The organism is Amycolatopsis heterodermiae, assembly GCF_034929455.1.
GTDB classification, from domain to species: domain Bacteria; phylum Actinomycetota; class Actinomycetes; order Mycobacteriales; family Pseudonocardiaceae; genus Amycolatopsis; species Amycolatopsis heterodermiae.
This window is the reverse complement of sequence record NZ_JAYFSI010000003.1, coordinates 1-115,343: the sequence shown is the minus strand read 5'-3', so window position 1 is coordinate 115,343 and position 115,343 is coordinate 1. Positions and strand designations below refer to the sequence as shown.

General features: G+C 72.2%; 93 protein-coding genes (1 of these 93 running past the window's edge). 37 read left to right on the top strand and 56 right to left on the bottom strand.

Translation table 11 applies throughout. The features are described 5' to 3' along the window. Together VA596_RS16430 and VA596_RS16425 are read right to left on the bottom strand one after the other, a co-directional pair. Positions 1–456, bottom strand: the 5' portion of a protein-coding gene (locus tag VA596_RS16430; protein ID WP_323327965.1) for an undecaprenyl-diphosphate phosphatase. Its footprint begins 387 nt before the window's first position; only the first 456 of its 843 coding nucleotides appear in the window; it begins with the start codon at positions 454–456; its stop codon lies off the left edge, out of view. A 1-nt stretch (position 457) separates the two neighbouring features. Then, the gene (locus tag VA596_RS16425; RefSeq protein ID WP_323327963.1) at positions 458–1,495 is read right to left on the bottom strand and encodes an LLM class F420-dependent oxidoreductase; all 1,038 of its coding nucleotides are present in this window, start codon (positions 1,493–1,495) and stop codon (positions 458–460) included. Between the two features lie 87 nt (positions 1,496–1,582). Between VA596_RS16425 and VA596_RS16420 the strand changes: the two genes are divergently transcribed. The 3 genes from VA596_RS16420 to VA596_RS16410 all read left to right on the top strand — a co-directional run bounded on the left by VA596_RS16420 (position 1,583) and on the right by VA596_RS16410 (position 3,898). After that, a complete protein-coding gene (locus tag VA596_RS16420; protein ID WP_323327961.1) occupies positions 1,583–2,551 on the top strand; it encodes an aldo/keto reductase in 969 nt (322 codons plus the stop codon). Between the two features lie 118 nt (positions 2,552–2,669). Beyond that, positions 2,670–3,677 carry a YncE family protein gene (locus VA596_RS16415; protein WP_323327959.1) on the top strand — a complete coding sequence of 336 codons (1,008 nt, stop codon included), beginning with the start codon at positions 2,670–2,672 and terminating at the stop codon, positions 3,675–3,677. Beyond that, a complete protein-coding gene (locus tag VA596_RS16410; RefSeq protein ID WP_323327957.1) occupies positions 3,674–3,898 on the top strand; it encodes a DUF5703 family protein in 225 nt (74 codons plus the stop codon). Before VA596_RS16415 ends, VA596_RS16410 begins: the two co-directional genes overlap by 4 nt. A gap of 3 nt (positions 3,899–3,901) precedes the next feature. Here VA596_RS16410 and VA596_RS16405 read toward each other — a convergent pair whose 3' ends face one another. From VA596_RS16405 to VA596_RS16380, 6 genes are read right to left on the bottom strand one after another with little or no spacing between them, the layout of a single operon-like run. Continuing rightward, positions 3,902–4,399 carry a DUF2975 domain-containing protein gene (locus VA596_RS16405; protein ID WP_323327955.1) on the bottom strand — a complete coding sequence of 166 codons (498 nt, stop codon included), beginning with the start codon at positions 4,397–4,399 and terminating at the stop codon, positions 3,902–3,904. Between the two features lie 31 nt (positions 4,400–4,430). Beyond that, complete coding sequence (locus tag VA596_RS16400; protein ID WP_323327953.1) at positions 4,431–5,177, bottom strand: SRPBCC family protein; 747 nt, start codon at positions 5,175–5,177, stop codon at positions 4,431–4,433. A 1-nt stretch (position 5,178) separates the two neighbouring features. Continuing rightward, entirely contained in the window at positions 5,179–5,766 is a 588-nt protein-coding gene (locus tag VA596_RS16395) for an ArsR/SmtB family transcription factor (RefSeq protein WP_323327950.1), read from the bottom strand. A 31-nt stretch (positions 5,767–5,797) separates the two neighbouring features. Then, a complete protein-coding gene (locus VA596_RS16390) occupies positions 5,798–6,691 on the bottom strand; it encodes an alpha/beta fold hydrolase (RefSeq protein ID WP_323327948.1) in 894 nt (297 codons plus the stop codon). Next, on the bottom strand, positions 6,691–8,013 hold the full coding sequence (locus tag VA596_RS16385; protein ID WP_323327946.1) for a M20/M25/M40 family metallo-hydrolase: 1,323 nt from the start codon (positions 8,011–8,013) through the stop codon (positions 6,691–6,693). Before VA596_RS16385 ends, VA596_RS16390 begins: the two co-directional genes overlap by 1 nt. Positions 8,014–8,067: 54 nt before the next feature. Next, positions 8,068–8,727 (bottom strand): GntR family transcriptional regulator, encoded by a 660-nt coding sequence (locus VA596_RS16380; protein ID WP_323327944.1) that lies wholly within the window; start codon positions 8,725–8,727, stop codon positions 8,068–8,070. Positions 8,728–8,843: 116 nt separating this feature from the next. Between VA596_RS16380 and VA596_RS16375 the strand changes: the two genes are divergently transcribed. From VA596_RS16375 to VA596_RS16365, 3 genes are read left to right on the top strand one after another with little or no spacing between them, the layout of a single operon-like run. Further along, on the top strand, positions 8,844–9,611 hold the full coding sequence (locus tag VA596_RS16375; protein WP_323327942.1) for an HpcH/HpaI aldolase family protein: 768 nt from the start codon (positions 8,844–8,846) through the stop codon (positions 9,609–9,611). Next, the gene (locus tag VA596_RS16370; protein ID WP_323327940.1) at positions 9,608–10,930 is read left to right on the top strand and encodes an MFS transporter; all 1,323 of its coding nucleotides are present in this window, start codon (positions 9,608–9,610) and stop codon (positions 10,928–10,930) included. The genes VA596_RS16375 and VA596_RS16370 overlap by 4 nt, the downstream gene beginning before the upstream one ends. After that, positions 10,927–11,721 (top strand): carbon-nitrogen hydrolase family protein, encoded by a 795-nt coding sequence (locus tag VA596_RS16365; RefSeq protein WP_323327938.1) that lies wholly within the window; start codon positions 10,927–10,929, stop codon positions 11,719–11,721. The genes VA596_RS16370 and VA596_RS16365 overlap by 4 nt, the downstream gene beginning before the upstream one ends. Here VA596_RS16365 and VA596_RS16360 read toward each other — a convergent pair. Next, positions 11,702–12,739: a LacI family DNA-binding transcriptional regulator gene (locus tag VA596_RS16360; protein WP_323327936.1), complete on the bottom strand. Its 1,038-nt coding sequence runs from the start codon at positions 12,737–12,739 to the stop codon at positions 11,702–11,704. The two genes, VA596_RS16365 and VA596_RS16360, sit on opposite strands and share 20 nt — an antisense overlap. 210 nt (positions 12,740–12,949) lie before the next feature. On the opposite strand from VA596_RS16360, the gene VA596_RS16355 reads away from it, so the two are divergent. After that, positions 12,950–13,930 (top strand): glycoside hydrolase family protein, encoded by a 981-nt coding sequence (locus VA596_RS16355; RefSeq protein ID WP_323327934.1) that lies wholly within the window; start codon positions 12,950–12,952, stop codon positions 13,928–13,930. 11 nt (positions 13,931–13,941) lie between these two features. Here the strand turns inward: VA596_RS16355 and VA596_RS16350 are convergent, their stop codons facing one another. From VA596_RS16350 to VA596_RS50815, 6 genes are all read right to left on the bottom strand, one after another. Then, on the bottom strand, positions 13,942–14,619 hold the full coding sequence (locus VA596_RS16350) for a helix-turn-helix transcriptional regulator (RefSeq protein WP_323327932.1): 678 nt from the start codon (positions 14,617–14,619) through the stop codon (positions 13,942–13,944). A gap of 533 nt (positions 14,620–15,152) precedes the next feature. Then, positions 15,153–17,951, bottom strand: coding sequence for an AAA family ATPase (locus VA596_RS16345; RefSeq protein WP_323327930.1), 2,799 nt, complete (start codon positions 17,949–17,951; stop codon positions 15,153–15,155). A 4-nt stretch (positions 17,952–17,955) separates the two neighbouring features. Next, positions 17,956–20,820 carry a helix-turn-helix transcriptional regulator gene (locus VA596_RS16340; RefSeq protein WP_323327928.1) on the bottom strand — a complete coding sequence of 955 codons (2,865 nt, stop codon included), beginning with the start codon at positions 20,818–20,820 and terminating at the stop codon, positions 17,956–17,958. 170 nt (positions 20,821–20,990) lie between these two features. Then, positions 20,991–23,813, bottom strand: coding sequence for an AAA family ATPase (locus tag VA596_RS16335; protein WP_323327926.1), 2,823 nt, complete (start codon positions 23,811–23,813; stop codon positions 20,991–20,993). A gap of 107 nt (positions 23,814–23,920) precedes the next feature. Beyond that, complete coding sequence (locus VA596_RS16330) at positions 23,921–24,682, bottom strand: DeoR/GlpR family DNA-binding transcription regulator (RefSeq protein WP_323327924.1); 762 nt, start codon at positions 24,680–24,682, stop codon at positions 23,921–23,923. Positions 24,683–24,821: 139 nt separating this feature from the next. Then, a complete protein-coding gene (locus VA596_RS50815; RefSeq protein WP_458364011.1) occupies positions 24,822–26,069 on the bottom strand; it encodes a cytochrome P450 in 1,248 nt (415 codons plus the stop codon). Positions 26,070–26,173: 104 nt separating this feature from the next. Here VA596_RS50815 and VA596_RS16315 point away from each other — a divergent pair, with 104 nt between their 5' ends. Continuing rightward, positions 26,174–27,346, top strand: coding sequence for a CaiB/BaiF CoA transferase family protein (locus tag VA596_RS16315; RefSeq protein ID WP_323327917.1), 1,173 nt, complete (start codon positions 26,174–26,176; stop codon positions 27,344–27,346). Here the strand turns inward: VA596_RS16315 and VA596_RS16310 are convergent. Together VA596_RS16310 and VA596_RS16305 are read right to left on the bottom strand one after the other, a co-directional pair. Next, a complete protein-coding gene (locus tag VA596_RS16310) occupies positions 27,331–27,789 on the bottom strand; it encodes a GNAT family N-acetyltransferase (protein ID WP_323327915.1) in 459 nt (152 codons plus the stop codon). The two genes, VA596_RS16315 and VA596_RS16310, sit on opposite strands and share 16 nt — an antisense overlap. A gap of 3 nt (positions 27,790–27,792) precedes the next feature. Beyond that, on the bottom strand, positions 27,793–28,551 hold the full coding sequence (locus tag VA596_RS16305) for an HpcH/HpaI aldolase/citrate lyase family protein (RefSeq protein WP_323327913.1): 759 nt from the start codon (positions 28,549–28,551) through the stop codon (positions 27,793–27,795). Positions 28,552–28,658: 107 nt separating this feature from the next. Between VA596_RS16305 and VA596_RS16300 the strand changes: the two genes are divergently transcribed. The 4 genes from VA596_RS16300 (at position 28,659) to VA596_RS16285 (ending at position 31,555) form a co-directional block, all read left to right on the top strand. Further along, positions 28,659–29,417, top strand: a complete 759-nt coding sequence (locus VA596_RS16300) for a thioesterase II family protein (protein WP_323327911.1) — start codon at positions 28,659–28,661, stop codon at positions 29,415–29,417. A gap of 72 nt (positions 29,418–29,489) precedes the next feature. Next, complete coding sequence (locus VA596_RS16295; protein WP_323327909.1) at positions 29,490–30,329, top strand: phytanoyl-CoA dioxygenase family protein; 840 nt, start codon at positions 29,490–29,492, stop codon at positions 30,327–30,329. A gap of 100 nt (positions 30,330–30,429) precedes the next feature. Continuing rightward, positions 30,430–31,287 (top strand): NAD-dependent epimerase/dehydratase family protein, encoded by an 858-nt coding sequence (locus VA596_RS16290; RefSeq protein ID WP_323327907.1) that lies wholly within the window; start codon positions 30,430–30,432, stop codon positions 31,285–31,287. Between the two features lie 88 nt (positions 31,288–31,375). After that, entirely contained in the window at positions 31,376–31,555 is a 180-nt protein-coding gene (locus VA596_RS16285) for a hypothetical protein (RefSeq protein ID WP_323327905.1), read from the top strand. 160 nt (positions 31,556–31,715) lie between these two features. On the opposite strand, the gene VA596_RS16280 is transcribed toward VA596_RS16285, so the two are convergent. The 4 genes from VA596_RS16280 to VA596_RS16265 form a co-directional block, all read right to left on the bottom strand. Then, the gene (locus VA596_RS16280) at positions 31,716–32,435 is read right to left on the bottom strand and encodes an HAD family hydrolase (RefSeq protein ID WP_323327903.1); all 720 of its coding nucleotides are present in this window, start codon (positions 32,433–32,435) and stop codon (positions 31,716–31,718) included. Continuing rightward, a complete protein-coding gene (locus VA596_RS16275; protein ID WP_323327901.1) occupies positions 32,435–33,316 on the bottom strand; it encodes a LysR family transcriptional regulator in 882 nt (293 codons plus the stop codon). The genes VA596_RS16280 and VA596_RS16275 overlap by 1 nt, the downstream gene beginning before the upstream one ends. 141 nt (positions 33,317–33,457) lie before the next feature. Continuing rightward, entirely contained in the window at positions 33,458–33,826 is a 369-nt protein-coding gene (locus VA596_RS16270) for a DoxX family protein (protein ID WP_323327899.1), read from the bottom strand. 70 nt (positions 33,827–33,896) lie between these two features. Then, a complete protein-coding gene (locus VA596_RS16265; RefSeq protein ID WP_323327897.1) occupies positions 33,897–36,248 on the bottom strand; it encodes a glycoside hydrolase family 95 protein in 2,352 nt (783 codons plus the stop codon). A 219-nt stretch (positions 36,249–36,467) separates the two neighbouring features. On the opposite strand from VA596_RS16265, the gene VA596_RS16260 reads away from it, so the two are divergent. Beyond that, complete coding sequence (locus VA596_RS16260; RefSeq protein WP_323327895.1) at positions 36,468–37,904, top strand: carotenoid oxygenase family protein; 1,437 nt, start codon at positions 36,468–36,470, stop codon at positions 37,902–37,904. Here VA596_RS16260 and VA596_RS16255 read toward each other — a convergent pair. The 3 genes from VA596_RS16255 to VA596_RS16245 all read right to left on the bottom strand — a co-directional run bounded on the left by VA596_RS16255 (position 37,901) and on the right by VA596_RS16245 (position 43,118). Further along, positions 37,901–38,662 (bottom strand): SDR family oxidoreductase, encoded by a 762-nt coding sequence (locus tag VA596_RS16255; RefSeq protein WP_410171889.1) that lies wholly within the window; start codon positions 38,660–38,662, stop codon positions 37,901–37,903. The two genes, VA596_RS16260 and VA596_RS16255, sit on opposite strands and share 4 nt — an antisense overlap. 97 nt (positions 38,663–38,759) lie before the next feature. Next, positions 38,760–42,353: a discoidin domain-containing protein gene (locus VA596_RS16250; protein ID WP_323327893.1), complete on the bottom strand. Its 3,594-nt coding sequence runs from the start codon at positions 42,351–42,353 to the stop codon at positions 38,760–38,762. Between the two features lie 330 nt (positions 42,354–42,683). Next, positions 42,684–43,118, bottom strand: coding sequence for a winged helix-turn-helix transcriptional regulator (locus VA596_RS16245; protein ID WP_323327891.1), 435 nt, complete (start codon positions 43,116–43,118; stop codon positions 42,684–42,686). A 126-nt stretch (positions 43,119–43,244) separates the two neighbouring features. Between VA596_RS16245 and VA596_RS16240 the strand changes: the two genes are divergently transcribed. Beyond that, positions 43,245–44,441 carry a thiolase family protein gene (locus tag VA596_RS16240; protein WP_323327889.1) on the top strand — a complete coding sequence of 399 codons (1,197 nt, stop codon included), beginning with the start codon at positions 43,245–43,247 and terminating at the stop codon, positions 44,439–44,441. Here the strand turns inward: VA596_RS16240 and VA596_RS16235 are convergent. Both VA596_RS16235 and ligD read right to left on the bottom strand, forming a co-directional pair. Continuing rightward, the gene (locus tag VA596_RS16235) at positions 44,372–44,860 is read right to left on the bottom strand and encodes a cobalamin B12-binding domain-containing protein (RefSeq protein ID WP_323327888.1); all 489 of its coding nucleotides are present in this window, start codon (positions 44,858–44,860) and stop codon (positions 44,372–44,374) included. The genes VA596_RS16240 and VA596_RS16235 overlap by 70 nt on opposite strands. Before the next feature lie 34 nt (positions 44,861–44,894). Then, positions 44,895–45,836, bottom strand: coding sequence for a non-homologous end-joining DNA ligase (ligD, locus tag VA596_RS16230; RefSeq protein ID WP_323327886.1), 942 nt, complete (start codon positions 45,834–45,836; stop codon positions 44,895–44,897). Positions 45,837–45,877: 41 nt separating this feature from the next. Here ligD and VA596_RS16225 point away from each other — a divergent pair, with 41 nt between their 5' ends. Then, entirely contained in the window at positions 45,878–46,717 is an 840-nt protein-coding gene (locus tag VA596_RS16225; protein WP_323327884.1) for a PHP domain-containing protein, read from the top strand. Between the two features lie 198 nt (positions 46,718–46,915). On the opposite strand, the gene VA596_RS16220 is transcribed toward VA596_RS16225, so the two are convergent. From VA596_RS16220 to VA596_RS16185, 8 genes are all read right to left on the bottom strand, one after another. Next, positions 46,916–48,952 carry an MDR family MFS transporter gene (locus VA596_RS16220; RefSeq protein WP_323327882.1) on the bottom strand — a complete coding sequence of 679 codons (2,037 nt, stop codon included), beginning with the start codon at positions 48,950–48,952 and terminating at the stop codon, positions 46,916–46,918. A 70-nt stretch (positions 48,953–49,022) separates the two neighbouring features. Next, the gene (locus VA596_RS16215; protein WP_323327879.1) at positions 49,023–49,151 is read right to left on the bottom strand and encodes a hypothetical protein; all 129 of its coding nucleotides are present in this window, start codon (positions 49,149–49,151) and stop codon (positions 49,023–49,025) included. 113 nt (positions 49,152–49,264) lie between these two features. Then, positions 49,265–49,720, bottom strand: a complete 456-nt coding sequence (locus VA596_RS16210) for a GNAT family N-acetyltransferase (protein WP_323327878.1) — start codon at positions 49,718–49,720, stop codon at positions 49,265–49,267. 47 nt (positions 49,721–49,767) lie between these two features. After that, entirely contained in the window at positions 49,768–50,931 is a 1,164-nt protein-coding gene (locus VA596_RS16205) for a glycosyltransferase (protein ID WP_323327876.1), read from the bottom strand. Then, positions 50,931–51,737 carry an alpha/beta fold hydrolase gene (locus tag VA596_RS16200; protein WP_323327874.1) on the bottom strand — a complete coding sequence of 269 codons (807 nt, stop codon included), beginning with the start codon at positions 51,735–51,737 and terminating at the stop codon, positions 50,931–50,933. Before VA596_RS16200 ends, VA596_RS16205 begins: the two co-directional genes overlap by 1 nt. Beyond that, positions 51,734–52,039 carry an acyl carrier protein gene (locus VA596_RS16195; protein WP_323327872.1) on the bottom strand — a complete coding sequence of 102 codons (306 nt, stop codon included), beginning with the start codon at positions 52,037–52,039 and terminating at the stop codon, positions 51,734–51,736. Before VA596_RS16195 ends, VA596_RS16200 begins: the two co-directional genes overlap by 4 nt. Continuing rightward, the gene (locus tag VA596_RS16190) at positions 52,036–56,325 is read right to left on the bottom strand and encodes a beta-ketoacyl synthase N-terminal-like domain-containing protein (protein ID WP_323327870.1); all 4,290 of its coding nucleotides are present in this window, start codon (positions 56,323–56,325) and stop codon (positions 52,036–52,038) included. The genes VA596_RS16195 and VA596_RS16190 overlap by 4 nt, the downstream gene beginning before the upstream one ends. Positions 56,326–56,330: 5 nt before the next feature. After that, positions 56,331–63,362, bottom strand: a complete 7,032-nt coding sequence (locus VA596_RS16185) for an SDR family NAD(P)-dependent oxidoreductase (protein WP_323327868.1) — start codon at positions 63,360–63,362, stop codon at positions 56,331–56,333. 760 nt (positions 63,363–64,122) lie between these two features. Between VA596_RS16185 and VA596_RS16180 the strand changes: the two genes are divergently transcribed. Next, entirely contained in the window at positions 64,123–65,262 is a 1,140-nt protein-coding gene (locus VA596_RS16180; RefSeq protein WP_323327866.1) for a threonine synthase, read from the top strand. Beyond that, complete coding sequence (locus tag VA596_RS16175; RefSeq protein WP_323327864.1) at positions 65,259–65,876, top strand: helix-turn-helix transcriptional regulator; 618 nt, start codon at positions 65,259–65,261, stop codon at positions 65,874–65,876. The genes VA596_RS16180 and VA596_RS16175 overlap by 4 nt, the downstream gene beginning before the upstream one ends. On the opposite strand, the gene VA596_RS16170 is transcribed toward VA596_RS16175, so the two are convergent. Further along, positions 65,873–66,775: a glutaminase gene (locus VA596_RS16170; RefSeq protein ID WP_323327862.1), complete on the bottom strand. Its 903-nt coding sequence runs from the start codon at positions 66,773–66,775 to the stop codon at positions 65,873–65,875. The genes VA596_RS16175 and VA596_RS16170 overlap by 4 nt on opposite strands. A 169-nt stretch (positions 66,776–66,944) precedes the next feature. Between VA596_RS16170 and VA596_RS16165 the strand changes: the two genes are divergently transcribed. The 7 genes from VA596_RS16165 to VA596_RS16135 all read left to right on the top strand — a co-directional run bounded on the left by VA596_RS16165 (position 66,945) and on the right by VA596_RS16135 (position 76,046). Continuing rightward, entirely contained in the window at positions 66,945–68,336 is a 1,392-nt protein-coding gene (locus VA596_RS16165; RefSeq protein ID WP_323327860.1) for an amino acid permease, read from the top strand. A 102-nt stretch (positions 68,337–68,438) separates the two neighbouring features. Then, the gene (locus VA596_RS16160; RefSeq protein ID WP_323327858.1) at positions 68,439–69,437 is read left to right on the top strand and encodes a LacI family DNA-binding transcriptional regulator; all 999 of its coding nucleotides are present in this window, start codon (positions 68,439–68,441) and stop codon (positions 69,435–69,437) included. A gap of 89 nt (positions 69,438–69,526) precedes the next feature. Further along, positions 69,527–70,804 (top strand): ABC transporter substrate-binding protein, encoded by a 1,278-nt coding sequence (locus VA596_RS16155; RefSeq protein WP_323327856.1) that lies wholly within the window; start codon positions 69,527–69,529, stop codon positions 70,802–70,804. Then, complete coding sequence (locus VA596_RS16150; protein WP_323327854.1) at positions 70,804–71,742, top strand: carbohydrate ABC transporter permease; 939 nt, start codon at positions 70,804–70,806, stop codon at positions 71,740–71,742. Before VA596_RS16155 ends, VA596_RS16150 begins: the two co-directional genes overlap by 1 nt. Further along, complete coding sequence (locus tag VA596_RS16145; protein WP_323327852.1) at positions 71,739–72,566, top strand: carbohydrate ABC transporter permease; 828 nt, start codon at positions 71,739–71,741, stop codon at positions 72,564–72,566. Before VA596_RS16150 ends, VA596_RS16145 begins: the two co-directional genes overlap by 4 nt. Before the next feature lie 9 nt (positions 72,567–72,575). After that, positions 72,576–75,374 (top strand): glycoside hydrolase family 2 TIM barrel-domain containing protein, encoded by a 2,799-nt coding sequence (locus tag VA596_RS16140; RefSeq protein ID WP_323327850.1) that lies wholly within the window; start codon positions 72,576–72,578, stop codon positions 75,372–75,374. A gap of 60 nt (positions 75,375–75,434) precedes the next feature. Beyond that, positions 75,435–76,046 carry a hypothetical protein gene (locus VA596_RS16135; RefSeq protein WP_323327848.1) on the top strand — a complete coding sequence of 204 codons (612 nt, stop codon included), beginning with the start codon at positions 75,435–75,437 and terminating at the stop codon, positions 76,044–76,046. Between the two features lie 375 nt (positions 76,047–76,421). Here VA596_RS16135 and VA596_RS16130 read toward each other — a convergent pair whose 3' ends face one another. After that, complete coding sequence (locus VA596_RS16130) at positions 76,422–77,111, bottom strand: TetR family transcriptional regulator (protein ID WP_323327846.1); 690 nt, start codon at positions 77,109–77,111, stop codon at positions 76,422–76,424. 90 nt (positions 77,112–77,201) lie between these two features. Here VA596_RS16130 and VA596_RS16125 point away from each other — a divergent pair, with 90 nt between their 5' ends. Continuing rightward, on the top strand, positions 77,202–78,347 hold the full coding sequence (locus tag VA596_RS16125) for an FAD-dependent monooxygenase (protein WP_323327844.1): 1,146 nt from the start codon (positions 77,202–77,204) through the stop codon (positions 78,345–78,347). 79 nt (positions 78,348–78,426) lie between these two features. On the opposite strand, the gene VA596_RS16120 is transcribed toward VA596_RS16125, so the two are convergent. Together VA596_RS16120 and VA596_RS16115 are read right to left on the bottom strand one after the other, a co-directional pair. After that, positions 78,427–79,212, bottom strand: coding sequence for a methyltransferase (locus VA596_RS16120; protein ID WP_323327842.1), 786 nt, complete (start codon positions 79,210–79,212; stop codon positions 78,427–78,429). A 28-nt stretch (positions 79,213–79,240) separates the two neighbouring features. Beyond that, the gene (locus VA596_RS16115) at positions 79,241–79,918 is read right to left on the bottom strand and encodes an NUDIX hydrolase (protein WP_323327840.1); all 678 of its coding nucleotides are present in this window, start codon (positions 79,916–79,918) and stop codon (positions 79,241–79,243) included. An 84-nt stretch (positions 79,919–80,002) separates the two neighbouring features. Here VA596_RS16115 and VA596_RS16110 point away from each other — a divergent pair, with 84 nt between their 5' ends. The 5 genes from VA596_RS16110 to VA596_RS16090 all read left to right on the top strand — a co-directional run bounded on the left by VA596_RS16110 (position 80,003) and on the right by VA596_RS16090 (position 84,601). After that, the gene (locus tag VA596_RS16110; RefSeq protein ID WP_323327838.1) at positions 80,003–81,004 is read left to right on the top strand and encodes an SPFH domain-containing protein; all 1,002 of its coding nucleotides are present in this window, start codon (positions 80,003–80,005) and stop codon (positions 81,002–81,004) included. Further along, positions 81,001–81,870, top strand: coding sequence for an NAD(+)/NADH kinase (locus tag VA596_RS16105; protein ID WP_323327836.1), 870 nt, complete (start codon positions 81,001–81,003; stop codon positions 81,868–81,870). The genes VA596_RS16110 and VA596_RS16105 overlap by 4 nt, the downstream gene beginning before the upstream one ends. A 241-nt stretch (positions 81,871–82,111) precedes the next feature. Beyond that, complete coding sequence (locus VA596_RS16100; protein ID WP_323327834.1) at positions 82,112–82,417, top strand: DUF6403 family protein; 306 nt, start codon at positions 82,112–82,114, stop codon at positions 82,415–82,417. Then, on the top strand, positions 82,410–83,735 hold the full coding sequence (locus VA596_RS16095; RefSeq protein WP_323327832.1) for a hypothetical protein: 1,326 nt from the start codon (positions 82,410–82,412) through the stop codon (positions 83,733–83,735). Before VA596_RS16100 ends, VA596_RS16095 begins: the two co-directional genes overlap by 8 nt. Further along, positions 83,732–84,601 carry a hypothetical protein gene (locus tag VA596_RS16090; RefSeq protein WP_323327830.1) on the top strand — a complete coding sequence of 290 codons (870 nt, stop codon included), beginning with the start codon at positions 83,732–83,734 and terminating at the stop codon, positions 84,599–84,601. Before VA596_RS16095 ends, VA596_RS16090 begins: the two co-directional genes overlap by 4 nt. Here VA596_RS16090 and VA596_RS16085 read toward each other — a convergent pair. The 13 genes from VA596_RS16085 to VA596_RS16025 form a co-directional block, all read right to left on the bottom strand. Further along, a complete protein-coding gene (locus VA596_RS16085) occupies positions 84,589–86,811 on the bottom strand; it encodes a glycoside hydrolase family 15 protein (RefSeq protein WP_323327828.1) in 2,223 nt (740 codons plus the stop codon). The genes VA596_RS16090 and VA596_RS16085 overlap by 13 nt on opposite strands. A gap of 276 nt (positions 86,812–87,087) precedes the next feature. Beyond that, positions 87,088–87,786 carry a TetR/AcrR family transcriptional regulator gene (locus VA596_RS16080; protein ID WP_323327826.1) on the bottom strand — a complete coding sequence of 233 codons (699 nt, stop codon included), beginning with the start codon at positions 87,784–87,786 and terminating at the stop codon, positions 87,088–87,090. A 35-nt stretch (positions 87,787–87,821) separates the two neighbouring features. Continuing rightward, positions 87,822–88,922, bottom strand: coding sequence for a glycerate kinase (locus VA596_RS16075; protein ID WP_323327824.1), 1,101 nt, complete (start codon positions 88,920–88,922; stop codon positions 87,822–87,824). Then, entirely contained in the window at positions 88,919–89,296 is a 378-nt protein-coding gene (locus VA596_RS16070; protein WP_323327822.1) for an allophanate hydrolase-related protein, read from the bottom strand. The genes VA596_RS16075 and VA596_RS16070 overlap by 4 nt, the downstream gene beginning before the upstream one ends. An 8-nt stretch (positions 89,297–89,304) precedes the next feature. Further along, positions 89,305–90,756, bottom strand: a complete 1,452-nt coding sequence (locus VA596_RS16065; protein ID WP_323327820.1) for an NCS2 family permease — start codon at positions 90,754–90,756, stop codon at positions 89,305–89,307. A 125-nt stretch (positions 90,757–90,881) separates the two neighbouring features. Beyond that, the gene (locus VA596_RS16060) at positions 90,882–91,364 is read right to left on the bottom strand and encodes a nucleoside deaminase (RefSeq protein ID WP_323327818.1); all 483 of its coding nucleotides are present in this window, start codon (positions 91,362–91,364) and stop codon (positions 90,882–90,884) included. Position 91,365: 1 nt separating this feature from the next. Beyond that, positions 91,366–93,669, bottom strand: coding sequence for a xanthine dehydrogenase subunit D (gene pucD / locus VA596_RS16055; protein WP_323327816.1), 2,304 nt, complete (start codon positions 93,667–93,669; stop codon positions 91,366–91,368). Continuing rightward, positions 93,666–94,136, bottom strand: coding sequence for a (2Fe-2S)-binding protein (locus VA596_RS16050; protein ID WP_323327814.1), 471 nt, complete (start codon positions 94,134–94,136; stop codon positions 93,666–93,668). Before VA596_RS16050 ends, pucD begins: the two co-directional genes overlap by 4 nt. Further along, complete coding sequence (locus tag VA596_RS16045) at positions 94,127–94,996, bottom strand: FAD binding domain-containing protein (protein ID WP_323327812.1); 870 nt, start codon at positions 94,994–94,996, stop codon at positions 94,127–94,129. The genes VA596_RS16050 and VA596_RS16045 overlap by 10 nt, the downstream gene beginning before the upstream one ends. Before the next feature lie 242 nt (positions 94,997–95,238). Further along, positions 95,239–96,927, bottom strand: a complete 1,689-nt coding sequence (gene gcl / locus VA596_RS16040; RefSeq protein ID WP_323327810.1) for a glyoxylate carboligase — start codon at positions 96,925–96,927, stop codon at positions 95,239–95,241. Between the two features lies 1 nt (position 96,928). Continuing rightward, complete coding sequence (locus VA596_RS16035) at positions 96,929–97,816, bottom strand: 2-hydroxy-3-oxopropionate reductase (RefSeq protein WP_323327808.1); 888 nt, start codon at positions 97,814–97,816, stop codon at positions 96,929–96,931. Next, positions 97,813–98,631 (bottom strand): hydroxypyruvate isomerase family protein, encoded by an 819-nt coding sequence (locus VA596_RS16030; protein WP_323327806.1) that lies wholly within the window; start codon positions 98,629–98,631, stop codon positions 97,813–97,815. The genes VA596_RS16035 and VA596_RS16030 overlap by 4 nt, the downstream gene beginning before the upstream one ends. A 257-nt stretch (positions 98,632–98,888) precedes the next feature. After that, positions 98,889–99,878, bottom strand: a complete 990-nt coding sequence (locus VA596_RS16025) for a 2-dehydropantoate 2-reductase (RefSeq protein ID WP_323327804.1) — start codon at positions 99,876–99,878, stop codon at positions 98,889–98,891. A 174-nt stretch (positions 99,879–100,052) separates the two neighbouring features. Here VA596_RS16025 and VA596_RS16020 point away from each other — a divergent pair, with 174 nt between their 5' ends. Then, entirely contained in the window at positions 100,053–100,790 is a 738-nt protein-coding gene (locus tag VA596_RS16020; protein WP_323327802.1) for a GntR family transcriptional regulator, read from the top strand. 32 nt (positions 100,791–100,822) lie between these two features. On the opposite strand, the gene VA596_RS16015 is transcribed toward VA596_RS16020, so the two are convergent. The 4 genes from VA596_RS16015 to VA596_RS16000 form a co-directional block, all read right to left on the bottom strand. Next, complete coding sequence (locus tag VA596_RS16015) at positions 100,823–102,202, bottom strand: OFA family MFS transporter (protein WP_323327800.1); 1,380 nt, start codon at positions 102,200–102,202, stop codon at positions 100,823–100,825. A gap of 165 nt (positions 102,203–102,367) precedes the next feature. Next, positions 102,368–104,494: an acetate--CoA ligase family protein gene (locus VA596_RS16010; RefSeq protein ID WP_323327798.1), complete on the bottom strand. Its 2,127-nt coding sequence runs from the start codon at positions 104,492–104,494 to the stop codon at positions 102,368–102,370. Then, positions 104,495–105,724, bottom strand: coding sequence for a formyl-CoA transferase (gene frc / locus VA596_RS16005; protein WP_323327796.1), 1,230 nt, complete (start codon positions 105,722–105,724; stop codon positions 104,495–104,497). 14 nt (positions 105,725–105,738) lie between these two features. After that, positions 105,739–107,469, bottom strand: coding sequence for a thiamine pyrophosphate-binding protein (locus VA596_RS16000; protein ID WP_323327794.1), 1,731 nt, complete (start codon positions 107,467–107,469; stop codon positions 105,739–105,741). Between the two features lie 262 nt (positions 107,470–107,731). On the opposite strand from VA596_RS16000, the gene sucC reads away from it, so the two are divergent. The 6 genes from sucC (at position 107,732) to VA596_RS15970 (ending at position 113,211) form a co-directional block, all read left to right on the top strand. Next, a complete protein-coding gene (gene sucC / locus VA596_RS15995; protein WP_323327792.1) occupies positions 107,732–108,877 on the top strand; it encodes an ADP-forming succinate--CoA ligase subunit beta in 1,146 nt (381 codons plus the stop codon). Positions 108,878–108,880: 3 nt separating this feature from the next. Continuing rightward, a complete protein-coding gene (sucD, locus tag VA596_RS15990; protein ID WP_323327790.1) occupies positions 108,881–109,762 on the top strand; it encodes a succinate--CoA ligase subunit alpha in 882 nt (293 codons plus the stop codon). Then, positions 109,762–110,187 (top strand): beta-class carbonic anhydrase, encoded by a 426-nt coding sequence (locus tag VA596_RS15985; RefSeq protein WP_323327788.1) that lies wholly within the window; start codon positions 109,762–109,764, stop codon positions 110,185–110,187. The genes sucD and VA596_RS15985 overlap by 1 nt, the downstream gene beginning before the upstream one ends. Further along, a complete protein-coding gene (locus VA596_RS15980; protein WP_323327786.1) occupies positions 110,187–111,011 on the top strand; it encodes a LysR family transcriptional regulator in 825 nt (274 codons plus the stop codon). Before VA596_RS15985 ends, VA596_RS15980 begins: the two co-directional genes overlap by 1 nt. Before the next feature lie 4 nt (positions 111,012–111,015). After that, positions 111,016–111,948 carry a LysR family transcriptional regulator gene (locus VA596_RS15975; RefSeq protein ID WP_323327785.1) on the top strand — a complete coding sequence of 311 codons (933 nt, stop codon included), beginning with the start codon at positions 111,016–111,018 and terminating at the stop codon, positions 111,946–111,948. A 105-nt stretch (positions 111,949–112,053) separates the two neighbouring features. Beyond that, complete coding sequence (locus VA596_RS15970) at positions 112,054–113,211, top strand: NAD-dependent formate dehydrogenase (RefSeq protein ID WP_323327784.1); 1,158 nt, start codon at positions 112,054–112,056, stop codon at positions 113,209–113,211. On the opposite strand, the gene VA596_RS15965 is transcribed toward VA596_RS15970, so the two are convergent. Continuing rightward, positions 113,196–114,548 carry an OFA family MFS transporter gene (locus VA596_RS15965; RefSeq protein ID WP_323327782.1) on the bottom strand — a complete coding sequence of 451 codons (1,353 nt, stop codon included), beginning with the start codon at positions 114,546–114,548 and terminating at the stop codon, positions 113,196–113,198. The genes VA596_RS15970 and VA596_RS15965 overlap by 16 nt on opposite strands. Positions 114,549–115,343 lie beyond the last annotated feature (795 nt).

Here is a 115,343-nt window from a genome sequence, read left to right as displayed (position 1 = left end):
GAGGCCGTGCGGCACGTTGAGGTCGTCCAGGCCGCGGTCCTGCTTCCCGATCCGGTCGGCGACCAGCAGGATCAGGCCGAACACGATGAGCACGGTCGCGGTGATCCGCAGGTCGCGGAACGCGCTGTCGATCGCGTCCTGCAGCAGCAGGCCGAGCACCACGATCGGCAGCGAGCCGACGATGATCAGCCAGCCCAGCCGGGCGTCCGGGTCGTGGCGCCGGTCCGGTTTGTACAGCGAGAAGAACCAGGCCTGCAGGATCTTCCCGATCTTCTTGCCGAAGTAGAGGATCACCGCGAGCTCGGTGCCGATCTGGGTGACGGCGGTGAACGCCGCCCCCGGGTCGTCCCAGCCGACGAGCGCCGCGACGATCCGCAGGTGCGCGCTGGAGGAGATCGGCAGGAACTCCGTCAGCCCCTGGACCAGGCCCAGGACGAGCGCTTCGAACCACCCCACGTCAGGCCACCCCCGCCAGCTCGAGCGCCTCGACGGCCGTGGTCAGCGCGGCGGCCGGGTCGGGGCTGAACGGCGACACCGAAAGCGTCGTCACGCCGGCTTCGGCGAATTGGGTCATCTTCTCCGCGATCCGTTCCTTGGGACCCAGCAGCGACGTCGCGTCGAGGAACTCCAGCGGCACCGCCGCCATCGCCCCCGCCCGGTCGCGGGCCAGGTACTTCTCCTGCACTTCGGCGGCCTCGGCTTCGAAGCCCATCCGGCAAGCCAGCTGGTTGTAGAAGTTCTTCTCCCGGCTGCCCATGCCGCCGAGGTAGAGCGCCGCGTACCCGCGGACGGCGTCCGCGCAGGCCCGCCAGTCGTCGCCGACGACCAGGGGCACGGTCGGGACGACGTCGAAGCCGTCCATCGATCGCCCGGCCGCGTCGGCACCCGCCCGGATCTGGGCCAGCTGCTCCCCCGCGTGGGCGGGCGAGAAGAACACGGGCAGCCAGCCGTCGGCGATCTCGCCGGTCAGGGCCAGGTTCTTCGGCCCGATCGCGGCCAGGTACAGCGGGATGTGCTTGCGCGCCGGGCGGACGGTCAGCCGCAGCGCCTTGCCCGGGCCGTCCGGCAGCGGGAGCGTGAAGTGCTCCCCCTCGAACCGCACGCGTTCCCGGCGCAGCGCCGAGCGCACGATCGAGACGTACTCGCGGGTGCGGCCCAGCGGCGAGGCGAACCGCACGCCGTGCCAGCCCTCGGACACCTGCGGGCCGGACACGCCGAGCCCGAGGCGGAACCGGCCGCCCGAGAGCGTGTCGAGGGTCGCGGCGGTCATCGCCGTCATCGCCGGGGTCCGGGCCGGGATCTGCAGCACCGCGGCGCCGACGTCGATCCGCGACGTCTGCGCCGCGATCCACGAGAGCACCGTCACCGCGTCCGAGCCGTAGGCCTCCGCCGCCCACACGACGGCGTAACCCAGGTCCTCCGCTTGTTTCACCAGGGCCAGGTTCGCGGGGTCGTTCCCCGCTCCCCAGTAGCCGAGATTCAGTCCGAGTCGCACGGGGCCAGACCCTAACGGGGGCCCTTGTGGGCGACACGACTCACCTTGGTCAGGTCGGGACCGGGCGGCCCACTAGGCTCGGCGGTCGTGGAAAAGCGACAGCTGGGCCGCTCGGGACTGCGGGTCTCGCGGATGGCGCTCGGCACCATGACCTGGGGTGGCGACACCGACGCGGAGGAAGCGGCGAGCCAGCTGGTCGCCTTCGTCGACGCCGGCGGCACCCTGGTGGACACCGCCGACATCTACGGCGAGGGTGAGGCCGAACGGGTGCTCGGCTCACTTCTGGGTGATCTCGTACCGCGCGACGACGTCGTCCTCGCGACGAAGGCCGTCGCCCGCCGCACCGACGGCCCGTTCGGCGGCGGCGCCTCCCGCGGCGCGCTGCTCTCCGCCCTCGACGGCTCGCTGAAACGCCTCGGCACCGACCACGTCGACCTCTGGCAGCTGCACGCGTGGGACTCGACCGTGCCGGTCGCCGAGACCCTCGCCGCGCTCGAGTACGCCGTCAACAGCGGGAAGGCCCGCTACGTCGGCGTCTCCAACTACTCCGGCTGGCAGCTGGCCACGGCCGCCGCCGGGGCCGCCGCGGTCGCGCCGCTCGTGTCCGTGCAGGCCGAGTACTCGCTGCTGGAACGCGGGGTGGACCGCGAGGTCGTGCCCGCCGCCGAGCACCACGGCATCGGGCTGCTGCCCTGGGCGCCGCTCGGGCGCGGGGTGCTGACCGGCAAGTACCGCACCGGCACGCCGGCCGACTCCCGCGGCGCCTCCAGCGTGTTCGCCGGGTACGTCGAGCACCACCGGACCGACCGCGCCGCCCGGATCGTGCAGGCGGTCGCCACTGCCGCCGACGGGCTCGGGACGTCCCCGCTCGCGGTCGCGCTGGCCTGGGTCCGCGACCGGCCCGGCGTGGTCGCCCCGGTCGTCGGCGCCCGCGACACCGGCCAGCTCACCGGCTCGCTGACGGCGGAGGAGATCACCCTGCCGCCCGCCATCCGGTCGGCGCTCGACGACGTCAGCGCGATCGAGGTCGGCTATCCGGAACGCTGGCCCCGATGACCGGCACCGTGATCGACACCACGGCAGGTGTCTGTTGGGTGACATGCACGTGACGGCAGAACGATCGTGGAGGATGCTGGTGAGGATTGCCCGCCGAGGAACAACCGGAGGCCCCAACGTGCGTCGGCTCACCGCCGCGTCGCGGATCGCGATCCCGCTCGCCGGTGTTCTGGTGCTCTCGGGCTGCTCCTCGGCCAAGCCGGACAGCGACGACCTGCAGATCGTCGCGAACCCGGTGGCCGCGCAGGCCGCCGTCTCCCCCGCCGTCACGGTGAAGCCCGCCGGCCAGGTCCTGCCCGGCACCGCCGTTTCCGCGGTGGCCGTTTCGGGGTCGACCCTCGTCGTCGCTCTCGCTCAGCAGCCGTCTTTGCAGCTCTACGACCTGAACGCGCTCGCGTCCCCGCCGGTGAATATGCCGTTATACGGCAAGGCTTCGCGGCTGACCGGGGCGCCGGGGCGGGTGGAGATCGCCGAGCCGGACCAGGGTGTCGTGCAGCAGCTGACGTTGCCGGACCGGAAGCTCACGGAGACGAAGACGGGCGGCCAGCCGTCGTCGAGCATCGCCTACGGCGCCGATCGGCTGGTCGCGATGGGGGCGGCGAAGGACATCCAGGTGCTGCCCGCGAGCGGTCCCGCGCGGACGATCGGCGGGCAGATCTACAGCGCCGACGACGTGCTGGCGTCCGGGAACGGTGTCGTGGTGCTGGACCGGCTGCGGACGGCCGTGTTCTCCGTGGACGTCGCCGGCGGCAAGATCAACGAGGGCCTGCGGGCGGGTGACGGCGCCGCCAACGCGGTCGCGGACTCCTACGGCCGGATCCTGGTGACGGACGCGCGCGCGGGCGCGCTGATCGCGTTCTCGGCGTCGCCGCTGATCATGCGGCAGCGGTACCCGGTGCCGGGTGGTGCGTACGGGATCGCCTACGACGCGAAGCGGAGCCTCGCCTGGGTGACGCTGACGGAACGCAACGAAGTGGTCGGGTTCGACGTCCGCGGCGGCGAACCCGTGGAGAGGTACCGGTTCCCCACCGTCCGCCAGCCGGACTCGGTGGGGGTCGACGACCAGAGCGGCCGGGTGATCGTCGGCTCCGCCGCCGGAGAAGGGACCCAGGTGATCCAGCCATGACGACGGTCAGCGAGGCGGTGGTCGAAGGGGATTGGGAGTACCGCCGTCTGCACCTTCCCCCGGGCGTGTCCCGGCGTGCGGCGGCGATCCAGCTCTCCATCCACGCGGAGTTCGCGGGCTGGGAACTGCGGAACGTCCGGCTCTACGCCGACGGCACCCGCAGGGTCTGGCTGCGCCGCAAGAAGACGGCGGAGACCCTGCCCGCGGGCCTGCCCACCTGAGCGTCAGACGACCCCGTCCAGTTCGGTGCGCAGGCCGATCGCCTTGACCAGCAGGTGACGGCCGGCGAGCAGGAGCAGGACCGCCGCCGTGCCCACCGCGGCCGCCGCGGCCGTGCCCAGCCAGACGCCGATGACGTCCATGCCGTCGGTGGGCGACGGGATGTCGGCGAGGGTCACGTAGACGAAGACCCCGGCGGTGACGACGGTCGCCCCGGCCGCGGCGCCGACCACGACGTTCGCCCACGGCAGGGCCGCGCGCTCGAAGACCGCGCCCCGGCTCGCCCGGCGCAGCAGCATCCCCAAGCCGACCAGGGCGACCTGGCCGCAGACCACGAACAGGATCGCCGCCGTCACGAGGGGCACCTGGTGCGGTGCGAGCGGCGGGAACAGCTCGACCTGGTCGGCCGCACTCGTCGGGATCACGACGATCTGGGCGTACAGGCCGACCAGGAACGCGCAGGCGACGATGGCCTGCAGGGCGGCGACGAGGATGCGAGGCATGTATCGATATTCGATGCCTACCGCTCGAATGTCAATCGAACACGCGCATCAGCCAGCCGCTCCAGGCCTTTTCTTCGACTTCGGCGTCCGCGCCGGGCGTGAAGACGTGGTGGGCCGCGACCATCGGACCGTGGAAGCCCCGGATGAACCGGAACATCGTGTCGGCCGCCCGGACGCCGACGGCCTGGTCGTTCACCGCGTAGACAACCCCCTCGACCGGCGCGCGGCCGTCCAGCTCCAGGCGTACCCGATCACCGAGTGCGGGCCGCGCGGGCAGGCCGAGGGCCGCGCCGAGCTTCGTCCAGGCCTCGTCCCAGTCCGGGATCGGCGGGCCGAAAGCCGTGACCGGTACCGCGACGCGGCCGGCGAAGTGCGTGACGTACTCGACCAGCGTGCGGAAGAACAGCGAACCGCCGGTGGTCATCGCCTCGAACTCGTCCTCCCAGTCGTCGCCGGGCAGGAAGCCGCTCGTGACGCACCGGATCACCGAGCTGCCGCCGTCACGGCCCTCGATGAGGAACTCGTAGCCGACACGACGGCCGTCCGGCGCGGGTTCGGTGCCGTAGACCAGCCGCTCGAGCGGGTCCCACTCGCGGATGCCGAACTCCGGCCGGTAGCCGCCGAAGGCGCCGCGGATCACGCCGCCGGTACCGCCCTCGACCTCGTTGCGCCCCATGAACCACGAGTCGATGCCCGGGCCGGTGGCGATCGCCTCCCACAGCTGCTCCGGCGTCGCGCCGACCTCGGCGGTGTCGGTCAGCTCGAACTCGTGCCCCATGTCAGGATCCCTCCGGAACGCTCGGGTGCACGGCGACGACCACCCGGTGCTTGCGGCCCTTCTCGGCCGTCTCGTCGTGGTACTTCCCCACCAGCGTGGTGACGGCCGTCGCCAGCTCCTCGGCGAACGCGGCCCGGTCGGCCGGCGAGGCGAACCGCACCTCGCCGTCGAGCGCGAAGGTCGCGACCCGCTGGTTGGCCTTGGCGGCGCCGGTGATCAGCAGGCCGACGTCCCGCACCAGCCGGCCGGCGACGGCCAGCAGCCAGCGGGCCGAGAGCCGGTCGGGCGACAGCGCCGGGTCCGGCTGCACCGCGGCGAGCGCCGTCGGCGAGATGACGTACGACGACGCCGTCGCCCGCATCATCCGCTCGGTGACGTTGCCCTTGCGCCGCTCCTCGACCAGCTCCACCAGGCCGTGCGCCTCCAGCGCCCGCAGGTGGTAGTTGACCTTCTGGCGCGGCAGGTCGACCCGCCCGGCCAGCATGGTCGCGGACGCGGGTTCGGCCAGCTCGGCCAGCAGCCGGGCCCGGATGGGGTCCAGCGACACCTCGGCCGCCGCCGGGTCTTCGATCACAGCCACGGAGAACATGCGCCCAGAATGCTTCCGAACAGAGAAGTTGTCAAGAACTCTCGTCTTGTCGGAAGCTGCGGTTCACCAGCGCGACCACCCGCGGCAGCACCTGCGCCGCGGCCTCCAGCGGCACGACGTGCCCGACGCCGGGCAGCACCACGGCCGTCCCCTCCTCCAGCCCGCCGACCCACTGCTCGACGTCGCCGGCCCGGACGATCCGGTCCCGCTCCCCCACGATCGCCGTCACCGGCAGGCCGCCGACCTGGGTCAACGCCGCCTCGCGGGCGTAGGCGTCGAGCGCCGGGCGGAACAGCGCGACCGCGTGCGGCCAGTTGCCGCGGATCATCTTGACCGTCAGCTCGACCAGGTCCGGCTCGGGGTCGTCGCCGAAGAGCCACCATCGCAGGCCCGCGCTCACCGCGCGGCTCGTGCGCTCGCGGACCACGCCGAACAGCTTCGAGCCCAGCACCGCCTCGAGGTCGCGCGCGAGCCGGCCCAGCGCGTTCGGCCAGGTCGCCGAGACCTCCGTCGCCAGCGTGCCCGACGACGTCGCCAGCAGCGCCAGCCCGGACACGCGGGCGCGGAAGAGCTCCGGGTGCCGCTGGGACAGGGACATGATCGCCAGCCCGCCCATGTCGTGCCCGGCCAGCACCACCCGGCCGTCCGGGACCTCGCGCTCCAGCAGCTCGGCGAGGTCGTCGCCGAGCTGGGCCATGGTCGCCGTCCCGCGCCGCGCCCGCCCGGAGCCGCCGTGGCCGCGCTGGTCGTAGGTCAGCACGGCCACCGGGCCCTCGGCCGCGTCCGGGACCAGCGGCGCGATCCGGCCCCAGCTGCGCTGGTCGAGCGCGTAACCGTGGACGAACACCACCGTCACCGGCGCGGCCGGGTCGCCCCTGCGGACCACCTGCAGGGGCGTGCCGTCGGCGAGCGCGAACTCGGGCATCAGGACGTGCGCAGGAACCGGTCCAGCACGCGGGTGCCGAACTTGAGCGCCTCGACCGGGACGCGCTCGTCGACGCCGTGGAACAGCGCCGAGAAGTCGAGGTCCGCGGGCAGCTTGAGCGGCGCGAAGCCGAAGTTGCGGATGCCGAGGTCCTGGAAGGACTTCGCGTCGGTGCCGCCGGAAAGCATGTACGGCAACGTCTTCGCGCCCGGGTCCTCGGCCAGCACCGCCGCGGTCATCGCGTCGACGAGCGCGCCGTCGAAGGTCGTCTCGACCGGCGGGAGCTCCATCCACTCCTTCTCGATGTCCGGGCCGAGCAGCTCGTCGAGCTCGCGGTCGAACGCCTCCAGCCGGCCCGGCAGGATCCGGCAGTCCACCGACGCCTCGGCGACCGACGGGATGACGTTCGACTTGTAGCCGGCGGTGAGCATCGTCGGGTTCGCGGTGTCGCGCAGGGTCGCGCCGATCATCCGGGAGATGTTGCCCAGCTTGGCGACCGAGCCCTCGATGTCGTCCTCCGGGAAGTCCCAGCCGGTGATCTCGGTGACCCCGGCGAGGAACTCCTTGACGGAGTCGGTGAGCACCAGCGGGAAGCGGTGGTTGCCGAGCTTCGCGACGGCTTCGGCCAGCTTCGTCACGGCGTTGTCGCGGTGGATCATCGAGCCGTGCCCGGCGGTGCCGCGCACGCGCAGCTTCATCCAGCGGATGCCCTTCTCCGCCGTCTCGATCAGGTACGCCCGGACGTCGTCCTTCAGCGTGATCGAGAACCCGCCGACCTCGCTGATCGCCTCGGTGACGCCCTCGAACAGCTCCGGCCGGTTCTCCACCAGCCACTGGGCGCCGTACTTGCCGCCCGCCTCCTCGTCGGCCAGGAAGGCGAACACCAGGTCGCGCGGCGGGACGACGTTGTTCATCTTGTAGTGGCGGGCCAGCGCGAGCGCCATCCCGCACATGTCCTTCATGTCGACCGCGCCGCGGCCCCAGACGTAGTCGTCCTGCACCGCGCCGGAGAACGGGTGGACCGACCACTCGGACGGGTCGGCCGGCACGACGTCCAGGTGGCCGTGGATCAGCAGCCCGCCCCTGCTCGGGTCCGCCCCGGGCAGCCGCACGATCACGTTGTGCCGGTTCTTGCCGCCCGACTCGACGTAGGTGATCTCGTAGCCGGCGTCGGTCAGCTTCTCCGCGACGTACTCGGCCGCCACCCGCTCGCCGACCAGCGTGTCGGGGTCGCCGGTGTTGGTCGTGTCGATGCGGAGGAGCTCGCTGGTCAGCGTGACGGCCTCGGCCGCGGCGGCTTCGATCAGGTTCGGTTCGGTCACCGGCCATTCCTATCACTCACCCGGCCGGGCACGCCGCACGTGGGACGGCCGGGATCAGCCGCGGTCCAGCGCGGAGACCACTTCGGACACCGGGCGCAGGTGCTGGTTCAGGATGCCCAGTGCCTCCTCGGCGTCGTGGCGGTCGATCGCCGCGACCAGGGCGCGGTGCTCGGCGTCGATCACCGGCAGCCGCTCCGGCCGGGCCTCCAGCGCCCGCACGGCGACGCGCTGCTGGCGCGACCGGAGTGTGTCGTACAACTCCGTCAGCACCGAGTTGCCCGCCGCGTTGACGATCGCGCGGTGGAAGGCGCGGTCGAGACCCGACACGGCGAACCAGTCCCGGGCCTTCCCGGCCCGGTCCATGTCCTCGATCAGGCCGGTCATCTCCCCCGGCGCCCCGGCGCGGGCGGCGCAGACCTCGGTGATCGCGTGCCCCTCGATCAGGCGGCGGCTCTGGTAGACCTCCTCCAGCTCGCGGGCGGTCACCGTGCGGACCTGCGCGCCCTTGCGCGGCAGCAGGCTGATGAAGCGCTCGGCCTCCAGGCGGTGGAACGCCTCGCGGACCGGCGTCCGGGAGACCCCGGTTTCGCCGGAGACCCAGTGCTCGTCCAGGAACCGGCCGCCTTCGAGCGTCCCGGCGATGATGCCGTCGCGCAGCCAGGCGTACACGCGGTCCCGGGCCGGGCCCGGCGGGCCGTCCACGCTGATGGTCATGCCACTCCCCTCGTCCGTACCGGCCACCTTAGCGTCTGGACCCGGCGATATCCATCGTGTATACACGGTGCACACAACGACGGGAGCTACCGTCGACCGTGCCGAGGAGGTCACCGTTGGCTTCAGTACAGTCCCCAGTCCCCGCCGACCGGCGTTACGCCGTCTGGCTCTCCGACCCGTCCTTCGCGGCGGCCGAGATCGCCCGCGGGATCGGTTACGGCGCCGCGGTGCTCGACATCGAGCACGGTGCCTTCGACCTGGCCGACCTCGAGCGGTTCGTCCCGTTCCTGCGGGCGCTGGGCCTGGAGGTGCTCGCCAAGGTCCTCGGCCCGGAGCGCGGCCCGATCCAGCAGGCCCTCGACTTCGGCGCCGACGCCGTCGTGATCCCGCACGTCGAGAACGCGGCGCACGCCAAGGCCGTCACGGCGTTCGCGAAGTTCCCGCCGCTGGGCGACCGCAGCTTCGCCGGCGGGCGCACCACCGGCTACGGCGGCTTCACCGACGAGTGGGTGGCGCAGCAGGACCGCGACACCCGGTGCCTGCCGATGATCGAGGACGCGGGTGCGCTCGAGGACGTCGCCGAGATCCTCGCACTGGACACAGTGGACGGTGTGTTCGTCGGGCCGTCCGACCTCTCGCTGCGCCGCGAGCGGGGCGCCTACACCCGTGAGCCGGGCGACTTCGCCGACCTGAAGCGGGTCGCCGACGCCGCCCGCGCGGCCGGGAAGCCGTGGGTGCTGCCCGCGTGGAGCCGTGCGGAGAAGGAGTTCGCCCTGGCCCACGGCGCCGGGCAGCTCGCGCTGACCATGCAGCACGGCGCGCTCGCCGCCGGGCTCACGGCGGCGTTCGAAGAGACCGCCACCCTCGCGAGGCAGGCGCAATGACGACGGCGGAGCGCACCAGGACGCGCACGGTCGGACGCGCCCGCTGGACGATCGCCGGGGTGCTCGGCGTCGGGTCGTTCGTCAACTACGTCGACCGCGTCAACCTGTCCATCGCCGGGCCGGAGATGATGCGCGAGTTCCACCTCAGCGCCGCGCAGCTCGGCGTCGTCGCGTCGGCGTTCCTCTGGACCTACGCCGTGCTGCAGCTGCCGATCGGCGCGATCATCGACCGGATCGGCGTCCGCTGGGTCAACCGCGCGGCCGCACTGCTGTGGGCGATCGCGTCGTTCCTGACCGCCGCGTCGGGCGGGCTCGGCCTGCTGATGGCGTCGCGGCTGATCCTCGGGTTCGGCGAGGCGCCGACGATCCCGGCGGGCTGGAAGGCGATCGGGCAGTGGTTCCCGCGGTCCGAACGCGGCCGCGCGACCGCGGTCTTCGACGGCTGCGCCAAGATCTCGAACGTCCTCGGCATCCCGGTGATGGCCTTCCTGGTGACGGCCTTCAGCTGGCACGCGGCGTTCGTCTTCACCGGGATCCTCAGCCTCGGCTACCTGCTCGTCTGGTGGCTGCTGTACCTGACACCGAAGCAGGCCCTGGCTCGCGGCCGCCTCTCCCCCGAAGAGTTCGCCTACCTGCGGGACGGCGGCGCGGACGACGAAGACGCGCCCACCCCGAGTTCGCTGACCGGGCTGGGACACCTGCTGCGCCGCCGCAAGACGTGGGGCCTCGCGCTCGGGTATGCGTCCTACACCTACGCCTACTACGTGCTGCTCACCTGGCTGCCCGGCTACCTCGAGAAGCAGTTCGGCGTGAAGTTGCTGGCCGGGGGGCTCTACACGATGATCCCGTGGCTGGTCGCGGTGCTCGCGCAGTTCCTGGTCGGCGGGATCGTGCTGGACCGGCTGATCGCCCGTACCGGCAACGAAACCAAGGCGCGGCGGATCGTGCTCGTCACGAGCATGCTGGTTTCGCTTTCGGTCGCCGGTGCCGCCTACGCCGGGTCCGTCGCGGTGGCGCTGGTGTTCCTGTCCGTCGGGGCCGCCGGGCTGGCCGTGTCGGTGCCGGCCGGCTCCAGCATCGTCGCCGTCATCGCACCCGAAGGCTGCTCCGGCACCCTGGGCGGGCTGGTGAACTTCGTCGCCAACATGATCGGCATCGCGGCGCCGATCGTGACCGGCGCCGTCGTCGACCTCACCGGCTCGTTCGCCGGCGCGTTCCTCGTCACCGGCGTCGTGCTGCTCGCCGGGATCTTCTGCTACACCGCCGTCCTCGGCAAACTCGACCGTATGCCCGCCGTCCCCCGGAAGGAACTCCCATGACGCAGGTGGCCCTGGCGCAGTTCGCGCCCGGCGACGACAAGACCGCCAACCTCGCGGTCGTGACCGGCCTCGTCGAGGACGCGGTCGCCCGCGGTGCCCGGCTGGTCGTGCTGCCCGAGTACACGATGTTCACGGTCCCGGCGATGGACCGCCGGTTCGTCGAGTCCGCCGAGGACCTCGACGGCGAGTTCGTCACGGGCCTGCGCGCCCTGGCGAAGGACCGTGACGTCGCGGTGGTGGCCGGGATGAACGAACGCCTGGACGGCGCGCGGATCTCCAACACACTCGTCGCGGCCGGCCCCGACGGCTCGGTGGCGGCGCTCTACCGCAAGATCCACCTCTACGACGCGTTCGGCTTCCGCGAATCCGACGTCGTCCAGGCCGGTGCGATCACCGAACCGGAGACGTTCGAGGTCGACGGCGTCCGGTTCGGCCTCCAGACCTGCTACGACCTGCGGTTCCCCGAGGTGACACGGCGGCTCGCCGACGCGGGCGCCCACGCCGTGCTGCTGCCCGCCGAGTGGGTGCCGGGGCCGTTGAAGGAGTACCACTGGAGCACGCTGGTGCGGGCCCGCGCGATCGAGAACACGCTCTACGTCGCGGCGGCCGGCCAGGCCGCGCCGACCGGGTCCGGGACGAGCCTGCTAGTCGACCCGATGGGCGTGGTGGTGACGTCGCTCGGGGAGCAGACGGGCGTGGCCGTCGGCGAGGTGTCGCCGGAGCGGATCACTGAGGTGCGGGCGAAGAACCCGGCCTTGGCGCTGCGGCGGTTCACGGTCGTACCGCGCTGATCGTCTCGCCGGCCACCGGCGGGCACGTCAGCAGCCGGTGCGCCGCGGGGTCGCCCAGGCCCGGGTCGAGCAGGGACGCGAGCAGCCGGACGGCCGCCCGGCCCATCTCGCGGCGGGGCACCTCGAAGCCACTGATCTCGGGGCCCGGCGGGTCGCCGGGCGGTCGGCCGAGGACCGCCAGGGAGACGTCGTCCGGGACCGAGATGCCCGCCGCACGCAACGCCCGCTGCGTCGCGTGGAACACCGCGCCCGTGTCCGTCTCCTCGACCACCAGCGCCGTCACGCCGTCCGCGCGCCAGGCCGCCAGCGTGGCGGCGGTGAGGTCAGAGCCGTCCGTGCGCACCACGAGGCCGTCCACCGGCAGGCCCGCGTCGGCCGCCGCGGTGCGGACACCGCGCTCGCGGTCGTCCGACGACGGGGCCTCGTCCGGCTCGCGCAGGTAACGCAGGTGCCGGTGGCCCGCGCCGACCAGCCGGGCCACCACCTCGGCCGAGGCCGACACGTAATCCCCGCCCACGTAGGGGATCGTGCCGTCGAGCTCGGTGCGGCGTCCGATGTAGACGATCGGGAAGCCGCTCGCGAGCAGCTCGCCGACCGCGTCCACCGGGACGTGCCGGCCGAGGAACAGGCAGCCGTCGGCGAGGCGCGTGCGGCGGATGCGCGTGTGGTCCCCGGCGGCGCTGGACCCGGTGAACATGATCAGGTCCTGGCCGAGCGCGGCCGCCTCCGCCTCGATCCCGGCCAGGATCGGGTAGTAGGAGTCGGCGACGTCGATGGGGAACGCCGGGGTGAACGTGTAGACGCCGAGCAGGTTGTTGCGGGCCGAGGCCAGCCGTGTCGCCACCGGGTCCGGCACGTACCCGAGCCGTTCGGCGGCCTCCAGCACCCGCAGGCGCGTGCGCTCCGAGAGCCGGACGCCGGTGCGGTTCCCGCCCAGCACCACCGAGACCGTCGCCTGCGAAACCCCGGCGACGCGCGCGATGTCGGCCTGCCTCGGCGTCCGCCGCGCCCTGCTCATCGGGTACCTCGCTCGGGTCGCCCACCTTTGGTCATCTGACTCGGTTCAGTCGCCAGCGTGAAGCCCGCCCCAGGACCCGTCAACCGTTTTGCCCGAAACTCCAGGCATTCTGTCCCGACCGTACTAATACGTATTACTCCATTGACTTCGTCGTTCAGCGCGTGCCACCGTCGCCGGAACGCGAAGACTTCGAAGACGAAGGAGCGGCTCATGTCCCTCACCCGACGCGGCCTGCTGACCGGGGCCGCCGCGCTCGGCGCGGGCGCCTTCCTGCCGATCACGGCGAACGCGGCCCCGGCCGGTTTCCCCGACTACCGCTACCAGCGGCTCGCGCTGGTGAAGAGCAAGCTCAAGTACAACCCGACGGGCGAGCTGATCTTCCCCTGCATCCGCGGGACCGCGGGCCGGATCCCGAACGCGCTCGGCGCGTACTACCTCTACTACGCCCCGCACGACGCGCCGGGCGGGATCTGCCTGGCCTACGCGAACACGCTGGACGAGGAGTTCACCGAGTACGCGGGCAACCCGATCATCAAGAACTCGTGGCCCGGCGAGTACTCGGTCAGCCACGTCTCGTCGCCGCACGCGCTGTGGAACGACGACGTCAAGCGGATCTACCTGTACTTCCACGGCGAGAACACGGTGACCCGGCTCGCCAGTTCGGCCGACGGCATCCACTTCAGCTACGAGAAGGAGGTCCTGTCCACCCGGCTGCAGCCCGCCGGCACGACCGAGACGTCCTACGCGCGGGTGTTCCGGCAGGACCTGCCGTCGAAGAACGCGCGGTACGTCATGGTCTTCATGATCAACAACACTACCAACCACCGCGACATCGGCTGGGGCTGGTCACCCGACGCGCTGAACTGGACGTTCTCGCAGACCCCGCTCGTCAAGCACACCGACGTCGGCGCGAACGACATCGGCGGGCCGCACCTGCTGTCCCGCAACAACAGCACGTACGTCGTCTACAACACCGACATCGCGCACGGCGGCAACCTGATGATCACCGAGGTGGGCAACGACTTCTCGAAGCGCAACCACCTCGGCGTGTTCCACGACTCCCTCAGCGGCGCCCCGGACAACGGCCGGAGCGCGGCGCCGAGCTTCGGCACCTACCAGGGGCACGAGTACATGATCTACGAGGCAGGGGAACGGCTGGCGGGCAACATCGCCATCGCCCGCGCGGTCTGACCCCGCGCGGCTCAGCGGATGTACTCGGGACGCACCCGCGGCGGCCACTGGCCGATACCGAGGATGCCCATCGAATAGCCCTTGGACACCAGGGCCGGCCGGTTGGTCACCTTGAGCTTCCGGAGCAACGTCGTGACGTGGTACTCGACGCCGCCGCGGGACAGGAACAGCTTCGCGGCCAGCTGGACGGTCGACTCCCCCGCCGCCACGCCCTCGAGGATGCGCGCGTCCACCGGCGAGAGCAGCTTCTGGTTGCTGGCGGCCATCTTCGGTGCGGTCTCGGCGCGGTCCGGGTGCACCAGCACGAGCAGGGTGTCGACGCGGCCGGCGCGACCGCGGACGCCGATGCCGGTCAGCTCACCGGCGAAGGCGGCCTCCTTCGCGCCGACCGCGACCATCTGCTCGGCGAAGCGCGGGTGCCGTCCTTCGGCGAGGCGGGTCAGCTGGTGCTGGACGCGGCCCTGCACGCTCGGGTGGAGGAACTCGCAGAAGCTCTTGCCGCGCACGTGCTGGGTGCTGCAGCCGAACTGGCGCGTGAAGTACTGGTTGGCCTCGACCACCCGCAGCCCCAGATCGAGGTTCGCCATGCACATCCCGGACTGTTCGAACAGCGACCAGTAGAAGTCGCGGTATTCGCTCGAAATGCGGCCGGGCGGTGCTTTCTCGTCGATGACGGTGCTCGCATTCATGGCTTTCGACCATTCCTCTCAGGTCACGCGAAGCGGAATTCCGCCCGGGATCTGACGCGCCGATGTGCTTTTCCCCGGTGCTCCGCCGGAGAAACCGGCGATGCTCTGTTATCTGCAGTCTATGGAGCGAAAAACAACCAAGTCAACAGTGTGGCGGCGCGCGCCTTAAGCCTGCGGTGCCCGCACGGACCGGTACGGTACGGTGCGGTCCGTTGTGGTGCGGTACCCGCTGAGCTGGGAAAACACTCTCGGAACCGGTCACGGCGGCACTCACCGGCCGGACCTGTCCGACAGGACCACTCTGTGTGAGATCCCACGCGAACCCACACATACCCACATCGAGCCGCACGGCTCTCCATTCCCCGCCGGAAAACCGCGTGAAAGGTCCGAACCAACGCCTGCCGAAAACCTGAAACACGTTCACGAGAGCGTGCCGCGAGATAATGCGAGCGGGTAACCTGGGGACTTAAGAAACATTTAGGGAGCCCGTCGGCGGAGCTTCGCTTCGAGGCGGCTCGCCGGGGCGGCCGGGATCAGCGTGTGCCGGACCCGACACCCAGCGCGCCCGCGAGGTCGGGACGGCCTTCGATCCGCAACTTACGGTAAGAACTCGTCAGGTGCTTCTCGACCGCACGGCGGCTGATCCGCAGTTCGACGGCGATCTCGGAATTGGTGCGGCCCTGGGCCGCGAGTTCGGCCACGGTGGCTTCGCCGCGGGTCAGTTCGGGGCGCCGGGCCGGCACGCGCGTCCGTTCGGCGGGCAGGAACAGCCCGTCCCCGTGGTCGGCGAGCCAGGCCGCGCCGCATTGTTCGGCCAGCCGGTGCCCCCGCGCGAGGAGCCGTTCCGCTTCCCCGGGGTGCGTTTCCCGGAGCCGGTCCCCCAGTTCGAGACACGACTTGGCCAGTTCGAAACGGTTTTCCGAAGTGTCCAGCAGTTCGACGGATTCCCGCAGCCGGTGGATTCCGTCCTCGCCTTCCATTACGAAAGCCTGAATGCGCAGCGCGCGGCCCAGCAGCGCGGGTGACCCCCACGCCGCGGCCCGCTGGTGGTACTCCCCGGCCAGCCGCACGGCCTCGTCGCGGCGTCCCAGCCGGGCCGACAGGACCGCCGCCGCGGGCCGCCACGGGTACAGCACCGGGTTCTGCCAGCCCGCCCGGTCGAGCCGGCGCCCGCAGTCGAGGAACTGCGCGAGCGCGGCCTCGACGTCCCCGCGCCCGGCCGCCAGCATGCCGCGCAGGGACCGGCGGATGGCGAACAGCGACAGGTCACCCGTCCCGGCCGTGACTTCCAGGACGCGCACCGCCAGGACCTTGTCCCGGGTCGCGAACGCCACCGATCCGAGCGCCATCGCGGGCAGCACGAGCGTGTCCGGCCGGCCCGGGTCGGCCACTTCGAACGCTCGCACGGCGTACTCCCGGGCCGCCGTCAGGTCGCCGCGGGAGAGCAGGCCCAGGGCCTGCTGCGCGTCGACCTGCGCCAGGGCCGCCGGGGTCCCGGCGCGTCCGGCGTGCTCGCGGGCGGCCGCCAGCCACGGCCGGGCGACGTCGCTCCGCTCGGCCACGGCCAGCAGCAGCGGCACGATCCGCAGCACCGACCACGCCCGGCCCGAGTGCGCGGGTTCGTGGTCGAGGATCTCGGCGGCGTGCCGGACGGTCCCGGCGGCGTCCGCCCGGCCGGTCAGCATGCCGGCCAGCAGCAGCACCGACCGCAGCTCCCGCTCCGCCGCGCCGGGCCCGAACGGCCCGCCGCGCAGCTCGGCGAGGCGGCGGTGGGCGTCCGCGAGCCGGCCGGGATCGTCCAGGCCCGCGTACCAGGTCCGGGCTTCGAGCCGCAGCGCCAGCTCGCGGTCGTAACCGTCGAGGGAGCCGGCCGGGCCGAGGTGCTCGGCGACGTCGCGGACGAGCTCCGACACCAGCGGCCCGCTCGCCGCGACGGCGAGCGGGATCCACGACACCGCCGCGGCGCGGTCGCGCACCGTCGGCAGCAGCGGGGCGGCCTGGGCCAGGTGCCGGACGGCCGAGCCCGGGTCGAGGTCCAGCTCCGCCGCGGCCAGCTCGACGAGCAGCCGGGCGCGCCCGGCGCTGCCCGGCGGCAGGTCCAGCAGGGCGCGCCGGAGGTACCGGGCCGCGGCGTCCGGGGCGCCGCGGCGGCGGGCGGCGACGGCGGCCGAGCGCAGCTGCTCGATCTCGCGGCCGTCGCGCAGGGTGTCGACCTGCAGCAGCTGCACGGCGACGTCCTCGGGCGGGAAACCGCACTCGGTCAGCAGCTCGGCCGCGGCCCGGTGCGCGGCCGCCGCCTCGGCCGCCGTCATCGACTCTTCGACGACGCGCACGAGCCCGGGTTCGGGCACGACCGTGCGCTCCGGGGTCACCGTCACCCAGGTGCCTTCGAGCGCCGCGCGCGCCGCGGCGCACCCGCCGGGATCGATCCCGCTCAGCCGCCCGGCCAGGTCCAGCCGGGCGTGCGCGCCGAGCACCACGACGGCCCGGCCGAACGCCTCGACCGCGGGGTCGCGCCGGAACAGGAACCGCAGCCGTTCCTGCCGGAACGAGCCGCCGAGCGCGTGCACCCGCTCGCACTCCCCCGCCCGGCCGCCGAGGCGGTGGGAGAACGCCCGGCCGAGCAGGGTGCGCAGTTCCTTCGGGCTGCCGCCGGTGATCTCGTGGCACGCCTCGGCGAACTCCGGGTCGTACCCGGAGCCGAACTGGGCGCCGACGAGTTTCCCGGTCGCCGCAACGGAAAGCGGCTCGGCGCGCACGCGGTACCGGGCGGCGCGCACGATCTCCTGGACCAGCGGGTCACGGGTGCCGGCGCCGTCCTGCAGCACCACGCCGATCAGCACGCGCATCCCGCGCAGGCGCGCGGTCAGGAACGCCAGCGCACGCAGCGAAAGCTCGTCGGCCCAGTGCAGGTCGTCGACGAGCAGGACGACGGTCCGGTCTTCGCCGAGCCCCACCAGCAGGGTGTGCAGGCCGTGGAGCACGGTCGCGATCGCCGGCATCGCGGGCGGCGGGTCCTGCGCGGACCCGCCCAGCAGCGCGCCGAGCATCTTGCGGGCGACGACCGGGACGTCGCCCTCTTCGGGCGCGGCGAGCAGCGGCAGGGTCAGCTGCCGGACGACCCCCAGCGGGAACCCGCGTTCGAGCTGCGCCCCGCCGGCCCGCAGCACGCGGGCCCCGTGCCGGCCGCCGACGATCGCGAGGTGCCGCAGCAAGGCGGTGCCGCCCGCGCCGGCGGCCCCGTCGATCAGCAGCAGCGCGCCGGTTCCCGCGTCCACTTCGGACACGGCCGTCTCCAGCACGGCGAGTTCGGTTTCGCGTTCCAGGAGCACGCGATCATCCCTCCCGCCGCGTGTCGGCCCACGTCTGGGCGAGCCCGGACCGGCCCTTGACGCCGAGCTTGCGGTAGACCTTCGTCAGCCGCAGTTCGACCGTGCGCAGGGCGATCGACAGCCGCTCCGCGATCTCGCGGTTGGCCAGCCCCTCGGCCGCGAGCGCCGCGACGTCCCGCTCACCCGGGGAAAGGCCGTCGGTGCTAGGCGTGCTCGGGCGCCGCACCGGCTCGGCCGGACGGCTCGCCTGGACCGGGACGCCGAGCCCGGCGTCGGCCAGCGCCCGTTCCCGGACGGCTTCGAGCACGTCCCCGGTCCCCCAGCGCCGGGCGATCCCCAGTTCTTCGGCGAAGAGCGTCTCGGCGGCGTCCGGCTCGCCGAGCTGCCACAGCGCGATCCCGGCCATCGTCCGCCACGGCACGAGCATCGGGTTGACCCAGTGCCGCGACCGCAGCATCCGGCCGCACTCGCGCAACGCGGAGAGAGCGCTTTCCGGCTCGCCGGTGGCGCGGGCCAGCTCGGCGCGCGCGTAAAGCAGGAAGGCCCAGCCCACGCCGTTTTCCGCCCCGTGGGGCACCGGCGCGACGGCCAGGTCCCGCGCCTCGCCGAGCCGCCCGAGCCGGACCAGCGCGGTCAGCTCCCCCGCAATCCGCCGCGAGACGAGTGCCGGGTGCCAGCTACCGGGCGGCAGCTCCCGCCGAGCCGCGGCAAGATCGAGCACGGCCTCCTCCGGCCGGTCCCCGTGCACCGCCGCGACCGCCCGGTAAAGCAACGCCTGAGCGGCCACCGGCCGCGCCTCCCGGCGGCGGGCCTCGGTGACCAGCTCGGTCAGCCCAGAGGTCGCTTCGTCGAGGTCATGGCAACAGATCAACGCGCGGCAGGCGGCAATCCGCGGCATCATCGGCGCGTCGTCGCGGGCGGCCAGCGCGGTATGCGCGAGTTCGCGCACGCGGTCCCGGTGCTCGGCGCGAGTGGCCAGCCGCCAGGCGGCGACCCCTGCCTGCGCGGGTCCTGGCGCGGGTTCGGGAAGGGGGGTCACCGGGAGTTCGGGCTCGGCGGATGCTTCTTCCTGGGCAAGCCAGCCGAGGGCGCTCAAGGCGGCCGCCGCCGCGCGCGGCAAGGGCGACGCGGTTTGGCGAGTTGTCTCGGGATCGCTCCGGCCAAGCGGCAGATCCGCCGCAGCCGGGAACAAACCCGCCTCCTGCCCTGTCGCCTCGGCATCACCCCGACCAAGCAGCAGGTCAGCGACGGACGACAGTTCCGGCGATGCGCCCATTTCCAACGCGGCTTGGTGGGTCGCCTCCGTGCCGCGAGCAGGCAGCGGATCGGCCGCGGAGGGCGCCGAACCCCATAGGCGTCGCGAAACCGCCGCGCGGGTCGCATCGGCATGACTCCAGGCAGGAGGCAGCTCCGCCGCAGACGACAGCGAACCCACTCCCGCTGCCGTACAAAGCTCCGAAGCCGCCTGCCGCGTCGTCTCCGCGTCGCCCCGGGCCAGCAGCAGGTCCGCTGCCGTGACCACCGAAGGCAGCGAGCGCAGTTCTGGCGACGTCAGGATCTGCCGCAACCGGCCGTCGCTCGCCTCCGGGGCCGTCGCGACCTCGATCGCCGCCAAGCGGGTCAGCACCGCTCCGCGGTCGCCTGGTTCCATTGGCTCGGCCAGGGCCCTCCGCAGGGCCTCCGCCGCCGGGCCGGGACGGCCCTGGCGGAACCGTTGCGCCGAGGCCTCGGTCAGTACCGCCGCTGCCCAGGAGTGGCCGACCGGCGGGGCCGCGCAGAGCAGGTCCGCGACGGCCGGGGCCCCGGCTCCCGCTCGACGGCCCAGCTCCGCCGCCCGCAGGTACAGCTCGGCGCGCGCGTCCGGGTCCATTGCGGCCAGGACGTCCACGCCGAGGTGGGGGTCGGCCAGCCGGGGCGAGTCGGACGCCGTCACCAGGCCGCTCGCGACCAGGGGGGCCAGCGCGTCCGGCATGCCTTTCGTACTAAGGCGGGCCAGCGAACCGGCGACCTCGAAGCCCAGCTCCGTCCCGCAGACGGCCAGCACGCGCAGCAGTTCGAGCGAGCCGGCCGGCAGGCCGCGGATCAGCCGCTCCGCCCGCTCGGTGGTGACCGCCCTGGCCAGCGTCACCAGTTCCGGGATCTGCTCGGGCCCGGGCGGCAGGCCGCGCTCGGTGAACCGGTCGGCCAGCTCACGCAGCACGGCCGGGCGGCCGCGGGTGACCCCCAGCACCGCGGCGGCGAACGCCTCGCCGGCCGGCACGCCCAGCGCGTCTTCGAGCAGCTCGGTGGTCTCCGCGGCGCCGAGCGGGTCCAGCGCCAGTTCGCGCACCGGGGAAGGCTGGTCCAGGTAGCGGGAAAGCCGGTCGTGGGCGGCCGAGACGAGCAGCACCGGGGCCTCGTCGGCCCGCCGGGCCATCGCGTCGAACCAGGCGAGCGACCAGGAGTCCGCCCACTGCAGGTCGTCGACCGCGAGGACCACCGGGCGCTCCCGGGCCAGCTCGGTGAACGCGTCACACAGCAGCGCGACCGGGGTCGCGCAGTCGCCGCCGAAACACGCCGTCGCCAGCTCCGCGAACCGGGCCGGCGGGTACAGCCCGGCGATCAGCTGGGACACCGCGCCGTACGGGATCTCCGCCTCGACCGGCGAGCAGGACGCGACGGCGGCGGCCACCCCACGAGCCTGCGCCGCGGCCACCACGCGGTGGACGAGGGTGCTGCGGCCGACGCCGGAAACCCCGGAGAGGGCCAACCGGCCCGAGCGCCCGGCGGCGACGTCGTCGACCAGCTCGGTGACGACCCTCAGTTCGCGATCGCGCCCGATGACCCGGACGTCCGAGCCGGTGACCCAGCGTGTCTGGAGGTCGGGCATCGGCGACCTCCCACCGTCTCGATCGGTGACGCTCAGACGAGCGATTCTGCACCGAAGGTTACAACTCGGACCCGAACACCGCCGTCGGGCCCGCACCCGGCCGGGGAATCTCTGCCCGCACGACCAGTCCCGTATGCAAACGCGGGCAAGACCTCACCATCCGTGACCGGTCACCACGCCCGCAGGGCCTGCGCCAGCTCCCCGCGGCCCTTGATGCCCAGCTTCCGGTAGACGCTCGTGAGGTGCAGCTCGACCGTCCGCTGGGTCAGGAACAGCGACTCCGCGATCTCGCGGTTGGTCACGCCCTCCACCGCCCGTTCGGCCACCCGCCGCTCGCTGCCGCTCAGCGCGTCGGCCGGCGACGCCGTGCCGCTGCGCATCCGCCCGCCCGCCTCCGCGAGCGCGGGCAGCGCCAGGCCGAGCAGCTGTTTGTCCCGGCTGAGCACGGAAAGGTCGATCGACCGGCGCAGCCGTTCCCGCGCGCCCTCGGCGTCGCCACGCCGCAGCAGCCGCCGGCCGAGCAGGTACTCGGCCTTGGCGTGCTCCAGTTTCGCGGGCGATCCCGCCAGCAGCTCCACGGCCTCTTCGAGCAGCTCGACGCCCGCGTCGCCGTGGGTCACCAGGGCACGCGCGGTCATGGCCATCCCGGCCGCCCGCGCCGTGCCCCACCGGGCGGCCGCCTCTTCGACGGCCTCAATCGTGGCGACGCCCTCGCTCACCCGGCCGAGACCGGCGAGCAGCTCGGTCGTGTCGTACCACCACGGCGACATCACCGGGTTCTCGATCCCGGCGTCGGCGAGGCTGTCCCCGCACCGGCGCAGGTACACCAGCGCGCCCTCCGGGTCGCCGAGCGCCGCCCGCGCCCGGGCCCTGGCCATCAGGAACCAGTGGTACTCCAGCGTGAAGTTCTCCAGCCGCGGCCGGACGACGGTGTCCAGCACCTCCTCCGCGCGGACCGGGTCTCCCTGGCGCACGAGCATCGCGCCGAGCGCGGCCTGCGGCATGGTCACCCCGGGCGCCCAGCGTTCCTGCGTCACGACGTCGAAGGAGAACTGCGCGTCCGCCAGCGCCTCGGGCAGGTTGCCGGTGAACTGGTGGATGAGCGCGCGGGTGCTGGCCCCCAGGGTGTACGTCCAGGCCTCGCCGCGGCGCTGGGCGTGGGCCAGCAGCTCGTTGATCGCGCCCAGCGCCGGCCCGACGTGGTCGGCGAGGTACAGCGCGAGCACCGCACCGAGCACCGCCCAGCCGCCGGGTGCGACGTCCCCGATCCGCAGCACCTGCCCGGCCTGGGCGGCCACCTCGGCCGCGGGACGGCCCTGCAGGGTGCCCAGGGACGCGAGCATGCCCAGCAGCTGCCGTTCCTCCGCGGTGTCGCCGTCCGGCGGGACGACGTCGCGGAAACGCGCGCCGACCTGCCCGACCGTGGACTTCTCGTCCATGCCGGAGATCAGCAGCACCGACTCGGCGAGCGTGCGCAGGGACTTGTCCGCCGGGGACGGGTCCGGCCCCAGCTCGGCCTCCAGCGCGTCGAGCACCTCCCCGACGAGGGCGAAGGCGCGCAGGGAGTTCTGCGACGTCAGCGAGATCAGGGCGTACAGCACCACGATCGGGACCCGGCGGCGCGGGTCGGCGACCAGGTCGAGGGCGTGCTCGAGGTGCCGCAGCGACGACTTCGGGTCGATCTGCCCCTGCACCCGGGCCAGCTGCACCAGCAGCTGGACGCTGTCCTCGTCGGCCTGCAGCGCCCGCGCCAGGTACCGCGCGGCCGCCGCCGGCGCGCCCCGGCTCTCGGCCGCGGCCGCCGCGTCGCGCAGCACGTTGACCATCCACGGCTGCGGCACCGAGGCGAGCTGCAGCAGCAGGATCGCGACGTCCTCGGTGGGACGGCCGCTGTCGTTCAGCAGGGTCGCCGCGCGTTCGCGCAACGCCGCCAGCTCGGCGGGCGGCACGGCCGCCAGCACCGCAGAGCGGATCAGGTCGTGGGCGTAGTCGAGCCGGTCCGGCTGCAGCAGCTCGTTCGCCCGCAGCGCCCGCACGGCGCCACCGGCGGGTCCGGGCTGGGTGCCCGCGAGCGCGGCGATCGTCTCGAGCTTTTCCCCGCCCAGCACGGCGATCGCGCGCGCGACGGCGAACGCGTCGGACGGCAGCCGGTCCAGCAGCGAGCGCGCGACCACCTCGCGCCCGAGCTCCTCGAGCGTCCCCACGTGCGCGGCGTCCGGCACGACCTGGCCGCGCAGCCGCGCCACCACGCGGTCGAGCAGGAACGGGTTGCCGCCGGTGACCTCGGCGCACTTGGCGGCGAACGCCGGGTCCGGCGGCACGCCGAAGCGCTCGCGCAGGACGTCCGCGACGGCTTCGGCGGGCAGCGGCGAGAGGTCGACGGTCAGGCAGCTCAGCGTCGCGCCGATCTCGCCGAGCACCTCGGGGCCGGCTTCGTCGGGTCCGGTGCGCTGGGTCATCAGCACCAGCAGCGGCAGGTTCTCCGCGCGGCGCAACAGGAAACCCAGCCAGCGCAACGACGTCTCGTCGCACCACTGGACGTCGTCGACGGCCAGCACGACGAGGCCCTGGGCGGTCAGGCCCGCGGTGAGCCAGTGCAGGCCGTACATGACGGAGTAGGTGTCGGCGCTGTCGGCGGCGTCGTGCTCCGGCACGAGCGCGGGCAGCGCGAGCCGGGCGCTGCCGGTGAGCAGCTCCTCCGGGTCGTCGCCGTCGAGCCGCAGCGGCTCGAACAGCGCGCGGACGGCTTCGTAGGCGGCGGACCCGCTTTCCGGGCAGCCGACCGTGAGCACCGTCGGGGCGACGCCGTCCAGCTCGTCGAGCGCGGCGGCCAGCAGCTTGGTCTTCCCGATCCCGGCCGGGCCGCGCAGCAGCACCGCCTGCCCCTCGCCGAGCGCCGCGCCGCGGGCCCGGTCGACGAGCAGCTGCAGCTCCCAGTCCCGGCCGGCCAGTTCCGTCGCGGGCACCGCCCGCAGGCCACTCCGCAGAGCCACCGTGTCTCCCGTCCTCGCTCCCGGACCGGCGCGGCCCGGTCCGGGCCCACCCTGCCAGGGCGGCGGCGACCCGGCCCGGCGAGTCCCGGGGAACGGGAACCGCGACGTCAGACCGCGAGCACCCGGGTGCCGGCGCGGCGGATCTCGTCGGCGGCCACGAGGTCGACGCGGTCGTCGGTGATCAGGGTGTCGACGTCTTCGACGTCCCCGAACCGGGCGAAGTGGTCGTTTCCCACCTTGCTGTGGTCGGCCAGCACGACCGTGCGCCGCGCGGCCGCGATCGCCGCGCGCTTGACCATCGCCTCCGACGAGTCCGGGGTCGTGAGGCCCCGCGCCACGGAGATGCCGTCGGTCGCCATGAACGCGACGTCGACGTAGGTGTCGCCCAGCGCCCGCAGCGCCCAGTTGTCGACCGCGGCGAGGGTGCGGCCCTTGACCCGGCCGCCGACGAGCATCACGGTCACCTTGCCGCGCCCGGACAGGGCCAGCGCGATCGTCACGGCGTTGGTCACGACCGTCAGCTCGCGGTCCACCGGCAGGATGTCGGCCAGCTCGCCGACCGTGCTGCCGGCGTCCAGCAGGATCGCGCCCTCGTCGGGTACGAGGTCGAGGGCGGCGCGGGCGATCCGGCGCTTCTCGACGACCATCGCGGGATCCCGGTGGGGCAGCACGAAGTCCGCCACCCCGGCGTCGACCGGGATGGCCCCGCCGTGCACGCGGCGCAGCACCCCGCGGCGTTCGAGGGCGGTCAGGTCGCGCCGGACGGTCTCCGTGGTGATCTCGAACCGCGTCGCCAGGGCCGCGACGTCCACCCGGCCGTTCGTGCGGGCCATGTCCAGGATGGCCTGATGGCGCTCCTCGGCGTACATCGTCGCACGTCTCCCTCGCGGTTTCCCGAGGTCCGCACGCTACCCACCGCCCGCGGCCGTCCACAACGGTTTCATGCGGTTACCGGGGACTTCCCGGTATTCCCGCGCTCACGCTGCTCCGGACACCCCGGGTGCGAGATCATCCGGCGGTGCGGCCCGTGGCCCGGGTCAGCGCGTCAGGGGCAGCGCGGCCATCCCGCGCAGCGCCGGGTTCGGGCGGCGCTGCACCTCGCCGCCGAGCGCCAGGGCCGGGAACCGCTTGCCGATCTGTTCCAAGAGGACGGTCATCTCCAGGCGGGCCAGGGCCGCGCCCAGGCAGAGGTGCAGGCCGTGGCCGAAGAACAGGCCCCGGCCGCCGTCGCGGGTGATGTCGAAGCGGTCCGGGTCGGCGAACCGCGCGGGGTCCCGGTTGGCCGCTCCGACGACCAACACCGAGCACCACGATCGCCTCGCCCGCCGGCAGCTCGACGCCGCCGACCACCGCCGGCCGGACGGCCGCCCGCTGGCTCATCTGCGCGGAGCCGTCCCAGCGCAGCATCTCCTCGGCCGCCCCGGCGGCCAGCCCGGGATCCCCGGCGAGCAGGGCGAACTGCTCCGGGTGGGTCAGCAGGGCGTGGATCCCGATGCCCAGCGCGCCGGCCGTGGTCTCGTAACCGCCGCCGAACAGCACGACCAGCGACCTGAGCACGTCCTCGGTGCCGGCGTCGGGCCCGGCGAGCAACGCGGACGTCAGGTCGTCACGCGGCTCAGCGCGCCGTTGCTCGATGAGGCCGCCGAAGTAGGCGCGGTACTCGACGGCGGCCGCGTCGACCTCGGCGCGCAGGTCCGCCGACATCGCCGGGTTGACCTGCCTGCCGATCAGGTCGGTGACCCGGCGGAGCTCGTCGTGGTCGGCTTCGGGCACCCCGACCAGGTCGCCGATCACCGCCATGCCGAGCGGGTACAGCACGGTGCCGACGAACTCGGCCGCGCTGCCGTCCGCCGTCGCGTCGGCGAACCGGTCCAGCACGCGGTCGACGGACCGGCGGACCGCGGGTTCCAGCGCCTGGACGCGCCGGACGGTGAAGTCGCGCATGAGCAGCCGGCGTTCGCGGGTGTGCTCCGGCGGGTTCTTCCAGGGCAGCAGCTCGGCCAGCAGCACCATCGCCGGGTTGTCGCGCCAGCCCGGCCGATGCTCGTCGCGCCACTGCGCGTCCAGGACCAGGAAATTCGTGCCGTCGGCGAGCAGCGGCTGGCAGTCGGCGAACCGGCTGACCACCCAGCTGTCGTAGACCTCGCTGCGGAAGACCGGCGCCTCTTCGCGCAGCTTCGCGTAAACGGGGTACGGATCGGCGAGCCCGGCCGGGGTGGCCAGGGACAGCAGGGCTTCGTCGGCAGCTGCGGACAAGGGGGATCCCTCCAGTCGCGGGTCGGTGCCCGCAGTGTTCTCCCCCGCGCCCGCGGCGGGGCAGGGTCCGGGCCCGGGCTTCACCCGGATGGCAGGATGCGGAAATGCCTCTGCCCCTCGACGGCGTCACCGTCGTGTCCTGCGAACAGGCGGTCGCCGCGCCGCTGGCCACCCGGCACCTCGCCGACCTCGGGGCGCGGGTGCTCAAGATCGAACGGCCCGGCGGCGGCGATTTCGCCCGTGCCTACGACGAAACCGTGCACGGCCTCTCCAGCCACTTCGTCTGGCTGAACCGGTCGAAGGAGAGCGTCACGCTCGACCTGAAGAGCGACGCCGCGCCCGCGATCATGGCCAGGCTGCTCGACGAGGCCGACGTGTTCGTGCAGAACTTCGCGCCCGGCGTGGCCGAACGGCTCGGCCTCGGCGCGGCGGAGATCCGCGCGACGCGGCCTCGGCTGATCACCTGCTCGGTGTCGGGCTACGGCTCCAGCGGGCCCTACCGCGACGCCAAGGCGTACGACCTGCTCATCCAGTCGGAGGCCGGGCTGGTGTCGGTGACCGGCACCGAAGCCGAGCCGGCCAAGAGCGGGATCCCGGCCGCCGACATCGGCGCCGGGATGTACGCCTTCTCCGGCATCCTTTCCGCGCTCTACGACCGCGAACGCACCGGCGCGGGCACCGAGCTCGAGGTGAGCCTGTTCGACTCGCTGGTCGAGTGGATGGGCTTCCCGCTGTACTACGCCGGGTACGGCGGCACCCCGCCACCGCGGACCGGCACGAGCCACCCGGCCATCGCGCCCTACGGCACCTTCACCGCGGGCGACGGCACGGAGCTCGTGCTGGCCGTGCAGAACGACCGCGAGTGGGCGGCGTTCTGCGAGCACGCCGTCGAACGGCCCGGCTGGGTGAGCGACGCCCGGTTCGCCACCGGCAGCGCCCGGGTCGCGCACCGCGGCGAGCTGGAGGAGGAGATCGGCACGATCTTCGCCGCGCTGACCGGCCCGCAGCTGGAAGAGCGCCTGACGGCCGGCCGGATCGCCCACGCGCGCCGCCGCGAGCTGCCGGACGTCCTGGCGCACCCGCAGCTCACCGCGCGGGACCGGTTCGCCGAGGTCGGCACGCCCGCCGGGCCCGTCCGCGCGACCCTCCCGCCGATCACCGTGCCGGGCCGGGCGCCGCGGATGGACGCCGTCCCGGCCCTCGGCGAGCACACCGACGCCGTGCTGACGGAGTTCGGGTTCGACGCGGAAGCGTTGCGGCGTCAGGGCGCCGTGTAGCGCATCGCGATCTTGTGCGGCCGGGGCCGGCCGGTCTCGCGGAAGCCGAGCCGTTCGTAGAAGGCCTTCGCGCGGGTGTTGACGTCGAGGACCTCGAGGACGACGTCCTGGCCACGCGAAGCGGCTTCGGCGGTCAGCGCTCGGACGACGTGCCCGCCGATGCCGCGGCCCTGGTGGTGCGGCTCCAGCTCGATCCGGCCGAGGACGACGTCTGTCCCGGTGTCGTCGACGACCAGCGCGCCGGCGTCGTGGCCGTCGACGGTGACGATCTGCGTGCGCGCCGCGTCGAAGTGCTGCTCGTGGTGGGCGCGCTGCGCCGGTTCGTCCCAGCCCCAGATCGCCTCGACGTACTCGCCGAGGGCGGCGCGGTGCAGCTGGAAGCAGAACTCGTCGTCACCCGAGCGGGGCTGGCGCAGCCCGACCTGCCGGGTCTTCCGGGCCATCGGCTACTCCCCCAGGATCCGGCGGGCCCGGGCCAGCACCGGCTTGTCGACCATCTTTCCGTCCACAGTAGACACCGAGTCGCCCGCGGTGACGACCCGGCGGGCCCACGCCAGCTCGGCTTCCGTCGGCGCGAACCCGGCCCGTACCGGTTCGATCTGCTTCGGGTGCACACAAAGCTTGCCCGCGAAGCCCATGCGGCGGGCGTAGCGGACGTCGGCGGCGAGCCGTTCGCCGTCGGCCAGGTCCGTGGTGACGCCGTCGACCGGTGGCGCGAGCCCGGCCGCCGCCGAGGCCACGACCAGGCGCGAGCGCGCGTAGGCGAACGGCTCCGGGTCTTCGGGCGCGACGCCCAGCTCGGCGCCGAGGTCGACGCTGCCGAACGCCAGGCGCGTCACCGACGGAACGGCGGCCAGCTCACCCGCGCGTTCGACGCCGAGCGCGGTCTCGACCAGCGCCACCACCTCGCGGAACCCGGCGAGCACCCCCGGCGTCGCCGCCTTGGGCACCATCACGGGGACACCGCGGTCGGCCACCAGGGCGGCGTCGGCGTCGAACCAGGGGGTGCCCGCCGCGTTGATCCGCACCATCGCCCGGCCGCCGCCGGCCAGCCACTCCGCGACCGCGGCCCGGGCGGCGTCCTTGTCCGCCGGGGCAACCGCGTCTTCGAGGTCGACCAGCACGACGTCGGCGCCGCTCGCGGCGGCCTTGCCGAAGCGGTCCGGCCGGTCGCCCGGCACGAACAGGAACGTGGTCGCGGCCACCGGCGCCTCTCCGGTCGGGCGCAGTCCGGCGAAACTGGCGAAAGCACCGGACCGGCCGTGTTTCACTGGTCGTGACGACGATATCCCGACCGCGGAGGACGGACGACTTGCGCAGCGAAGACGGCGACACGGCGGCCTGGGTCCGCCGGTTCCACGACGCCACCGGCAGCCCCGCCCGCCTGGTGTGCTTCCCGCACGCGGGCGGGTCGGCGAGCTTCTTCCACCCGGTTTCCGCGCGCTTCTCCCCCGGCACCGAGGTCGTGGCGCTGCAGTACCCGGGCCGGCAGGACCGGCGGCGCGAGGCCTGCATCGACGACCTCGGCAAGCTCGCCGACGAGATCGCCGGCCGGCTCGCCACCCTGAGCGCCAAGCCGACCGTGTTCTTCGGGCACAGCATGGGCGCGGTGCTCGCGTTCGAGACCGCGTACCGGCTGGAACAGGCCGGGACCAACGCGCCGGCCACCGTCGTCGCGTCGGGCCGGCGGGCGCCGTCGACCCGACGCGAGGACCGCGTCCACGAGCGGGACGACGCGGGCCTGATCGCGGAGCTGCGGCTGCTCAACGGCACGGACTCGGCGGTCTTCGGCGACGACGAGCTGCTGCAGCTGGCGCTGCCGTCGATCCGCGGCGACTACACCGCGATCGAGACCTACCGCTGCGAGCCCGGCCGCCGGATCGCGGCCCCGATCGCCGTGCTGACCGGCGACGCCGACCCGAAGACGACGCTCGCCGAAGCCGAGGCCTGGCGCGAGCACACCGAAGGCACCTTCACGGTGCGCGTGTTCGCGGGTGGGCACTTCTTCCTCGCCGACCACCAGGCGGACGTGAACGCGGAGATCGCCAAGCACCTCGGCGCCGTGGCCTGAACCCTGGGGTTTTCCCGAGCCGCGTGGTGCGACGGTGGCTGTCACGGACACCGCGAGGCACCAGGAGGCGCCATGGCCCTGCTGACCCGGCTGACCAGCAAGTCCACCGTGGAGGACGTGAGCGAGGTCCTCGACCGGGACGGTGTGGTGGTCGTCGAGGACCTGGTCGAAGACCCGACCCTCGACGGCCTCTGGGCGGACCTCGGCCCGGCGCTCGACGACGTCGTCTACGGCGACAACATCTTCTCGGGCCAGCGGACGAAACGGCTGTGCTCGCTGTTCGCGCGGAGCCGCCGCACGGCCGACGTCGTGCTGCACCCGCTGTTCCTCGGCGCGGCCCGCCGGCAGATCTCGCGACCGTCGCCGGAGTGGTTCGGCACGAACCTCGCGGGCGTGGCGCCGAGCGTCCAGGTGAGCAGCACCCAGGTGATCCAGATCCGACCCGGCGAGACCGCGCAGCCGGCGCACCGGGACGACGTCGCGCACCTGCTGCGCAGCACCGGGCACCCGAGCCGGGTGCAGCTCATGCTGGCCCTGGACGACTTCACCGCGGACAACGGCGCCACGGTGTTCTGGCCGGGCAGCCACCGCTGGGAGCCGGAGCGCGACCCGCGGCCGGACGAGGCGGTGGCGGCGGAGATGACGCCAGGTTCGGCCGTGCTCTGGGTCGGCGGGCTCCTGCACGGCGGCGGCGCGAACCGCACCGGCGAGGCGCGCACCGGCCTGACGATCGCATTGACCCGCGCGAACCTGCGGCAGGAGGAGAACCAGTACCTCGCCGTGCCGCCGGAGATCGTGCGCGAGTACCCGGAGGAGGTCCAGCGGCTGCTGGGCTACGACCTCTGCCCGCCGTTCCTGGGCTGGTACGAGCACCACGACCCGCGTTCGGTACTGGAGCAGCCGCGCGTCTGATACCCCGCGGGCATCACAGCGGACGGAAGGGGTCTTGGACGCGGGACCGGGCCTCGCGGAGAGTCGGAAGGGAACCACTCCGACCACGAAAGGTCCCACGATGAAGGTCTTCCTCACCGGCGGCTCCGGGTACGTCGGCCGCTCGACCGTCCGGGCGCTCGTCCGGCACGGCCACGAGGTGAGCGCCCTGGCCCGCAGCGACGCCGCGGCGTCCGTCCTCACCGGACTGGGCGCGCGCCCGGTGCCCGGCGGCCTGACCGCCACGGACGTGCTCCGCGCGGCGGCCGCCGAAGCCGACGGCGTCCTCCACCTCGGCCAGCACTACGGCCCCGACACCGCCGAGGTCGACCGCGCCGCGGCCGACGCCCTGCAGGACGGCCTCGGCGACCGCGGAACGTACGTCCACACCGGCGGCGTCTGGGTGTACGGCGACACCGAGGGCGTCGTCGACGAGGACGCCCCGCAGCGCCCGCCGGCGATCACCGCGTGGCGCCGCGCGAACGAGGACCGCGTCCTGTCCCGCGGCGGCAACCCGGTGCTGGTGATGCCCGGCCTGGTCTACGGCCACGGCGGCGGCCTCGCCGAGACGTTCTTCGTCGCCCCGGGCCGCGAAGAGGGTTCGGTCCCCCTCATCGGCGACGGCACCAACCACTGGGCGCTGGTGCACGCCGACGACATCGCGGAGCTGTACGCGCTCGCCCTGCAGGCGCCGCCGAAGTCGGTGTACGCCGGGGTGAGCGGGCAGAACGTCCCGCTCGCGGAGATCGTAACCGCCCTTACCCACGCGGCGGGCTGCCCTGGCCAGGTCACGCGCCTGACGTACGCCGAGGCGTCGGAGCGGATGGGCCCGATCGCGGAGGCGTTCGCGCTGGACCAGCAGCTGACCCCGGCCCGCGCACAGCGTGAACTCGGCTGGACGCCCCGGCACCTGGACGCGTTGACCGAGTTGCGGGGGTAAGGGCTCTTCCGGCCCGGTGCTGCGTGAACGTCCGATGCGGCGGCGGTGGCCTCAGGCCGAACGTGGACTCCGACGAAAGAAGGAGACCATGCGAGGCGACTGGATGTACGACTGGGTACGGGTGGAGATGGACTACCGCGCGGGCCCGCGACCGGTGTCCCCTCGGCGGCCGGACCGCCAGCCGGCCCGGCACTGGCGGGCGCTGTGGGCGGGGTTGTTCGCGGGGCAGGGGCGGGCCGGGGTGCCGCACGGGGGTTCGGTGTCGTAAGGCTTTGCTCTTCAACTCCGCCGGCGGTTCAGGGGCCGGTGCGAGCGCGGTCCAGGCGGTCACGCATCTCGGTTTCCGCGCTCGCCGGGTCTCCGGAGGCCACCGCCTTCGGGAGCACGGTCGGCCGGGCGGCGCCGAACACCGTCGCGAGGCCCAGTGCTCACCGCTCAGCATCCTCCGGCGCACCTCGGCGATCAGCGCGTCCCGGGTGTTCGTGAGCCGCGGCGTGGACCCGTTCGACGACCGGGACCAGGCCGGCCAGTCCGGGGAGCACCGCGTCGGCGACCGCCGGGTCGTGGGGTTCGGCGTGCCGGTTGATCCACACCCGCGGGATGCCGAGCGCCCGCGCCGGGACCATGTCGTGGAAGTGGCTCTGCGCGACGTGCACCCAGTTCTCGCGGGTGGCGCCGAACGACGCGGCGAACCGCTCGAAGTGGGCGTGCCCGGGTTTGTAGGAGCCGACGTCCTCCGCGGTCACCACGGCGTCGATCGGCACGCCGAGCCGTCGCTGGGTTTCGCCGATGAGGTCGCGGTCGCAGTTCGTCAGCAGGGCGAGCCGCCAGCCCGCCTCGCGCAAGGCCGTCAGCGCGGCGCGGGTGTCCGGGAAGACGGGCCAGTACGGGAGCCCGGTGCCGAGCACGGACGCGTCGTCGGCGACCAGGTCCAGTCCCGCCTCGGCCGCCGTCCGCCGCAGCGACTCGGCGAGGACCTCCCGGTACCGCCGCACCGGCACCTCGGCCTGGACCTGCGGTTCGATCCGGTTGTAGACCTCCAGCAGTTCGGCACCGCGGCCCGGGTACAGCAACTCGATGCCGGTGGCGATGCCGTGGCGCCAGTCCACGAGCGTGCCGAAGCAGTCGAACGTCGCCCAGCGCAGCATTACGCGTCCTCTCGGTCAGCCGGTACGAGCGTTTCGAAGATCTCCGCGAACTCGTAGACGAGGCGCGAGCGCCGGGCCGCGATCCAGGCGAGGCACACCTCGTTGGGCGGCAGGTCCTCGACCGGCACGTGCACGACGTCGGCGCGGGTGTAGTACTCCGAAGTGGACAAGGGGATGACCGCGATCCCGCGCCCCGCCGCGACGTGTTCGAGCTTCTCCTCGACGCTCCCGAACCCGCGCCGCACCGGAGCGGCGCCTTCGCGGAACTCGACCGCGATGTCGCGCCACTCCGGCACCGCGTCCGGGTCGTTGAGGAGGTGCTCGTCGGTCAGGTCGCCGACCAGCACCGCGTCCTTCCCGGCCAGCCGGTGGTCGGCCCGCAGCACCGCGACGCGCGGCTCCCGGAACAGCGGCCGCACGGTCAGCCCGCGCCGGTCGATCGGCAGCCGCACCACGCTGACGTCGGCACGGCCGTCGTGGAGGACGTCGACCTGGTCGTCCCAGGTGGTCCGGACGAGCTCGACGGCGAGGCCGGGATGCCGCCCGGCCAGTTCGCGGACGGCCTCGGTGACCGTGATGCCGGGCATGAACCCGACGGTGAAGGCCGCACTCCCCCGCGCCGCCGTGGCCACGCGTCGTCGCAGGCCATCGGCCGAGGCCAGCAACGGCCGGGCGTCGTCGAGCAGCTGACGGCCGGCGTCGGTGAGTTCGGTGGATCGCCTGTCCCGCCGGAACAACTGAGCCCGCAGCTCCCCTTCGAGCGCCCGGATCTGCCGCGACAACACGGGCTGCGCGATGTGCAGCCGAGCCGCCGCCCGCCCGAAGTGCAACTCTTCGGCGACGGCGACGAAGTACCGCAACTTCCGCAGATCGACATCCACCGCGGCCTCCCCGAGGTCTGAGACCTTCAGGGTATTACGGCCGCCCCGGGACGGCTGGCAAGCAGGCAGGTGCGCAGCCGGGGCGGATGCAGCGGAAGCCGTCCATCAGGAAACCGTGCAGCAGAGCGACCGGGAGGAAGGTCAGCCGGCGAAGCGGCCCACAGCGACGAACGCTGCCAGCACCAGCAGCACGACGTTCATCGGCAGCGCCTTCGTCTCCTTGCGGCGCGCGTGGACGATGATCGCGCCGATCTGGACGATCGCCAGTCCGGTCGCGGCCAGCGGGGTGAGCACTCGCGCGATGTCGAGCGCCCACGGCAGGATCAGGCCGATCGCGCCGACGATCTCGATCGCGCCGATCGCCTTGATCGCCGTCGCGGAGAAGTCCGCCGTCCACCCCATGTTGGGGTTCTCCAGCAGCTTCTCCCGCGGGGTCACGAGCTTCATGCCCCCGGCGCCGAGGTACAGCGCGGCCAGTACACCGGCGACGATCCACAGGACGACGTTCACGGTCACTCCAAGGTCCGGAAAGGTGCCAGAAAAGATGATTGAACACTACATCTTTTCCGGAGGGTAGACCTCAACTTGGCGAGACCGTGACCGACCCGCCGGGCCGCAGGGTGACGACGCGCTTCCAGGCCCCGGCGCGCACCTCGGTCCGCGTCCCGCCGACGCTGCGGATCACCGCCCGGGTCACCTTGCCGTCGCGCCACGCGACGTCGACCTCGAACCCGCCGCGCGCGCCGATCCCGGTCACGCTCCCCGAGCGCGCCCACGCCGACGGCAGCGCGGGCAGCAGTTCCAGCACGCCCGGCCGTGAGTACAGCAGCATCTCCAGCATCGCCGTGGGCGCGCCGAGGTTCGCGTCGATCTGGAAGATCGTGTAGCTGCCCTGGCTGTACATGTCGAAGAAGTTCGCCGCGGTGCCGTTCCCGTTGCCGACCGACGGCCGCATCACGGTGAGCAGCAGCTGGTACGCCTTGTCGGCGTCCTTCAGCCGCGCCCAGCACGCCGAGCGCCACGCGGTCGCCCAGCCGAAGCTGTCCATCCCCCGCGCGGTCAGCAGCGCACGCACCCCGCCGAGCAGCTCGGCCGGCGACGTGTCCGTCGCGATCCGGTCGCCAGGGAAGAACCCGATCAGCGGCGACAGGTGCCGGTGCGTGGTCTCGCCCAGGTTGTCCGGCGACATCCACTCCTCCAGCCACCCGGACGTCGGGCTCACCTTCGGCAGGTACAGCTTCCGCTGCAGCCCGGCGATCCGGTCGCCGTACGCGCGGTCGCGGCCCAGCGTCGTGACCGCCGCGCGGTAGTGCTCGAACAGGTCCCAGACGATCTCCTGGCTGTAGGTGTTCCCGAGCGTGTCCTGCGGGCCGTGCTCGGGTGACCAGTCGTGGTCGTCGACCAGGACCTCGCGGCCGTCGACGGTCGTCGTGACCAGCCGGGCCTCCCAGAATTCGGCGGCGCCCTTGAGCAGCGGATAGATCCGCGCGAGGTAGGCCTTGTCCTGGGTGAACGCGTAGTGGTCCCACAGCGAGTTGCACAGCCACGCGTTGCCGGCGGGGTGCCACCACCAGCCGGAGCCGCCGTAGATGTTGGTGGAGAACGCGATCGCCCAGCCGCCGATCCTGCCGCTCGTGTTGCGGAAGCGGTTTCTGGGGTCGTTGAACAGCTTCTTCGTGGTGTCCGTCCACACGGGAAGCTGCGAGAGGCAGTAGTCGGCCAGCGCGGTGAAGCTGCCCGGCAGGGCCGCGCGGTCGGCCAGCCAGTAGTTCATCTGGACGTTGATGTCGGTGTGGTAGTCGCTCATCCAGTCGGGCGTGTTGTTGTTCTGCCACAGGCCTTGCAGCCCCATCGGCAGGCCGTCGCGCGAGCCGGTGATCGTCAGGTACCGGCCGTACTGGAGGTAGGACGCCTCCAGCTCCGGGTCGGGCGTCGCCGGGTCGTCGTGCCGCGCCACCAGCCGCGACCACGAGTCCAGCGACCGCTTCGACGCCGGGGACGAGCCCAGGTCGAGGCTCATCCGGTCGTAGAGCCGCCGGTAGTCGGCGACGTGCGTGGCCAGCAGCGCGCCACCACCGGCCCGCAGCGCGCGGGACGCCTTCTGCTTCGCCAGCGCCAGGGGGTCGGCCGACGCGTCGAGGAACTTCCGCGCCGCGTCGGGCACGTAGTTCGTGCCGCCCGAAAACACGATGACGACCTCGCGGCAGCCGGTGAACACCACGGTGTTCCCCTGCTGCGCCACCTTCCCGCCCTGGCTCGACGCCGCGGCCGCGCACGCGTACTTCAGCCCGTTGGCGAAGGTCGCGGTGAAGGCGGGCCCGCTCAGGACCTCGTCGCGCGTCGGCTCCAGGGCGACCGTGCCGGTCAGCGTCCCCCGGCCTTCGCTGGTCAGCCGGACGACCACGACGTCGTCGGGGTGGCTCGCGTAGACCTCGCGGCGGTACCGGGTGCCCTGACTCGTGTAGGTGACGGTCACCAGGCCGTTGCTCAGGTCGAGCGTCCGCCGGTAGCCCGTGACGCCGGTGTGCGCGGGCACCGAGATCCGCGCTTTCGCCAGCAGCCCGAGGGTGCCGAACTTCTCGCGTTCGTAGGGGAACTGGCCGTCGTCTTCGAGGACGTCGTTGGCGCCGCCGGTCCAGAGTGACGCGTCGGCGAGGTACAGGAAGTCGGCGGTCGGATCACCACCGACGAGGGCACCGATCCGACCATTCCCGATCGGCAGGCCCTGCTCGATGATCTTGTCCTCGGCCGCGGGCGCCGGGTACCACAGGGTCGTCGCCCGGCCGTCGGGGACGAGGTCCGCCGCGGCCGGGCGCACGACGTCTGCGCTGGCAACGAAGGGACGAACGCCACTCAGGGCGATCCCGGCACCGACCGCGCCACCGAGCTTGAGGAAGGCGCGGCGCGAGGGCGGGAGGGAAGGGTTCGACATGTCGGATCCGTTCGGCGTTGAAGGCGGGGACCGGCTTGCAGCCCGCCAAACATATGACCTATCCGGATCCGGGGTCAAGATTCTTCGTAATTAATCCGATAATACGAACAGCTCGGCAGCTCGACGGCGCAGGCTTCCCGGTTCGATACCGATCGGTATCGTGTGCTGAGGGAGGCGGCGGTAGCGTGCTGACCACCACCGACGAAAGGCCTGCCACCGGTGCCGACCAACCCGTTCCTCGAAGGCGCCTTCGCCCCGATCAGCCAGGAGCACACGCTCACCGAACTGGCCGTCACGGGGCGGATCCCGGACTTCCTCGACGGCCGCTACCTGCGCAACGGCCCCAACCCGCTGTCCGAAGTGGACCCGGCGGCCTACCACTGGTTCATGGGCGACGGCATGGTCCACGGCGTCCGCCTGCGCGACGGCAAGGCCGAGTGGTACCGCAACCGCTGGGTCCGCAACCCCTCGATCGACGCGATCCTCGACGGCGGCCGGCCGCGCACCACCCCGCACAACCTCAGCGCCAACACCAACGTCATCGGCCACGCCGGCAAGACCCTCGCGCTGATGGAGGCCGGCGCCAACCTCTGGGAGCTGACCGACGAGCTCGACACGGTGGGGCGCTGCGACTTCGACGGCACCCTGAGCGGCGGGTACACCGCCCACCCCAAGCGCGACCCGCGGACCGGCGAGCTGCACGCCGTCTCCTACTCGCTGACCGGCGGCAACAAGGTCACCTACTCCGTGATCGACACCGCCGGGCGGGTCCGCCGCGAGGTACCCGTCGAGGTCACGGGCGCGCCGATGATGCACGACTTCTCCCTGACCGAGCGGCACGTCGTCTTCTACGACCTGCCCGTGACCTTCGACGCGGGCCTGGCGACCGCCTCGATCCCGTCGCCGGTGCTGCGCGCCACCGCCCGGCTCGTGCTCTCCGCGGTCATCGGCCGGGTGCGCATCCCCGACCCGATCACCGCCCGGATGGCGTCGAAGATCTCCGCCAACGGCAGCCTGCCGTACCACTGGAACCCGAAGTACCCGGCGCGGATCGGCGTGATGCCGCGTGAGGGCGGCAACGCCGACGTCCGCTGGTTCGACGTCGAACCCTGCTACGTCTTCCACCCGCTCAACGCCTACGACGACGGCGACAGCGTCGTGCTCGACGTCGTCCGCCACCCCCGGATGTTCGACCGGCAGCTGCGCGGCCCCGACGAGGGCGTGCCGACCCTGGACCGGTGGACGGTCGACCTCTCCGCCGGCAAGGTCATCGAAGAACGCCTCGACGACCGCGGCCAGGAGTTCCCCCGCGTCGACGAGCGCGTGGTCGGCCGCCCGCACCGCTACGGCTACGCGCCGTCGGTGACCACCGGCGCGAACCCGTCGGACGCGCTGTACAAACACGACTTCTCGAACGGCTCGACGCAGGTGCGGTCCTTCGGGGCCGGCCGTTCACCGGCGGAGTTCGTCTTCGTGCCGCGCTCCGAGGACGCCGCGGAGGACGACGGCGTCCTGGCCGGGTTCGTCCACGACGCGGCGACCGAACGCAGTGAGCTCACTCTGCTCGACGCCGCCACGCTGGAGACGGTCGCCGCGATCCACCTGCCGGACCGGGTGCCGGCCGGCTTCCACGGCAACTGGCTGCCGAGCGCCTAGCGCTTCCGGTAGCCCAGCACCCCGGCGTCGGCCTGCTCGGACAGGTACTGCGCGAAGGTGATCCGGCCGTCGAGGTGGTGCGGCGCGAGGTGCCCGCCCTCGGCGTACGCCCGGAACGTCTCCCCCGGCACCTTCACCGAGACGATCTTCCGGCGCCGGCCGCTCGCCTCCGCGACCGCTTGCGCCAGCTCGGCCGCCGCGAGGATCTCGGGGCCGCCGAAGTCGTCGACACGGCCCGCCGGGTCGCCCGTGGCCAGGTCGGCCAGGCGCGGCGCGACGTCCCGGACGTCCACCGGCTGGAACCGCACCCGCGGCACGGGCAGCACCGGCAGCCGGGACGCGCCCGCGAACAGGGTCCGGACCAGCGCGTGGAACTGCGTCGCCCGCTGGATCGTGTACGGCAGGCCGGACGCGGCGATCAGCTTCTCGGTCTCGAACTTGGCCTTGTAGTAACCCAGCGGGACGCGGTCGACGCCGACGATCGAGACGTAGACCAGGTGCGGTCCGCCGGTCCAGCGCGCGGCCTCCACCAGCGTCCGCGCGAGCGCCGTCTCGTGCCGGAAGTCGGTGGCGCAGTGGACGACGGTGTCGACGCCGGCCAGTGCGCTGTCGACGCCGCGGCCGGTCCGCAGGTCGCCGGGCACGACGTCCGGGCCGGGCCGTCTGCTGAGGACGCGGACCTCTTCGCCCGCCGCGCGCAGCCGCTCGGTGACCACCCGGCCGAGCTGCCTGGTGCCGCCGGTGACCAGGATCCGCACTAGGCCCACCTCCACCCGTCCAACGCCGTCAAGGCCACCTTACGGGCGACAGACGCCCGTAAGGTGGCCTTGACGGCACTATTCGATCAGCTGCGGATCAGTTGCGGACGATGGTGAACGTGCTCGTCGTGTTCCGGATGTCCTGGGCGTTGTTGCTCAGGGTGAGCCCGGTGAACGTCGCCGAGCCGACGGCCGGGCCCTGGCCCGGTTCCGGCAGCTCGTTGGCCCAGATGCCGATCCCGGACTTGGCGTCGAAGGCGTCCCCGCTGCGCTGGGCACCGCTGATGTTCACGTTCGTGAGCACGGTGTCCTGCACGGAGTTCTGCGGCTGGTTCCCGACGTAGTTCGTCTGGAACATGATCCCGCTGTAGGTCGGGCTCTGGATGTCCACATCGGACACCCGGATCCCGCGGAACTCCTTGGAGGCGGAGAACATCCAGATCGCCGGGAACGTCTGCTGGCCCCAGAAGTGGCCGCCCGCCCGGATGAGCGAGGCGTTCTGGACCGTCGTCGGCTGCGGCCCGAACCCGAGGAACGGGTAGCCGAAGTCGAGCGAGCTGATCGTGATCGCCGAGTACGTCAGCGTGTCCGCGATGTAGAGGTTGCGGAAGGTGTTGTTGTACCCGCCGTAGACCGCCAGCCCGGCCGCGCGCCACGGGGTGAGCGCGGTCAGGTTCTCGAACACGTTGTCGTACTGGTTGCCCTGGTTGATGTCCGTGGCGGCGAACAGCGCGAAGCTGTCGTCACCGGTGGACCGGGCTTCGTCGTTGACGACGTGGTTGCCGGTGCTCCCGTTCGTGAGGTTGATCCCGTCGGCGAAGGTGTCGCGGATCCGGGAGTTCTTGATCGTGGTGTTGTCCACGTTGGTGCCCCACACCATGACCACCTGGTGCTCCACCCAGATGTTGTCGATCGTCAGGTTCGCGACGTTGGCCAGGTTGAACACCTTGCCGGGGCCGTCGATGCGGGAGGTGTAGTTCCCGAACACGGCGAACCCGCTGACCGTCGACCCGTTGGCGGTCGACTGCACGTCGAAGCCGATGTCGGTGTTCTCCTGCCCGGACGGCGCGGAGAACTTCGTGAACCACGGCCCGGCGCCGATCAGCGTGATGGCCTTGCCGTAGACGTTCACCTTGCTCGACAGCGAGTAGTCCCCGGCCGGCAGGTAGACGCCGGTGAGGGTGCTGTCCTGCCGGACCTTGTCCAGGGCGGCCTGGACGTCCTGCTGGGTGAACCCGGCGGGGACGGCGAAGTGCGCCGGGTCCGGGTTCGCCTGCGCGGTGGCCTGCTCGAAGTTCACGAAGTCGATCGCGTAGTTCGTGCTGTTCGCCGCGTCCTTCTGCAGCTTGATCCGGCTGCCCGCCGGCACGGTGGTGCCGAGCAGCGCGCTGGCCTCGTCGTAGATGTGGCGCGGGCCGGTGCCCGGCGAGTTGCCCGGGCCGGTTTCGGCGCCGTAGAGCCACGCGTAGTGCGAGGTCAGGTCGATCGCCTTGAGGAAGGTGCCGTTGACGTAGACGTTGATCGTCGAGTTGATCCCGCCACCACCCGCGGAGTCCGGGATGGAGAAGCGCGTGACCAGCGTGTTCGTCGCCGCCCGCGTCGTGAACTCCACCGAGGCGCCGGTCGAGTTCAGCGTGACGGCCTTGCGCCCGGACGCCTCGCCGGCGAGGTCGCCGATGGTGCGGTTCGGGCCGACCACCGCCGCGCCGCCCGCGAGGACGCCGTCCTCGGCTTCGTACATGTCGTAGGGCATGTTGGCGCCCTGGCCGACGAACAGCGACTGCGTGGTGGTGTTGTTGGCCTGCTTCACCGGCAGCTCGTTGGCGTCGTTCGCGACGACCGTCTTCACGGTGTACTTGCCGTTGGCCGCGGTCCACGTGCCGACGTTCACCGGCGACGCCGTGGCCCCGGCCGCGATGGCGCCGGAGTACGAGCCGGTCAGCGTCTTCACGACGGTGCCGTTCGCGTCGGTGATCGTCACGGTCACGCCGTGGGCTCCCGAAGCGGACGCGATCGTGCCCTGGTTGCGCAGGGTCACGCTGAAGGTCACCGTGTTGCCCGCCGACGGGTTGTTCGGCGACCAGCCGGTGGCCGACACGAGGTCGGAGCTCTGCACCGGGCTGACGACGAGCGCCGTCGAACCGGTGAAAGAGTTGTTGTTCTCGTTCTGCTCGATCACGGCGTTGGCCTCGTCGACCTTGGCCGTGAGCTGGTAGCTGCCCGCGTTCTGGGCGCCGATGTTCGCCGACACCGTCGTCGACGCCCCGGCCGCCAGCGCGCCGACCGCCGCGGTGCCGACCTTCGTGGTGCCCAGGTAGAGGTTGACGTTGGTCGCGCCGGACGCCAGGTTCCCGGCGTTGCGGACGGTCGCCGACGCGGTGATCGCGTCGGTCTCCACCGGGTTCTGCGGCGACCAGGAGACGCCCGAGACCGTGAGGTCCGGGTTCGGCGCGGGGACGCCGATGACCTGGAACTCCGCGGCCTGCCCGCCGCCCGCGCCGGAGTTGGCGGTGACGCGCAGCCGGACGTCGGCGACGCGGCCGCTCAGCGGGATGGTGACGGTGTTCCCGGTCGACGGGCTGAAGCTGTAGGTCTGCGCGGCCGCCAGCGTGGTGAACGTCGAGGACGCCTGCTCACGGCCTTCGACGGCGATGGTCTGCGTGCGCGGGCCCCACGAGGCGTCCGGGTTCAGCTTGACGACGACCTGGCTGAGGTCGGCGTTGGAGCCGAGCCCGACGGTCAGCAGGTTCGGGTAGGTCCCGCCGCCGCCCTCCCAGTACGTGCTGGTCGAGTTGTCGTTCGCGTTGGTCGCGACGAAGGTGAACTCCGTCGACGACGCCGTGATCGGCTTGCCCACCGCGAGGTTCGTGCCGACCTGGGTGCCGTTGCGGGTCACGGTGTTGCTGTTGCCCGACACGTTGCCCGCGGCGTCCTTGGCCCGGACGTAGTACGACACGGTCGTGCCGTCGGGCTGGTTGTCGGTGTAGGTCAGGACGTTCCCGGCGACGCTGCCGCGCAGCGCGTTGTTCGCGTAGACGTCGTAGCCGGTGACGCCGATGTTGTCGGTCGAGGCCGACCAGGTGAGCCGGAGCTGCCCGCTCGCGGGCGCGGTGTAGGCCAGGTTGCCGGGCGCGGACGGCGGCTGCGTGTCACCGCCGGAGGTGCTGCCGTGCACCTCGAACTCGGACAGCTGCGCGGCCGGCCAGCCGGTGTTGGCCGTGACGTTCAGCCGGACGTAGCGGGTGCTCGCGGTGAGGTTGATCGTCACCGTGTTGGCCGTCGCCGGGTCGAACCGGTAGCCGGCGGAGGCGACGAGCGTGCTGAAGCTGCTGCCGTTGGTGCTGCCCTGCACGGTGAGGGTCTCGGTGCGGGCCTCCCAGCCGGTCGGCAGCTTGAGCACGAGCTGCGCGACGTCGGTGGTGGCGCCGAGGTCGGCCTGGACCCACTGCGGGAGCTGGTTGTTGACGCTCTCCCAGTAGGTGGCCTGGTTGCCGTCGCCGACGTTGGAGACGGGGTATTCACCCAGCTGGCTGCTGGCGGTGTAGGTCGCGGAGGCGGCCTGGACCGCCGCGACGGCGGTGGGGACGGCGGTCGCGGCCGGGGCGCCGCTCGCCGCGACGGCGGGTGCGGCCAGGAGGAGGGACAGGGCGGCGTAGGTCGCCGCGCGCGACAGGAGTCGCTTCGTTCTCATGGGGTTCCTCGGATCCGGGGAGGAGGGGAGACGCATCGTGCGAGCGCCGGCCCGCGGGGGCGGGACGGTGCGAGACCAGGGAACGGGGACACGCGGCGGCCGGGGCCGGTGGCGCGCGCGGGCAGGACGAAGCAGCCGTCATGGACACCTCGGCGTTGAGGAGCTGGGCGGGATCTTCCTGACTCCTGCCGCGATTTCTCGCGCGGTTGTCAGGTTCTTGCACTGATTCGTTCAAGAGTTACAGTGACGGGGGTCTCAAGTCAACGCCCAAACGCCGGAAGGCCCCCTCGCGAGCGCGAGGGGGCCTTCCGGGAGACGTGGGCCGCGGCGTCAGTGCACGGCGCCCAGCCGGATCGCGTGGGTGCCGGGTGCGTTGACCGGCTCGCCGCAGTGCTCGCAGATCGTCACCGCGTGCAGTTCGGCACCGCAGGCGTGGCGCCAGAGCGTGGGCGGTTCGCCCTGGTGGACGTACTTGTCGCCCCAGGCCATCAGGCCCAGCAGGATGGGCTGCAGCGCGCGGCCGGCCTCGGTCGGGTAGTACTCGAACCGCGGCGGGTGGTCCTCGTACTGGACCTTCTCGAGCACGCCCGCGTCGACGAGCTTGCGCAGCCGCGCGGCCAGGATGTCGCGGCTCGCGCCGGTGTTCTCGGCGATCTGGTTGAACCGCCGCTCCCCCAGCATGATCTCGCGCAGGGCGAGCAGGCTCCACCGCTCGCCGACGACCTCGAGGGCCTCCGCCACCGAGCACTCACGACCACGCCGCACCGACGTCACCTCCTGGGATTGAAAATCCAACCTAGCACGTGTGACCTAGCGGACAGGCGAGTTGTGCAATCCAACTCACCCCGCGTATACCGAAGGTATCCCCCGATCTGCGAGGAGGCAGACGCCATGACGGACGCGGTGATCGTCGACGCGGTACGGACCCCCATCGGCAAGGGCAAGCCGAACGGGAAGCTGGCCGGGGTGCACCCGGTCGACCTGCACGCCCACGCGCTCCGCTCGCTCGTCGAGCGCACCGGCGTCGACCCGGCCCGGATCGACGACGTGATCAGCGGCGCCGTCGGCCAGATCGGCGAGCAGAGCATGAACACCGCGCGCTGGGCCGCGCTCGCCGCCGGCCTGCCGGAGTCGGTACCGGCGGTGACCGTGGACCGCCAGTGCGGCAGCAGCCAGCAGGCCGTCCACTTCGCCGCGCAGGGTGTCATGGCGGGCGCGTACGACGTCGTGATCGCCTCCGGCGTCGAGTCGATGAGCCGGGTGCCGATGGGCAGCCAGGTCGCCGGGCGCGACCCGTTCGGCCCGCAGGTCGCCGCGCGCTACCCGGACGGACTGGTGCCGCAGGGCATCAGCGCGGAGCTGATCGCCGCGAAGTGGGGCCTGACGCGCGAGCAGCTCGACGCGTTCTCCGCCGAAAGCCACCAGCGCGCGGCGAAGGCGTGGGCCGAGGGCAAGTTCGCCCGTGAGGTAGCGCCCCTCAAGGCACCCGGTCCCGACGGCGTCCTCGTCGACGTCACGACCGACGAGACCGTCCGGCCGGGGACCACGCCGGAGATCCTCTCCGGACTGAAGCCCGCGTTCCGCGCCGACGTCTGGGAGCAGCGCTTCCCCGAGCTGGACTGGCGTGTCACGGCGGGCAACTCCTCGCCGATCAACGACGGCGCCGCGGCGCTCATGATCACCAGCAGCGAGACGGCCGCGGTGCTCGGCTTGCGTCCACGGGCCCGGATCCGCCACTTCGCGGTCGTCGGCGACGACCCGCTGTACATGCTCACCGGCGTCATCCCGGCGACCCGCAAGGTGCTGGACCGGGCCGGGCTGAGCGTGTCCGACATCGACGCCTTCGAGGTCAACGAGGCGTTCGCCAGCGTGGTGCTGGCCTGGCAGGCCGAGATCGGTGCCGACCTCGCGAAGGTCAACGTCCACGGCGGCGCGATCTCGATCGGCCACCCGCTCGGGGGCAGCGGCGCCCGCCTCATGACGACGCTCCTGTCGGTGCTGGAGGAGACCGGCGGCCGCTACGGCCTGCAGACGATGTGCGAGGCGGGCGGCCTCGCCAACGCGACCATCATCGAGCGCCTCGACTGACCCCGTCGTGAGTGGGAAACAGTGTTAGAACACTGTTTCCCACTCACGACAACCCGCGCCAGGTACTGCCGCAGCGCCGCGACCGCCTGCCCCGGGTTCGCCGTGGCCGGGAAGGCGTCGTCGAAGCCGAGCGCGAGCAGCTCGGCGCGGGGCTGGGCCAGCCGTCCGGCGATCACGATGGGCAACCCGGCCAGGGCCGGGTGCGTGCGGAGCCGGGTGAACACGCGTGCGCTGTCCGCGCCGCCGTCCGTGGCGGACAGGACCAGGCAGTCCGGGCCCTCCCGGCACGCCTCCAGGATCCGCTCGACCGGCGGGCGCGCGCCCAGGTTGCGCACCTCGTGACCACAGCGTTCGAGGATCACCTGCAGGGCGACCAGGCTCCAGGCTCCGGTGTCCACACCGGACAGCACGATCTTCACACCGGGCGGAGCCGTGAGCCCGCCCGGAAATACGTCAGTCTTCGGGCGGTTCCTCGACCCCGTCGCGGTCCGCCCATTCCAGCAGCGGGTCGAGGGAGAACACGGCGTCGTCCATGCCCGCGTGGAGGTCGCCCAGCTCGGCGAACCGCGCCGGGACGGTCGCGATGGTGAAGTCGCCCGGCTCGGCGTCGTCGATCTCGTCCCAGCGGATCGGCGTCGAGACCGTGCCTTCCGGGTTGCCACGCACCGAGTACGCGCTGGCGATCGTGTGGTCGCGCGCGTTCTGGTTGTAGTCGACGAACAGCGTGCGCGGGTCGCGGTCCTTGCGCCACCAGGTCGTGGTCACCTCGTCCGGGGCCCGCTTCTCGACCTCCCGGGCGAAGGCCAGCGCGGCGCGGCGGACGTCCTGGAAACCCCACCGCGGCTCGATCCGGACGTAGACGTGCAGCCCGCGCCCACCGGACGTCTTCGGCCAGCCGACCGCGCCCAGCTCGTCGAGGATCTCGTGCGCCACGTGCGCGACCCGGCGGACGCGGTCGAAGCCGCACTCCGGCATCGGGTCGAGGTCGATGCGCCACTCGTCGGGCTTTTCCGTGTCGGCGCGGCGGGAGTTCCACGGGTGGAACTCCACTGTGGACATCTGGACCGCCCAGGCGACGTGCGCCAGTTCGGTGACGCACAGCTCGTCGGCGTGCCGGTTGTAGCGCGGGAAGGTCACCCGCACGGTCTCCAGCCACGGCGGCGCGCCGTTCGGGACGCGCTTCTGGTGCACCTTCTCCCCCGCCACGCCGGACGGGAAGCGGTGCAGCATGCACGGCCGCTCGCGCAGCGCGTTGACGATGCCGTCGCCCACCGAGAGGTAGTAGTTGACCAGGTCGAGCTTGGTCTCGCCGCGGGCCGGGAAGTACACCCGGTCCGGGTTCGAGATCCGCACCGTGTGCGGCCCGACCTCGAGTTCCACCGCCTTCTGCGCCATGACTCCAGACGCTAGCCCAAAATCGGCGTTACGGTGACCCGGTGCGCCTGCCGACGGACGGTCATGTCCACACCGAATGGTCCTGGGACACGGTCACCGGGTCGATGATCGGCTCCTGCGAACGGGCGCTCGAGCTGGGCTTGCCGTCGGTCGCGTTCACCGAGCACGCGGACCTCACGCCGTGGCTGATCCCCGAGCCGATCCGGCCGGTGCTGCCGGACCACTTCCGGGTGCGCCTGCGCCCGGACGGCGTCCTGGAGCCGCCCGACCTCGACGTCGCGGGTTACCTGGCGTGCGTCGAGGAGTGCCGCGGCCGGTTCCCGGACCTGCGGATCCTGTCCGGAGTGGAGCTGAGCGAGCCGCACTGGCACCGTTCGCGTGCCGACGCCCTGCTGGCGTCCCACGACTTCGACCGCGTGCTGGGGTCGGTGCATTCGCTGCCGGGCGACGACGGGCACCACCAAGAGCTCACCGTCGTGTCGGACCGTCCGCCGGGCGAGATCCTGCGCGCGTACCTGACGGAGGTGCTGGGCCTGGTCGAGTCGACGGCCGGCTTCGCCGTGCTGGCGCACATCGACTACGCGCTGCGCTCGTGGCCTGCCGAGGGCCCGCCGTTCGTGGTGGCGGACTTCGAGGAGGAGTTCCGCACCGTGCTGCGGGCCCTGGCCGGCAGCGGACGCGCGCTGGAGGTCAACACGAAGGTCCCGCTGCCGGGCGAGGTGGTGCGCTGGTGGTTCGAGCTGGGCGGCGACGCGGTCGCGTTCGGCAGCGACGCCCACGAGCCGGCCTTGGTCGGCCACGGCTTCGCGAAAGCGGCGGCCATGGCAGAGTCGTGCGGCTTCCGCCCCGGCCACACCCCGCACGACTTCTGGCGCCGCTGACGGCACTTTCCCGTGAAAGCGCCGCCCCCAGGTGGGCACTTTCACGTGAAAGTGCCGCCCCACGCTCACCCGAATGCGCCCGCCCCGGTGACCGCCCGGACGTCACTTTCGCCGAGAAAGATGCGTCTGAAGGCCCCCTGGACGCATCTTTCCTGGCGAAAGTGCGGCTTTGCGGCGCAAAGCATCACTCAGACGGGGTTACGCCAGGGCGTGGCGGCCGTAGGCGCGGACCTCCGTGCTCTGGTCCAGCAGCCGGGTGGCCACCCGGCCGATCGCCGCGTCCAGTTCGGCGCGGTCGCCGGTGCCCCAGTCGCCCAGCCGGGAGGCCAGCCAGTCGTGCCACGCGCGGACCACCTTGGCGAACTCCTCCTGGCCCGCCTCCGTCAGGGCCCAGCCCGCGCTGTAACGCAGGTGGCCGGTCAGCTCCAGCCGGTTGAACGCCGGCTCCAGCACCGACGCCGGGACGCCGAAGTGCTCGCCGATCGCCCGGAGCGTCGCCGGCTCGCCGCGGCGTTCGCGCAGGTGGACCTGCAGCAGGCACCAGATGCCACCCTCGTCGAGGTCGCTGCCCGCCCGCTCGACGATCGCCGGGGCGACCTTGCGGCGCTCGCGGAAGAAGAGCGTCGCGACGGCGCGTTCCAGCTCGCGGTCGTCCGTGCGCGCCTCCGGCATCGCGAACCCGTCGCCGAGGCCGGGCGCCGCGGCGCGGGCGGTGTCGCGCAGCGGGACCTCCTTGAGGAAGAACGCCAGCGCGAACGCCACGAGACCGACCGGCGCGGCGGCGAGGAACACGACGTGCAGCGAGTCGCTGTACGCCTGGATCACCGGCGCCGACACCGCATCCGGCAGCGCGTGCAACGCGCTCGGGATCTGCGTCACCCTCGGGTCGACGCCGGGTGGCAGCGGATGGGCGGCCGCCGCCGCGGCCAGGTTCGGCGCCAGCTGGTTGGCGTACACCGTCCCGAAGATCGCCGCGCCGAACGAGCTGCCGATCGAGCGCAGGAACGTCACGCCGGACGTGGCGACGCCGAGGTCCGCGTAGTCGACGGTGTTCTGCACGGCGATGGTCAGCACCTGCATGCCGAGCCCGATGCCCAGGCCGAGCACGGCCATGTAGGCCGACGCCTCCCAGAACCCGGTGTCGGTGTCGAGGCGCGAGAGCAGGTACAGCCCGATCGTCATGCCCGCGGTGCCGACCAGCGGGAAGATCTTGTACCGGCCGGTCTTGCTGACGGCGTTGCCCGCGGCGATCGACGCCACCAGCAGCGCCAGCACCATGGGCAGCAACCGGACGCCCGACGTCGTCGCCGACGTGCCCTGGACGTACTGCATGTACGTCGGCAGGTACGACAGCGCGCCGAGCATCGCGAAGCCGACGACGAAGCTCATGATCCCGCCGACGGTGAACACCGGGTTCCGGAACAGCCGCATCGGCAGCATCGGTTCCTCGGCTCTCAGCTCCACGAAGACGAACGCCGCGAGCAGGACCAGCGAGCCGATGGCCATCCCGATGATCGTCGGCGAACCCCACGCGTACTGCGTGCCGCCCCAGCTCGTGACGAGCGTCAGCCCGGTCGCGGCCAGGCCGATGAGCAGGATGCCGAGGTAGTCGATCACCGGCTTGACCGCGGCGCGCGCGTTCGGCATGGCCGAGGTCGCGACGATCAGCACGATGACGACCAGCGGGATGTTGACGTAGAACGCCCAGCGCCAGGACAGGTGGTCGACGAAGAACCCGCCGAGCATCGGGCCGGCGACGGTCACCACGCCGAACACCGAGCCGAGCACACCCTGGTACTTGCCGCGTTCGCGCAGCGGGACGACGTCGGCGATCAGCGCGGTCGAGGTGACCATCAGCCCGCCGCCGCCGAGGCCCTGCACCGCGCGCCAGACGATCAGCCAGACCATGCTGTCGGCGAACCCGGCGCAGAACGAGCCGATGCCGAACACGATCACCGACAGCTGGAACATCAGCTTGCGGCCGAAGAGGTCGCCGAGCTTGCCGACGACGACGGTCATGATCGTCTCGGCCAGCAGGTAGGACGTGACGACCCAGGACAGGTGCCCGGCGCCGCCGAGGTCGCCGACGATGGTGGGCAGCGCCGTCCCGACGATGGTCTGGTCCAGCGCGGCCAGCAGCATCCCGAGCAGCACCGCGCCGAAGACGGCGTTGACCCGCCCGCGGCTCAGCTGTGGGGGCGCCGGCTCGTGGGCGACCTCCGCGGTGGCCGTCATGGCACCCTCCCTCGCTCGGCCTCCCAAGCTAGTGCGCGGGAGCGGCCGGTGCGGGGTCCACTGTGGAGAGTCACTCGTTCCGGTGATCGGCGGGCGTCCGGCGCCCGCGGGACGGCGGCCCGGGGACCACCGCCGCCGTCCACTCTTCCCGGTACAGCACCGGCCGGACGACGTGCAGGTAGGTCACCAGCGGCGCCACGCGTTCCGGGTGCGCACCTCGGTTCGGGTGCGGGTCGGCGGCCGAGGCCACCCCCGGGGGCCGGTGATCACGACCGCCCGGCCGTCGAGGAATCCCATGGCCCGGGCACCAGCTCAGGCGGATCGCCGCAACGACACCTCGAACGGTTCGAAGCCCTGGGCTCGGTAGAACTCCAGCGCGCCCTCGTTGGCCGCGAAAGCCGTGACCCGCATCTCGTTCGCCCCGTTTTCCTTCGCCCAGGCGAAGAACGCGGCCACCAGCTCGCCGCCGATCCCGGCGCGGCGGTGCCCGGCGTCGACCCGCAGGCTCTCCAGGGCCGCCGTCACCGCGCCCGGCCGCAGCGGGTTCGGCGGCCGCAGCCGCCCGACCAGGTGACCACCGCCGCCGGGCGCCAGTAGGCAGAGGCACGCCGGATCCTTCACGAGATCGGCGTAGTAGGCCTCGCCCTCACGGTCCGGCCAGCCGGTGTCCATGAACGGGTCGCGGCGGCCGCCGTCCTCGGCGAACAACCCCGCCACCGACGCGACGAACTGGGGGACTTCCTCGGCCGTGCACACGGAAACAGTCATGCCGGACACCGTAACCCGGCCATTTTTTTCGTGTAAATATCGAAATTTCAGGGCCGCAGATGCGCCAGGCTCTCCAGCGCGAGCTGCTCCAGATGCCCGGCCGCCGCGGGACTGCCGCCCGCGGCGCGGAACGACGCCGACAGGCTCTCCGCCGCCCGGCGGTACGACGCTTCGGTCAGCACCTCTTCGACCGCCGCCGCGATGCGGGCGGCGTCGGCCCGGCCGAACCGCAGGCGGACGCCCGCGCCGGCCGCGACCACCTGGGCGGCCACGATCGGCTGGTCGTCGCGGATCGGCGCGACCACGAGCGGCAGCCCGTGCCAGAGGGTCTCGCAGACCGTGTTGTGCCCCGCGTGGCACAGCACCGCGTCGACCCGCTCCAGCAGCGGCAGCTGCGGGACCCGCGGGCGCACCAGGACGTTCGGCGGGACGGCACCGAGCACCCCGCCCGGATCCACGACCACCGCGCGCGCTTCCAGGCCGGCGAACGCCTCCGCCGTCGCGGCGAGGAACCCCGTACCGGCGTCCGTGTTCGCGGTGCCGAGCGAGACGAGCACGGTGGGACGCAACGGGTCGAGCCACTCCCACGGGAAGTCCGTTGTGGACGGACGCCCGGTGATCGACGGCCCGACCAGCCGGACGTTCGGCGGCAGCACGGCCGCGCCGAGAAGTTCGCGGGTGGTGAAGGCGAGCACGCCGAGCGGGGAGAACCGGGGGTCCGCCGGACCGCCGCCGATCCGCGCGCGCAGCCCGTCCAGCAGGTCCGCCACCCAGTCCGCGACCTTGGGCATCCCGGCGAGCGGGTCGACCAGCTCCGCGGACGTCGTCGCGGAGGTGACCCACGGCAGGCCACGCGCGTCGGCGAGCAGGCCGCCCGCGAGGGCCTGCTGGTCGGCGACGACCACGTGCGGCCCGAACGCGTCGATCGCCGCGGCGACCCCGGGCGCCATCGCGTCGGCCAGCGGGACGAGGAAGTCCTGCCAGAGGAACCGCAGCGCGGCGGGCCCCTTCAGCTCGGGCGGCCGCTCCGGCGCGTCCGGCGGCACGGCGCAGGAGAACACCAGCGCGTCCGGGCCGGCCAGGTGCCACAGCAGCTCGTCGTGCCCGGCCCAGGCGATCTCGTGGCCGCGCGCGGTGAGCTCGGCGGCCACCCCGGCGGCCGGGTTGACGTGCCCGACCAGCGGCGGGACGACGAAGAGGAACCGGGCCACTACCGCACCCGGGCCGGGAGCCGGGAGACGTCGCGGACCCACTCGAAGACCAGCTCGATGGTCTCGGCGGTCCGCTCGACCAGCACCGAGTGGCCCTGGTCGGGCAGCACGACCGTGCGGCAGTGGTCGAGGTGCTCCTCGAAGTGCGGCACCTGCGCGGCCAGCCCCGAGTCGCCGCCGAAGAGCGCGAACACCGGGCAGTGGACGTCCGAGAGGTCCGCGGCGATGGTGGCGCTGCGCGGGATGTCGTCGGCCATCGTGGTCGTCTGGAGGATCCGGTTGGCCGCCTTGGACAGCCGCGCGGTGTGCGCGCCGTGGTTGTCCTTGATCCAGCCGATCACCTCGTCGATGGCCAGGCGGGTCTTCGCGTCGGCGAGGCCGTCGGCCATGTGCCGCGTCCAGTCCGCCGTCGGCGGCTCGGCCTCGATGGCGATGACGCTGGCGACGCGGTCGGGCCGGGCGGCAGCCAGCCCGAAGGCCACCGAACCGCCGAACGAGTTGCCGATGACGTGCACCGGCCGCGTGATCCCGAGCGCGTCGAGGACGTCGACCAGGTCGACGACGAACGATTCGAGGCGGTAGCCGCTCTGGGGTCGGGTGGTGCGGCCGTGCCCGCGCAGGTCGTACATGACGACGTCGAGACCGCGTTCGGCGAACGCGGGTCCGAGGGTGAAGTAGTAGCTGGCGAGGCTGTCGGTGAGCAGGCCGTGGACGCACACGACGATCGGCGCGTCGCCGTCCAGGGGGACGTCGGGGGTCAGGCGCTGGACGTGCACGTCCAGCTCACCGGCGCGGATCCGGCTCACGGGCGCTCCCCCAGCGAGGCGACGATGTAGCGGACCAGCTCGCCGACGGTCAGGGCGATGATCTCGTCCAGGTCGCGCTCGGCGATGAACGTCGCGAAGTTGACGCGGTCGCCGTAGTGCTCGCGCAGCTGCCCGGACAGCGCGACCAGGTCGACGCTCTCCAGCTCGAGGTCGTCGTGGAACGTCGTGGTCATGGTGATTTCCGCGTCGTCCAGCCCGTATTCCTCGAGCAGCTCACGCAGCATGCCACTGAGCTGGGCGAGCACCGCCGCCTCGCCGGTAGCCGTCGTCTCGATGCTCATTCCGCGGTCTCCTTCGTCTCCTCGGTCCAGGCCACGACGTACCGGCGCGGCGGCGCACCCGGCAGGTTCGCGGTCTCGGTGCTGTGGACGTGGTGGTCGTGCCCGGCCACCCGGACGGTCAGGTCCCCCGGAGCCGCCGCGACGACCTCGAAGTCGCGCGGCTCGCCCCGCAGCCCGGTGCCGCGCAGTTTCGCGACGGCTTCCTTCGCGGTCCAGAACCGGGCGAACCAGACGTCCGGATCGCCGTCCTGGGCCTCGAACAGCGCCCGTTCGGCCGGGCCGAACGCCGCGTCCACAGTGGACCCGGCCCGCGGGGCGATCTCTTCTACGTCGATCCCGCACGGCCCGAACCGGGCGATCGCGACTCCGGCCTCGGCCCGGTGCGCGAGCGAGATCGTCACCGGCGGCAGCTCCCGGCCGTAGGCTCCGGTCGCGTGTGGACGGCCCGCGTCGTCGTTGCCGATGCGCAGCTCGGCCGGGAACATCTCGGGTTCCCCGCCGGCCCAGAGGAACTGGCGGACGGCGTCCTTCGCCGCGATCCGGCCGAGCAGCCACTGACGACGTCCCCGCGGCGGCCGGCGGTCGTAGGCGTCGCGTTCCGGACCGGCGAGGTAGTTCCGCATGATCAGCTCGCGCGTCGCCAGGTCCGGCCACTGCTCGTGCACCAGCGCCCAGCCGCCGGGCTGTTCCTTCGACAGGGTCGAACGCTCGGGGGTCCGGTCGGCCTGGCGGATGTGCGGGGTGCTGTCGAACCGGCGGTCGCGCCAGCCGGTGAACTCGGCCCAGACCTGTCCCTTGTGGACGAGCTGCATGTCGGCGTCGAGGAACTCCTCGGTCAGCGACGTGATCTTGACCAGGCACTCCAGCCGCTCCCCCGGCGCCGGGTGCGGGCCGTGGAACCGGATCTCGCGCATCGCGACCGGGAAGACGGTGGTGCGCTCGGGCAGCCGGGACATGATCCAGTAGCCGAGCACCTGGCCGACGTTGTCGAGCAGCGCGCCGGGCGCGGCCGGGGTGGTGAGCACCGCGCGGACGTGGCGTTCGCCGACGGCGGTCAGCTCGGTGACCCCCTGGAAGCGCGGGCCGTGGAACATCCAGCGGTCGTCGTACAGCTCGGCGGCCTTCGTAGTGGGTACTTCCTCGGCCGCGAACCGCCACGGTGCCGGGGCACCGCCGGGATACGCGGGAGCCAGCTCGACCACGGCCTGGGAGTAGCTGCCCAGCGCAGCGAGTACCCGGTCATTGCCCTGCGGGACAACACGCACCGGCACGGTGACCGCCGGGATCGCGGTGATCCACTGGTTGAGCCGGACGTCGTGCACGGCGACCGCGCGGCGGCCGGGGGCGGCCTGCTCGGCGAAGCCCATCAGGCGGTCGATCACCGTGGTGGCCGGGACCACGGGCCAGCGGTCCGCCGGATCGGCCTGGGGTGGCTGCTTGAAGAAGCAGTGATCGAGCAGGTAAGGCATCGAGTCGATCGAGACGTCCCACGTGGTGGTCAGCTCGACCGGCCGCGGCGGGGCCTTCCGGCCACCGAGCACAGTGGACGCCAGGTTCGCGGTGTCCTGCAGCAACGCGGCGAACTCGGCGGCGAGCGGGCCCTTCCCGGCCAGGACGTCCACCGTGGACCCCTGGGTCAGCCGGGCGCCGACCTGGGCGCGGGTCCGGTCGTCGAGGCTGATGACGTGCCCGCCGAGGTCGAGCTTCACGGCCTTGCGGGTCGTGGCCCGGGTCTGGCCCGGCAGCGCCGTGCCGTCGACGGCCAGGCCGTCGGCCCACAACGCCGTCGCGACGCGCAGCAGCTGGGCGAGCCCGGGCCGGTGCGGCGAGTGCGCCGCGACGACCAGGTGGTCCTTGCCGTGCAGGGTGTCGCCGATGAGCGAGCCGAGCTGACCGGCCCCGACCTGCACGAACGCCCGGAACCCGGCCGCGTGCAGCGTCTCGGCGAGCGGCCGGAACCGGACCGGCTCCAGCAGGTGCCGGACGAACAGCTCGCGGACATCGGCCTCGGCGGCCGGGTACTCCGACACCGTCGTCGCCGACCAGAGTGGGAGTTTCGGCGGGTGCAGGGTGAAGCCTTCGGCCGCCGCGCGGATCGGGCCGAGGTAGGGCCGCAGCATCGGGGTGTGGAACCCGGAACGGAACGGCAGGACCTGCGAGACGATCCCGGCGGCCCGGAACGTCTGGACCAGTGCCTCGACGGCCGCCGCCGGGCCGCAGACCATCGCCTGGTTGGGGGCGTTGTCGTGGGAGAGCACGACGTCCTCGCGGCTGCCGAGTTCGGCGAGCACCTGGGGTGCGGGCGCGCCGATCGCGGCGAAGGCCAGGCCCGGCACGACGAGGGTGTCCGGGTCGAACCCGGCGAGGAAGGCGTCGATCTCGTCCGTCGCGTACACCCCGGCCGCGGCCATCGCCGTCCACTCGCCGAGGCTGTGGCCGGCGACGGCGTCCGGTGTCACGCCCATCCGGCGCAGCGCGGCTTCCAGGAGGCGGCCCAGCTCGAACACCGCGGCGCCCTGGCGGCCGACGTCACCGACTTCGGCGTCACCGTGCACCCACGGCAGGCCGAAGTGGCGGGCGACGTCACCGCAGTTCAGGGCCAGTTCCGCCTCCAGCCCGGGGAAGACGAACGCGAGCTTGCCGCCGCCCGGGCCGAGCAGCGGCCGGTCGGTGAACCAGACGTCGTTGCGCCCGCGCCACGGCCGTCCGCGCCCGACCGCCTTGCGGGCCAGCGCCAGGCGTTTCTCGGTCGGGTCGACGATGCCGAGGCGCACCGGCCCGGTGCCCTCCGGCGCGGTGAGCACCGTGCGATCCGGTCCGGAAAGGACGGTGCGCAGGGCGTCGACGGTCGGGGCGGCGAGCCGCAGCACGCGTTCGGCCTCACGCACGACGACCGGGGTGGCGCGGTCGGGGGCCTGCTCCAGCACGACGTGGGCGTTGATCCCGCCGAAGCCGAACGCGTTGACCCCGGCGCGGCGCACGGCCGACTCCCACGGCCGGGCCGTGTCCAAAGTGGAAAAGCGCGTCTTCTCGAGGGCGGGGTTCGGGTCGTCGCAGTGCAACGTCGGCAGCAGGACGCCGTGGTGGACGGCGAGCGCGGCCTTGACCAACCCCGCCACCCCGGCCGCGGGCATCGTGTGGCCGATCATCGACTTCACCGAACCGATCACCGCGCTCCCGGCCTGCCCGAACACCTCCGCGAGGGTGGCCAGCTCGGCGGTGTCCCCCGCCGGGGTCGCGGTGCCGTGCGCTTCGAGCAGGCCCAGCGCATCGGGCTCGGTGGGGTCGAGCCCGGCGGCGGCCCAGGCCTGGCGGACTGCGCGGACCTGGCCGCCGGAGTCCGGGTTGGCGAGGCTGGCGGTCCGGCCGTCGGAGGCGACGCCGGTGCCGGTGACCACGGCGTAGACGCGATCGCCGTCGCGCTGGGCGTCGATCAGGCGCTTGAGCACGACGACGCCGGTGCCCTCGCCGATGAGCACGCCGTCGGCGTCGCGGTGGAACGGCCGGATGCGCTCGGTCGGCGACAGCGCGCCGAGCTGGGTGAACACGCTCCAGAACGTGATGTCGTGGCAGTGGTGGACGCCGCCGGCGAGCACGACGTCACAGCGGCCGGTGGCGAGTTCGCGCACGGCGTGGTCGACCGCGATCAGCGAGGACGCGCACGCGGCGTCCACTGTGTACGCCGGTCCGCGGAGGTCGAGGCGGTTGGCCAGCCGGGACGCGGCCAGGTTGGGCACCAGCCCGATCGCGGACTCCGGCGCCTCCGGGCCGAGCTGGTCGGTGAAGGCCTGCCGGACGGCGTCCAGGCGGTCGGCGTCCAGTTCCGGCAGCAGCTCGCCGAGCGTGCGCACGAGCTGGCTCGCGGTGCGGACGCGCTGGTCGAGCCGGACCAGGCCGGGTGTCAGGTAACCGCCCCGGCCGAGGATGACGCCGACGCGGGAGCGGTCGGCGGGCAGCCGGTCCGGGCCGCCGGCGTCGGCGAGGGCCTGGGCCGCGACGCGCAGCGCGATCAGCTGGTCAGGTTCGGTGGCGGGGATCGAGTTCGGCATGATCCCGAAGCCGGTGACGTCCACTTCGGCCAGTTCGTCGACGAACCCGCCGCGCCGGCAGTAGATCCGGTCCGCGCGGCGCTCGGCGTCCGGGGCGTAGTGCGCGCCGTCCCACTTCCCCGCCGGCACCTCGGTGATCGCGTCGACGCCGCCGACGAGGTTGCGCCAGTAGGTGTCCAGGTCCGGTGCGCCGGGCAGCAGCACCGACATGCCGACGATCGCCACGGGGTCCGGCATCCGCGTCACCAGCCCGAAGCGGTGTGGACGACGGCGGACGTCTCCGGGCGGCCCCAGGCCAGCTCGCGCAGCAGGCCGAGGGTGCCTTCCTCCGGGTCGATCAGCGCGATGCCGCGGCGGGCGTAGTCACGCATCAGCTCGGGGGTGACCATGCCGTCGTTGGTGCCGGTCGGCGCCCACGGTCCCCAGTGGACGGTCACGGCGCGGCCCGCGGGCCAGCGGCTGCCCAGGGATTCGAGGGCGTCGTTGGCCGCGGCGTAGTCCGACTGGCCGCGGTTGCCGAGCGCCGCGGCGATGCTGCCGAAGAGGACGACGAACTTCGGCTCGTCGGGCAGGTCGGCCGTCGCTTCCAGCAGCATCTTCGCGCCGTCCACTTTGGTCCCGTAGACGCGGGTGAACGACTCCGGCGTCTTCTCGGCGACGAGCTTGTCCTCGATGACGCCGGCCGCGTAGACGATGCCGTCGAGGCGGCCGTGCTCGGCGTGGATCTCCTTGACCGCGCGGTGCACGGCCTCGGCGTCGAGCATGTCGACCGACTGGTAGCGCACCGGGCTGCCGAGCGCTTCGAGCCGCTCGAGGGTCCCGCGGACCTCGCGTTCGCCGAGGATCCGGCGCACGGCGCGTTCGATCTCGGCCGGGCTTTTGAGACCGCTCGCGATCAGGGCCGTCCTGAGTGCCTTGGCGTCCTTGGCCTGCGGATATTCGTCCTCGGCGGCTGGTACTGCTGTCCGGCCGACGAGTTCGAGGCGGCAGTGGGACGCGGCAGCCAGCGTCGCGGCGAACCGGGCCGTGATGCCCTTGGCGCCGCCGACGAGCAGGACGACGGAGTCGCGGTCCAGCCCGGCCGCGGTGGCTTCGGCGGTGCCGTCACCGGCCGGGCCCGCGCCGCTGCTGCCGAGCAGGCCGAGGTCCTGTTCGGTCATCCGGAACCCGCGGCGCCGCTCGCCGTCCCGGACCACGACGGGCTCGCGGTCCACAGTGGACAGCTCGGCGACGAGTCCTTCGGCTTGCTCGTCAACGGTGGTGCCGCGTGGGTGCTCGACGACCCGGGCGATCGTGTCCGGGTATTCGCGGGAGACGCTGCGGTAGAAGCCGCGCAGGCCTTCGCCGGGCCCGGCGGTGAGCAGCCAGGCAGGGTTCCCGGCGAGGGCGTCGCGGTAACGGGGGAACGCGGCGGGCAGCACGGGCCCGCCTTCCGGGAGGTCGAGCACACCGTCGAACCCCGGCCGGACGGTGTCGGCGATCTCGGCCGTCGCCCCCAGCTTGGTCAGCTTCGCCCGGACTGCATCGGCGAGCGGCCCGGCGCCGAGGACGAGGAACTTCCGCCCGGCGACCTCGGGCGGGCCGGCGGGCACGAGGTCGACCTCGGCCATGACCAGGCGTTTCGGGGCGACGATGAGGGGCTGCGGCCCGGTCTCGAACTTGGGCTGGGTTCGCGGCTGCTCGGCCGCGAGCCCGGCGGCGGTCCGGGCCTTGGCGAGCCCCTCAACGTCGGGCTGGGTTCGCAGCGGTTCGACCGCCCCACCGACGAGCCCGGCGGCGGTCCGGGCCTTGGCGAGTTCCTCGACGTCGGGCCGGGTTCGCAGCGGTTCGGCCGCCCCACCCACGAGCCCGGCGGCGGTCCGGCCCTTGGCGAGTTCCTCGACGTCGGGCTGGGTTCGCGGCTGTGTGGCCACCCCGCCCACCAGCCCGGCGATCGCGGCGGCGGTCCGGGCCTTGGCGAGTTCCTCGACGTCGCCGTCCGGGTCGAGGCCGAGGCGGGTGGCCAGTTCCCCGGCGATCTCGGCCCGTTTGATCGAGTCGATGCTGAGGTCGGCTTCCAGATCGAGGTCCGGCTCGATCATGTCCGCGGGATAGCCGGTCCGGTCGCCGATCACCTCGATCACCGTGTCCAGAACAGACCGGGTGGCCACCACGACCGGCTCGGGCGCGCCGGCTCCGATCAGCTCGGCAATCGCCGCCGCGGTCCGGGCCTTGGCGAACGTCTCGACGTCGGCACCGGCGTCCAGGCCCAGCCTGCTCGCCAGCTCACCCGCGATCTCCGCCCGCTTGATCGAATCCACGCTGAGGTCGGCTTCCAGATCGAGGTCCGGCTCGATCATGTCCACCGGATACCCCGTCCGCTCCCCGATCACCTCGACCACGGTCTCGAGCACCGACCGCCCCAATGTGGCGTTGGGTGCGTCAGACGCACCCAATGTGGCGTTCGGTGCGTTGGATGCACCCAACGCCACATTGGGGCGATGGTCGGCGACCGGGACCGCAGCGGCCAGGGGGGCCGGGACGTCGGTGCCGAAGTAGCCCAGCAGGACGTCGCGCTGGGCCGCGATCATCTCGCGGCTCGTGCGCAGGAAGTCCGCCACCATCGCGTCCGAGGTGCCCGCCGGAGAAGCCGGGGTCACGACCTGCGGGAGCCGTTCCGCGGGCTGGAGGGCGCCCGCCGGGATCGTGCCGTCCGCGGTGCGGAGCAGGTGGCCGTCCACCGTCCATCCGGGACGCTTCGGCCGCGGCACGGAAGCCGCGTCGACGGCGTCGCGGCCGCGGAACAGCCAGCTCGTCTCGATCGCCACGCCGGACGCCGCCAGCTGGGCGAGCGCGTTCAGGAACCCCGGCAGGCCGCGGCGGCCCGGCTGTTCGAAGCCGACCGTCCGATGCGGACGGTCACCGAGGATCGCCGTGACCTGCTTCGCCAGCACCGCTCCGGGACCCGCTTCGACGAAGACGCGCGCGCCCGCCTCGTACATCGCCTCGATCTGCTCGACGAACCGGACCGGCGAGCCGATCTGCGCGGCGAGTTCAGCGCGGACGTCGTCGGAGTAGGGCGCCGCTGTCCGGTTGCCGTAGACCGGAATCGACGGCCGGACCACCCCGATCGCGTCGAGGGACCGGCCGAACGTCTCCCCCGCCGCCGCGACCAGCGGGCTGTGGAACGCGCACGCGACCTGGATCCGCTTCGCGCCGAGCCCGGCGGCCCGCAGCAGCCCGACCGCGGTCTCGACTTCGGCGGTCGGCCCGGAGATCACCGTCTGCTTGGGCGAGTTGTGGTTCGCCAGCACCACTGAGCCCAGTTCCGCGACGATCGCACCGACTTCGTCCGCGGGCGCGGAAACCGCGGCCATCGCGCCCGGGTCCGACGACGGGATCGCGCCGAGGATGGCTTCGGCCCGGGCATGGCTGGCGTGCAGCAGCGCCTCCGGGGTGAGGGCACCCGCCGCGGCCAGGGCTGTCAGCTCGCCGTAGCTGTGACCGCCTGTCATCGCGGGCCGGACGCCGGCGCGGGTCAGCAGCCGGAACGCGGCCAGCCCTGCGAGACCGAGCGCGGGCTGGGCGACGCGGGTGTCGGTGACGCGATCCGCGAAAGCCTGCCGTGCCGGTTCGCCGAACACGGCCGGGCCGAACACCGTCGACACGGTGGCCGGGTCGAGCCGCAGGTAACGCTGCAGCTCCGGGAACATGACGAACAGCTCGGCGAACATCCCGGGCCGCTGGCTCCCCTGGCCGGGGAACAACACCGCGACCTCGCCCGATTCCTCGAAGCGGTAGACCCCAGGCGTGTCCACACCGGACAACGCTTGACGCAGCAAGGCGGTCAGCTCGTCCACAGTGGACGCGACGAGCGCGAGCCGAACCTTCCCCGAGGCCCGGCGAGAAGCGCTCAGTGCAAGATCCCGCAGCCGCCACGGCTGCTTCCCGGCGGGGACGTCCTCGGCCAGCGCGAGGAGGTCCCGCGCCGCCGCGTCCGTGGCGAAGGTGAACAGCTCCGCCGGCCACTCGTCGCCGACCTGGGCGGGCGGGACGCCGTCGTGCGCGCCGAGCACGACGTGGAAGTTGGTGCCCCCGAAGCCGAACGCGCTGACCCCGGCGATCCGCTCGGCGGGCGGCGCGCTCCACGGCTGCGGGGCCGACTGGAACACGAACGGGCTGGTCGAAGCGTCCCACGCCGGGTTCGGCGAGGTCACGTGCAGGGTCGGCGGTTTGACGCCGGTGTGCAGCGCCATCGCCGTCTTGATCAGCCCGGCCAGGCCCGCGGCGCACTTCGTGTGGCCGATCTGGGACTTGACCGAGCCGATCGTGCAGCCACCCGGCGCCGCGCCGGCCTCGGTGAACACCTTGGTCAGCGTGCCCAGCTCGGTCCGGTCCCCGACGACGGTCCCGGTGCCGTGCGCCTCGACCAGCCCGACCTGCGCGGGCGAGACGCCGGCGTTGCGGTACGCGCGGGTCAGCGCGGTGCGCTGGCCTTCCGGCCGCGGCGCCGTCAGCCCGAGCGCGCGCCCGTCGGACGCCGCGCCGACGCCCTTGATCACGGCATACACGCGGTCGCCGTCGCGTTCGGCGTCGGCGAGGCGTTTCAGCGCGACGCAGGCGACGCCTTCGCCGAGCGCGATGCCGTCGGCCGCGCTGTCGAACGTCGCCGAGCGTCCCGTCGGGGACAGGGCGTGCGCCGAGGCGAAGAGGAGGTAGTCGTTGATGCCGTTGTGCAGGTCGGCGCCGCCGCACAGGACGAGGTCGCTGGTGCCGGCGGTCAGTTCCTTGCAGGCGACGTCGACCGCGGTAAGCGAGGACGCGCACGCGGCGTCGACGGTGTAGTTCGCCCCGCCCAGGTCGAGCCGGTTGGCGATCCGGCCGGCGATGACGTTGGCCAGCACGCCGGGGAACGAGTCCTCGGTGATCGTCGGCAGCTGCTCGTCGAGCGCGGGCGGCAGTTCGCCCAGGTAGGACGGGAGAACGGAGCGCAGCGTCATCGCGTTGGACAGGTCGCTGCCCGCCTCCGCGCCGAACACGACCGACGTCCGCGCCCGGTCGAACGCGCGCTCGGCGTACCCCGCGTCCGCGAGCGCGCGGTGCGCGGCCTCCAGGGCCAGCAGCTGCACCGGCTCGATGCTGGCCAGCGACGACGGCGGGATGCCGTAGCGCAGCGGGTCGAAGCCGATCTCGGGCAGGAAACCGCCCCAACGCGACGGTGTCTTCTCGCCTTGGCCCTCGGGGTCGAAGTAGAGGGAGATGTCCCAGCGCTGCGGCGGCACCTCGGTGACGGCGTCCGCGCCGGCCAGGACGTTCGCCCAGAACGACGCGAGGTCCGGCGCCTGCGGGAACATGCAGGCCATCCCGACGATCGCGACGTCCAGCGGTTCGGGCGCGGGCGGCTCCGGCGTCGTGACGCCGAACGCGGCGGTCCGCTCGCGCAGGAACGCGTTCGCACCTTCGCCGACCGCGGTGTGCAGGTCCGCGATCGTGGTGACGGCCGAGCGCAGCACGGCGACCTCGCCGGCCATGAACATGCCTTCGGTGAGCTGGCGGTCCTCGCCGACCTCGCGCAGGACGGCGCCCACGCGCTCGATGCCCTTGCTCGCCAGGCGAAGCCGCCCGACGTTGAGCGTTTCCAGCTGCTCCCAGGCGTCCCGGCTCGGCACGCCGCGTTCGGCGAGCTCCGCCTTGAGCGCCGCGTACTCCTCGGTGAACGGGCTGCGGACGCACCGGGTGGCGTGCCCCGGCGCGGTTTCGAGCAGGTCGGTGTGCCGGGCTTCGAGCAGCTGCCGCTGGAACAGCGGGAGGACGGCCCCGGCGTCGACGGCCTCGTGGGTGAAGAGGTAGGCGGTGCCCATGAGTACGCCGACCGCGGCGCCGCGGACCGCGACCGGCGCGGTGAGTGCGGCGACCATCGCGGCCGAACGCTCGTCGTGGATCCCGCCCGCGAACAGGATCTGCAGCTCCGCGGCGGCGTCCGGGGTCGCCGCGAGGAAGTCGCCGAGGACACCGAGCTGCGCTTCCCAGAGCGGGAAGCTGGTGCGTGGGCCGACGTGGCCGCCGCATTCCGCGCCCTCGAAGACGAACTTGCGGGCGCCGGCCTCGAGGAACTGCTTGAGCAGCCCGGGTGACGGCACGTGCAGGAACGTGCTGATGCCGACGTCCTCCAGCGCCGTGGCCTGGGCCGGGCGGCCGCCGGCGATGATCGCGTGGGTGGGCCGCAGCTCGCGGATCACCTCGAGCTGGGCGGCTTTGACGTCGTCGGCGGCGAAGCCGAGCACCCCGACGCCCCAAGGCGCGTGACCGACCGCTTCGCGCGTCCGCACCAGGACTTCGCGGGTCTGGTCCGGGCCGGACAGCGCGAGCGCGATGAACGGCAGCGCGCCGCCCGCGGCGACCTCGGCGGCGAACGCGGCCTGGTCGCTCACCCGGGTCATCGGGCCCTGCGCCACGGGCAGGGGCGTGCCGAACGCGCGGCTGCCGGCGGTGTCCGGGCCGAGCACCGTGACGTCCGCGCGCAGCGCGTCGCCGATCGCCTCGCGCAGGCCGCGCACCGCCGCGGTCACCGTGCCCCAGCGGTCGCGGAAGCGGGTGGCGAGAAAAACGTCCTGACCTGCTTCGATCGGCGTGGCCGCCCCGCGGCGGGACAGCACGCGGACGCCGTCGACGACCACGGTCTCCGAGCCGTCGAGGCCGGTGACGGCGGTGGTGAGCGCCGAGGGCAGTTCCGCCTCCGGCAGGAGCGCGAGCTGGGTGTCGACGACCACGCCGGCCGCGCCACCCGCGACGGCGGCGGCCGCGGTGTGCGGGCCGATCCCGCCCGCCGCCCAGACCGGCACGGTCTCGTCGACCAGCAACGCCTGCAGCAACACGAAAGTGCTCAGCTCACCCGTCCGGCCGCCACACTCGTGACCGCGGGCGATCAAGCCGTGGGCGCCGCCGTCGACCGCCCGCGCGGCCGACGCGCGGCTGGTGACCTCGGCCAGCACCCGCCGTCCCGGGAAGTCGCGCGCGGTGCACGGCGAGTCCTCGGTCAGCAGCACGGTGCCGGCGGCTTCGGGCAGTTCCGCGTCCGCGGGCGGGCGCGTGAGCCGGACCCCGAAGGCCGGGATCCCCCATTCCGCCAGCAAAGCCAGCTCTTCCGACGCCGGGTCCGCCGGGCCGGTCAGGTCGAGGACGCCGAGCCCGCCACCGCGTGCGGCGGCCGCGACCCCGCGCGCCGAAGGCCACGCGAGCGGCGAGACGGCGACGACCGGCACGGCCGGTTCGCGGTCGTCTTTCGAGACACGCATGGGAACTCCCGCTACAACCGAAAGGGTGATGGGGTAACGGGGAGTACTTAAGCGCGTTCACCCCGTTCCGTCAACAACCCACCGCGAATTCGTCGCGGTGGTGCAGAAAATTCGGGATCGACCAGGCTGGAGACGCAAGAATTTAACGCGGCCGTCACGTACCACGGGCCGGGATCGGGCACGGGATATCCGTTGCACAGCGATCAATAGCCCACCACGACGGTCATACACCCTGGTCGCGGTGGTCCACACCTCCGGACGGGGCAAGCCATCTCACCCGGTGGACGCAGTGGGACTGCCCGCACCGGACCACTCCGTCCGGCGGGTGCGCCGTTTCCCGGACGCCAACACCAAGTGTCGTGACGGTAAAATCGACCACATAACACCACCCGTCACGGCATTGACGCGCAGCGGAATACCGAACGACTCGGCGACTATTCCCCCGGCATTTTTCCCGGCGCCGGAAAGAATCACCCGGAATGCGCCGAACGGGCCCGACGACGTACTTCCAGTCCACTGTGGATTCCCCGGACGCCCGGGTTCCGCGTGTTCACAAGACCCGGGACGGCGAGCAGGGCGCCGGACGGCTCGGCGACCTGGGCGACTCCCGGTATTCGGCCAGGCACCTTCGGTATCTCCGAGTACCGGCCGCCGGGCGGGCTAGATCGAAATTTTCGCCGCGCGCGTTACGGATCTTTCCTGAGAAAAAGCTGAAAACATTTCGCATACCCGTCGGTAACGGTGGACACATCGTCTACCCTTGGACGCACTGTCCAAAGCTGGAGGTGTCGTGGAGTACTGGTACGCCGACGAGCGCTCGGGGACGCGCTACCCGGGCGACCCGCTGCGCTGGCGGGGTGACGACGGCGCCCCGCTCACCGTCGCGCCGCTGCCCGGCCTGGCTCCCGGCGACGTCGAAACCGGGGTCCGGTCGCTCTGGCGCTACCGCGCCGCCCTGCCCGGCGACCTGCGCCCGCTCTCGCTCGGCGAGGGTTGCACTCCCCTGGTCCCGCGGCCGTGGGGCGACGCCGAGGTCCGGTTCAAGCTCGAGTGGTTCAGCCCGACCGGCAGCTTCAAGGACCGCGGGTCCAGCGTCATGGTGGCAGCCCTGGCCGGGGCCGGCGTCACGGACCTGCTGGAGGACAGCTCGGGCAACGGCGGCTCGTCCGTCTCGGCCTACAGCGCCGCGGCCGGGATCGCGGCGACCGTGCTGGCGCCCGAGGGCACGTCGGCCGCGAAGGTCCTGCAGACCCGCGCGTACGGCGCGACCGTCGAACTGGTGCCCGGCACGCGCGACGACACCGCCGCCGAAGCGGTCCGGCGCTCGGCGACCACGACCTACGCCAGCCACAACTGGCACCCGTTCTTCCTGCAGGGCACCAAGACCCTGGCCTACGAGCTGTGGGAGGACCTGGGCTTCCGCGCGCCGGACGCGGTCGTCACGGTCGCCGGGGCCGGCAGCATCGTGCTGGGTCTCGACCTCGGGTTCGGCGAGCTGCTGGCCGCCGGTTCGATCGCGCGACGGCCGCGTCTGCTCGTCGCGCAGCCCCGCAACTGCTCCCCGATCGACGCCGCGTTCCACGACCGGGAGCCGCCGCCGTTCGCCCCGACCGTCGCCGAGGGCACCGCGATCCGGCACCCGGTCCGGCTGCCCGAGGTCGTCGCGGCGATCCGGCGCTCGGGCGGCGACACGGCCGCCATCGAGGAGGACGCGATCGCCGTGGCCGCCCGGCGGCTCGCGGCTCTCGGCCTCTACGCCGAGCCGACCAGCGCGAGCGCCGCCGCCGCGATCGACGTGTTCCGCGCACGCGGCGCGATCCGGCCGGGCGAGACCACCGTCGTCGTGCTCACCGGATCCGGCCTGAAAGCGCCCGACAAGCTGCGGGAGCTGCTCGGATGACCGAGGACGAGCTGCTGCTGCGCGAGGCGGAGAAGATCGCGCACGCGGTCGGCCGGATGTTCCCGGGGTTGTGCGAGGTCGTGCTGCACGACCTGCGCGACCCGGCCCACGCGGTGCGCGCGATCGAAGGCGGCCTGTCCGGCCGGGCCGTCGGCGACCCGGCGACGGAGCTGGGCCTGGCGCGCATCGCCGACCCGGGCTTCCCCGACGTGCTGCAGAACTACCCGAACCGCTTCCCCGACGGCCGTCCGGCCAAGAGCACGTCGATCGGCATCCGCAACCGCGAGGGCGAGTACGTCGCGGCGCTGTGCCTCAACCTCGACGTCTCCCTGCTCGGCTCGGCCGCCCACGCCCTGACCCGCCTCACCCGCACCGACGACCCGGCGCCCCTGACCGAGACGCTGCAGGCCCGCACCGGCGACGAGCTGCGCGCGCTGGTCGAGGACTACGCGGCCGAGCGCGGCCACTCACCCCTCACCCTGCCGGCGGCCGGGAAGAAGGACCTCGTGCGGGTGCTGAAGGCGCGCGGGTTCCTGGAGCTGAAGAACGCGGTGCCCTCGCTGACCGAGCTGCTCGGGATCTCGCGGGCGAGCGTCTACAACTACCTGCGTTAGAACACCGACCAACCGGTCAACGTCGTGAACCGGTCCAGGGCCGCGACGCCCGCCACCGAGTTTCCGCGGGCGTCCAGGCCGGGGCTCCAGACGCAGACCGCGCAGCGGCCCGGGACGATCGCCACGATCCCGCCGCCGACGCCGCTCTTGCCCGGGAGGCCGACGCGGTAGGCGAACTCGCCCGCCGCGTCGTACGTGCCGCACGTCAGCATCACCGCGTTGATCCGCTTCGCCGAGCTGAGCCCGAGCAGCCGGGTGCCGTCGTTGCGGATGCCGTGGCGGGCCAGGAACAACGCCGAGCGCGCGACGTCCCGGCAGGACATCGCGATCGAGCACTGGCGGACGTACTGGTCCAAAACGGACGGTACCGGGTTGCGCATGTTGCCGTAGGAGGCCATGAAGTAGGCGAGCGCGCGGTTGCGGTCGGCGTGCCCGGCCTCGGACGCGGCCACCTCGGCGTCGACGTCGATGTCCGCGTGGCCGCTTTCCGCGCGGAGGAACGAGAGCAGCGCGCCCACCGCGTCGCCGTGGCAGGTGAGCTCGTCGGTCACGACCAGGGCGCCCGCGTTGATGAACGGGTTGCGCGGGATGCCGTCCTCGTGTTCCAGCTGCACCAGGGAGTTGAACGGGTCGCCGGACGGCTCGCGGCCGACGCGCGTCCAGACGTCGTCGCCGCGGGCGAGCACCAGGGCGAGGGTGAAGACCTTCGACATGCTCTGCACGGAGAACGGCCGCAGCCAGTCGCCCGCGCCGTGCACGCCACCGTCCACATCGGCCACCGCGATGCCGAACCCCGGCCGGACCCGGGCCAGGGCGGGGATGTAGTCCGCGACGGCGCCGCGGCCGACCTCGGGCGCGACGTCGTCGGCGATCCGGTCCAGCAGCGCCGCGAGATCCACGGCCGTAGCGTAGAAGCCCGCCGTGGCGCGCGGACACCGGGGTCGCGGGTGAACTTGTCAAATCGAAACGGGAAATACGAGGAAAACCACCAAGGTGATCTCTCGCACACCTTAAGTCTTCCTTAGTGTGCTTGGTCACTTGCCGCTCACGCTCTAGCGTCTGGCAACCATGGATTCCTCGCTGCTCACCGAAAAAGGTGAAAGCTACTCGAAAGCGCTCGGCAACCGCCAAGTGCAGATGATCGCCATCGGCGGCGCGATCGGTGTCGGGCTGTTCCTCGGCGCCGGCGGCAAGCTCCACCAGGTCGGCCCGTCGCTGGTCCTCTCCTACGCGATCTGCGGGGTGGCCGCCTACTTCGTGATGCGCGCGCTCGGCGAGCTCGTGCTGCACGAGCCGAGCTCCGGCAGTTTCGTCACCTACGCCCGGAAGTTCATCGGGCCGTGGGCCGGGTTCGCGTCCGGCTGGATGTACTGGGTGAACTGGGCGATGACCGGGATCGCGGAGATCACGGCCGTCGCGATCTACGTCCACAAGTGGCTGCCGGACGTGCCCCAGTGGATCACCGCGCTCGTGGCGCTGGGTGTGCTGCTGGCGGTGAACCTGCTGTCGGTGAAGCTGTTCGGCGAGCTGGAGTTCTGGTTCTCGGTGGTCAAGGTGCTGGCCATCGTCGTCTTCCTGATCACCGCGCTCGGGCTGGTGTTCACCAGCGCCGACATCGGTGGCACCCCGGCCGGCGTGCACAACCTGACCGACCACAGTGGATTCTTCCCGGCCGGCATCGGCGTCGCGCTGATGACGCTGCAGGCGGTCATCTTCGCCTACTCGGCCATCGAGGTCGTCGGCATCGCGGCCGGCGAGACCAAGGACGCCCGCAAGGTGCTGCCCAAGGCGATCAACAGCGTCGTCTGGCGCATTGGCGTCTTCTATGTCGGTTCCGTGCTGATGCTGGCGATGCTGCTGCCCTGGCCGTTCTACAACGGCGACGAGAGCCCGTTCGTCACGGTGTTCTCGCGGCTGGGGATCCCGGGCATCGGCGACGTGATGAACGCCGTCGTGCTCACCGCGGCGCTGTCCAGCGTCAACTCCGGGCTCTACTCGACCGGCCGGATCCTGCGTTCGCTGGCCGACAAGGGCGAGGCGCCGGCGTTCGTCGGCCGGATGAACCGCCGGCAGGTCCCCTACGGCGGCATCATGTTCACCTCGATCGCCTACCTGCTCGGCGTGGTGCTGAACTACCTGGTGCCGAAGGAGGCGTTCGACATCGCCATCGCGATCGCGTCCCTCGGCGTGATCACGACGTGGGCGACGCTGATCTTCTGCCAGATGCGGCTGCGCCAGGCGGCGCTGCGCGGCGAGCTGGAACGGCCGTCGTACCGGATGCCGTGGGCACCGTATTCCGGCTGGGCGACGCTCGGCTTCCTGGCCCTGGTGGTGGTGCTGATGGGCTTCTCCGACGGCGCCGAGAAGATCGCGTTCTACTCGATCCCGGTACTGGCGATCGTGTTGGCCGTCGGCTGGCGCGTCATCTCGAAGCGCCGCGAACGCGTCCCGGCCGAATAACGACCGGGAGAGTGAAGGCCTCCTCGACGGCAACCCCGAGCCTCGAGGAGGCCTTCACGCGTGACGGCGGGCATACTCGGACCTCCGAACAGGAGGTGGGCGGTGTCCTCGAGCACGGAACCCCGGCGGGTGACGATCCACGACGTCGCGCGCTCGGCGGGCGTCTCGCGGCAGACCGTCTCGCGCGCGCTCAACGACAAGGCCGAGATCGACGGCTCCACCAAGCAGCGGGTCCTCGACGCCGCCCGGGAGCTGGGCTACCGGCCGAGCCGCTTCGCCCGCGGGCTGGTCCGGCAGGACACCACCACCGTCGGCCTGGTCGTGCCCGACCTGCTCAACCCGTTCTTCACCGAGGTCGCCTCCGGCGCGCTGGAGGCGGCCCGCTCCCGGGGCTGGCACGTCGTCGTCTACGACACCGCCGACGACCTCGACCAGGAACTCGCCACCCTCCAGGTGATCGGCGCCCAGGTCGACGCGGTCGTCGGCTACTTCAGCCGGTCCGAAGAGGACCTCGACCGGCTCACCCCGGGCATCCCGGTCGTCCTCATCGGCCGCGAGCCGCGCACACCCCGGTTCAGCGGGATCGGCATCGACGGCGAGGAGGGCGTCCGGGAGGCGATCAGCCACCTCGTCTCGCGCGGGCACCGGCGGATCGGCATGCTCGACCACGACCGCCGCCCCGAGCCCAGCATCCGGCAGCAGTGGTTCCTGCGCGCCATGGCCGAGCACGGCATCCCGGTGCACCCCGGCCGGCTCACCCGCGCCGCCCAGACGATCGACGGTGGCGGCGCGGCCCTGGCCACCCTGCTCAGCGCGCACCCCGACGTCACCGCCGTCTTCGCCTTCAACGACGTCATCGCCATCGGTGCCCTGCGCGAGGCCCGCCGGTTCGGCCTGCGGGTGCCCGCCGACCTCGCCGTCGTCGGCTTCGACGGGCTCGCGCTCGGCACCCTGGTCGAGCCGGAGCTCACCAGCGTCGCACTCGACACGCGCTCGCTCGGCGCGCTGGCCGTCGAGGAGGCCGCGCGGCTGGTGACCGGAGCAGCCGAACCCGGCCGGCTGATCGTCCGCGCCGCCCTTCACCTGCGCGAATCCGCCTGATCCCTTGACAGCGAGATCCACCGGACGCACACTTCCGGGCAGTTCGTGAACGTTCACGGGAGCGTTCACGGGCAGCCGAAGGGTCCTCGATGACGCTGACTCGACGTAGCTTCCTGACCGCGGCGGGGCTGGGCGTGGCGGCGCTCGGGTCCGCCGTCTCCTGCACGAGCCCGACCACGGCCAACCCCGGCAAGCTCACGCTCTGGTACACCAGCGGCGGCCTCGCCGACCAGGTCGTCACCGACGCCCAGGGGCGGTTCGGCGAGCTCTACCCGTCCCAGGTCAGCGGCCAGCTCAAGCAGCGGCTGCTGGCCGCGCTCTCGGGTGAGGCGTACCTGCCGGACATCACGATGCTCGGCGACGACATCGCGACGTACTTCGCCGACAGCGCCCACTTCGCCGACCTGCGGAACCTCGGCGCGGACACCGTCAAGGACCAGTACCTGCCGTGGAAGTGGCAGGCCGGGACGGCGCCGGACGGGTTCCAGCTCGGTTTCCCGATCGACATCGGCCCGGCCGCGCTCTACTACCGGCACGACCTGTTCGCCCAGGCCGGCTTCCCCAGCGAGCCCGACGACGTCGCCGCCGCGGTGCCCACCTGGGACGCCTACTTCGACTTCGGCCGCCGCCTGCAGGAGAAACTGCCCGGCCGGCACCTGATCACCGACACGAAGACCGTCTACACCTACTCCATGGCGCAGGAGCCGGAGAAGTACTTCAAGCCGGGCAACACCTACCTCGGCGACGCGCCGCAGGTGCGCCGCGCCTGGGACCGCGCGCTCACGGCGTTCCGCTTCGGGCTCACCGCGGGCTACGCCGGTTCGCAGGACCCCGGCAGCTCGGTCGAGCGGCACGCCGCCTGGAACTCCGGCAAGGAGCTGAGCTTCGTCAACGCGTCCTGGATCGTCGGCGAGCTCAAGAAGTCCGCGCCGGACACGGCCGGGAAGTGGCGGGTCTGCCGCAGCCCGGGCGGCGCGGGCAACCAGGGCGGCTCGTTCCTGGCGATCACGAAGTACTGCCCGCGCCCGGACCGCGCGTACGAGGTCGTCCGCTGGCTGCTCTCCCCCGAGAACCAGCCGCGCTCCTACCTCGAGGCGGGCCTGTTCCCGACCAGCCCGGCCGCTTTCGACGACCCGCGACTGCTGGCCCCGGAGCCGTTCTTCGGCGGCCAGGCCACGATGTCCGTTCTGGCGCGCGCCGCACGCGAGGTGAAACCCGCCTACTTCAGCCCGTGGGACATCGCGATCAGCGACACCTACACCGACGAGCTGACCAACGTCGAACTGGCCGGGAAGGACCCCGGCCGGGCGTGGGACGACGCCCGCCGGACCGTCGAACGGCTGCTGACCCGGCAGGGGGTGCTCTGATGGCGATCCTCACCCGGCCCGCCGCTCCGGTGCTGACGCCGGTTCCGACGCGCCGGAAACGCTGGCGCTACCTGCCGCAGTACCTGGCCGTCGCGCCGTTCTTCGTGCTGTTCGCCGTCTTCGGGCTCTACCCGATCCTGTACTCGCTGTTCCTGGCGCTGCAACGCTGGGACGGCGTCGGGCCGATGCAGTTCGTGGGCCTGGGCAACTTCGAGTTCCTGGTCGGCGACCCGACGTTCTGGGACTCGATCGGCAACACTCTGGTCATCTGGGTGATGTCGACGATCCCGATGACCGCGCTGGCCCTGCTCATCGCGGTCGGGCTGCACTCCTCGATCCGGTTCAAGGGGGTGTTCCGGGTCGCCTACTTCCTGCCGAACGTCACCTCGATCGTGGCGATGTCGCTGGTCTTCGGCTCGATCTTCAGCAGCGAGTTCGGCATCCTCAACTGGTTCTTCGGCCTGGTCGGCATCGACCCGGTGCCGTGGCTGACCGACCCGTGGGCGATCCGCGTCGCGATCTCGATCATGATCGTCTGGCGATGGGTCGGTTACAACGCGATCATCTTCCTGGCCGGCCTGCAGGCCCTGCCGTCCGACGTCTACGAGGCCGCGAAGGTCGACGGCGCCGGGCCGGTCCGGACGTTCTTCCGGATCACTCTCCCCCTGCTACGCCCGGTGCTGCTGTTCTCCGTGGTGATGTCGGCGATCAGCGGGCTGCAGATCTTCACCGAGTCGCAGATCCTGCTCGGCAACCGCGGCGGACCGGACGAGGCGGGCATGACCATGGTGCTCTACTTCTACGACAACGCCTTCGTGAACAACGACTTCGGCTACGGCGCGGCGATCGCGTGGGGCATCTTCGTCGTGGTCGTGCTGTTCGCGATCCTCAACTGGCGGCTGATCCAGCGCCCCGGGTTCCTCAAGGCGGGCCGATGACCGCCACGCGCGCCGGCCGGATCGTCACCTACACCGCCCTGACACTGGGCGCGCTCATCACGCTGTTCCCCTACTACTGGCTCGCGGTGATGGCGTCCAACACGACGGCGGACATCTACTCGTCCCCGCCGACCTGGGCGTTCGGCGGCGAGTTCTTCCACAACGTCGGGCAGGTCTTCGCGAAGATCGACTTCTTCGGGTCGCTGCTCAACACCCTGGTCGTCGCGATCGTGACGACGCTGCTGGTGCTGTTCTTCGACTCGCTCGCCGCGTTCACCTTCGCCAAGTACCGCTTCCCCGGCAGCTCACTGCTGTTCGGCGTCGTGCTGGCGACGTTCGTGGTGCCGACGCAGCTTTCGGCGATCCCGCAGTTCACGATCATGGCGCACCTGGGCTGGGTCGGTGACCTCAAGGCGCTGATCGTGCCCGCCGCGGCCAACGCGTTCGGCATCTTCTGGATGCGGCAGTACGCGCAGACCGCCATCGCGGACGAGCTGCTGGAGGCCGCGCGGATGGACGGCTGCGGCTTCTTCCGGACGTACCTGACGGTCGCGTTGCCGGTGCTGCGCCCGGCGCTGGCGTTCCTCGGGATCTTCACCTTCGTCAACGCCTGGAACGACTACCTGTGGCCGCTGGTCGTGCTGATCGACTCGAACCACGTGACGCTGCAGGTCGCGCTCTCGCAGCTGAACGGCCTGTACGTCAAGGACTACAGCGTCGTCATGGCGGGCACGCTCGTGGCGATCGTGCCGCTGGTCGTCGTGTTCCTGTTCGGCGCCCGCCACTTCATCCGCAACCTCGCCGCCGGCGCCCTGAAGGGCTGAAAGGACTCCATGTCGTACGTCGAAGACCCGGGCCCCGGCTACGGTTCGCTGCCCCCGCGCGCGGCCTTCGCCTCCGACGCCGCGTCGCTCTCGCTGAGCGGCACCTGGCGGTTCCGGCTCTCCCCCACCGCCGATTTCGAACGCGACGGCTTCGACGACTCGGCGTGGGACGAGCTGCCCGTCCCATCGATGTGGCAGCTGCACGGCTACGGCAAGCCCGCCTACACGAACGTGCACTACCCGTTCCCGGTCGACCCGCCGCACGTGCCGTCGGACAACCCGACGGGCGACCACCGGCGCCGCTTCGACCTGCCCGCGGCGTGGCCGGCCGGGCCCGCCGTGCTGCGCTTCGACGGGATCGACTCGTGCGCCCGGATCTGGCTCAACGGCGTCGAACTCGGCGTCACGAAGGGCAGCCGCCTGCCCTCGGAGTTCGAGGTCGGGCCGCTGCTGCGGCCGCGGGACAACGTCCTGGCCGTGCGCGTCCACCAGTGGTCGGCGGGCAGCTACCTCGAGGACCAGGACATGTGGTGGCTGTCCGGGATCTTCCGCGACGTCACCCTGCTCGCGCGGCCGGCGGGCGGGATCGAGGACTACTGGCTCCGCGCGGACTACGACCACACGACCGGGCTCGGCACGGTCCGCGTCGAGACCGACGCCGACGTCCTGCTCGACATCCCCGAGTTGGGGGTGTCGGCTCACCCGGCCGGGTTAGCGCTGGAGGTCCCGGTCGAGCCGTGGAGCGCGGAGTCGCCGCGGCTGTACGACGGCACACTGTCCACAATGGCCGAGCGGGTGCCGGTGCGGATCGGCTTCCGGACCGTCACGATCGACGACGGTCAGCTCAAGGTCAACGGGCGGCGGCTGCTGCTGCGCGGGGTGAACCGGCACGAGCACCACCCGCGCACCGGCCGGGCCGTGCCCCGCGACGTCGCGCTGGCCGACGTCCTGCTCATGAAGCGGCACAACGTCAACGCCGTCCGCACCAGCCACTACCCGCCGGACCCGGCGTTCCTCGAGCTGTGCGACGAATACGGCCTGTGGGTGATCGACGAGTGCGACCTGGAGACCCACGGCTTCGGGCCGCTGGAGTGGCGCGGCAACCCGAGCGCCGAGCCGACGTGGGCCGACGCCTACCTCGACCGGATGCGCCGCACGGTCGAGCGGGACAAGAACCGGCCGAGCGTGATCCTCTGGTCGCTGGGCAACGAGAGCCACACCGGGCCGAACCTCAAGCGGATGGCCGAGTGGACGCGCCACCGCGACCCGACCCGGCCGGTGCATTACGAGGGCGACCACGAGTGCTCCTATGTGGACGTCCACAGCCGGATGTACGCGACCCACGCCGAAGTCGAGTCGATCGGGCTTCGCTCGGATCCGAACGAGCGGCGGCGGGACCTGCCGTTCCTGCTCTGCGAGTACGGGCACGCGATGGGCAACGGCCCGGGCGGGCTGCTGGAGTACCGCGAGCTGTTCGAGCGGTACCCGAACTGCCAGGGCGGGTTCGTCTGGGAATGGCTCGACCACGGGCTGGCCGCCGGCGACCATTTCGCGTACGGCGGTGACTTCGGCGAACCGATCCACGACGGCAACTTCGTCATCGACGGGCTCGTCTTCCCGGACCGGACGCCGTCACCGGGGCTCGTCGAGTACGCCAAGATCATCGAGCCGGTCCGGATCGAGGCCGACGCCGACGCTATCCGGGTGTCGAACCACTACGACGTCGTGAGCACCGCGCACCTGACGTTCACCTGGGTCCTGGAGGACGAGGGGATCGCCGTCGCGGAAGGCGTTCTCGACGTCCCGACCGTCCAATCCGGACAGAGTGTTTCGGTGCCGTTTCCGCGGTTGCCCGCGACCGGGGGCGAGTCGTGGCTGACGGTTTCGGCGTCGCTGACGTCGCCTTCGTCCTGGGCGCCGGGCGGGCACGTCGTCGGCTGGGGTCAGCTGCCGGTGTCGCCCGCGCGGGTGACCGAGCGCCCGGCGCGTCGCGGCCCGGTGTTCCGCACCGCCGGCCGGCTGCTGCTCGGCATCGGCGAGTTCGAGCCGGCGACCGGCCGCCTGACGACGCTCGGCGGGCACCCGGTGCAGGGGCCGCGGCTGGACGTCTGGCGGGCGACCACGGACAACGACCGTGCCGAGTCGGCCGAGGGGTGGCGGGAGGCGGGCCTGTACCGGCTGCAGCACCGGGTGATCACCGTCGATGCCGACGGCGACGACCTGGTCGTGCGTACCCGGGTCGCGCCGCCGGCGCTGGCGTCCGGGCTGCTCGCGGACTACACGTGGACGTCTCTCGGCGACCGGTTGCAGCTGCGCGTCGAGATCACGCCCGACGGCCTGGAGGGCACGCTCCCCCGCCTCGGCCTGACGATGGCGGTCCCGGGGGCGCTCGGCACGGCCGAGTGGTTCGGCGCCGGCCCGGGCGAGGCGTACCCGGACAGCCGCCAGGCGGCGCGGATCGGACGGTTCTCCCGCAGTGTCGACGGGCTGCAGACGCCGTACGTCTTCCCGCAGGAGAACGGCAACCGCGCGGACGCCCGCTGGCTGCGCCTGACCGACGCGGAAGGCACAGGCCTCCACGTCGAGGGCGACCCGGTGTTCGACTTCACGGCCCGCCGCTGGACGTCGGCCGACCTCGAAGCCGCCCGGCACACTCCCGACCTGGTGGCGGGCGAGCTGGTGCACCTGACACTGGACGTCGCCCAGCACGGCCTGGGGTCGGCGTCCTGCGGGCCGGGGGTGCTGCCGCGGTACCGGCTGGTGGCGCAGAAGACGGAGTTCACGCTGCGGTTCGGTGTCGCAAATTGAGACCGCCGGGGCGCTCCGGATGCGGTGTGGTGGAGGCTCAGACCGACAGGAGCGTCCCGGATGACCCAGCCCACGACCGCCCCTTCGAGCGCCCGGCTGCTGGCGACCCCCGGTGCGCTGGGCCTGGCCGACCTCGTCGCGATCTTCGACGACCTGCAGTTCACCCTGAAGTGCTGCGAACGCCTGGTGGCCGAGCTGGAACGGCCCCCGGCGCGGCTCGACGCCGTGCTGATCGAGTCGCTGTGGGTGTCCGCGCTGAACTCCTACGCGCGCTGCTTCCGCACCGGTGACCGCGGCATGGGCCTGACCGTCGAGGACGTCAAGGCCACCGAGGTGCCGGGCGAGATCGCCGAGTGGCACGAGCTGCTCGGCCGCATCCGCGACTTCTCGATCGACGGCCCGGTCAACCCACGCGAGGACTACTCGGTCGGCGTCTCCCAAACCGAGTCCGGCCAGGCCGCGGGCATCGTGATCACGTCGGCCGTGCGCCCGCTGGTCGACGACGTGACGGTCCGCCAGACCGGCCGCCTGGCCTTCGAGCTGAGCCGCCTGGTCGACGAGCGGATCAAGGACCACCAGCAGAAGGTCTTCACGGCGGCGGAGCGGATGACGCCCGAACAGCTGTCGGAGTTGCCGGCGATCGAGGTCGCCGCGGAACCGGAGTCTCAATAAGTCTCATAAGTCGTCTTATTACTCTGGGCAGGGTAGGTGCCGGAGTGAGTCGGCGCCCGCCACCTGGGTCCACAGCCACGCTCCGCAACCTGGGCGATCGCAATGTCAGCCGCCGGCAGTCGAGTCGGCGGCGGCAGCCACCCAAGCGCACGTCACGCCCTGGGTGCCCCGGTGGCGGTCACATGGGCTCGGCGCGGTCACAAAGTCGGCCGCCGTCAGCCAAGCCCACGGTCACGCTCGCACCATGCGCTCCGGCGGTCGCGCGAGCGCCCCTCACCACAGTCGCGATGTCGGCCGCCAGTTGCCGAGTCGGTGGCAGCCGCCCAGACAGCCCAGCGCCCGGGCTGTCTCAAAAATCGACTCCCGGCCGTCTCATTATTCCGCTTCCGGGAGGTGACGGTAGATCGTCGCGCGGGAGACGCCCAGGGCTGTGGCTATGTCGGCTGCCGAATGGCCGGTGTCGTACAGGCGGTGCGCTGCCTCGATCGTCTCGGGGCTCATCACGCTCGGCCGGCCGCGGCGGCCGCGTGAAGCCGCCGGTGTGCCGAACAGGCGGGCCACGCCGTCCAGGACCGCGGCTCGCAGCTCGTCCACCGGTGCGTCGGCGAACAGCACCACCGGGTCGCTGAGCATCGCGATCGCCTGGGCCCCTCGGACCTGCCCGGCCAGGTCCGCGTCCGGGCCCGCGACCAGCTGGTTCGCCTTCAGCATGCCGTCACGGAAGCGCTCGAACACCACCTTCGACGCCGTCAGGCCGAGGTCCCGCAGGTTCATCCGCAGCAGGTACCGGTGGCTCAGCCACACGTCGAGCAGCCCGGCGATCGCCGCCTCGCGGGGATCGGGTGCGGCCGCGGCCTTCCCCATCGTCGTCTCGAGGTCGTCGAGCAGCGGCTCGGCCAGCGCCGTCACGATGTCGGCCTTGCCCGGGAAGTGGTAGAGCACCGCCGTCTTGGTCACGCCGACGCGTTCGGCCAGCTCACGCACCGACGTCGCGTGGTAGCCGCGCTCCGAGAACTCCTCGAGCGCGGCGCGCAGGATCCGGGCGCGGGTGTCGGCCTCCGTCATGCGCCGAGCCTAGCCGCTTGCCTGACCGCTGGACAGTGGCGTACCGTCGTGACTGACCGATGGTCAGGAACTTCACCCAGGGGGTACACCGTGAACGAACAGACCGTACTGATCTCCGGCGCGGGCGTCGCCGGGCCGACGCTGGCCTACTGGCTGGCCCGCGCGGGCTACCGGCCGACCGTCGTCGAACGCGCCAGGGGCCTGCGTTCGAGCGGCAGCCCGGTCGACGTCCGCGGCCCCGCGGCGCACGTCGCGGCCGAAATGGGCCTCACCGCGAAGCTGCGCGAGGCGAGCACCGACGTCACCGCGCTGAAGTTCGTCGACGACGCGGGCCGCCGCACGGGCCGCGTCGCCACGAGCGCGCTGGGCAGCAGTGACGACGTCGAGCTGTCGCGCACCGACCTCGCGGCGATCCTGTACGAGGCCGCCGCCGACCGCGCCGAGTTCGTCTTCCACGATTCGATCACCGAGCTGCACCAGGACGACGGCGGCGTCGACGTCACCTTCGAGCGAGGCGCCCCGCGGCGCTTCGACCTGGTGATCGGCTCCGACGGCCTGCACTCCGGCGTGCGGCGGCTGGCGTTCGGGCCGGAAGAGCGGTTCGTCGAGCACATGGGCGTCTACATCGCGACGATGCCGCTGGCCGAGCCGCCGGCCGACCGCACCGAGATGGTCATGTACAACTCGCCGGGGCGCGCGGTGGCCGTCCACCCGTCGCGCGGCCACGGGATCGCGGCGTTCATGTTCCGCGGCGCCGCGGTGCCGGGCTTCGACCACCGGGACACCGCGCGGCACAAGGAAATGCTCACCGAGGCGTACGCCGGCGCGGGCTGGCGGGTCCCCGAGCTGCTGGAGCAGGCTCGCGTGGCGGACGACCTCTACTTCGACTCGGTCAGCCGCGTCCGGATGGACAGCTGGGCGGCCGGCCGGATCGTCCTGGCGGGCGACGCGGCCTCGTGCGTCTCCCTGTTCGGCGACGGCTCGACCTTGGCGATGGCGGGCGGGTACACCCTGGCGAACGAGCTGGGCCGGACCCCGGAGGACCCGGCGGCGGCGTTCCGGCGGTACGAGGCCGCACACCGGAAGCTGGTGGAACCCAAGCAGCGCAACGTCTCGACGGCCGCGGCCATGCTGATCCCGGCGACGCGCCGGGGCCTGGTGGCCCGCAACCTGGGCACCCGTCTGCTGCCGCTGGTCTCGGCGGCCCGGCGGCTGGTACCCGCGCGCGCCGCCTAGCTGCAGTGCCCTCCCGGCGGTGTCATGGGGATCGAACACCGCCGGGAAGCAGCCCCCACTGCGACGACATCGCTGACCGTCAACTCGATTCCTTGCGCCCCACCAGGTGGAACACGCGGCTCATCGCACGGTACGGGTCCCGGCGGCTCGCCTCGAGCTCCACCGCCGCCACCTGGTCCGCGTCGGCGAGGTCCAGCTTCGTCCCGGCGAACTCGAGCCAGTCGACGAACAGCCAGACCCCGTACCAGTCCACCGGCTCCACACCCCGGCTCCGCAAAGACTCGCTCAGTTCCTCGACCGTGTCGGCCCGGCCCGGCACGCCCAGCACCCCGATCTCGCCGGTCGCGTCGAACGACGCCAGGGCGTCGGCCCACCGCCGTTCCATGGCCGGGCGGACCGCCATCGCGTGGCCGTTGCCGGTCATGATCGAGACGACGCCGCCGGGCTCGGCGCACCGGGCCAGCTGGTCGAGCAGCGGGCCCGGGTCGTCGAGGTAGCCGAGGACGCCGTGGCACAGCACGGCGGCGAAGCGCCGGCCGCCGACGGCTTCGAACGCCGTCTCGCCGTCGGCGCGCAGCAGCGTCACCCGCCGCTGGGCGTCGGCGGTCAGCCGTTCGAGGCGTTGCCGGGCCTTGGCCAGCATCGCGGGTGAGGGATCGAGCAGCGTCACGTCGTAACCCGCCTCGGCCAGCGGGAACGACTGGTGACCCGCGCCGCCGCCGACGTCGAGCACCGTCGCGGGCGGCGCCGGGAGGTGGTCGAGCAGCTGCTGGTGCAGCACGTGGGTGCGCACGTGGCCCTTCACCGTGGCATAGGCCTCGTCGGCGAACTTGTCGGCCAGACCGGCCCAGGTGTCCTCGCTCACCTCACCACGTTAACGCCGGAGATGAGCTTCACGAGCGGAGCATCGGCGGGTACAGCAGCGCCGCCTCGCCCCGCCGGTACAGCTGCGCCGGGCGCCCGCCGTCGCGCGTGGTCGTCCGGCCGGTCGGCTCCAGCAGCCCGTCGGCGCCCGTCACCTTGCGATGGAAGTTGCGCGGGTCGAGCCGCGTGTCCCAGACCAGCTCGTACACCCGCCGCAGCTCCGCGACGGTGAACTCCGGCGGGCAGAACGCCGTCGCCAACGGCGAATACTCGAGTTTCGCACGGGCGCGCTCGATGCCGTCGGCGAGGATCCGGTCGTGGTCGAACGCCAGGCGCTCGGTCGCCAAGGAACGCACCGGCGCCCAGCGGGCGTCGGCCGCGTCGGTGCCCGCGCGCGGCACCGGGAGGTCCGGGGCCAGCGCGAGGTAGGCCACCGTCACCACGCGCATCCGCGGGTCGCGGTCCGGTGCGCCGTACCCGGCGAGCTGTTCGATGTGGACGGTGCCCGGCGCCAGCCCGGTCTCCTCGGCCAGTTCGCGGCGGGCGGCGTCCTCGAGGTCCTCGTCCGCGCGGACGAAGCCGCCGGGCAGCGCCCAGCCGCCGAGGAACGGTTCCACTCCCCGGCGGACCACGAGCGCGCACAGCTCGTCCCCGGTCAGGGTGAGCACGACGAGGTCGGCGGTGACGGCGAACGGCGGGTGACCCATGCCACCACCCTACCGGCTAATCGTCATCTTGACGATTAGACCCTCCAGGCCATATCGTCACCTCGACGATAAGAGGAGGGCCCCATGGCCGACATCAACCGCCGGTTCGGCTTCCGGCACCTGCGCGGCGCCCCCACCGTGCACATCCGCCACTACCGCCGCGGCAAGCTCGCGCACGACGGTCTCGGGCTGTCGTTCTGGTACCGGCCGCTGACCGCGGTCGTCTCGGAGGTCCCGGTCGACGACCGCGAGCTGCCGCTGCTGTTCCACGCCCGCACGGCCGACTTCCAGGACGTCACCGTCCAGCTCGCGCTGACCTTCCGGATCGAGGACCCGGCGCTGGCCGCGCAGCGGATCGACTTCTCCATCGACCCCGACACCGGGCGCTGGAGAAGCGACCCGCTCGCCCAGATCAGCGGGCTGCTCACCGAGAACGTGCAGCAGTACGCGGTCGAGGTGCTCACCCGCACTCCCCTGGCCACCGCGCTCGTCGACGGCGTCGGCGCGGTCCGCGACCGCATCCGGGCCGGGCTCGCCGTCGAGGACACCCGGCTCTCGCAGACGGGCGCGGCGGTCCTCGACGTCCGCGTCGTCTCGATCCGCGCCGAGCCGGAGGTCGAGAAGGCGCTGCAGACGACGGCGCGGGAAAAGGTGCAGCAGGAGGCCGACCGGGCGACGTTCGAGCGGCGCGCGCTGGCCGTCGAACGCGAGCGGGCGATCAGTGAGAACGAGCTGCAGAGCAAGATCGAGCTGGCCCGGCGCGAGGAGCAGCTGCTCGCCCAGCGCGGGGCCAACGCCCGGCGCCAGGCCGAAGAGGCCGCGGCGGCGAACCGGATCGACACCGAGGCGCAGGCGTCGCGGGAAGAACGTCTGACGCAGGTCAAGGCCGACGGCACCCGCGCGCTCGGCGAGGCCGAAGCGGCCGGCGAGGCGGCCCGGCTGGCGGCGTACCGCGACCTGCCCGAGGGCGTGCTCACCGGGCTGGCGCTCAAGGAGCTGGCCGGGAACCTGCCGCAGATCGACAGCCTGGTGCTCACGCCGGACCTGCTCACGCCGCTGCTGACCAAGCTGGGCGTGCGGTCGTGAGCCTCGCCCCGCGCGTCGTGCTGGTGCACCGGCGCACCGAGCTCGACGAGCTGCTCGCCCGGCACGGCACCCGCGGCCAGGCGGAGTTCTTCCTGCGCACGCGGGGGCGTGACCTGGCCGAGGTCACCGAGGCGGACGCGGCCGTGCGCGCGGCGTTGGCGACGGCGTCGGCGGCGATCCCGCTCGACTGGCGCCGCGGCGAGGTCGAACGCGCCGACCTCTCGCGGTTCCTGTTCACGCCCGAGGACGTGGTCGTGGTCGTCGGGCAGGACGGGCTGATCGCCAACGTGGCCAAGTACCTCGACGGCCAGCCGGTCGTCGGGATCACGCCGGGCGCGCCCGGGGTGCTGGTGCGCCACCCGGCCGCCGCGGTGGCGGACCTGGTGCGCGCCACGGGGAACGTCGAGCACCGGACGATGGCCGAGCTGACCGCGGACGACGGCCAGCGGCTGCTGGCGCTCAACGAGATCTACCTCGGGCACGCCGGGCACCAGACGGCCCGCTACCGGCTGGGGGTCGGTGGCGGGCCGCCGGAACGGCAGGCGTCGTCGGGGATCCTGGTCGGGACGGGCACGGGCGCGACCGGCTGGTGCGGCTCGGTGTGGCAGGAACGCCGCAGCCCGCTGCGCCTGCCCGCGCCCGGCGAGACCCGGCTGGTCTGGTTCGTGCGGGAGGCGTGGCCGTCCCCGTGGACCGGGACGGCGCACACGGAAGGCGAGCTGACCTCGGCACCGCTGACGGTGGAGGTGGAGTCGGACCGCCTGGTCGCCTTCGGCGACGGCCTGGAGGCGGACAGCGTCACCCTGACTCGTGGGCAGTCGGCGACGTTCGTGCCGGCGGCGAAGACCGTCCACTTGGTCCGGTGACGGCGGTCGGGGTCCGGCACGTCGAGGGGGCGTGCCGGCTTCGCCGGTCGACGACATTCGCCCGGCGTCCGCCGCCGGGCCCGGCGGTGCGCCCGGCCCGAGCAGTCCGCGACATTCGTCCCGGCCGCGAAGACCGTCCACTTCGTCCGGTGCTTTTCTGGGACACGATGCGGCAACGTTGTCACATTCGCCGGACGCGGCCGCCAGAATGATCTCCTCGCGACGATCGGAGGTGACCGGGATGACGTGGCTCGTGTGGGTGCTCGGCGTGGTGGTGATCGCCGCCGCCGGGTTCGGGGTGGTTGCCGTGCCGCGGTGGCGGGAGCGGGACCTGCGCACGCGGACCGCCTGGTCGGCCGCGCGGGCGGCGATCGACAGCGCCGCCGTGAGCCGGGACGCCGCCACCGCTCCCCTGCCCGAAGCCGAGCAGCTGCTGGCCCGGGCCGAGACCATCGCCGCCGCGCACGGCGGTCCGCGGGCCGCCGAGACCGCCCGCGACCACGCCGTGCGGGCCGACGCGCTGTGGCAGGCGGCCGCCCGTGGCTGACCGGCTTCGCTGGATCCTGCTCGCCGTCGCCGGCGCCGTGCTCGTCACGTTCCTCCTGGTGCAGCAGCAGAGCACCGACGTCAGCTACGGGCAGGCGCCCGCGGCGAAGGACCCGATCCCCGAGGGCTCGGCGGGTGAGCTGAGCGGCGCGACCGTCCCGTCGGCCGAGCAGCTGACGGCGATGGTCAAGGACTCCCCCGTCGTCCGGCTGCCCGGCGCGATCGCGACCTGGGACGACCAGGCGGTGCAGGCCGCGGCCGGCACCGCCGGGGTCCGCGTCATCGTGGCGCCACCCGGGCTGCCGAAAGACGCGCGCACCCGGGTGAAGGACGTCGAGGAGGCGACCGTCCAGGTGATCGGCACCGAGGTCACCGGTGGAGCGCTGCAGGCCTCGCCCGACCGCGCGTCCGAGTGGCTGCGCGAGTTCGCCACCGGGGACGTCACGGAGTCGCTGACCACCCTCGCCGCCCACCTCAACCACCAGCCGGACGCGCCGGACCAGCCCGCCCTCGCCCGGCGCGACCCGACGGCCGCCGAACTGGCCGAAGTCACCACGGCACTCCGCGCCACCGGCCGGTACGTCGCCCCGGGCGCGAACCTCAAGGACCCGCCCGCGACGACGGCCGCGTTCCCCGGAGCGCAGCCGCTGTACGTCGCCCTGCCGCAGCAACCGGCCGGGCAACCACTCGTCCACTTCGGACCCGCGCTCGCGCAGGAGTTCCCCGGCCGCCCGATCGTCGCGATGTACGGCCAGTGGGTCGAGTACGACGGGCCGTCGGCCGCCGCGTTCGCCGACGTCGCCACCGCGAGCTTCTACGGCCAGTTCGGCGACCGCCTCAGCACCTACGCCTACCCGCAGCGCAACGTCCTCGGCGCCTGGCTGGACCGCGTCACGGCCATCCGCTACGCCGGGTTGTTCGACCGCCCGCTGCCCTACACGCCGTTCGACCCGCTGCGGGTCGCGCTGCCCGCGCTGCCGTGGCTGTTCGCCGCCTGCGCGGTCGGGTTCCTCGCCCTGTCGGCCCGCCGGATGGTGCGGCCGGGCCGTCCCTCCGGGGCCGGCGTGCCGGCACGACTGGCCGGACTGACCGCGCTCGCCGTCGAGATCTCGGGGCTCACCGACGGCGCGTCGTCCGCGTCGCTGACCCGCGGGATCACCCAGCTCACGGCGGCCCGGGAGGCCTTCGGAAAGAAGCTGCCGGACAAGCACGTGCACGGCCTGCTCGACGCAGCCGAGTCCGATTTGGACACCACGGCCGGGTTGCTGGGCCGCCCGGACTACCGGCCCGCCGAGTACCTGCAGGGGAGGCTCGCGTGAAACGCTTCTTCCGTTCCGCGTTCGGGATCGCCGTGCTCGGCTGCCTCGTGCTGGCCGGCTGGGCGGTGTGGTCCGCGGGCGTGTTCGACGGCCCGGTCGCCCGGCAGCTGCGGTCGGCGTCGGTGTACGTCGCGCCCGGCGTCACGCTCGACCAGCCGGCCGCCGAACGCGTGATCGGCAACCGGCGGCTCGTCGTGGGCTTCCTCGAACCGGGCGCGGACCTGAGCGACGCCTGCGACAGCCTGGGCAGCGCGGCCGACGGCACCCTCGCCGTGATGCTCAGTCGTGACGGCGACGACTACGAGAAGTACGGCTGCTCGCGGCTGCCCGGGAGCGACGACGAGAACTTCGGCAAGGCCGTCGTCGCGGAGTCGATGATCGGCAACGGCATCGACGGCTTCACCGGGCAGCCGGTGGACGCGCTGAAGGTGATGGTCGTCAACTACGACCTGCTGGTCCGCTCCGGCGCGATCCCTGACGGCGGCCGCACGGTCAGCCCGTCACTGCCGCGCTACCTGGTCGCCACGGCCGCCGTCGCCGCGGTGATCCTGGGATCGCTGGCGCTCTACCTCGCCTCCCGCCGGGCCGGGCGGTCGTCGGCGGCGCGGCGCGAACGCCGTGACGCCGAAGCCGACGAGCGGACCGAGCTGTCGGCGGCGGCCGCGGTGCTGGCCCAGGAGATCATCGACCTGGACAAGCGGTACGCGCGCCAGAAGGGCACGAGCAAGTTCGCCCGGAGCTACCGGAGCCTCGTGGCGGACTACACGAACCTGCTACCGGACCTCGGCCGGGAGACGCCCGAGCTGCGGGCCCGGGTCGAGAAACTGCTGACCCGGGCCCGGAAGCTGGGCGCTCAGGTGCCGTAGCGGGCCTTGACGATCGACGGCGTGTCGAGGTTGTGGCCCGCGTCCATGCTCTGCGCGAGCCGGAGGTACTGGCCTTCGGCCCACATCAGCGGGCCCGCGCTGCCGGTCGGGCGGCCGAGGCCGAAGCAGCCGACGTCGGCGCGGTCCCAGACCTGCTCGGGGACGAAGTACCCGTCGTTGGCCGAGTCCGCCATCGACTTGAGGTAGACCGCCGCCGAGCGTCCGTTGGCCAGCTCGTACTGCCCGCGCTCCCCCGACAGCACCGGCCACAGCCGCCCGAACCGCTGGCTGCCGCCCGCGGGCCAGCCGCTGCAGTTCGCGGTGCTCTCGCCGTAGTTGTCGTGCGCGTACCGGTGGAAGTAGACGTCCCCGTTGGGCAGGGTCACCTGCACGGCCGAGTTCCCGTCGGACGCAGCCGCGGTTGGCGCGACCGAGGTGGCGATGGTGGTGTCGTTCGCCGGGCGGATGCCGAGCCGGACCAGGTCGAGAAAGCCGAAGTCGGTGACGTCGTGTTCGTAGAAGCAGCCTTCGTCGAAGCAGATCGTGGCGGTGTCGTTCGGGTTGCCGCTGCGGTCGAGGCGTTCGTAGTAGGTGTGGCCGCCCCAGTAGCCGGACGTCGTGACCGTCCAGCCCGCCAGGGAGTTGCGCCAGGAGTCCGCTGTGGACTCCCACGACGTCGCGCTCGCGGTGTCGCCGTTGGCCCGCGCGATCGCGCCCGCGGCGACGAGCCCGGCGATCTCGGCGGCGATCGACGACGGCGACTTGCCGTACTGCTCCTCCCACCGCTCGGTGGTGTCCGGGCCGGTCGCGACGATGTGGTTCGCCGTCGTCTTGACCTTCGCGTACGTCGAGGCGTCGGTGACGCCGGTCAGCCAGGCCAGCAGGATCGCGTCGGCGTCCTGGTCGAGCTGCTCGCAGCAGCCGAGCTGCTGGGCGCTGGCCCCGGCGACGCCGGAAACCGGGCTGTAGCGCGGGAACGAGCCCGCCGGGTAGGTCACGCCGTCCCCCGCGGTCGGGCTGCCGATCCACTGCGAGTTCCAGAGGAACTGGGCCATCCGCTTGGCCTGCGCGCTGTCGCCGGCGGCGAGCAGGCCGGTCGCCTGCTGGTAGAGGTCGCGGCCCCAGACGCGGTGGTAGCCGTCGTTGAGCTGGTCGCCGTTGGTGTAGTCGCCCCACGGCGTCGCCAGGCCCGCGACGCTCGCACCCGGGTGCTGCTTGTCCTCTGCGGTCTTGAGCGCCATGGCCGCAACGTAGTAGGCGCGACGGCGTTGCGTGTCCCCGGAAACGCTGGTGGGTGCGGGTTTCAGACCGCCCACATAGGTATTCCAGCCGCTGCGATAGGCACTCGAGGTCGCGGTGAACCCGCTGCTCAACGACCCACTGGCCGCCGAGGACGCGGCGGCCGCGGTGTCGCCGTAGCCGAGGGCGACGGTGAACGTGGTGTCCGTGCCGACCGGGATCTGTCCACACTGGACGACGTTGCCGGTGCCGGAGACGTTGTCGAACTGGTTGTTCAGGGTCTTGTCGGCCCGCAGGTCGGTCAGGCAGTCGCTGCCCGCGCCGCTGTACCCGTTGTCGTGCGCGGTGAATCCGGTCGAGACGCGCATGGCCGAGACGACGGTGGTGGCCGCGCCGCCGAAGAGCGTCTCGGTGCCGCTCGCCATCAGGCCGCTGCCGTCCCACCAGGCGTTGTCGTTCGCGCCGCCCCCGGCCATCGACGGGTTGGCCAGGAGGTAGAGCCGGTAGCTGCCGCCGTCGAGGGACTGGAACCGGGTGTTGGTGACGAGCGTGGCGCGGGCCGGGTCGGTGACGTAGTCGGTGGTGATCCGGTACTTCCCACTCTTCGCGGTGTTGGTGACGGTGTACTGGAGCGCCTTCTCATCGGGCATCGTGACGACGTGGTTCGTGGCGTCGCGTTCCAGGTCGACGAAGGTGGAGCCGTCGGTGACGACGAACTGGCGGTCCTGCATGTTCGGCACGTCGGCACGCGGGTAGAACACCTCGGACGTGACGCCGTTCGCGACGGTGAACCACACCGGGCTCGCCGTCGTCGTCGAGGTGCCGAGGACGGACTTGTTGCCCGTGGCCCAGGACGCACCACCGCCGCAGCAGTCGGTCGCGGTGCCGCTCGCCAGTGCCGTGCCGGGCACCGCGCCGGCGAGCAGCACACTCGCTCCGGCGCAGGCCAGGACGGCTTTCCACCTGTTCATCGGGACCCTCCGACGTCGTTGTCGCAATATGTTGCGGGCCGCAACATATTGGGGCACACATCGATGACAGGCAATGTCCGATCGTTCTGAACCGATCCAGCCCAACCCACCCGAACGCCGTGTCGTCCCCTCAATCACGCGTGTCGGCTGCCCGATCACGCGTGTCGGCGTCCCCATCACGAGGTTCGCCGGGCCATCCGTGATCAGAACGCCGACACGCGTGTCTGGAGGGTCGACACGCGTGATTGGGAGGACGACACGATGATTCGGTGGCGGTCAGGCGTCGGCGATGCGGTCCAGCCACTCCGCCATCAGCACCCGCTCGGCGCCGGTCAGGGCCGTCGCCCCGGCCAGGCCGGCCCGCAGGGCGATCGCCCGGCCCGGGAGGTCGTCCGCGCCCGACGGTGAGGTCGCCTCGGTCAGGATGCGGGCCAGGACCGTCTCCCGGGCCGTCACCGACAGTTCGGCGTCGCGCTCCTCGGGAGGCGTCGCGATCTGGGTCAGCACCACGCCCATGCCGGTCGCGTGGACCAGCCTCGCCGCACGTTCGACGCTCACTCGCAGGCGTCCAGCTTCGGCGACGCGCGCGACGATGGCGTGCAGCATCGCCTCCGCCTCGCGCGCTGCCGGGGAGGTGCGACCCGGGCGGGCGTCGCCGTACATCAGGACGTAGAACTCCGGGCGGGACAGGCCGAACTCGATGTGGAGGTCCCAGCCGCGCCGGAGGTCCTCGACCGCGTCGCCGGTCGAGCCCAGCTCCCGCTTGCTCGTCAGGTACTCGTCGAAGCCGTACGCCGCGACCGCGTCCAGAAGACCGTCTTTGTCCCCGAACAGCCGGTACAACGCCGGCGGCTGGACGCCCGCCGCGGCGCTCACCGCGCGGGTCGACAGGCCGTCGCGCCCCTCCGCGACCAGCAGGGCCGCCGCCGCCTCGAGGATCCGCTCGCGGGTGTCCGCCGCCGTCTTTGTCACCATGGTTCCGATGATAACAAAATCTGGATAGCAAGTGTTCAGAGCAGGTCGACCGCGACCCGGTGGGCGAGCCGGCGCAGCAGCGGCGCCGCGTCCGCCATGCAGCGGGCCGGGTCGGGTTCGAGGTCCGTCAGGGCAAACGCGGCCGCAATGCCCGCGCCTGCAAGCTCTTCGGCGGACAGCTGGGAGCGGCCCGCGACGGCGGCGCACGGAATGCCCTTGTCCGCCGCCGCGCGGGCCACGCCCGCCGGAGCCTTACCCGACAGCGTCTGCCGGTCCAGAGATCCCTCGCCGGTGACGACCAGCGAGACGCCGGCCAGCGCGTCGTCGAAGCCGAGCAGGTCCAGCAGCAGCGCGATGCCGGGCCGCATCCGGGCGCCGAGCACCGCCATCGCGGCGAAGCCCACTCCCCCGGCGGCACCCGCGCCCGGCCGGTCGGCGTACCCGGGGCCGGCGAACGACGCCCAGTGCCGCAACGCCTCGTCCAGCAGTTCGACGTCGTCGGGCGTGGCCCCTTTCTGGGGACCGTAGACGAACGCCGCACCGTTCAAGCCGTACAGCGGGTTGTCGACGTCGCTCGCCAGCTCGATGTCCACTTCGGACAGCCGCGGGTCCAGATCGGACAGGTCGAGCGCGGCGAGCCGGGCCAGGGCCGCGCCACCGGGCGGCAGCTCACGGCCCGCGCCGTCCAAGAGCCGGGCGCCCAGGACCGCGAGCATTCCCGCGCCGCCGTCGGTGCAGGCGCTGCCGCCGACGCCGAGCACGATCCGGCGGCAGCCCGCCGCCAGCGCCGCCGCGATGACGTCGCCGGTGCCCGCGCTCGTGGCGTCGAGCGGCGAAGGCGCGCCGGGCAGGCGATGCAGCCCGGACGCCTCGGCCAGCTCGACGACGGCGGTGTCGCCGCGCACCGCGTAACACGCGGTCAGCGGCCACCCGGTCGGCCCGCGCGCCGGCACCCGCACCCGGCGGAACCCGGCGGCGACGGCCGCGTCGACCGTGCCGTCACCGCCGTCCGCCACCGGGAGGCACTGCACAGCGAGGGCCGGGTGGACGTCGGCGAGGCCCTGGGCCACCGCCGACGCCACCTCGGCCGCGGTCAGCGACCCCTTGAACTTGTCCGGCGCGACGAGCACCCTCACGCGCTGGCCCGGTACGCGCGCCAGTCGCCGATCTCGGTGATGTCCCGCAGGGCGACGTGCGAGGTGTACGGCCGCCGCAGCAGCATCGCGAACGCCGAACTGCCGTCCGCCAGCTCCACCACGCCCAGCTCCAGCTCGTGCGGCTCGGATGGGAGTACCTTGTCCCGCAACGCGTCCAGCGAGACGTCGTACACCTCGCCGGTCACCTCCGCGCCGCCGTGCGACACCGGGTACAGCGCCGGGCACTGCTCGCCGACGGCGTAGAACCGGTACTTCGCCGCGGTCTTCGCGCTCGTCACGAACGGCGAGCCTTCCAGCAGGTGGTGCAGGGGCTCGCCACGCATGGCGCCGCCGTTGAAGAACATCAAGGCCACCGGAACTCCTAACGGAAGAGGGCTTCGACGCCGTCGACGGCGAAGTACACCGCGAACACCAGCGCCAGCAGGGAAAGCAGCCAGCCGGCTTCGCGCCACTTGCCGCGGCCGATCTTGATCAGCACGAACGCGATCAGGCCCGCGCCGACGCCGTTGGTGATCGAGTAGGTGAACGGGATCAGCGCGGCGGTCAGGAACACCGGGATCGTGTAGTCCGGGTCGTGCCACGGGATGTGGCGGCACTGGGCGACCATCATGCCGCCGATGACGACCAGCGCGGGCGCCGCGGCCTGGGCCGGGACGACCCCGGCGAGCGGCGTGAACAGCAGCGTCCCGGCGAACAGCAGGCCGGTGACGACACTCGCCAAGCCCGTCCGGGCGCCCTCCCCGACGCCGGCCGCGGACTCCAGGAAGACCGTGTTCGGCGACGACCCGGTGACCCCGCCGGCGATCGCGCCCGCGCCGTCGACCAGCAGGATCCGGCCCATCCGCGGGACCTTGCCGTTCTTCGACAGCCCGGCCTCGTCGGAGACGCTGGTGATCGTGCCCATCGCGTCGAAGAACCCGGACAGCACCAGCGTGAACAGGAACACCGTGGCCGCGAGCGCGCCCGCCGAGGCGAACCCGCCGAACAGGTCGATGTGCCCGAAGAGCCCGAAGTTCGGTGCCGCGACGACGTGGTCGGGCAGCGCCGGAGTGGTCAGGCCCCAGCCGCCGACGCCGAACCCCTCGTGCAGCACGACGGCGAACACGGTGGCCACCCCGATGCTGATCAGCACCGCGCCCGGCACCTTGCGGGCCATCAGCACGATCATCAGCAGCAGGCCGAAGCAGAACACCACGATCGGCCAGCCGTGCAGGTGCCCGCTCGCCCCGAGGCGCACGGGGACCGTCGTTTCCGCCGCGTCCGGCACCCGGGTCACGAACCCGGCGCTGACCAGCCCGACCAGGGCGATGTAGAGCCCGATGCCGACGGTGATCGCCGTCTTGAGCGGCCGCGGGATGGCGTTCATGATCCGCTCGCGGACGCCGCTGACGGCCATCAGCACGATGCAGACGCCTTCGAGCACGACCAGCCCGAACGCCTGCGGCCAGGTCATCGTCGGCGCCATCTGGAACGCGACGATGCCGTTGATGCCGAGGCCGGCGGCCAGCGCGAGCGGCGCGTTGCCGACGAGTCCCATGAGGACGGTCATCACCGCGGCGGCCAGCGCGGTCGCCGTGGTCACCTGCGCCGCCGAGAGCCGGGCGCCGGTGATGTCGGTGGCGGCGCCGAGGATGAGCGGGTTCAGCAGCACGATGTAGGCCATCGCGACGAACGTCGTGAGACCGCCGCGGACTTCGCGGCCGACCGTGCTCTGCCGGGCCCGGATCTCGAAGAGCCGGTCGAGGAGGGACCGGCGTTGCGGGGGCTCGGGTACTTCGTCGCGTACGGGGTCCTGGATTTCTGCCTGGGTCATGCGTCCTGCCCTTGCCGGTGGGTGTGCTCGGCCAGGCCAAGGCACAACGCCGTGCCTGGGCGAGCGGGACGTACTTTTCGGGAATGCTCCGGTCAGCTGGCCTTGTGGGTCAGTAAGCGGTGAGGTCAGTAGTCGGTGCGGTCGCTCTTGTCGAGCCAGGCCGCGAACGGCGCGAAACCGTCCTTTGCGGACAGTCGCGTGACGGGGACCGTCCAGGTCTCGCGGGGACGGTCGAAGAGTTCGTAGAACACGCGGTCGTCGAAGCCGGCCTTGGCCGCGTCGTCGCGGTCGGCGGCGTAGAGGACCTTGTCGACGCGCGCCCACAGCGCCGAGGACAGGCACATCGGGCACGGCTCGCAGCTGGAGACGAGCACACAGCCGTCCAGCTTGAAGACGCCCAGCGCCTGGCAGGCCGCGCGGATGGCGACGACCTCGGCGTGCGCGGTCGGGTCGAGGTTCGCGGTGACGCGGTTGACGCCGGTGGAGACGATCTCGCCGTCCTTCACGATCAGCGCGCCGAAGGGGCCGCCGCCGTTCGCGACGTTGGTCTCCGCGATGCGGATGGCTTCCGCCAGCCATTCCTGCTCGGCGGAAATCGACGTGGTCATCTCAGACTCCAGTGATGTGCTCGGGGCGGATGGGGACGCGCGGCAGCTCGAGGCCGGTGGCCGCGCGGATGGCGTTGGCGATCGCCGGGGTGGCGGAGATCGTGGGCGGTTCGCCGACGCCGCGGACGCCGTAGGGCGCGTGCGGGTCGGGGCGTTCCAGGACGTCGACGCGCATCGGCGGCATGTCGAGGATGGTCGGGATCAGGTAGTCGGTGAAGGACGGGTTGCGCACCTTCCCGTCGACGACCTGGATCTCCTCCATCACGGCGAGGCCGAGGCCCTGGGCCGAGCCGCCCTGGATCTGGGCGACGACGGCGTCGGGGTTCATCGCCTTGCCGACGTCCTGGGCGCAGTCGAGCTGCACCACCTTGACCAGGCCGAGGTCCAGGTCGACGTCGACGACCGCGCGGTGGGCGGAGAAGCCGTACTGCACGTGGGCGTCACCCTGGCCGGTCTCCGGGTCGAGCGGGTAGGTCTTGCGGTGGTGGAACTCCCGGGTCTCCTCGACGGCGGTGTCGCCGAGCAGGTCCGCGAGGTCGGTGAGCACCTCGCCGTCGGCCGCGACGATCTTGCCGCCGGTCAGGGTCAGGCCGTCGGCCGGGCGGCCGAGGCGCAGCGCGGCCAGGGCGTACACCGCGTCGGCGACCGCGCGGCAGGCGTTGCGGACCGCGCCGCCGGTGACGTAGGTCTGGCGGGACGCCGAGCTGGAGCCCGCGTCGCCGACACTCGTGTCGGCCGGGTGCACGCTCACCCGCGTCAGGCCCAGCTCGGTGCGGGCGATCTGCTGCTGCAGCGTCACCAGGCCCTGCCCGACCTCGGCGGCCGCGGTGTGCACCATGGCCACCGGCTCGCCGCCGATCACCTCCAGCCGGACGCGGGCGGTCGAGTAGTCGTCGAGGCCCTCGGCGTAGGAGATGTTCTTGATCGTGACGCCGTAGCCGACGCCGCGGACGACGCCTTCGCCGTGGGTGGTGTTGGACGCGCCGCCGGGCAGGTCGCGGATGTCGCGCTCCCCCACCGGCTCCGGCGGCAGCGGCAGGTCCCGCAGCCGCTGCACCAGCTCGGCGACCGGCGCCGGGAAGTCGACGACCTGGCCGGTGACCACAGTGGACCCTTCGCTGAGTGCGTTGCGGATGCGCAGTTCCGCCGGGTCCATGCCGAGCGCGGCGGCCAGTTTGTCCATCTGGGACTCGTAGGCGTACGTCGGCTGCACCGCGCCGAGCCCGCGCATCGCGCCGCAGGTCGGGTTGTTGGTGTAGACGCCCCAGCCCTCGATGTGCGCGTTGGGCACGTCGTACGGGCCGACGCTCAGCGTGGTGCCGTTGCCGACCACGACCGGGGTCTTGGAGGCGTACGCGCCGCCGTCGAAGTACATCTTGGCGCGGACGTAGACGAGCTTGCCGTCGCTGGTCGCGCCGTGCTCGTAGTACATCTTGGCCGGGTGGCGGTGGACGTGCCCGAAGAACGACTCCAGGCGGTTGTAGCTCATCTTCACCGGGCGCCCGGTGCGCAGCGCGAGCATGCACGAGTGGATCTGCATCGACAGGTCCTCGCGGCCGCCGAACGCGCCGCCGACGCCGGACAGCGTCAGCCGGACCTTCTCCAGGGGCAGGCCGAGGGTTTTCGCCGTCTGGCGCTGGTCGACGTGCAGCCACTGGGTGGCCAGGTAGAGGTCGACGCCGCCGTCCTCGGCCGGGACCGCGAGGCCCGACTCCGGGCCGAGGAAGGCCTGGTCCTGCATGCCGATCTCGTAGACGCCGGACACGACGACGTCGGCCGTGGCGGCCGGGTCGCCCTTGACGATCCGCTGGTGACGGACGAGGTTCCCGCCGGGGTGCAGCTTCGGGAGGGTGTCGTCGTGCGCGGCGCGCTCGGGGTCGGTGATGGGCTCGAGGACGTCGTACTCGACGACGATCTCCTTGAGCGCCTGCCGCGCGATCTCCGGGTGGTCCGCGGCGAGGATCGCCACCGGCTCGCCCTGGAACCGGACCAGGTCGCCGGCCAGGGCCGGGGTGTCCTGGTACTTGAGGCCGTAGACGTTCTCGCCGGGGACGTCCTCGTGCGTGAGCACCGCGTGCACGCCCGGCTGGGCCAGCGCGCGGGAGACGTCGAGGCGGACGATCCGGGCGTGCGGGTGCGGGCTGCGCAGGGTGGCGCCCCACAGCATGTCCTCGTGCCACAGGTCGGAGGAGTAGGCGAACTCGCCGCGGACCTTGAGCGTGCCGTCCGGGCGCAGCGGGCTTTCGCCGATGCCGCCGGCGATCGTGTCGTGCAGCTCCTGCGGGGAGCGGGCCGGGGCGCTCATCGGAGCGCCTTCTTCGCGGCGGCGTCGCGGACGGCGTCCAGGATCTTCTCGTACCCGGTGCAGCGGCAGAGGTTTCCGGCCAGCGCCTCGCGGATCTCGACGTCGCTGGGGTCGGGGACGCGCTCGATCAGGTCGTGCGCGGCGACCAGCAGGCCCGGGGTGCAGAAGCCGCACTGGACGGCCCCCTGCTCCACAAAGGACTCCTGGACCGGGTCGAGCGCGTCGCCCTCGGCGAGCCCTTCGACCGTGACGACGTCGCGGCCCTCGGCCTGCCCGGCCGCGACCAGGCAGGCGCAGGCGGGCACGCCGTCGACGTAGACCGTGCACGAGCCGCATTCGCCCTGCTCACAGGCGTTCTTCGAGCCCGGCAGGCCGAGCCGCTCGCGCAGCACGTAGAGCAGGCTTTCGCCTTCCCAGACGTTGTCCGCCCGGCGGGGTTCGCCGTTGACGGTGACGTTCACGCGCACTTCGCGCTCCCTTCGCAGTATTCGCCCCAGGCCCAGGTCAGGGTGCGCCGCGCCATCACGCTCAGCGCGTGACGGCGGTAGGCGGCGCTCCCCCGGACGTCGTCGATCGGCGCGGCGGCCGACGCGACCAGGTCGCCGAAGCGGCGTTTGACGGAGTCGTTGAGGGCCTTCGGCGCGTCCCAGTCCAGCTCGCCGGCCAGGAACTCTTCGGCGTCCAGCGCCCGGCGAGGCGTGGGCGCGGCCGAGCCGACGCCGGTGCCGACCCGCTTTTCGGCGGGGTGCAGCGCCAGCCCGAAGGCGGCGACCGCGATCACCATCGCGTTGCGGGTGCCGATCTTGCTGAACTGCTGGGGCCCGGTGGCCGGGGCCAGCAGCACGCCCGTGATGAGCTCGTCCGGCTCCAGGACGTTCTTCTTGACCCCGACGTAGAAGTCCTTCGCGGCGACGATCCGGGTGCCGCGGACCGAGGCGATTTCGACGTCCGCGTCGGCCGCGAGAAGCGCCGGGTGCGAGTCGCCCGCGGGCGAAGCCGCGCCCAGATTGCCGCCCACGGAACCGCGGTTGCGGATCTGCGGGGACCCGACGGTCCGCGACGCCATCGCGAGGCCGGGCAGCTTCGCGCCCAGTTCGGTGATGATCCGGGTGTAGGGCACGGCCGCGCCGATCCGGATCCGGCCGCCGTCGGTGCCGTGCTCGTGCAGCTCGGCCACTCGGCCGAGGTCGAGCAGCGCGCCGGGGCGGCGGTGGTCGAAGTTGATCTCGACCATCACGTCCGTGCCGCCGGCGAGGGGGACCGCGCCGGGGTTCGCGGCCTTCGCGGCGAGCGCGTCGGCCAGCGAGGCGGGTCGGAGGAATTCCACTGTGGACGTCCTTTCGGGGGTGCTTCGTGAAGAAGTACACACGCTCGGCTGTGGCCGGGACCACGGCAAAACCCCTGAAAGAGGGGTGAATTTCGGGCCCGCGTTTGTACTTTCCGACAAGCGCCTTCACGCGGACGCGGAAAAGCCGCCGTGCGAGGTCGGGGTCCTCGCACGGCGGCCGTGGTCACGCGGGGTCGTGAGTGCGTAACAGTGTTAGAACACTGTTACGCACTCACGACCGTTCAGCAGGGTTCGAACTCGCGGACCGAGTCGAGGGCGGCGCCCATCGCGGCGTTGCCCTCGCGTTCGATCATGATCTCCACCAGGACCGGGCGGCTGGTCCGCTCGGCCTCCTTGCGCGCCCATTCCAGCGACGTCCGGATCTCGCCGGGCTCGTGCACGCGGGTGCCTGAGCAGCCGTAGGCCTCCATGATCTTCACGTTGTCCGTGCCGATCGCGTCGTAGTGGATGTCGACCTCGAAGTTCATGTCGTACCCGGTCTCGGCTTGGCGGATCAGTCCGAGGTACTCGTTGTTGAGCATGATCAGGACGAACCCGACGTCGTACTGGGCGGCGACGGCCAGCTCCTCGACGAGGAACTGGAACCCGTAGTCGCCGACCACGCCGACGACCTCGGCCTCGGGGCGTGCCTTCTTGACGCCGATCGCGGCCGGGATCTCCCAGCCGAGCGGGCCGGCCTGGCCGCACACCTGGTAGTGGCGCGGCTTGTGCGCCGTCTGGAACTGGCCCGACCAGATCTGGTAGAGCCCGATCGCGGTGACGAAGTACGTGTCCTCGCCGAAGGTTTCGTTGATCTCCTTGAAGACCCGCGGCGCCTTGATCGGCAGGGTGTCGAAGTCCTCCCGCCGGGGAAGCGCTTCCTTCAGCTCCGCGATCCGGCCGACCCACTCGCGACGCGGCTCGGGCGAGCGGTGGTCCAGCGCCTTCAACAGCGCGTCGAGGAACTCGCCGGTGTCCGAGACGACGCCGAGGTCCGGACCGAACACCTTGCCCAGCTGGGTCGGCTCGATGTCGACGTGGATGAACTTCCGGTCACCCCGGTAGACCGACAGCTCGCCGGTGTGCCGGTCGCCGAACCGGGCGCCCAGTGCCAGGACCAGGTCGGACTCGAGGAAGGCGGCGTTGGCGTAGCGCTGGGACGTCTGGATGCCGGCCATCCCGGCGAACAGCTCGTGGTCCTCGGGGAAGCTCCCCTTGCCCATGAGCGTCACCTGCACCGGGACGTCCAGCCGCTCGGCCACGGCCCGCAGCTGCTCGCTCGCCTCGCCGAGCACGACCCCACCGCCCGCCAGGATCAGCGGCCGCTCGGCCGCCAGCAGCAGGTCGAGGGCCCGTTCGACGCGCGCGGGCGCCGGCGACACCGTGGTGACCGGCAGCGGCGAGTCGATCGAGGAGTCCCACTCGATCTCCTGCTTCTGGACGTCGATCGGCAGGTCGATGAGCACCGGGCCGGGGCGGCCCGAACGGGCGATCCGGAACGCCTCGCGGAAGATCCACGGCAGCTGCGCGGCCTCCTTGACCTGCACCGCCCACTTCGTCACGGGCTTGGCGATCTCGACGATGTCGACGGCCTGGAACGCCTCCTGGTGCAGCTTCGTCGTGGCGGCCTGCCCGGTGATGCAGATCATCGGGATGGAGTCCGCGTGCGCGGTGTAGAGCCCGGTGATCATGTTGGTGCCGGCCGGGCCGGACGTGCCGATCGCGACGCCGACGTTGCCGTTCGTCCTGGCCCAGCCGTCGGCCATGTGCGTCGCGCCCTCTTCGTGGCGGACGATCAGGTGCTCGATCGCGCGGCCTTGTAGGGCGTTATACAGCGGGAGGATCGCGGCGCCGGGGCAGCCGAAGACGGTGTCGACGCCTTCGCTCTCCAGGACGTCGACGACCGCCTGCATGACGGGGATCCGGGGCATGTCACACCTCCGCCGGGACGCGGCCCGACAACTGTTCGACGACCTTCAGCAAGGCCGAGTGGTCCAGGGAGCCGTACCCCATGGCACGGCCGGCGGCGACGAGCTGGGCGACCAGGCCCGTCAGCGGGAGCGCGACGTCGGCCTGCCGGGCGGCGGCCAGCGCGATCCCCATGTCCTTGTGGTGCAGGTCGATCCGGAACCCGGGCGCGAACTGACGGTCCACCATGGACTTGCGCTTGAGCTCGAGGATCCGGCTGCCGGCGAGGCCGCCGGCGAGCACGTCGAGACCGGTCGCGGCGTCCACTCCGGACGCTTCCAGCAGCACGATCGCCTCGGCGACGAGGCCGTAGATCCCGCCCACCACGAGCTGGTTGGCGGCCTTGACGACCTGGCCGGCGCCGTGCGGGCCGACGTGCACGATGGTCTTGCCGAGCGCCTCGAACAGCGGCTTCGCCGTGTCGAAGTCTTCTTCGGAGCCACCGACCATGATGGACAGTGCGGCCTGCTCGGCACCCGCCTGACCACCGGACACCGGCGCGTCGAGGACCCGGATCTCCTTGTCCCGCGCGAGGTTCGCGACCTCGATCGACGTCTCGGGCCGGATGGTGCTCATGTCGATCAGCAGCGTGCCGGGAGCGGCCGCGGCGAGAACACCGCCCTCGCCGAGCGCGACCGCCTCGACCTGCGGGTGGTTGGGCAGCATCGTGATCACGACCTCCGCCCTGGCCACGGCGTCGGCCACGTCGGCCGCGGCGCGCCCACCGGCGGCCTGCAGCTTCTCGCCGGCCGCGGTGTGGACGTCGAAGCCGCTGACGTCGTGCCCGGCCGCGACCAGGTGCGCGGCCATCGGCGCGCCCATCACGCCCAGTCCGATGAATCCCAGTTTCATGCTCGTCCCCTTCGGGTGATCGGCAGCCAGTCCAGCGAGGTGAGGGTGTCGGGCTCCGGGACGTACTCGATCCCGACGAACCCGTCGTAGCCCGCTTTCTGCAGCCTCAGCAGGTGGCCGTCGAGGTCGACGGTCCCGGTGCCGGGCTGGTGGCGCCCAGGCGCGTCGGCGATCTGCACGTGCCCGATCCGGGAAATGTGCGCTGTCGCCAGGGCGTCCAGGTCGTCGCCGTTGACTGCCAGGTGGTACAGGTCGGCCAGCAATCGCACGTTCTCGCGCCCGAGGTCGTCGAGCACGGCCACGGCGTCCGCGGCGGTCTTGAGCGGGTAGCGGTCCGCGCCGGAGAGCGGTTCCAGGACCAGCTGCGCGCCGATCCTGGCGGCGGCCTCGGCCGCGGTCGCGAGGTTGACCAGCGCCAGGTCGTCCTGCTTGGCGGGTTCCTCGCCGTCGAGCCGGTTGCCGTAGAGCGCGTTGAAGCTGCGGCAGCCGGTGCGTTCGGCGATCCCGAGCGCGACGACGAGACTGTCGGCGAACTCGGCCTCGCGGCCGATCCACGAGACCAGGCCCCGCTCCCCCGCCGCCATGTCCCCGGCGTAGAAGTTCAGCCCGCGCAACGCCACCCCGGCGTGCTCGAGGGAGGCGACGAAGGCGTCGACGTCGTCCCGCGCCGGAACCGCCACGTCGAACGGCCACCAGTACTCGACGTCGGTGAAGCCCGCCGCGCGCGCCGCCCCCGCCCGCTCGAGCAGCGGTACCTCCTTGAACAGGATCGACAGGTTGGCGACGTACGGCAGGGTGTGAGCCTCTTCAGGCATCGCGACCTCAAATTTCGCTATCCGGAATCTTTCTTTCGCATATCGAGAATAGCCCGCGACCTGCACCGAGGTCAACGGGTGAGGTCTGCCCTCGATCGCGACGCGCACCCGCCCGGGGAGCGTCCGCAGCGGACCAGCAGGCGCCGGGTGCCGAGCACCGAGGCAGCGAGACTCACGGCGTGCGGGCCGATCCGGCCGATTCGGTCGTGAATCGCCTGCAGGACAGCCGAAAGCCCATCACGGCCGGCGAACGAGCGTCAGCCGACCGGGAGCGGGGCGTTCACCGTCCGGTCGAGCAGGCCGATGGCGGCGTGGACGTGCCGCAGCGCGGGAGCCGCGACGCCGGTCAGCTCGGCCAGCTCCACGACCGCCCCGATGATCGCGTCGATCTCCAAAGGCTTGCCCGCCTCGAGGTCCTGCAGCATCGACGTCTTGTGGTGGCCGACGCGCCAGGCGCCGTCGATGCGCTTTTCGACCGAGACGCCCGGGTCGCTGCCCGCCGCGCGGGCGATCGCGAGGGCCTCGGTCATCATCGTGGCGACGAGTGCGCGGGTGTCGTCGTGCTCGCACATCTGTGCCATGGTCGCCCGGGTCAGCGCGGAGAGCGGGTTGAACGCGACGTTGCCCATCAGCTTGATCCAGATGTCGTCGCGCAGCCGCGGTTCGACCGGCGCCTTGAGGCCGCCGGCGACCATCGCCGCGCTCAAGTCCTTGCAGCGCGCGGAAATCTCGCCGTTCGGCTCGCCGAGGGAGAACCGGGCGCCCTCCAGGTGCCGGATCACCCCGGGCTCCTCGATCACCGTCGAGCAGTAGACGACGCAGCCGATCGCGCGGCGCAGGGCCACCACGGCGGTCACCGCGCCGCCGGGATCAACCGTCTCGACGCGGCGGCCTTCCAGCGGATGTCCGGCCAGGCCGTGGAAGTACCACCAGGGGATGCCGTTCTGCGCGGCGACGACCGCCGTCTCCGGACCCAGCAGCGGCGCGAGGAGCGGGCCGGACGAGGCGTAGGAATTCGCTTTCAGGCCGAGGAACACGAAGTCGACCTCGCCGATCTCGGCGGGGTCGTCCGTGACGTGCGGGTGCGCGGTGAAGTCGCCGCGCGGGCTGAGCACGCGGACGCCGTGCTCGCGCATCGCGCTCAGGTGGGCCCGGCGGGCGACCAGGTGCACCTCGGTCCCGCCGCGGTGCAGCGCGGCCCCGACGTAGGCGCCGATCGCCCCGGCCCCGAGAACAGCCACCTTCATGATGTGCCTCTCACTTCGGTCGAGCACGTGATTGCATACAGTATCCTGAATCCACTAACGTGACCAGCGCCTCCACCCGGGCGGCCCATTCGCGGCGCGCTGCCGGGATTTTGCATACCAAAACCTGTATCCTGAAGGTCGACAGTCGCGTACCACTCCGTCTCGAGGTGTCCCGTGAGCCAGCCCGCTTCCCCGCTCCCCGACCGTGGCCCGACCGGCCGGCGCACGGCCAAGGGCTCGCTCAGCTCGACCGCCGGCAAGCGCGTCGAGCGGCCGGCACCGCTGCGCCAGGTCGTCTACGAGGCCCTCGCCGAGCTGATCATCAACCGCACCCTCGAACCCGGGCAGCACCTGGTCGAGGCCGACCTGGCCGAATACCTGGGCGTCAGCCGCCAGCCGGTCCGGGAAGCCCTGCAGCGCCTGCAGAGCGAGGGCTGGGTCGACCTCCGGCCCGCGCAGGGCGCGTTCGTGCACCTGCCCACCGACGAGGAGGCCGACCAGCTGCTGAGCGTCCGCAGCGTGCTGGAGACGCACTCCGCGAAGCTCGCCGCCGGCCGGGCCACGGCCGACGACGTCAAACGCCTGTGGGAACTGCAGAACACCGGCGTCAAGGCGCTCGCCGACGAGGACACCGAAGGGCTCGTCACGGCGAACGCCGCCCTGCACGCGTTCATCACCCAGCTGTCCGGCAACGCCGTCCTGGCGGAGCTGATCGGCCTGGTCGACCGGCGCGTCCGCTGGTACTACACGCCGATCGCGCGCCCCCGCGGCCACGACGCGTGGAACGAGCACGACGAGCTGATCCACGCCATCTCCGACAAGGACGCCGAAGCCGCCGAGCAGATCATGAGCCGGCACACCGAAAAGACCCGCCAGGCCTACCACGAACGTCCGGACGCGCCCCGGCCCTGATTTCCCCAGGGCCGGGGCGCGAGTTACCCGGATCAGCCGCCCGTAGCGGCGGAAGGTCGCGCAACCAGCTCGGTTTCGGCGAGCTGGTTGCGTGGCCGGCCGGGCTGGCGCAGGAACAGCGTCAGCACCGCCGAAAGCAGCGCGATGCACCCGGCGAGGATGTACGCGCCGGTGTAGCCCCACGCGCTGATGACCCCCGCGGCGAGGCCACCACCGCCGACGCCACCGATCAGTTTCGCGCTGTAGACCAGGCCGTAGTTCGACGCGTTGTTGTTCTCGCCGAAGTAGTCCGGCACGAGCGCCGCGAACAGCGGGTAGAACGCGCCGCCGCCGAACCCGGTCAGGAACGCGAACACCATGAACAGGACCAGGTTGTGCGTGTTGCCGGCGTACATCACGCCGAACTGCGCGCCACCCGCGATCACCAGCACGATGGTGAGCGTCTGCCGGCGGCCGAGCCGGTCGGAAACCCAGCCGACGACGGCACGCCCGGTGCCGTTGACGATCGACAGCACACCGGCCGACGACGCCGCGACGAACGCCCCGAAACCGCTTTCCTTGGCGAAGGGCACCTGGAAGTTGATGCCGAACAGCGAAACCCCGCCGATGATCACCAGGCACACCCACATCAGCGGGAGCATGCCGGTCCGGATCGCCTCCATCGGGGAGAACTGCTTCACCGCGGGCGGGTTCTTGGCCAGGCCGCCGCTGTTGGTCCGCCGGTTCGCGGCCCAGTTCTTCGGGTCGACCTCCTTCGGCCACCAGCTCTTCGGCGGGTCCTTGAACAGGAACCCGCAGACCCCGACGACCAGCAGCATGTAGACGCCGATGACGTCGAGGATCACCGAATAGTTCGTCGGCGTCAGGAACGCGGCGAACACGTAGATGAACGGGACGGCGCCGTAGGCGAACCCGCCGTTGACGAAGCCCGTCCGTGCACCCCGCTTCTCGGGGTACCACTTGCCGACCATGTTGATGCAGGTCGCGTAGACCAGCCCGGCCCCGGTGCCGCCGAGCACGGCGTACCCGATGAAGGCCACGGCCAGGTTGCCGCTGTGGGAGATGGTGAAGTAGCCGATGCCGCTGCACACCGCCCCGGCCAGCATGGCCGTCTTCGCCGACATGATGTTCTTCTCGCGCAGCCGGCCCGCCGGGAACGCGACGCCGGCCTGGAACACGGCCCAGATGCTGGCCAGCCAGAACGCGTCGGAGAGTGACCAGCCGTACTTGTCCTCCAGCGTGCCTTCGACGGCGCCCCAGCCGTATTCGAAGACACTGACCGCCATCATGGCGATCCAGGGCAGCCACACCATCCAGCTTCGCGAACGCCCCATGATGTCCTGTGGCGTCTCGCCTACTCGATACACCCGTCCGTTCTCGTCAACGATCTCCTGGTACGTCGCTGCGGTCATAAGAGTTCTCTTTCGTCACCGTTGACTGAAATTAGCCGGTGCTTCGCCCCGGGCCGGGGGCTTCGCCACCCGGACCCCCGAAAGCACTGGTGGTCCCTCTGCGTGCAGTCGTGCGGTGGATCTTCGTCCTTTCCTCGTCGGTGGAACAGCCCCTGTGGAGGTACTTCAAAGCAGTCCCGCGGCCCGCGCCCACCGGTACTTCGCGCCGAGCACGGCGACGGGCTTTTCGGTCGTGTACGGATAGGCCACGACCCCGTGCTGGTAGAGGTAGTCGCTGGCTTCCTCGACCTCGACGTCACCCGAGAGCGACGCGACGACGGGCTTGTGGATGCCCTTCGCGCGGTACTCGGCGACGACCTCGGAAACCAGCTCGGCGAACACCATGGGCGGGGTGACGATGGTGTGCCAGTAGCCCAGGATCAGGGCGTGGATGCGGTCGTCCTCGAGGCCCAGCGCGATCGTGTTGCGGTAGGTCGAGGGCGGCTCGCCGCCGGTGATGTCCACCGGGTTGCCCGCCGCGCCGAACGGCGGGATGAACTTCCGGAACGCCGTGTCGAGGTCGGGCGGGATCTCCATCAGGCTCAGTCCGTTGTCGACGCAGGCGTCCGAGAGCAGCACGCCGGACCCGCCGGCACCGGTGATGATGACGACGTTCTCGCCCTCCGGCGTCGGCAGCAGCGGGATGCCCCTGGCGTACTCGAGCATGTCGTTCAGCCCGGGCGCCCGGATCACGCCGCTCTGGCGCAGGATGTCGTCGTACACCTTGTCGTTCCCGGCCAGCGCGCCGGTGTGGGAGCTCGCCGCCTTCGCACCCTGCGACGTCCGGCCGGCCTTGAGCACGACGATCGGCTTGCGCCGGGACACCCGCTTCGCCGTCTCCGCGAACGTCCGGCCGTCCTTGAGGTCCTCGAGGTGCATGGCGATGAGCTCGGTGTGCTCGTCCTGCTCGAAGAAGGTGAGCAGGTCGTCCTCGTCGATGTCGGCCTTGTTCCCTACGCCGACGATCGAGGACACGCCCATCTTCGCCGAGCGGCTGAACCCGAGGATCGCCATCCCGATCCCGCCGCTCTGCGACGAGAGCGCCACGCCTCCTTTGACGTCGTAGGGCGTGCAGAACGTCGCCGACAGGTTCACCGGCGTGTAGTAGTAGCCGTAGATGTTCGGCCCGAGGACGCGCACGCCGTGCTTGCGCGCGATCGCGACGACCTCGTCCTGCAGCGCGATGTTGCCGGTCTCGCCGAAGCCCGACGGGATGAGGATGGCGCCGGCGACGCCCTTCGCGCCCGCCTCCTCCAGCGCCGCGGGGACGAACTTCGCCGGGATGGCGAAGACCGCGACGTCGACGTCGCCCGGGACGTCGCTGATGCTCGCGTAGGCCTTGCGGTCGAGGATCTCGGCGGCCTTCGGGTTGATCGGGTGGATCTCCCCCGCGTACCCGCCGTTGACCAGGTTCTTCATCACCGAGTTGCCGATCTTGCCGGCCTCGGCGGACGCGCCGATCACCGCGATCGACGACGGCCGCATGATCCGCGTCATCGACGCGAGGATCTCCTCCTGGGTGAACCGGACCGGCTCCTTCGCCGCGTCCGGGTCGACGAGGATCCGGACGTCGACGGCGGTCGCGCCGGACGGCGTCGCGAGCACCGGGTTGAGGTCCACTTCGGACAGCTGCGGGAAGTCGGTGACCAGCTCCCCGAGGGCGTGGATCACCCCGGCCAGCGCGTCCCGGTCGACCGGTTCGGCGCCGCGGACGCCCCGGAGGATCTCCGCGGCCTGGATGCCGTCGATCATCGAGAGCGCTTCCCCGGTGCTCGTCGGCGCGAGCCGGAACGTGACGTCCTTGAGGACCTCGACGAGCACGCCGCCGAGACCGAACGCGACGATCTTGCCGAACGTCGGGTCCGTGACCGACCCGATGATCACCTCCTGGCCCTCGGTGAGCATCCGCTGCACCTGGACGCCGAGGATCTCGGCATCGGCGTTGTAGGCCTTGGCGTTTTCGACGATCTTCGTGAAGCCCGCCGACACCGCCTCGGGATCGGTGAGCCCGACGAGGACGCCACCGGCCTCGGTCTTGTGCAGGATGTCCGGCGAGACGATCTTGAGCACCACCGGCAGCCCGATCTCCAGGGCGTGGGTCACGGCGTCCTCCGCCGTGGCCGCCAGCCGTTCGGCCGGGGTCGGGATGCCGTACGCCTCGCACACCGCACGCCCCTCGGGCGCGGTCAGCGAAGACCGGCCTTCGGCCGCGACCTGGGCGAGGATCTTCTCGACCGCCGCGCGATCCGCCACTCAGATCACCCCAGCCGAACGGAGCTTCTCCAGCTCGGCCTCGCCGTAGCCGAGCTCGCCGAGCACCTCGTCGGTGTGCTCGCTCAGCAGCGGCGAGCGTTCGATCTCGACCGGCGAGTCCGACAGCTTGAGCGGGCAGCCGACGGTCTTGAAGCTGCCGCGCTCCGGGTGCGCGACCTCGACGACCGAGCCGAGCGCGGCGAGGGTGTCGTCCTCGATCAGCTCCTGGGTCGAGAGGATGGGGCCGCAGGGGATGTTGTGGGCGTTGAGCGCCTCCATCACCTCCCACTTGGTGTGCGTCTCGGTCCACTCCTCGACGAGCGCGAACACCTTGTCCAGTTTGGACAGCCGGACCTCCGGGGTGGACCAGGCCGGGTCTTCGGCCAGCTCCGGTTTGCCGAGCAGCCGCGTGAGCGGGGCCCAGCCGACCGGCTGGATGATCACGTAGATGTAGTCGTTCGGGCCGCCCGGCGCGCACCGCACCGCCCAGCCCGGCTGGCCGCCGCCGGAGGCGTTGCCCGAGCGCGGGACCTCGTCGCCGAAGTGGTCGTTCGGGTACTCGCCGAGCGGCCCGTGCGCCAGGCGCTGCTGGTCGCGCAGCTTGACCCGGCACAGGTTGAGCACGGCGTCCTGCATGGCGACCTGGACGCGCTGGCCGCGGCCGGTGCCGGTGCGCTGGTACAGCGCGGCGAGGATGGCGGCCACCAGGTGGATGCCGGTGCCGGAGTCGCCGATCTGCGCGCCGGTCGCGGTCGGCGGGCCGTCCTCGAAACCGGTGGTGCTCATCGCGCCGCCCATGGCCTGCGCGATCACCTCGTAGGCCTTGAAGTCGGCGTAGCGGCCGGGGCCGAACCCCTTGATGGACGCGTAGATCAGCCGCGGGTTGAGCGCGGCCAGCTTCTCCCACGGGTAGCCGAACCGGTCGACGACACCCGGGCCGAAGTTCTCGACCAGGACGTCCACTCCGGACACGAGCTTTTCGAAGACTTCCTTGCCTTCGTCGCTCTTCATGTTGAGGGTGATGCTGCGCTTGTTGGCGTTCAGCATCGTGAAGTAGAGACTGTCCACTCCGGGCAGATCGCGCAGCTGACCGCGCGTGATGTCGCCCCGCCCGGGGGTTTCCAGCTTGATCACGTCCGCGCCGAGCCAGGCGAGCAGCTGCGTGGACGACGGACCGGACTGCACGTGCGTCATGTCGAGGACGCGGACGCCGTCGAGTGCCTTACCCATGACTTGTCCTCCGCTCACTTGTACATGGTCTGGTTCATGGTTCCGGGGGCGTACACGTCCGGGTCGACCCAGACGTTGATCAGCGACGGCTTGCCCGACTCGCGGGCCCGCTGCAGCGCGGGCGCGATGCCGGCCGGGTCGCGGACCTCTTCGCCGTAACCGCCGAGCATCCGGGCGAACTCGTCGTAGCGGACGTCGCCGAGGGTGTTGCCGACGCGCTCGCGCGGGAGGCCGTACTTCGCGGCCTGGCCGTAGCGGATCTGGTTCATCGACGAGTTGTTGCCGACGATCCCGACGAACGGCAGGTCGAACCGCACGAGCGTCTCGAAGTCCCAGCCGGTGAGGCTGAACGCGCCGTCGCCGAACAGGGCGACGACCTCCTTGTCGGGGCGAGCGTGCTTGGCGGCCAGCACGAACGGGATGCCGACGCCGAGCGTCCCGAGTGGACCGGGGTCCATCCAGTGGCCGGGCGACTTGGGCTGGACGACCTGGCCGGAGAACGTGACGATGTCGCCGCCGTCGCCGATGTAGATCGAGTCCTCGGTGAGGAACTCGTTGATCTCGTGCACCAGCCGGTACGGGTGGATCGGCGTCGCGTCGGAGTGCTGCAGCGGCAGCCGCTTCTGCTTCGCCTTCTCCTCCACGGCCTGCAGCTCTTCGAGCCAGACCTTGCGCCCGACCGAGCCGTTGTCGGTGCGGCCCGACGCGGCCTCGGCGACCGCGGCCAGCACCTGGCCGGCGTCCCCGACGATGCCGAGGTCGATGTCCCGGTTCTTCCCGACGGTCCGGTAGTCGAGGTCGATCTGGACGACGGTGGCGTCCGGCGACAGCCGCTTGCCGTAGCCCATCCGGAAGTCGAACGGCGTGCCGACGATGACGATGACGTCGGCGTTGTCGAAGGCGTACCGCCGCGAGAGCTGGAAGTGGTGCGGGTCGCCCGGCGGCAGCGTGCCGCGGCCGGCGCCGTTCATGTACGCCGGGACGTTCAGGGTGCGCACGAGGTCCACGGCGGGCCCGGTCGCGCGGGTCGTCCAGACCTGGCTGCCAAGCAGGATCGCCGGTTTCTTGGCTTGCACGAGCAGATCGGCCAGCTTCTCGATGTCCGCGGGGTCGCCCGCGTTGCGCGTGGACGCCCGGTACCGGCCCGATTCGGGGATGCGCGCCTTGTCCAACGGGACACGCGCGTCGAGGACGTCACGCGGGATCTCCAGGAACGACGGCCCGGGCGCACCGGCGTAGGCCTCGCGGAACGCCATCGACACCAGGTCGGCGACGCGGGCGGTGTGCGGCACGGTGGCGGCGAACTTGGTGATCGGCGTCATCATGTCCACGTGCGGGAGGTCCTGCAGGGACCCCATCTTGTGCTGGGTCAGCGCGCCCTGGCCGCCGATGAGCAGCATCGGGCTCTCCGCGCGCAGGGCGTTGGCGACGCCGGTGACCGCGTCGGTCGTGCCGGGCCCGGCGGTGACGACCGCGCAGCCGGGCTTGCCGGTGATCCGGGCGTAGCCGTCGGCGGCGTGGGCGGCGACCTGCTCGTGCCGGACGTCGATGACCTTGATGCCCTCGTCGACGCAGCCGTCGTAGATGTCGATGATGTGGCCGCCGCAGAGCGTGAAGATGGTGTCGACGCCTTCGGCCTTGAGGGCCTTGGCCACCAGGTGCCCGCCCGAGATCTCCGCCGGCGCGGGTTCGGCGCCGTTCGTCGCTCGGGCTGCTTCCCCCGCGGTGGTGCCTGTGGTTGTCATTCGCTCGACTCCTCTGGTCCACGCCGGGTCTTCTCTGACCCGGGCGATCGCTCGTCGCCGCTCCCCTGTCCGTCGAGGTCAGGCGCCTCTTCGCGGCAGACTGTAGATTGCATACCGTATGGGGTAGGCATATAGTCACCCTTCTGGCAGCCCGTGTCCAGGCCCATCCGCAGGGTTTTTCCCCGGCCCCGAGGGGTGCGATCGCCTGCCCGGACACGGCGGACCTCCTTGCCCTGCAGCGCCGCGGAAAGGACGCTCCCGCATGGACCTCTTCGAACACGAAGCCCGAGATCTCTTCGAGAAACACGACGTGCCGGTCCCCCGCGGCCGCGTCGCCGCCGATCCCGCCGCGGCCCGTGAGGCCGCCGCGTCGCTCGGCGGGCCGGTGGTGGTCAAAGCCCAGGTGAAGACCGGCGGCCGCGGCAAGGCCGGCGGGGTGCGCGTCGTGCACACGGCCGACGACGCCGAGCAGGCCGCCGACGACATCCTCGGCATGGACATCAAGGGGCACACCGTCCACCGGGTACTCGTCACCGAGGCGAGCGAGATCGCCGAGGAGTACTACGTCTCGTTCCTGCTCGACCGCGCCGGGCGCACGTTCCTGGCCATGGCGTCGACCGAAGGCGGCATGGAGATCGAAGAGGTGGCCGCGACCAAACCCGAAGCCCTGCTGCGGGTTCCGGTGAACCCCCGGGACGGGGTGGACGCCTCGGCCGTCGCCGCGGCCTTTCCGCCGGACGTACGGGAGGAAGCCGCGGAAGTCGTCCGGAAGCTGTGGGACGTCTTCGTCGCCGAGGACGCCACGCTGGTCGAGGTCAACCCCTTGGCCCGCACGACCACCGGGATCGTCGCCCTGGACGGCAAGATCACCCTCGACGACAACGCGGACTTCCGCCGCCCGGCGTCCTTCGACGACCCCCACGACGGCGACCCGCTGGAATGGTCCGCGCGGCAGCAGGGCCTCAACTACGTCAAGCTGGACGGCGACATCGGCGTGATCGGCAACGGCGCCGGCCTCGTGATGTCCACTTTGGACGTCGTCGCGGCGGCCGCGGCCGAAGCCGGCGCGCGCGGCCCGGCGAACTTCCTCGACATCGGTGGCGGCGCCTCGGCCGAGGTGATGGTCGCCGGGCTGAGCGTGATCCTCGGCGATTCGCAGGTGCGCAGCGTGTTCGTCAACGTCTTCGGCGGCATCACCGCCTGCGACGCGGTGGCGACCGGGATCGTGCGCTCGCTGGAGGTCCTCGGCGACCGGGCCACGAAACCGCTGGTCGTGCGGCTCGACGGCAACAACGTGGCCGAAGGCAGGCTGATCCTCGAACAAGCCGCCCACCCGCTGGTCACCGTGGTGGCCACCATGGACGACGCCGCCCGCGAAGCGGCGAAGCTCGCGATCGCGGAGGTCTGAACCGTGGCCATCTTCCTGGACAAGAACAGCCGGATCGTCGTCTCGGGCATCACCGGCACCGAAGGCGCGAAGCACACGCGGCGGATGCTGGCCGCCGGGACGAACGTCGTCGGCGGGGTGAACCCGCGTAAAGCCGGGCAGCACGTGGAGATCGGCTCGGCGCGGCTGCCCGTCTTCGGCAGCGTCGCCGACTCGATGGCCGGGACCGGCGCGGACGTCTGCGTGCTGTTCGTGCCGCCGCCGTTCGTCGAGGACGCCGTGGTCGAAGCCGTCGACGCCGGGATCGGGCTCGTGGTGGTGATCACCGAGGGCGTGCCCGTGCACGACACCGCGCGGCTCTGGGCGCACGCCGTCGCCGCGGGCGGGCGGACCCGGATCATCGGGCCGAACTGCCCCGGCGTCATCTCGCCCGGCAAGTCGAACGCCGGGATCATCCCGGCCGACATCACCGGGCCGGGCCGGATCGGCCTCGTCTCGAAGTCCGGCACCCTGACCTACCAGCTCATGCACGAGCTGCGGGACATCGGGTTCTCCACCTGCGTCGGGATCGGCGGCGACCCGATCATCGGGACCACGCACATCGACGCCGTCGAGGCGTTCGAAAAGGACCCGGACACCGACCTGATCGTGCTGATCGGCGAGATCGGCGGCGACGCCGAGGAGCGGGCCGCGGAATTCGTGCGTGCCAACGTGTCGAAGCCGGTCGTCGGCTACGTCGCCGGGTTCACCGCGCCCGAGGGCAGGACCATGGGGCACGCGGGCGCGATCGTCTCCGGCTCGTCCGGCACGGCCGAGGCGAAGAAGACGGCCCTGGAGGCGGCCGGGATCCGGGTCGGGCGCACGCCGAGCGAAACCGCCGCGCTCGCCCGCGAAATCCTCGGCTGATGCCGGCGAAACCGCGGCTCGAACTGGCGGTTCTCGCATGCATGGACGCGAGGATGAACGTCTACCGGCTGCTCGGGCTCCGCGAAGGGGACGCGCACGTCATCCGCAACGCCGGCGGCGCCGTCACCGACGACGCGATCCGCTCGCTGACGGTCAGCCAGCACCTGCTCGGCACCCGCGAGATCGTGCTGCTGCACCACCGCGACTGCGGGATGCGCACCTTCACCGACACGGAGTTCGCGCGGCGGCTGGAGGAGCGCACCGGGATCCGGCCCGGCTGGGCGGCGGAGACGTTCACCGACCCGGCCCAGGACGTCCGGCAGTGCATTGCGCGGCTGCGGGCCAGCCCGTTCCTGCCGCACACCCGGGCGGTCCGCGGCTACGTCCTCGACGAACGGACCGGCGCGCTCGACGAGGTGAAGTGATGGACCTGCGCCAGCTGGCGGTCGTGGTGGCGGTCGCCGAAGAAGGCGGCTTCACCGCGGCCGCGCAGCGGCTGCACACCGTGCAGTCGACGGTATCCACCGTCGTCCGGGCGCTGGAACGCGACCTGGGCACCCCGCTGTTCCACCGCACCACGCACCGCGTGGCGCTGACCCCCGCCGGCGAGGCCTTCGTGCCCGCCGCGCGGGCGGCTCTCGAAGCGGTGGAACGAGCGCGGGCCGCGATCTCGCCGGTGCACGGCCGGGTCCGGCTGGGCCTGGCCCCGGGATTGCTGCTCGACCTGCACCGAGTGCTCGCCGCGGTGCGGGACGCGCACCCGGGCTTGGTCGTCGAAGTCCGCCAGCTGGACAGGGAAAGCCTGGGATGCGCCGTCGCGGAGTCTACTGTGGACATCGGGCTGAGCGTCGGGCTTCGGGGGTCATCGAAGTCCGTCGACGGCCTGGTCACCACTCCCCTGACGTGCGAAGAACTCGTCCTCGCCACCGCCCCCGGCGGCTCACGCTCCGCGCCCGGTGATCTCTCCGGGCTTTCGCTCGTCGACTTCCCGGCCGGCTGGGCGATCCGGGAGGTCGTCGACCGCGCGTTCGCGGACCGGCGGGTCAGCCTGGAGGCCGACGACCTCACCGCCGCCGTGTCGCTCGTGCGGGCCGGGCTGGCCGCCTGTGTGCTGCCGGCGTCCGCCGCGGGGCGGTTTCCCGAGGTCACCGTGCGGCGGTTCGCCGCTCCGCCGCTGTGGCAGCTCGCCGCGGTCCACCGGGCGGATCCGCCGGCGGCCGTCACCGCGGTGCTCGCTCACCTAGGCTGAAGGCATGCTCCTGCGCCAGCTCGAATACCTCGTCGCGCTGGCCCGCGAAAAGCACTTCGCCCGGGCCGCCGAAGCGTGCCACGTGTCCCAGCCGTCGCTGTCGGCCGGGATCCGGAAGCTCGAACGCGAGCTCGGCACCCAGGTCGTCCAGCGCGGCGCGCGCTACGCCGGGCTCACACCGGAAGGCGAGCGCGTCCTGGTGTGGGCGCAGCGGATCCTCGCCGAACGCGACGCGCTCAACGAAGACCTTTCGACGATGCGCGACAGTCTCTCGGGAGTACTGCGCGTCGGCGCCATCCCCACCGCGCTCACCGCGATGTCGATGCTCACGGCGCCCTTCTGCGAACGGCACCCGCACGCCCGCGTCACGCTGGAGTCGTTGTCCTCCGACGAGATCGCCCGCCGCCTGTCCGCGTTCGAGCTCGACGCGGGACTGACCTATGTGGACGACGAGACCCCGCACGGACTGCGGTGCGTCCCGCTCTACGAGGAGCGGTATCTGCTGCTGACCCCGTCCGACGGCGAGCTGGCCGAGCGCCGCCTGGTGCGCTGGGCCGAGGTCGCCACCCTGCCGCTGTGCCTGCTCATGCCGCACATGCGCAACCGCCGGGTGCTCGACGCGCTGTTCGCCGAGGCCGGCGCCACCGTCGTGCCGGCGATCGAGACCGACACCGTCTCCGCGCTCTACTCCCACGTCGCCACGCACCGCTGGTCCAGCGTCATCTCCCACGCCTGGCTGCACCTGTTCGGCGTGCCGCCGGGCATGCGGGTGGTGCCGCTCGAAACGCCGTCGCGGTCGCACCGGATCGGCCTGGTGGTGACGTCGGGTTCGCCCGAGCCGATCCTCGCCCACGCGCTGCTGGAGGTCGTCCGCGGTGTCGACGTCCGCGGCACGCTCGACGCGTTGTTGCACCGGCACCTCGCCGAACAGGCGTGATAGCCGCTGCCTATCCCGGGATAGAAACCTTCACGTTGACCACCTCGCGCGCGCGGAGGACGGTGAAAGTACTTACCCCGCAACAAAAACCTGGAGTGTGACGCTGTGGCAAAGGTGCTGTGCGTGCTCTACGACGACCCGGCGGACGGCTATCCGAAGACCTACCCGCGCGACGGCCTGCCGCAGCTGGACGGCTACCCCGGCGGCCAGACGCTGCCCACCCCGCAGGCGGTGGACTTCACGCCGGGACAGCTCCTCGGCAGCGTTTCCGGTGAGCTCGGGCTGCGGAAGTTCCTGGAGGCACAGGGACACACGCTCGTCGTCACCTCCGACAAGGACGGCGACGACTCGGAGTTCGACCGCGAGCTCGCCGACGCCGAGATCGTGATCTCCCAGCCGTTCTGGCCCGCCTACCTCACCGCCGAGCGGATCGCCCGGGCGCCGAAGCTGAAGCTGGCCGTCACCGCCGGCATCGGCTCGGACCACGTCGACCTCGACGCGGCCATCGCCCACGGCGTCACGGTCGCCGAAGTCACCTACTGCAACAGCATCAGCGTGGCCGAGCACGTCGTGATGATGATCCTCTCGCAGGTGCGCAACTACCTGCCCTCGCACCAGGTCGTGCTGGACGGCGGCTGGAACATCGCCGACTGCGTCGCGCGCTCCTACGACGTCGAGGGCATGCACATCGGCACGGTCGCGGCCGGGCGGATCGGCACCGCCGTGCTGCGGCGGCTGGCCCCGTTCGACGTCCACCTGCACTACACCGACCGGCACCGGCTGCCGGCCGAGGTGGAGCGGGAGCTGAACCTCACCTTCCACCCGGACGCCGCCGACATGGTGCCGCACTGCGACGTCGTGACGATCAACGCGCCGCTGCACCCGGAGACCGAGGGCCTGTTCGGGGACGAGCTGATCGCGTCGATGAAGCGCGGCGCGTACCTGATCAACACGGCACGGGCGAAGATCGCCGACCGCGACGCCGTGGTCCGCGCGCTCGAGAGCGGGCAGCTGGCCGGCTACGCGGGCGACGTCTGGTACCCGCAGCCCGCGCCCGCCGACCACCCGTGGCGGACGATGCCGTACCAGGGCATGACCCCGCACATCTCCGGGTCGTCGCTCTCGGCGCAGGCGCGGTACGCGGCCGGGACGCGCGAGATCCTGGAGGACTACTTCGGCGGGTCGCCGATCCGCGACGAGTACCTGATCGTCGACGGCGGCAAGCTCGCCGGCACCGGCGCGCACTCCTACTCGACGCGCTGAGCGGGTTCCGGTGGGCGGGAGGACGTCCCGCCCACCGGGCGCTGAGCCGTGGGCAGCAACGACTTCGGGCGGCCGGGCTGGCTGAGCCACCCGGTGGCCACGGCCCCGGCGAGGCTCAGGATCCCGGCCGCGGCGAAGGCGCCCACCAAGCCGAACGCTGCGAGCCCGACCCCTACGACGGCCCCGACGGCCTTGGCGCTGTAGAGCACCCCGAAGTTCTGCAGGGCCGACTCCTCCCCGAAGTACTCGCGCACCAGGTCGATCAGCAGCGTGTAGCAGCAGCCGTTGCCGAGCCCGGCCAGCGCGACCCCCAGCAGCAGGCCGACGGCGTGCCGGTGCTCACCCGAGTAGTACAGGACGAACTGCGCGATCCCGCCGGCGAGCAGGGCCAGCCGCAGGATCCGGCGGCGGCCGAGCCGGTCGGCGAGCGCTCCGATGAGGACCCGGCCGCTCCCGGTGGCCGCGGCGAGCAGGGCCAGCGCGGCGGCGGCGAGCCCGGGCCCGCTGCGCCCGGCCACGTACGTCGCCAGGTACGCGAGGTCGAAGAGCAGCACGGCGGCGGCGAGCACGACGACGAGGTAGAGCGCGAGCGTGGTGCCGCACCGGAACAGTTCGGCGGGCCGGTAGTGCCGGATCGCCCGGCGCCGGTTGTGCGCCTTGTCCAGGGCCCAGGCGCGCGGTTCCGGCGTCGCGGGCCACCAGTGCCGCGGTGGGTAGCGCAGCAGGGCGCCGCACCCGGCGATCACGACGAGCACCACGGCGGCGGTCCCGTCGAGCAGCACCGCCCGCGCGTCCGGGAGCAGCGCGGCCAGCACGACGAACGGCACGCTCCCCCAGGCGAAGGCACCGCTGACGACCCCGGCGCTCGGCCCGGAGCGGTCCGGGAACCAGGCCAGCACGGCGCCGACGCAGGTGGCGTAGACGAGGCCGGTGCCGAGCCCGCCGAGCACCGAGTAGCCGAGGTAGACGGTGAGCAGGCTGCTCGCGTGGCCGAGGGTGACCAGGCCGGCGGCGCACAGCACGGCGCCGAGCGCCATCGCGGCGGGTGCGGGCAGGAGGCCGCGTTCGCGCAGCCACGCCGCCGGGAACGCGGTGCCGGCCTGGCAGATCGCCCAGAGGGCGAAGGACAGGACGATCCCGCCGAACGTCCAGCCGTGCGCCCGGCTCAGCGCGGGCACGATCGCGCCGAAGCCGTACTGCTGCACCCCCGAGGCGAGCATGGCGGCCGCGGCGAGCCAGGTGATACGGGCGCGCGGCCGGCCGAGCAGCTCGAGGTCGGTTTCCCCGACCCGGTAGCGCCGTCCGTAGACGTCCCGGAGCTCACGGACCTCGGGCATCACGACCGCCTCCCCTTCGCTGTTCGCTGGAGATTGTATGCAGTATGAAGTAGCCCGAGTGTGCGCTCAGGCGGCCTGGATGTCCAGCAGGATCCGCGCGCTCTGGAGCCCCAACGGATCGAGGCGTGAATTGTTTTGGGCGCCACGGAAAGCGCTGCGACCTCGGGTTTCCACGCAGGTTCGTCACTGTGCGCGAGCCAGGGGAAGGCGGCCCGGTGGCCATCGAGGGAGGAGGCGGCCACCGGGCCAGTGCTCCGGCGCGGTACCGGCCGCGCGGAGCACTGACAGTCTGGCCAGCGGAGACCCCCTCCGACAAGCCTTTCGGCAAGCCGGGAAGTGTCCGTTTTCCGGCGATCACCCCAGTCCGGACCGACCCGGGGTCCGTTGTGGTCACCTAGAAGGTCCCGTAGCGACGGGCTTGCGCGGACCGCTGACCGTACATGGTTACCAGCCAACGGTTTAGCTTGACACCATGGCGAACTCGCACCAACCGCGGCCGGGAGGCCTTGCGCGGTTTGCCAACCAGGCAAGGCGATCCGCCGAGCAGGCCGGACACACGGCGAGTTGCTTCTGCACGGCATCGCTGCCAGACAAGGCGATCCGTGCCGAGTGAGCCTGGCAGCCCGAACAAAGGCCGGTTGCACCCTGCGCGACCCACCAACCCGACGAGACGATCCGCCGAGCAGCCCAGACACGCGGCGAGTTGCCCTTGCACGGCCAAGTGAGTCCGGCAGGCCAAACAAAGTTCGGTGCCACCTGCGCGGATCGCCAATCAGGCGAGGCGATCCGTCGAGC

Excerpts from the sequence above, each read along its gene's own strand:
- VA596_RS15980 (WP_323327786.1), top strand. The coding sequence starts at position 110,187 with ATGGACCTGCGCCAGCTGGCGGTCGTGGTGGCGGTCGCCGAAGAAGGC.
- VA596_RS16115 (WP_323327840.1), bottom strand. The coding sequence starts at position 79,918 with ATGGGTCACCCGCCGTTCGCCGTCACCGCCGACCTCGTCGTGCTCACC.
- VA596_RS15975 (WP_323327785.1), top strand. The coding sequence starts at position 111,016 with ATGCTCCTGCGCCAGCTCGAATACCTCGTCGCGCTGGCCCGCGAAAAG.
- VA596_RS16185 (WP_323327868.1), bottom strand. The coding sequence starts at position 63,362 with ATGCGTGTCTCGAAAGACGACCGCGAACCGGCCGTGCCGGTCGTCGCC.
- VA596_RS16380 (WP_323327944.1), bottom strand. The coding sequence starts at position 8,727 with ATGACCATCAGCGTGGACGGCCCGCCGGGCCCGGCCCGGGACCGCGTG.
- VA596_RS16400 (WP_323327953.1), bottom strand. The coding sequence starts at position 5,177 with ATGGGGCACGAGTTCGAGCTGACCGACACCGCCGAGGTCGGCGCGACG.
- VA596_RS16030 (WP_323327806.1), bottom strand. The coding sequence starts at position 98,631 with ATGCCTGAAGAGGCTCACACCCTGCCGTACGTCGCCAACCTGTCGATC.
- pucD (WP_323327816.1), bottom strand. The coding sequence starts at position 93,669 with ATGAGCGCCCCGGCCCGCTCCCCGCAGGAGCTGCACGACACGATCGCC.
- VA596_RS16210 (WP_323327878.1), bottom strand. The coding sequence starts at position 49,720 with ATGACTGTTTCCGTGTGCACGGCCGAGGAAGTCCCCCAGTTCGTCGCG.
- VA596_RS16370 (WP_323327940.1), top strand. The coding sequence starts at position 9,608 with ATGACGACGGCGGAGCGCACCAGGACGCGCACGGTCGGACGCGCCCGC.
- VA596_RS16250 (WP_323327893.1), bottom strand. The coding sequence starts at position 42,353 with ATGAGAACGAAGCGACTCCTGTCGCGCGCGGCGACCTACGCCGCCCTG.
- VA596_RS16140 (WP_323327850.1), top strand. The coding sequence starts at position 72,576 with ATGTCGTACGTCGAAGACCCGGGCCCCGGCTACGGTTCGCTGCCCCCG.
- VA596_RS16395 (WP_323327950.1), bottom strand. The coding sequence starts at position 5,766 with ATGTTCTCCGTGGCTGTGATCGAAGACCCGGCGGCGGCCGAGGTGTCG.
- VA596_RS16065 (WP_323327820.1), bottom strand. The coding sequence starts at position 90,756 with ATGACCCAGGCAGAAATCCAGGACCCCGTACGCGACGAAGTACCCGAG.
- VA596_RS16025 (WP_323327804.1), bottom strand. The coding sequence starts at position 99,878 with ATGAAGGTGGCTGTTCTCGGGGCCGGGGCGATCGGCGCCTACGTCGGG.
- VA596_RS16155 (WP_323327856.1), top strand. The coding sequence starts at position 69,527 with ATGACGCTGACTCGACGTAGCTTCCTGACCGCGGCGGGGCTGGGCGTG.
- VA596_RS16135 (WP_323327848.1), top strand. The coding sequence starts at position 75,435 with ATGACCCAGCCCACGACCGCCCCTTCGAGCGCCCGGCTGCTGGCGACC.
- VA596_RS16195 (WP_323327872.1), bottom strand. The coding sequence starts at position 52,039 with ATGAGCATCGAGACGACGGCTACCGGCGAGGCGGCGGTGCTCGCCCAG.
- VA596_RS16280 (WP_323327903.1), bottom strand. The coding sequence starts at position 32,435 with ATGCTGCGCTGGGCGACGTTCGACTGCTTCGGCACGCTCGTGGACTGG.
- VA596_RS15965 (WP_323327782.1), bottom strand. The coding sequence starts at position 114,548 with ATGCCCGAGGTCCGTGAGCTCCGGGACGTCTACGGACGGCGCTACCGG.
- VA596_RS16315 (WP_323327917.1), top strand. The coding sequence starts at position 26,174 with ATGCCTCTGCCCCTCGACGGCGTCACCGTCGTGTCCTGCGAACAGGCG.
- ligD (WP_323327886.1), bottom strand. The coding sequence starts at position 45,836 with ATGGCGCAGAAGGCGGTGGAACTCGAGGTCGGGCCGCACACGGTGCGG.
- VA596_RS16145 (WP_323327852.1), top strand. The coding sequence starts at position 71,739 with ATGACCGCCACGCGCGCCGGCCGGATCGTCACCTACACCGCCCTGACA.
- VA596_RS16340 (WP_323327928.1), bottom strand. The coding sequence starts at position 20,820 with ATGCCCGACCTCCAGACACGCTGGGTCACCGGCTCGGACGTCCGGGTC.
- VA596_RS16220 (WP_323327882.1), bottom strand. The coding sequence starts at position 48,952 with ATGACGGCCACCGCGGAGGTCGCCCACGAGCCGGCGCCCCCACAGCTG.
- VA596_RS16000 (WP_323327794.1), bottom strand. The coding sequence starts at position 107,469 with ATGACAACCACAGGCACCACCGCGGGGGAAGCAGCCCGAGCGACGAAC.
- VA596_RS16355 (WP_323327934.1), top strand. The coding sequence starts at position 12,950 with ATGTCCCTCACCCGACGCGGCCTGCTGACCGGGGCCGCCGCGCTCGGC.
- VA596_RS16035 (WP_323327808.1), bottom strand. The coding sequence starts at position 97,816 with ATGAAACTGGGATTCATCGGACTGGGCGTGATGGGCGCGCCGATGGCC.
- VA596_RS16080 (WP_323327826.1), bottom strand. The coding sequence starts at position 87,786 with ATGGTGACAAAGACGGCGGCGGACACCCGCGAGCGGATCCTCGAGGCG.
- VA596_RS16085 (WP_323327828.1), bottom strand. The coding sequence starts at position 86,811 with ATGAACAGGTGGAAAGCCGTCCTGGCCTGCGCCGGAGCGAGTGTGCTG.
- VA596_RS16350 (WP_323327932.1), bottom strand. The coding sequence starts at position 14,619 with ATGAATGCGAGCACCGTCATCGACGAGAAAGCACCGCCCGGCCGCATT.
- VA596_RS16365 (WP_323327938.1), top strand. The coding sequence starts at position 10,927 with ATGACGCAGGTGGCCCTGGCGCAGTTCGCGCCCGGCGACGACAAGACC.
- VA596_RS16390 (WP_323327948.1), bottom strand. The coding sequence starts at position 6,691 with ATGCCCGAGTTCGCGCTCGCCGACGGCACGCCCCTGCAGGTGGTCCGC.
- VA596_RS16060 (WP_323327818.1), bottom strand. The coding sequence starts at position 91,364 with ATGACCACGTCGATTTCCGCCGAGCAGGAATGGCTGGCGGAAGCCATC.
- VA596_RS16175 (WP_323327864.1), top strand. The coding sequence starts at position 65,259 with ATGACCGAGGACGAGCTGCTGCTGCGCGAGGCGGAGAAGATCGCGCAC.
- VA596_RS16410 (WP_323327957.1), top strand. The coding sequence starts at position 3,674 with ATGACGACGGTCAGCGAGGCGGTGGTCGAAGGGGATTGGGAGTACCGC.
- VA596_RS16165 (WP_323327860.1), top strand. The coding sequence starts at position 66,945 with ATGGATTCCTCGCTGCTCACCGAAAAAGGTGAAAGCTACTCGAAAGCG.
- VA596_RS16310 (WP_323327915.1), bottom strand. The coding sequence starts at position 27,789 with ATGGCCCGGAAGACCCGGCAGGTCGGGCTGCGCCAGCCCCGCTCGGGT.
- VA596_RS15985 (WP_323327788.1), top strand. The coding sequence starts at position 109,762 with ATGCCGGCGAAACCGCGGCTCGAACTGGCGGTTCTCGCATGCATGGAC.
- VA596_RS16110 (WP_323327838.1), top strand. The coding sequence starts at position 80,003 with ATGGCCGACATCAACCGCCGGTTCGGCTTCCGGCACCTGCGCGGCGCC.
- VA596_RS16290 (WP_323327907.1), top strand. The coding sequence starts at position 30,430 with ATGAAGGTCTTCCTCACCGGCGGCTCCGGGTACGTCGGCCGCTCGACC.
- VA596_RS16330 (WP_323327924.1), bottom strand. The coding sequence starts at position 24,682 with ATGTACGCCGAGGAGCGCCATCAGGCCATCCTGGACATGGCCCGCACG.
- VA596_RS16405 (WP_323327955.1), bottom strand. The coding sequence starts at position 4,399 with ATGCCTCGCATCCTCGTCGCCGCCCTGCAGGCCATCGTCGCCTGCGCG.
- VA596_RS16100 (WP_323327834.1), top strand. The coding sequence starts at position 82,112 with ATGACGTGGCTCGTGTGGGTGCTCGGCGTGGTGGTGATCGCCGCCGCC.
- VA596_RS16295 (WP_323327909.1), top strand. The coding sequence starts at position 29,490 with ATGGCCCTGCTGACCCGGCTGACCAGCAAGTCCACCGTGGAGGACGTG.
- VA596_RS16360 (WP_323327936.1), bottom strand. The coding sequence starts at position 12,739 with ATGAGCAGGGCGCGGCGGACGCCGAGGCAGGCCGACATCGCGCGCGTC.
- VA596_RS16240 (WP_323327889.1), top strand. The coding sequence starts at position 43,245 with ATGACGGACGCGGTGATCGTCGACGCGGTACGGACCCCCATCGGCAAG.
- sucC (WP_323327792.1), top strand. The coding sequence starts at position 107,732 with ATGGACCTCTTCGAACACGAAGCCCGAGATCTCTTCGAGAAACACGAC.
- VA596_RS16150 (WP_323327854.1), top strand. The coding sequence starts at position 70,804 with ATGGCGATCCTCACCCGGCCCGCCGCTCCGGTGCTGACGCCGGTTCCG.
- VA596_RS16190 (WP_323327870.1), bottom strand. The coding sequence starts at position 56,325 with ATGCCGGACCCCGTGGCGATCGTCGGCATGTCGGTGCTGCTGCCCGGC.
- frc (WP_323327796.1), bottom strand. The coding sequence starts at position 105,724 with ATGGGTAAGGCACTCGACGGCGTCCGCGTCCTCGACATGACGCACGTG.
- gcl (WP_323327810.1), bottom strand. The coding sequence starts at position 96,927 with ATGCCCCGGATCCCCGTCATGCAGGCGGTCGTCGACGTCCTGGAGAGC.
- VA596_RS16285 (WP_323327905.1), top strand. The coding sequence starts at position 31,376 with ATGCGAGGCGACTGGATGTACGACTGGGTACGGGTGGAGATGGACTAC.
- VA596_RS16265 (WP_323327897.1), bottom strand. The coding sequence starts at position 36,248 with ATGTCGAACCCTTCCCTCCCGCCCTCGCGCCGCGCCTTCCTCAAGCTC.
- VA596_RS16130 (WP_323327846.1), bottom strand. The coding sequence starts at position 77,111 with ATGACGGAGGCCGACACCCGCGCCCGGATCCTGCGCGCCGCGCTCGAG.
- VA596_RS16015 (WP_323327800.1), bottom strand. The coding sequence starts at position 102,202 with ATGACCGCAGCGACGTACCAGGAGATCGTTGACGAGAACGGACGGGTG.